Annotated in this window: 108 protein-coding genes, 1 tRNA gene, 2 pseudogenes and 1 riboswitch (1 of these 112 running past the window's edge); of the genes and pseudogenes, 63 read left to right on the top strand and 48 right to left on the bottom strand. The window is 61.5% G+C overall.

Going from position 1 to position 112,745, the window contains the following annotated elements; translation table 11 throughout:
• From E8Q41_RS14600 to E8Q41_RS14590, 3 genes are all read right to left on the bottom strand, one after another.
• Positions 1-883, bottom strand: partial view of a DUF1501 domain-containing protein gene (locus tag E8Q41_RS14600; protein WP_137156275.1) — the 5' portion only. 293 nt of this gene lie to the left of the window's left edge; only the first 883 of its 1,176 coding nucleotides appear in the window; it begins with the start codon at positions 881-883; its stop codon lies beyond the left edge, outside the window.
• A 17-nt stretch (positions 884-900) separates the two neighbouring features.
• Complete coding sequence (locus E8Q41_RS14595; protein ID WP_137156274.1) at positions 901-2,433, bottom strand: DUF1800 domain-containing protein; 1,533 nt, start codon at positions 2,431-2,433, stop codon at positions 901-903.
• A gap of 74 nt (positions 2,434-2,507) precedes the next feature.
• Positions 2,508-2,861, bottom strand: coding sequence for a DMT family protein (locus tag E8Q41_RS14590; protein ID WP_137156273.1), 354 nt, complete (start codon positions 2,859-2,861; stop codon positions 2,508-2,510).
• Between the two features lie 168 nt (positions 2,862-3,029).
• Between E8Q41_RS14590 and E8Q41_RS14585 the strand changes: the two genes are divergently transcribed.
• Positions 3,030-3,854: an RDD family protein gene (locus tag E8Q41_RS14585; RefSeq protein ID WP_137156272.1), complete on the top strand. Its 825-nt coding sequence runs from the start codon at positions 3,030-3,032 to the stop codon at positions 3,852-3,854.
• Here E8Q41_RS14585 and E8Q41_RS14580 read toward each other — a convergent pair whose 3' ends face one another.
• From E8Q41_RS14580 to moaA, 6 genes and pseudogenes are all read right to left on the bottom strand, one after another.
• Complete coding sequence (locus E8Q41_RS14580) at positions 3,855-4,190, bottom strand: acyl-CoA thioesterase (protein WP_281405307.1); 336 nt, start codon at positions 4,188-4,190, stop codon at positions 3,855-3,857.
• Positions 4,191-4,310: 120 nt separating this feature from the next.
• Positions 4,311-4,823 (bottom strand): annotated as a pseudogene (gene mobB, locus E8Q41_RS14575) (molybdopterin-guanine dinucleotide biosynthesis protein B); the annotation flags it as partial.
• Positions 4,823-5,461 (bottom strand): molybdenum cofactor guanylyltransferase MobA, encoded by a 639-nt coding sequence (gene mobA, locus E8Q41_RS14570; protein ID WP_137156271.1) that lies wholly within the window; start codon positions 5,459-5,461, stop codon positions 4,823-4,825. The pseudogene mobB and the gene mobA, both read right to left, overlap by 1 nt.
• Before the next feature lie 7 nt (positions 5,462-5,468).
• Positions 5,469-6,371, bottom strand: coding sequence for a DMT family transporter (locus E8Q41_RS14565; RefSeq protein WP_246660193.1), 903 nt, complete (start codon positions 6,369-6,371; stop codon positions 5,469-5,471).
• Between the two features lie 228 nt (positions 6,372-6,599).
• Entirely contained in the window at positions 6,600-8,018 is a 1,419-nt protein-coding gene (locus E8Q41_RS14560) for a diguanylate cyclase (protein ID WP_137156269.1), read from the bottom strand.
• Positions 8,019-8,293: 275 nt separating this feature from the next.
• Positions 8,294-9,331, bottom strand: coding sequence for a GTP 3',8-cyclase MoaA (gene moaA, locus E8Q41_RS14555; protein WP_137156268.1), 1,038 nt, complete (start codon positions 9,329-9,331; stop codon positions 8,294-8,296).
• A 140-nt stretch (positions 9,332-9,471) separates the two neighbouring features.
• Between moaA and E8Q41_RS14550 the strand changes: the two genes are divergently transcribed.
• Both E8Q41_RS14550 and E8Q41_RS26130 read left to right on the top strand, forming a co-directional pair.
• Positions 9,472-9,831: a DUF971 domain-containing protein gene (locus tag E8Q41_RS14550; RefSeq protein WP_137156267.1), complete on the top strand. Its 360-nt coding sequence runs from the start codon at positions 9,472-9,474 to the stop codon at positions 9,829-9,831.
• Between the two features lie 100 nt (positions 9,832-9,931).
• A complete protein-coding gene (locus E8Q41_RS26130) occupies positions 9,932-10,945 on the top strand; it encodes a calcium-binding protein (RefSeq protein ID WP_137156266.1) in 1,014 nt (337 codons plus the stop codon).
• Between the two features lie 162 nt (positions 10,946-11,107).
• Here the strand turns inward: E8Q41_RS26130 and E8Q41_RS14540 are convergent, their stop codons facing one another.
• Positions 11,108-11,587, bottom strand: coding sequence for a MarR family transcriptional regulator (locus E8Q41_RS14540; RefSeq protein ID WP_137156265.1), 480 nt, complete (start codon positions 11,585-11,587; stop codon positions 11,108-11,110).
• A gap of 42 nt (positions 11,588-11,629) precedes the next feature.
• Here E8Q41_RS14540 and E8Q41_RS14535 point away from each other — a divergent pair, with 42 nt between their 5' ends.
• The 6 genes from E8Q41_RS14535 (at position 11,630) to E8Q41_RS14510 (ending at position 17,140) form a co-directional block, all read left to right on the top strand.
• On the top strand, positions 11,630-12,523 hold the full coding sequence (locus E8Q41_RS14535; RefSeq protein WP_170976488.1) for an alpha/beta fold hydrolase: 894 nt from the start codon (positions 11,630-11,632) through the stop codon (positions 12,521-12,523).
• Between the two features lie 61 nt (positions 12,524-12,584).
• The gene (locus E8Q41_RS14530; RefSeq protein WP_137156263.1) at positions 12,585-13,193 is read left to right on the top strand and encodes a pyridoxamine 5'-phosphate oxidase family protein; all 609 of its coding nucleotides are present in this window, start codon (positions 12,585-12,587) and stop codon (positions 13,191-13,193) included.
• 113 nt (positions 13,194-13,306) lie between these two features.
• A complete protein-coding gene (locus E8Q41_RS14525) occupies positions 13,307-13,696 on the top strand; it encodes a hypothetical protein (protein ID WP_170976487.1) in 390 nt (129 codons plus the stop codon).
• Complete coding sequence (locus E8Q41_RS14520; protein WP_137156262.1) at positions 13,686-14,471, top strand: M15 family metallopeptidase; 786 nt, start codon at positions 13,686-13,688, stop codon at positions 14,469-14,471. Before E8Q41_RS14525 ends, E8Q41_RS14520 begins: the two co-directional genes overlap by 11 nt.
• A gap of 11 nt (positions 14,472-14,482) precedes the next feature.
• A complete protein-coding gene (locus E8Q41_RS14515; protein WP_137156261.1) occupies positions 14,483-15,109 on the top strand; it encodes a nucleoside 2-deoxyribosyltransferase in 627 nt (208 codons plus the stop codon).
• Positions 15,110-15,262: 153 nt separating this feature from the next.
• Positions 15,263-17,140 (top strand): calcium-binding protein, encoded by a 1,878-nt coding sequence (locus E8Q41_RS14510; RefSeq protein WP_137156260.1) that lies wholly within the window; start codon positions 15,263-15,265, stop codon positions 17,138-17,140.
• A 9-nt stretch (positions 17,141-17,149) separates the two neighbouring features.
• Here the strand turns inward: E8Q41_RS14510 and E8Q41_RS14505 are convergent, their stop codons facing one another.
• Together E8Q41_RS14505 and E8Q41_RS14500 are read right to left on the bottom strand one after the other, a co-directional pair.
• Entirely contained in the window at positions 17,150-18,214 is a 1,065-nt protein-coding gene (locus E8Q41_RS14505; RefSeq protein ID WP_137156259.1) for a GGDEF domain-containing protein, read from the bottom strand.
• Between the two features lie 235 nt (positions 18,215-18,449).
• Positions 18,450-20,057, bottom strand: coding sequence for a fumarate hydratase (locus E8Q41_RS14500; RefSeq protein ID WP_137156258.1), 1,608 nt, complete (start codon positions 20,055-20,057; stop codon positions 18,450-18,452).
• A gap of 345 nt (positions 20,058-20,402) precedes the next feature.
• Here E8Q41_RS14500 and E8Q41_RS14495 point away from each other — a divergent pair, with 345 nt between their 5' ends.
• From E8Q41_RS14495 to E8Q41_RS14470, 6 genes are all read left to right on the top strand, one after another.
• Positions 20,403-21,212: a GGDEF domain-containing protein gene (locus E8Q41_RS14495; protein WP_170976486.1), complete on the top strand. Its 810-nt coding sequence runs from the start codon at positions 20,403-20,405 to the stop codon at positions 21,210-21,212.
• A 60-nt stretch (positions 21,213-21,272) separates the two neighbouring features.
• Positions 21,273-22,166: a LysR substrate-binding domain-containing protein gene (locus E8Q41_RS14490; RefSeq protein ID WP_137156256.1), complete on the top strand. Its 894-nt coding sequence runs from the start codon at positions 21,273-21,275 to the stop codon at positions 22,164-22,166.
• A 127-nt stretch (positions 22,167-22,293) separates the two neighbouring features.
• Complete coding sequence (gene aldA, locus E8Q41_RS14485) at positions 22,294-23,715, top strand: aldehyde dehydrogenase (protein ID WP_137156255.1); 1,422 nt, start codon at positions 22,294-22,296, stop codon at positions 23,713-23,715.
• A gap of 8 nt (positions 23,716-23,723) precedes the next feature.
• Positions 23,724-25,352, top strand: coding sequence for a GMC family oxidoreductase N-terminal domain-containing protein (locus E8Q41_RS14480; protein ID WP_137156254.1), 1,629 nt, complete (start codon positions 23,724-23,726; stop codon positions 25,350-25,352).
• 81 nt (positions 25,353-25,433) lie between these two features.
• Entirely contained in the window at positions 25,434-25,703 is a 270-nt protein-coding gene (locus E8Q41_RS14475) for a type II toxin-antitoxin system ParD family antitoxin (protein ID WP_137156253.1), read from the top strand.
• On the top strand, positions 25,696-25,983 hold the full coding sequence (locus tag E8Q41_RS14470) for a type II toxin-antitoxin system RelE/ParE family toxin (RefSeq protein WP_137156252.1): 288 nt from the start codon (positions 25,696-25,698) through the stop codon (positions 25,981-25,983). The genes E8Q41_RS14475 and E8Q41_RS14470 overlap by 8 nt, the downstream gene beginning before the upstream one ends.
• Before the next feature lie 21 nt (positions 25,984-26,004).
• Here E8Q41_RS14470 and fumC read toward each other — a convergent pair whose 3' ends face one another.
• Positions 26,005-27,393 (bottom strand): class II fumarate hydratase, encoded by a 1,389-nt coding sequence (fumC, locus tag E8Q41_RS14465; RefSeq protein WP_137156251.1) that lies wholly within the window; start codon positions 27,391-27,393, stop codon positions 26,005-26,007.
• Between the two features lie 185 nt (positions 27,394-27,578).
• Between fumC and E8Q41_RS14460 the strand changes: the two genes are divergently transcribed.
• Together E8Q41_RS14460 and E8Q41_RS14455 are read left to right on the top strand one after the other, a co-directional pair.
• Entirely contained in the window at positions 27,579-27,926 is a 348-nt protein-coding gene (locus E8Q41_RS14460; RefSeq protein WP_137156250.1) for a metalloregulator ArsR/SmtB family transcription factor, read from the top strand.
• Between the two features lie 296 nt (positions 27,927-28,222).
• Entirely contained in the window at positions 28,223-30,142 is a 1,920-nt protein-coding gene (locus E8Q41_RS14455) for a L,D-transpeptidase family protein (RefSeq protein WP_170976485.1), read from the top strand.
• Positions 30,143-30,220: 78 nt separating this feature from the next.
• On the opposite strand, the gene E8Q41_RS14450 is transcribed toward E8Q41_RS14455, so the two are convergent.
• Together E8Q41_RS14450 and E8Q41_RS14440 are read right to left on the bottom strand one after the other, a co-directional pair.
• The gene (locus E8Q41_RS14450) at positions 30,221-30,646 is read right to left on the bottom strand and encodes a type II toxin-antitoxin system VapC family toxin (RefSeq protein WP_137156249.1); all 426 of its coding nucleotides are present in this window, start codon (positions 30,644-30,646) and stop codon (positions 30,221-30,223) included.
• 321 nt (positions 30,647-30,967) lie between these two features.
• Positions 30,968-31,642, bottom strand: coding sequence for an HAD family hydrolase (locus E8Q41_RS14440; RefSeq protein WP_137156247.1), 675 nt, complete (start codon positions 31,640-31,642; stop codon positions 30,968-30,970).
• A gap of 196 nt (positions 31,643-31,838) precedes the next feature.
• Between E8Q41_RS14440 and rpiA the strand changes: the two genes are divergently transcribed.
• From rpiA to gor, 3 genes are all read left to right on the top strand, one after another.
• Positions 31,839-32,531, top strand: a complete 693-nt coding sequence (rpiA, locus tag E8Q41_RS14435) for a ribose-5-phosphate isomerase RpiA (RefSeq protein ID WP_137156246.1) — start codon at positions 31,839-31,841, stop codon at positions 32,529-32,531.
• A 23-nt stretch (positions 32,532-32,554) separates the two neighbouring features.
• Positions 32,555-33,088 carry a DUF2059 domain-containing protein gene (locus E8Q41_RS14430; RefSeq protein WP_137156245.1) on the top strand — a complete coding sequence of 178 codons (534 nt, stop codon included), beginning with the start codon at positions 32,555-32,557 and terminating at the stop codon, positions 33,086-33,088.
• Positions 33,089-33,195: 107 nt separating this feature from the next.
• The gene (gene gor / locus E8Q41_RS14425; RefSeq protein WP_137156244.1) at positions 33,196-34,584 is read left to right on the top strand and encodes a glutathione-disulfide reductase; all 1,389 of its coding nucleotides are present in this window, start codon (positions 33,196-33,198) and stop codon (positions 34,582-34,584) included.
• Here the strand turns inward: gor and E8Q41_RS14420 are convergent.
• Positions 34,554-34,778 carry a hypothetical protein gene (locus E8Q41_RS14420; RefSeq protein ID WP_137156243.1) on the bottom strand — a complete coding sequence of 75 codons (225 nt, stop codon included), beginning with the start codon at positions 34,776-34,778 and terminating at the stop codon, positions 34,554-34,556. The two genes, gor and E8Q41_RS14420, sit on opposite strands and share 31 nt — an antisense overlap.
• Before the next feature lie 145 nt (positions 34,779-34,923).
• Between E8Q41_RS14420 and E8Q41_RS14415 the strand changes: the two genes are divergently transcribed.
• The 5 genes and pseudogenes from E8Q41_RS14415 to E8Q41_RS25885 form a co-directional block, all read left to right on the top strand.
• Entirely contained in the window at positions 34,924-35,817 is an 894-nt protein-coding gene (locus E8Q41_RS14415; RefSeq protein WP_137156242.1) for a LysR family transcriptional regulator, read from the top strand.
• 117 nt (positions 35,818-35,934) lie between these two features.
• Positions 35,935-36,111 (top strand): hypothetical protein, encoded by a 177-nt coding sequence (locus E8Q41_RS25585; protein WP_170976484.1) that lies wholly within the window; start codon positions 35,935-35,937, stop codon positions 36,109-36,111.
• A 161-nt stretch (positions 36,112-36,272) separates the two neighbouring features.
• Positions 36,273-37,646, top strand: a complete 1,374-nt coding sequence (locus E8Q41_RS14410; RefSeq protein WP_137156241.1) for a 3-deoxy-7-phosphoheptulonate synthase class II — start codon at positions 36,273-36,275, stop codon at positions 37,644-37,646.
• 254 nt (positions 37,647-37,900) lie between these two features.
• Positions 37,901-38,170: a hypothetical protein gene (locus E8Q41_RS14405; RefSeq protein ID WP_137156240.1), complete on the top strand. Its 270-nt coding sequence runs from the start codon at positions 37,901-37,903 to the stop codon at positions 38,168-38,170.
• Between the two features lie 6 nt (positions 38,171-38,176).
• Positions 38,177-38,287, top strand: a pseudogene (locus E8Q41_RS25885) (IS200/IS605 family transposase); the annotation flags it as partial.
• Positions 38,288-39,111: 824 nt separating this feature from the next.
• Here the strand turns inward: E8Q41_RS25885 and E8Q41_RS14395 are convergent.
• Both E8Q41_RS14395 and E8Q41_RS14390 read right to left on the bottom strand, forming a co-directional pair.
• Entirely contained in the window at positions 39,112-40,338 is a 1,227-nt protein-coding gene (locus tag E8Q41_RS14395; protein WP_137156239.1) for an IS701 family transposase, read from the bottom strand.
• A 170-nt stretch (positions 40,339-40,508) separates the two neighbouring features.
• Complete coding sequence (locus E8Q41_RS14390; RefSeq protein WP_137156238.1) at positions 40,509-41,777, bottom strand: M50 family metallopeptidase; 1,269 nt, start codon at positions 41,775-41,777, stop codon at positions 40,509-40,511.
• A gap of 321 nt (positions 41,778-42,098) precedes the next feature.
• Here E8Q41_RS14390 and E8Q41_RS14385 point away from each other — a divergent pair, with 321 nt between their 5' ends.
• Complete coding sequence (locus E8Q41_RS14385; RefSeq protein WP_137156237.1) at positions 42,099-42,764, top strand: hypothetical protein; 666 nt, start codon at positions 42,099-42,101, stop codon at positions 42,762-42,764.
• Positions 42,765-42,768: 4 nt separating this feature from the next.
• Complete coding sequence (locus E8Q41_RS14380; protein WP_137156236.1) at positions 42,769-43,611, top strand: alpha/beta hydrolase; 843 nt, start codon at positions 42,769-42,771, stop codon at positions 43,609-43,611.
• Positions 43,612-43,674: 63 nt separating this feature from the next.
• Here the strand turns inward: E8Q41_RS14380 and E8Q41_RS14375 are convergent, their stop codons facing one another.
• From E8Q41_RS14375 to E8Q41_RS14365, 3 genes are all read right to left on the bottom strand, one after another.
• Positions 43,675-44,577 (bottom strand): M10 family metallopeptidase C-terminal domain-containing protein, encoded by a 903-nt coding sequence (locus E8Q41_RS14375; RefSeq protein WP_137156235.1) that lies wholly within the window; start codon positions 44,575-44,577, stop codon positions 43,675-43,677.
• A 269-nt stretch (positions 44,578-44,846) separates the two neighbouring features.
• A complete protein-coding gene (locus E8Q41_RS14370) occupies positions 44,847-45,674 on the bottom strand; it encodes a p-hydroxycinnamoyl CoA hydratase/lyase (RefSeq protein WP_137156234.1) in 828 nt (275 codons plus the stop codon).
• 34 nt (positions 45,675-45,708) lie between these two features.
• On the bottom strand, positions 45,709-47,256 hold the full coding sequence (locus tag E8Q41_RS14365) for an AMP-binding protein (protein WP_137156233.1): 1,548 nt from the start codon (positions 47,254-47,256) through the stop codon (positions 45,709-45,711).
• A gap of 136 nt (positions 47,257-47,392) precedes the next feature.
• Between E8Q41_RS14365 and E8Q41_RS14360 the strand changes: the two genes are divergently transcribed.
• Positions 47,393-47,884 (top strand): MarR family transcriptional regulator, encoded by a 492-nt coding sequence (locus E8Q41_RS14360; RefSeq protein WP_246660192.1) that lies wholly within the window; start codon positions 47,393-47,395, stop codon positions 47,882-47,884.
• 96 nt (positions 47,885-47,980) lie between these two features.
• Positions 47,981-48,400 carry a GFA family protein gene (locus tag E8Q41_RS14355; RefSeq protein WP_137156232.1) on the top strand — a complete coding sequence of 140 codons (420 nt, stop codon included), beginning with the start codon at positions 47,981-47,983 and terminating at the stop codon, positions 48,398-48,400.
• A gap of 49 nt (positions 48,401-48,449) precedes the next feature.
• On the opposite strand, the gene E8Q41_RS14350 is transcribed toward E8Q41_RS14355, so the two are convergent.
• Both E8Q41_RS14350 and E8Q41_RS14345 read right to left on the bottom strand, forming a co-directional pair.
• Positions 48,450-49,496, bottom strand: a complete 1,047-nt coding sequence (locus E8Q41_RS14350; protein WP_137156231.1) for a porin — start codon at positions 49,494-49,496, stop codon at positions 48,450-48,452.
• A gap of 184 nt (positions 49,497-49,680) precedes the next feature.
• Positions 49,681-50,199 carry a DUF1003 domain-containing protein gene (locus E8Q41_RS14345; RefSeq protein WP_137156230.1) on the bottom strand — a complete coding sequence of 173 codons (519 nt, stop codon included), beginning with the start codon at positions 50,197-50,199 and terminating at the stop codon, positions 49,681-49,683.
• A gap of 129 nt (positions 50,200-50,328) precedes the next feature.
• On the opposite strand from E8Q41_RS14345, the gene E8Q41_RS14340 reads away from it, so the two are divergent.
• The 5 genes from E8Q41_RS14340 to E8Q41_RS14320 all read left to right on the top strand — a co-directional run bounded on the left by E8Q41_RS14340 (position 50,329) and on the right by E8Q41_RS14320 (position 57,147).
• A complete protein-coding gene (locus tag E8Q41_RS14340; protein ID WP_137156229.1) occupies positions 50,329-52,002 on the top strand; it encodes an NAD+ synthase in 1,674 nt (557 codons plus the stop codon).
• Positions 52,003-52,102: 100 nt separating this feature from the next.
• Positions 52,103-53,716 (top strand): molybdopterin-binding/glycosyltransferase family 2 protein, encoded by a 1,614-nt coding sequence (locus tag E8Q41_RS14335; RefSeq protein ID WP_137156228.1) that lies wholly within the window; start codon positions 52,103-52,105, stop codon positions 53,714-53,716.
• 130 nt (positions 53,717-53,846) lie between these two features.
• The gene (locus E8Q41_RS14330; protein ID WP_170976483.1) at positions 53,847-55,970 is read left to right on the top strand and encodes a TonB-dependent receptor; all 2,124 of its coding nucleotides are present in this window, start codon (positions 53,847-53,849) and stop codon (positions 55,968-55,970) included.
• Between the two features lie 65 nt (positions 55,971-56,035).
• Positions 56,036-56,356, top strand: a complete 321-nt coding sequence (locus E8Q41_RS14325; RefSeq protein ID WP_137156226.1) for a TfoX/Sxy family protein — start codon at positions 56,036-56,038, stop codon at positions 56,354-56,356.
• 113 nt (positions 56,357-56,469) lie between these two features.
• Positions 56,470-57,147, top strand: coding sequence for a hypothetical protein (locus E8Q41_RS14320; RefSeq protein WP_137156225.1), 678 nt, complete (start codon positions 56,470-56,472; stop codon positions 57,145-57,147).
• A gap of 39 nt (positions 57,148-57,186) precedes the next feature.
• On the opposite strand, the gene E8Q41_RS14315 is transcribed toward E8Q41_RS14320, so the two are convergent.
• The 6 genes from E8Q41_RS14315 to bcp form a co-directional block, all read right to left on the bottom strand.
• On the bottom strand, positions 57,187-57,609 hold the full coding sequence (locus E8Q41_RS14315) for an NUDIX domain-containing protein (RefSeq protein WP_137156224.1): 423 nt from the start codon (positions 57,607-57,609) through the stop codon (positions 57,187-57,189).
• A 1-nt stretch (position 57,610) separates the two neighbouring features.
• Entirely contained in the window at positions 57,611-59,110 is a 1,500-nt protein-coding gene (locus tag E8Q41_RS14310; protein WP_137156223.1) for a DEAD/DEAH box helicase, read from the bottom strand.
• Positions 59,111-59,258: 148 nt separating this feature from the next.
• The gene (locus E8Q41_RS14305; protein ID WP_137156222.1) at positions 59,259-59,873 is read right to left on the bottom strand and encodes a LysE family translocator; all 615 of its coding nucleotides are present in this window, start codon (positions 59,871-59,873) and stop codon (positions 59,259-59,261) included.
• A gap of 53 nt (positions 59,874-59,926) precedes the next feature.
• Positions 59,927-61,225, bottom strand: a complete 1,299-nt coding sequence (locus tag E8Q41_RS14300) for a M23 family metallopeptidase (protein WP_246660191.1) — start codon at positions 61,223-61,225, stop codon at positions 59,927-59,929.
• A gap of 134 nt (positions 61,226-61,359) precedes the next feature.
• Positions 61,360-62,187, bottom strand: coding sequence for a ferritin-like domain-containing protein (locus E8Q41_RS14295; protein WP_137156220.1), 828 nt, complete (start codon positions 62,185-62,187; stop codon positions 61,360-61,362).
• A gap of 43 nt (positions 62,188-62,230) precedes the next feature.
• Positions 62,231-62,698 (bottom strand): thioredoxin-dependent thiol peroxidase, encoded by a 468-nt coding sequence (gene bcp, locus E8Q41_RS14290; protein WP_137156219.1) that lies wholly within the window; start codon positions 62,696-62,698, stop codon positions 62,231-62,233.
• 118 nt (positions 62,699-62,816) lie between these two features.
• Between bcp and E8Q41_RS14285 the strand changes: the two genes are divergently transcribed.
• On the top strand, positions 62,817-66,203 hold the full coding sequence (locus E8Q41_RS14285; protein ID WP_137156218.1) for a DUF3971 domain-containing protein: 3,387 nt from the start codon (positions 62,817-62,819) through the stop codon (positions 66,201-66,203).
• Between the two features lie 56 nt (positions 66,204-66,259).
• Here E8Q41_RS14285 and tyrS read toward each other — a convergent pair whose 3' ends face one another.
• A complete protein-coding gene (gene tyrS, locus E8Q41_RS14280; protein WP_137156217.1) occupies positions 66,260-67,513 on the bottom strand; it encodes a tyrosine--tRNA ligase in 1,254 nt (417 codons plus the stop codon).
• 135 nt (positions 67,514-67,648) lie between these two features.
• On the opposite strand from tyrS, the gene E8Q41_RS14275 reads away from it, so the two are divergent.
• The 5 genes from E8Q41_RS14275 (at position 67,649) to E8Q41_RS14255 (ending at position 72,901) form a co-directional block, all read left to right on the top strand.
• Entirely contained in the window at positions 67,649-67,957 is a 309-nt protein-coding gene (locus E8Q41_RS14275; RefSeq protein WP_137156216.1) for a type II toxin-antitoxin system RelE/ParE family toxin, read from the top strand.
• Positions 67,948-68,268, top strand: a complete 321-nt coding sequence (locus tag E8Q41_RS14270; RefSeq protein ID WP_137156215.1) for an addiction module antidote protein — start codon at positions 67,948-67,950, stop codon at positions 68,266-68,268. The genes E8Q41_RS14275 and E8Q41_RS14270 overlap by 10 nt, the downstream gene beginning before the upstream one ends.
• A complete protein-coding gene (locus E8Q41_RS14265) occupies positions 68,255-69,388 on the top strand; it encodes an anhydro-N-acetylmuramic acid kinase (protein WP_137156214.1) in 1,134 nt (377 codons plus the stop codon). Before E8Q41_RS14270 ends, E8Q41_RS14265 begins: the two co-directional genes overlap by 14 nt.
• Before the next feature lie 30 nt (positions 69,389-69,418).
• Positions 69,419-69,997 carry a flavin reductase family protein gene (locus tag E8Q41_RS14260; protein ID WP_246660190.1) on the top strand — a complete coding sequence of 193 codons (579 nt, stop codon included), beginning with the start codon at positions 69,419-69,421 and terminating at the stop codon, positions 69,995-69,997.
• A 579-nt stretch (positions 69,998-70,576) separates the two neighbouring features.
• The gene (locus E8Q41_RS14255) at positions 70,577-72,901 is read left to right on the top strand and encodes a methyl-accepting chemotaxis protein (protein ID WP_170976482.1); all 2,325 of its coding nucleotides are present in this window, start codon (positions 70,577-70,579) and stop codon (positions 72,899-72,901) included.
• A gap of 86 nt (positions 72,902-72,987) precedes the next feature.
• Here E8Q41_RS14255 and E8Q41_RS14250 read toward each other — a convergent pair whose 3' ends face one another.
• On the bottom strand, positions 72,988-73,665 hold the full coding sequence (locus E8Q41_RS14250; protein ID WP_137156213.1) for an alpha/beta hydrolase: 678 nt from the start codon (positions 73,663-73,665) through the stop codon (positions 72,988-72,990).
• 208 nt (positions 73,666-73,873) lie between these two features.
• Here E8Q41_RS14250 and E8Q41_RS14245 point away from each other — a divergent pair, with 208 nt between their 5' ends.
• The 10 genes from E8Q41_RS14245 (at position 73,874) to E8Q41_RS14200 (ending at position 82,064) form a co-directional block, all read left to right on the top strand.
• The gene (locus tag E8Q41_RS14245) at positions 73,874-75,037 is read left to right on the top strand and encodes a cysteine desulfurase family protein (RefSeq protein WP_137156212.1); all 1,164 of its coding nucleotides are present in this window, start codon (positions 73,874-73,876) and stop codon (positions 75,035-75,037) included.
• A 133-nt stretch (positions 75,038-75,170) separates the two neighbouring features.
• A complete protein-coding gene (sufB, locus tag E8Q41_RS14240) occupies positions 75,171-76,640 on the top strand; it encodes a Fe-S cluster assembly protein SufB (protein WP_137156211.1) in 1,470 nt (489 codons plus the stop codon).
• On the top strand, positions 76,640-76,999 hold the full coding sequence (locus E8Q41_RS14235; protein ID WP_246660195.1) for a nucleotidyltransferase domain-containing protein: 360 nt from the start codon (positions 76,640-76,642) through the stop codon (positions 76,997-76,999). Before sufB ends, E8Q41_RS14235 begins: the two co-directional genes overlap by 1 nt.
• Positions 76,999-77,412, top strand: coding sequence for a HEPN domain-containing protein (locus E8Q41_RS14230; protein ID WP_137156210.1), 414 nt, complete (start codon positions 76,999-77,001; stop codon positions 77,410-77,412). Before E8Q41_RS14235 ends, E8Q41_RS14230 begins: the two co-directional genes overlap by 1 nt.
• Before the next feature lie 79 nt (positions 77,413-77,491).
• Positions 77,492-78,247 carry a Fe-S cluster assembly ATPase SufC gene (sufC, locus tag E8Q41_RS14225; RefSeq protein WP_137156209.1) on the top strand — a complete coding sequence of 252 codons (756 nt, stop codon included), beginning with the start codon at positions 77,492-77,494 and terminating at the stop codon, positions 78,245-78,247.
• A 15-nt stretch (positions 78,248-78,262) separates the two neighbouring features.
• Positions 78,263-79,540, top strand: coding sequence for a Fe-S cluster assembly protein SufD (sufD, locus tag E8Q41_RS14220; RefSeq protein WP_137156208.1), 1,278 nt, complete (start codon positions 78,263-78,265; stop codon positions 79,538-79,540).
• Between the two features lie 203 nt (positions 79,541-79,743).
• Positions 79,744-80,967, top strand: coding sequence for a cysteine desulfurase (locus tag E8Q41_RS14215; RefSeq protein ID WP_137156207.1), 1,224 nt, complete (start codon positions 79,744-79,746; stop codon positions 80,965-80,967).
• Positions 80,968-80,977: 10 nt separating this feature from the next.
• Positions 80,978-81,352, top strand: a complete 375-nt coding sequence (locus E8Q41_RS14210; protein WP_137156206.1) for an SUF system Fe-S cluster assembly protein — start codon at positions 80,978-80,980, stop codon at positions 81,350-81,352.
• Positions 81,353-81,390: 38 nt separating this feature from the next.
• Positions 81,391-81,744 carry a type II toxin-antitoxin system RelE/ParE family toxin gene (locus E8Q41_RS14205; protein WP_137156205.1) on the top strand — a complete coding sequence of 118 codons (354 nt, stop codon included), beginning with the start codon at positions 81,391-81,393 and terminating at the stop codon, positions 81,742-81,744.
• Positions 81,744-82,064 (top strand): XRE family transcriptional regulator, encoded by a 321-nt coding sequence (locus E8Q41_RS14200; RefSeq protein ID WP_137156204.1) that lies wholly within the window; start codon positions 81,744-81,746, stop codon positions 82,062-82,064. Before E8Q41_RS14205 ends, E8Q41_RS14200 begins: the two co-directional genes overlap by 1 nt.
• A gap of 3 nt (positions 82,065-82,067) precedes the next feature.
• Here the strand turns inward: E8Q41_RS14200 and E8Q41_RS14195 are convergent, their stop codons facing one another.
• The 5 genes from E8Q41_RS14195 to rutA all read right to left on the bottom strand — a co-directional run bounded on the left by E8Q41_RS14195 (position 82,068) and on the right by rutA (position 85,810).
• Entirely contained in the window at positions 82,068-82,580 is a 513-nt protein-coding gene (locus E8Q41_RS14195; RefSeq protein WP_137156203.1) for a flavin reductase, read from the bottom strand.
• Positions 82,581-82,602: 22 nt separating this feature from the next.
• Complete coding sequence (rutD, locus tag E8Q41_RS14190) at positions 82,603-83,373, bottom strand: pyrimidine utilization protein D (RefSeq protein ID WP_137156202.1); 771 nt, start codon at positions 83,371-83,373, stop codon at positions 82,603-82,605.
• Between the two features lie 192 nt (positions 83,374-83,565).
• Positions 83,566-83,952, bottom strand: coding sequence for a pyrimidine utilization protein C (gene rutC, locus E8Q41_RS14185; RefSeq protein WP_137156201.1), 387 nt, complete (start codon positions 83,950-83,952; stop codon positions 83,566-83,568).
• Between the two features lie 26 nt (positions 83,953-83,978).
• On the bottom strand, positions 83,979-84,722 hold the full coding sequence (gene rutB / locus E8Q41_RS14180; protein WP_137156200.1) for a pyrimidine utilization protein B: 744 nt from the start codon (positions 84,720-84,722) through the stop codon (positions 83,979-83,981).
• Positions 84,719-85,810 carry a pyrimidine utilization protein A gene (gene rutA, locus E8Q41_RS14175; protein WP_137156199.1) on the bottom strand — a complete coding sequence of 364 codons (1,092 nt, stop codon included), beginning with the start codon at positions 85,808-85,810 and terminating at the stop codon, positions 84,719-84,721. Before rutA ends, rutB begins: the two co-directional genes overlap by 4 nt.
• 402 nt (positions 85,811-86,212) lie before the next feature.
• Between rutA and E8Q41_RS14170 the strand changes: the two genes are divergently transcribed.
• The 3 genes from E8Q41_RS14170 (at position 86,213) to sufA (ending at position 87,257) form a co-directional block, all read left to right on the top strand.
• Positions 86,213-86,491: a type II toxin-antitoxin system ParD family antitoxin gene (locus E8Q41_RS14170; RefSeq protein WP_137156198.1), complete on the top strand. Its 279-nt coding sequence runs from the start codon at positions 86,213-86,215 to the stop codon at positions 86,489-86,491.
• Complete coding sequence (locus tag E8Q41_RS14165) at positions 86,491-86,790, top strand: type II toxin-antitoxin system RelE/ParE family toxin (protein ID WP_137156197.1); 300 nt, start codon at positions 86,491-86,493, stop codon at positions 86,788-86,790. Before E8Q41_RS14170 ends, E8Q41_RS14165 begins: the two co-directional genes overlap by 1 nt.
• 77 nt (positions 86,791-86,867) lie before the next feature.
• Complete coding sequence (gene sufA / locus E8Q41_RS14160) at positions 86,868-87,257, top strand: Fe-S cluster assembly scaffold SufA (protein ID WP_137156196.1); 390 nt, start codon at positions 86,868-86,870, stop codon at positions 87,255-87,257.
• Between the two features lie 25 nt (positions 87,258-87,282).
• Here the strand turns inward: sufA and E8Q41_RS14155 are convergent, their stop codons facing one another.
• From E8Q41_RS14155 to gcvT, 6 genes are all read right to left on the bottom strand, one after another.
• Positions 87,283-87,912 carry an esterase gene (locus E8Q41_RS14155; protein ID WP_137156195.1) on the bottom strand — a complete coding sequence of 210 codons (630 nt, stop codon included), beginning with the start codon at positions 87,910-87,912 and terminating at the stop codon, positions 87,283-87,285.
• 41 nt (positions 87,913-87,953) lie between these two features.
• Positions 87,954-88,211 carry a hypothetical protein gene (locus tag E8Q41_RS14150; protein ID WP_137156194.1) on the bottom strand — a complete coding sequence of 86 codons (258 nt, stop codon included), beginning with the start codon at positions 88,209-88,211 and terminating at the stop codon, positions 87,954-87,956.
• A gap of 141 nt (positions 88,212-88,352) precedes the next feature.
• Positions 88,353-88,649 carry an alkylphosphonate utilization protein gene (locus tag E8Q41_RS14145; protein ID WP_137156193.1) on the bottom strand — a complete coding sequence of 99 codons (297 nt, stop codon included), beginning with the start codon at positions 88,647-88,649 and terminating at the stop codon, positions 88,353-88,355.
• A gap of 103 nt (positions 88,650-88,752) precedes the next feature.
• Positions 88,753-91,617: an aminomethyl-transferring glycine dehydrogenase gene (gcvP, locus tag E8Q41_RS14140; protein ID WP_137156192.1), complete on the bottom strand. Its 2,865-nt coding sequence runs from the start codon at positions 91,615-91,617 to the stop codon at positions 88,753-88,755.
• Positions 91,617-91,979: a glycine cleavage system protein GcvH gene (gcvH, locus tag E8Q41_RS14135; RefSeq protein ID WP_137156191.1), complete on the bottom strand. Its 363-nt coding sequence runs from the start codon at positions 91,977-91,979 to the stop codon at positions 91,617-91,619. The genes gcvP and gcvH overlap by 1 nt, the downstream gene beginning before the upstream one ends.
• Positions 91,980-92,190: 211 nt before the next feature.
• A complete protein-coding gene (gene gcvT / locus E8Q41_RS14130; protein ID WP_246660194.1) occupies positions 92,191-93,264 on the bottom strand; it encodes a glycine cleavage system aminomethyltransferase GcvT in 1,074 nt (357 codons plus the stop codon).
• A gap of 204 nt (positions 93,265-93,468) precedes the next feature.
• Positions 93,469-93,559: riboswitch (glycine riboswitch) on the bottom strand.
• A gap of 207 nt (positions 93,560-93,766) precedes the next feature.
• On the opposite strand from gcvT, the gene E8Q41_RS14125 reads away from it, so the two are divergent.
• Both E8Q41_RS14125 and E8Q41_RS14120 read left to right on the top strand, forming a co-directional pair.
• Complete coding sequence (locus E8Q41_RS14125) at positions 93,767-94,108, top strand: hypothetical protein (RefSeq protein ID WP_137156189.1); 342 nt, start codon at positions 93,767-93,769, stop codon at positions 94,106-94,108.
• A 73-nt stretch (positions 94,109-94,181) separates the two neighbouring features.
• Positions 94,182-95,135 (top strand): DUF1775 domain-containing protein, encoded by a 954-nt coding sequence (locus E8Q41_RS14120; protein WP_137156188.1) that lies wholly within the window; start codon positions 94,182-94,184, stop codon positions 95,133-95,135.
• A gap of 49 nt (positions 95,136-95,184) precedes the next feature.
• Here E8Q41_RS14120 and E8Q41_RS14115 read toward each other — a convergent pair whose 3' ends face one another.
• The gene (locus tag E8Q41_RS14115; RefSeq protein WP_137156187.1) at positions 95,185-95,529 is read right to left on the bottom strand and encodes a hypothetical protein; all 345 of its coding nucleotides are present in this window, start codon (positions 95,527-95,529) and stop codon (positions 95,185-95,187) included.
• Positions 95,530-95,981: 452 nt separating this feature from the next.
• Between E8Q41_RS14115 and E8Q41_RS14110 the strand changes: the two genes are divergently transcribed.
• On the top strand, positions 95,982-96,623 hold the full coding sequence (locus E8Q41_RS14110) for an outer membrane protein (protein WP_137156280.1): 642 nt from the start codon (positions 95,982-95,984) through the stop codon (positions 96,621-96,623).
• 67 nt (positions 96,624-96,690) lie between these two features.
• Here the strand turns inward: E8Q41_RS14110 and E8Q41_RS14105 are convergent, their stop codons facing one another.
• The 5 genes from E8Q41_RS14105 to wrbA all read right to left on the bottom strand — a co-directional run bounded on the left by E8Q41_RS14105 (position 96,691) and on the right by wrbA (position 101,865).
• Positions 96,691-97,764 (bottom strand): HD domain-containing phosphohydrolase, encoded by a 1,074-nt coding sequence (locus E8Q41_RS14105; protein ID WP_137156186.1) that lies wholly within the window; start codon positions 97,762-97,764, stop codon positions 96,691-96,693.
• A gap of 11 nt (positions 97,765-97,775) precedes the next feature.
• Positions 97,776-100,025: an ATP-binding protein gene (locus tag E8Q41_RS14100; protein WP_246660188.1), complete on the bottom strand. Its 2,250-nt coding sequence runs from the start codon at positions 100,023-100,025 to the stop codon at positions 97,776-97,778.
• Positions 100,022-100,534, bottom strand: coding sequence for a molybdopterin-dependent oxidoreductase (locus tag E8Q41_RS14095; RefSeq protein WP_137156185.1), 513 nt, complete (start codon positions 100,532-100,534; stop codon positions 100,022-100,024). Before E8Q41_RS14095 ends, E8Q41_RS14100 begins: the two co-directional genes overlap by 4 nt.
• Before the next feature lie 521 nt (positions 100,535-101,055).
• Positions 101,056-101,140: transfer RNA gene (locus E8Q41_RS14090), tRNA-Leu, on the bottom strand.
• Between the two features lie 125 nt (positions 101,141-101,265).
• Positions 101,266-101,865, bottom strand: a complete 600-nt coding sequence (gene wrbA, locus E8Q41_RS14085; RefSeq protein WP_137156184.1) for an NAD(P)H:quinone oxidoreductase type IV — start codon at positions 101,863-101,865, stop codon at positions 101,266-101,268.
• A 218-nt stretch (positions 101,866-102,083) separates the two neighbouring features.
• Between wrbA and E8Q41_RS14080 the strand changes: the two genes are divergently transcribed.
• The 7 genes from E8Q41_RS14080 to E8Q41_RS14050 all read left to right on the top strand — a co-directional run bounded on the left by E8Q41_RS14080 (position 102,084) and on the right by E8Q41_RS14050 (position 112,683).
• Positions 102,084-102,857 (top strand): competence/damage-inducible protein A, encoded by a 774-nt coding sequence (locus tag E8Q41_RS14080; RefSeq protein WP_137156278.1) that lies wholly within the window; start codon positions 102,084-102,086, stop codon positions 102,855-102,857.
• A gap of 88 nt (positions 102,858-102,945) precedes the next feature.
• Entirely contained in the window at positions 102,946-103,776 is an 831-nt protein-coding gene (locus E8Q41_RS14075) for a universal stress protein (RefSeq protein ID WP_137156183.1), read from the top strand.
• 111 nt (positions 103,777-103,887) lie between these two features.
• On the top strand, positions 103,888-104,385 hold the full coding sequence (gene gpt, locus E8Q41_RS14070) for a xanthine phosphoribosyltransferase (protein ID WP_137156182.1): 498 nt from the start codon (positions 103,888-103,890) through the stop codon (positions 104,383-104,385).
• 427 nt (positions 104,386-104,812) lie between these two features.
• Positions 104,813-106,696 (top strand): methyl-accepting chemotaxis protein, encoded by a 1,884-nt coding sequence (locus E8Q41_RS14065; RefSeq protein ID WP_137156181.1) that lies wholly within the window; start codon positions 104,813-104,815, stop codon positions 106,694-106,696.
• Between the two features lie 48 nt (positions 106,697-106,744).
• Positions 106,745-107,320 (top strand): PDC sensor domain-containing protein, encoded by a 576-nt coding sequence (locus E8Q41_RS14060; RefSeq protein WP_137156277.1) that lies wholly within the window; start codon positions 106,745-106,747, stop codon positions 107,318-107,320.
• Between the two features lie 681 nt (positions 107,321-108,001).
• Entirely contained in the window at positions 108,002-111,796 is a 3,795-nt protein-coding gene (locus tag E8Q41_RS14055; protein ID WP_137156180.1) for a vitamin B12-dependent ribonucleotide reductase, read from the top strand.
• Positions 111,797-111,897: 101 nt separating this feature from the next.
• Positions 111,898-112,683 carry a restriction endonuclease gene (locus E8Q41_RS14050; RefSeq protein WP_137156179.1) on the top strand — a complete coding sequence of 262 codons (786 nt, stop codon included), beginning with the start codon at positions 111,898-111,900 and terminating at the stop codon, positions 112,681-112,683.
• Positions 112,684-112,745: the final 62 nt, after the last annotated feature.

The raw sequence follows: 112,745 nt of genomic DNA, 5'->3' as shown, positions 1-112,745 counted from the left end.
CGGTCATCGCCAGCACCGATGTCTTCGACCAGATGTCGGGACCCATTTCCGTCTTGAGCGTCACGATCGCCGCCACCAGATTTTTCAACGGGTTCTTGAAGACATTGTTCTGCGCGATATGCGTATCCCAACCGCCCACCGAAAAATTGGCGATGCGGTATTTGTCTTTCAGCATGCCTGCGGTCAGTCGCGCGACGCTGGCGGCGTTGTCGGCGCGGGCGCCGGTGGAGAAGATCGAGTCGCTCTGGGCGTCTGCGCCGGTCGCTTCGGCGAAAGCCTGCGAAAAGGCCGGATCGTTGGCGTAGAGCCGTTTGAAGAAAGCCGCCTCGTCGGCGCCCATGTCGAGATCCGACCGCGTCGACCAGGTGTCGACCGGATTGGGGCCGGTGAGGATCAGTTCGGAGGAGGCGCTGACGTCGATGGCCTTGCGCAGGTCGACATTGCGGATGCTGCTGATCGCCCGGTTCAGCCATCCCGTTTCCTCTTCCGAGGGGCTGTCGCCGCCGGATTCGAGAATGTCCTGGCCGTCGAAATGGCTGCGGGTGTCGCGATAGGGGGTGGATACGGCATGGACGAAGCCGAGTTCGCCGCTTTTCCACAGGGGCAGCAGATCCTTGGCCAGCGGATGCAGGCCGAAGCGACCGTCCAGATCCAGCAGTCCTTTCGAGGGATCGAGCGCGAGGTCGGGGCGATAACGCGCCAGGAGCGGATCGGTGTAAGGCTGCACGAGATGCAGCCCGTCGAGCGCGCCGCGCAAAACGATGGTCACCATGCGCTTGTCGCCGGGCGCTGCGGCGAAGGACAGCGGCGTGAAGGCGGGGGAGGCGGCGGCGCAGCATGCGCCGGCGAGAAAGGTCCTACGGCTCAGGGCAATCTTTTCCATGGTCCTCAGTCCTTTCGTCAGCGACGGTTGAATTCGGGGGACGCGAGCGTCAGCGCCACGCCCGCAGCGCGGTTCGGAGCCTGAGACACGATGGTGATCGTGTCGTCGCGGGCGGCATCGGCCAAGACGACCTTGAGGAACTTCACGGGGTCCGTCTGTCCGGCGCGCCGGCGAGCAAGCCGTTGCGCCCAGGAAATGCGGCCGGTGATCTGGCTGGCGGAGATCCAGGCGTCGAACTGTTCCGGATAGCCCGCGGGACTGGACGGTTGCCAGATTGGTTGGCCGAGATTGCGCAGGGTGCGAACCGTCAGTGGATTTTGCGGAATGCGAGCGCGTTTGGCTCGTTCGGCCTTCTTGCGTTCGGCGGTAGTCATCTTCTCGTCATCCGCCATCATCATCTCGTCGTCGCCGTCCATGGATTTGGCGGATGCGCCGGGCGCGGCGCTTTCAGGCGCGGCCATCTCGGGCTCGTCCATGTCCATCGCCTTGGCTTGCGGGACGGCAAAATCTTGTTCATCCGCCAGCGTGGCGCGCAGGCCAGCCACCACGAAATCGAAAGGCTGGCGCGCCTTTTCATTCGGATTTGCCCAGGCAGCGGGATGATCGAGCATCGCCTTGTAGACGGAGCGCAGGTCGCCGTCCGTGTCTTCCCAGGCGCGCGTCATCGCCTCGACGAGTTCCGCCGGCGGCTTGTCGGACACAAAATGAATGACCAGCTTGCGACAGATATGGCGACGGGTCTGCGGGGCGGCCGCGAGATCGTCGAGCAGCGCCTCGACATCTTCGAGCTTGCGGCGCGGTCCGCCATAGGACTTTCCGAGAACCTTTATCGGGCCCGGTTCCGCCCGTTGCCGCTGATAGACGACCTGGCCCTGGCCATTGACGTTGAGACCGGTCAGCACCAGAGCCGCGTTGCGGACATCATCCTGATCATAGCCGCCATCGACGCCGAGTGTATGCAGTTCCAGCAGCTCACGGCCGAGATTTTCGTTCAGCCCCTTCTTTTCGTTCTCTTTCGCGCGCGGGGAATTCGGCCCCATCGAGCGAATCTGATCCAGATAGGTCAGCATCGCCGGATGTATGATGGCGGCGCGCAGCAAATCGCGAAACGGCCCTGCGATATTGGGCCGCAGCGCTTCGGCCTCGTATAGAGCCACATAGAAACGGGTCTTCGCCTTCTGGGCGGCGACCGAAAAATGATTGACCCAAAACATCGCCAGCCGCTCTGCAAAGCCGTTGGGCGACAGCGCCGCCTGTTCGATGCGGGCGTGCAGGTCGATGTTGAACAGGATGCGCGCCTCGTCGATGATCTTGCCCCGCGCCACCTGACGCTCGTCCTTGGGGATCTTGTTGAGTTTGGAGAATTCACGATCGAGCGCGGCTATGTCGGCGCGTCGCTGCGCGACGCCGCCGACGGGGAACCGCAGGTCTTCGTCGCGCGAGGCGTCGAGCTGACGCATCAGATCCTCGGGTCCCTTCGGACCCGTCTCCCCCGGTCGCAATCCGTAACCAAAGCGGATGGCGCTCATCGTGGCGCGGGACAAGGACATGGGACAGCTCCTCGACTAAATGTTTGAAGCCATCCTGGCTCCTAAATCTGACGGATTTGCGGATAGCAGAATCGTCATGAACGGAAGATGAAGGACGCGCCGAGCGCGATCAGCGCGAAGCCGATGATCTGGTTGATGGTGACGCTTTCCTTGAGCCAGAACACCGAGAAGCCGACAAACACCACCAGGGTTATCACTTCCTGCATCGTCTTGAGCTGGGCGGTGGAATAATGAGCGCTGCCGATACGGTTGGCGGGCACGGCGAGGCAATATTCGAAGAAAGCGATCCCCCAGGAGGCGACGATGGCGATGACGATCGACGTCGTCTTGTGCTTGAGGTGGCCGTACCAGGCGAAAGTCATGAAAATGTTGGACAGAAACAGCATGCCGATCGGCAGCAGCGCGGACGGATTGAAGAAGCCAGGCATGGCGATTCCCTCATCTACAACGGAAGCGCCGTGGTGATCAGCCTCATTCGCGGCGCGGTCAAGACGGCTGGCCGCAAAACGCGCGGATGGGCATCTGGTTGCATGTCGGCGTTGACCTCCGAAAGAGCGCGTGCGACTTCTGCTGGCTCTGACGAATAAGGAGTACAGATGGACGACGCCGAGTTCCCCAAGCGCCATTTCCTGCGCCGCGGCGCGGCATTCCTTCTTGACTGCCTCCTCGCCTCCGTATTGGCGGGGCTCGTGCTTCTGCCGATGTCAATCCTCGCGGGCGTCGATCTCGGCGCGAGTTCGGTCGGGACGAAGGCCGTCTGCGCGCCCGCGCCGGCGGAGTTGCCGGCATTGAAGAGCGTGGAGACGGCCTTTCCACTCATCGAGGGCGAGAGCCGCGTCTCGACGCTCTGTGTTGTCAGCATTCTTGGCCTGCAGGACCAGACATATCTGACGGTGACCAACAGCAGCGGTTCGGAAGGCGGCGATGCTGGGATGACCCATCGTTTCACGTCCAGCCGAACAATCACCGTCGGCGTGGATGCCGATGGAAAGGCAAATATGGCGGTCGCGCCGCCGTCCTTCAGCATTCCGGTCGCCATCCTCATCCTCGCCTTCTTCATCAGCGGCGGCAAGCGCAGTCCGGGAAAATGGCTCACCTCATTGCGGGTGATCACCGATGACGGCGGGGCGCTCGACTACAAGCGGGCGCTGAGGCGAGAGAGTCTCAAACTGTTGCCAGCGCTTGGAGTATTCGCCTGGCAGGCGGCGGTGTGGGGCGGCGCCGTCCTCTCGCCGCCCGAAGTTCCCGGCGTCGTGGCGGAATGGACGATGCCAAGCATCACGATGATGGTCGCTGGCGCCGCATTCTGGCTTTTCGGTTTCGTCTGGTTTTTCGGGCCGTTCATCGTCTGGCGCGGCAAGACGTTTCATGACTGGTTGGCCGGCACGAAACTGGTCGTTTTTGGCCGCGCCCGGGCCTGATCAGTCCTCCGGCACGACGGTCGGCTTGCCGTCCTGATCGAGCGCCACCATCACGAAAGTGGCGCCGGTGACCTTTTCCATCCGCGGCGACAGATAGCGCTGCGCCCAGGCCTCCACATTCAAGGTGATCGATGTGCGGCCGACCCGGACAATGTCGGTGTAGATGCACAGCGTATCCCCGATCTTCACCGGCAGTTCGAAGGCCATTTCCTTGACCGCTGCGGTCACCACGCGGCCATGGGCGCGTTCGGCGGCGCGAATGCCGCAGGCCAGGTCCATCTGCGCCATGACCCAGCCGCCGAAAATATCGCCGGCGGCATTGGCGTCGCCGGGCATTGCCAGCGTGCGCAGGGTTAGTTCGCCGGAGATTTCTGGGCGGGCCGGGCGGTCGGTCATGGCGGTGTCTCGTTCCTTCTGGTTCAGAGTGCGGAGCTGATGTTGTCGTCGCGGGCCGGTGTTGGAGAGCCCGAGATTCTTGAGAATGAAATCGGCAAGGCTCTCGGCGTCGTCGAGCTCGAAACAGGGGAGACCGTCCGTATCGGCGGGAAAATCGGCGGCCACCGCCAGGATCAGCGGATCGAGAGGGGCAAGAGGCGACGTGCTTCGCGCCTCCCGGCGCCTGGTCTCGATCTTGGGAATCGCTTCGCGTTTGTAACCTTCGACCAGCACGATGTCGCAGGGCGAGAGCCGGGAGAGGATGTCGTCGAGGCTCGGCTCCGGCGCGCCGCGCAGTTCCTGCATCACCGCCACGCGCGCGCCCGAGACCAGCGCCACTTCCTGTGCCCCTGCCTCGCGATGCTGGTGGGAATCGGCGCCGGGGCGGTCGACGTCGCAATCGTGATGGGCGTGCTTGATGGTCGAGACCGCGTAACCGCGCGCCGTCAGCTCGCGCACCAACCGCACCACGAGACCCGTCTTGCCGGAATTTTTCCAGCCGGTGACGCCAAAGATCTTCGTCTGCCGATCCATCATTCGACGCCTCCGGCCGCCGCGCCGAGATGCCTGAGCGCCTCTGCGAGATCGTCGGGCGTGTTGATGTTGAAGAAGGGGTCGATGACTCCGGCTGCGGTAATCGCCGCGTCGAATTCGACCACCCGGATTGGCTTGTCGTCGAGAAAGGCGCGGACCTTGAGCGTCGGCGGTGCCGCGAGCCAAGCGTCGAGCGCCTCTAGAACTGAGACGGGCCAGAGACCCGTGACGGGATGCATGCGTCCATGCGAAGCGGCGAGCGCCACATCGCCGTCGCTCTCCAGCGCAGCGCGCAAACTGTCGAACAGGTCGGTCGGGAAAAAAGGCGTGTCGACCGTCACCACAGCCAGATGGGTTGCCTCTGGATGCGCGCGGCTCGTATGACGGAGCGCAGCCTGCAGGCCGGCAAGAGGGCCCTGAAAACCCGGTGCAATATCCGGAAATGCCGGTGCGCCGTCGACGCGGAGGTCGGGATCGTTCGAATTCACGGCAAGGCTGTCGACCTGCGGCGCGAGACGGGCCGCGATATGGTCGATCAGGCGGCCAGCGCCAAACGGCAGCAACGCCTTGGGGCGCCCCATGCGGGACGATCGGCCGCCGCTCAGTATGACGCCAGGGCGCGGCTTGGGTTTGGGCATGGCATGCTCACGATATGGTTTTGCTCGCGGACGCGGTCTGCCGCTGCAGCTTGTTTTCCCGGTAGAACATATAGACGCCGGCGACGACGACAATCCCTGCGCCCGAGATGATCCACATATCCAGGCGCTCGCCGAGGAAGACGACGCCGAGCAGGATCGACCATAACAGGCTCGTGTAGCGGAAGGGCGCGATGAAGGAGATGTCGCCGGTGCGCATCGCCATGATCAGCGTCTGATAGGCGGTGAACAACATCAAGGCGCCAAAGCACAAGGCTGCGAGGTCTAGAGATGCGGGCGTGCGCCACCCACCCAGCGGCGCGACGAGCAGGGCGCCGCTCAGGGTGACGGCGATGGAAGCGGCGCCCGACACCAGAAGCGTCGGAGCGCCGGCCTTGATGCGTTTGGTGGCAAGATCCCGCGCCGCTGCGAGAAACACGCTGGCGACCACGAGGAGCGAGGCGGCGCTGAAACCGTCGCCGCCCGGCCGGATGATGACCAGCACGCCGGCAAATCCCGTCCCGATCGCCAGCCACCGTCGCCAGCCGACCTTTTCGCCCAGGAAAACCGCTGCGCCCATCGTCACGACAAGCGGAAGCGCCTGCAGGATCGAGGCGGCGTTGGACAGCGGCAGCAGGCTCAGGGCATGGACATAGGTCATCGCCGCGAGCGCTTCGCAGAGAGTCCGCAGCAAGAGCGCGCGATCGCGCAACATCGAAAGGGAAACGGACGGTTTGGTCCGCCAGGCGAACAAGGCGATGATCAGGGTGGTCAAGGCCCCCCTCAGCAGCATGATCTGCCCGGCATTCATATCAGCCGCGACAACTCGGACCATTGCGTCGTTCAGCGCGAAGCCGGCCATGGCCAGCGCCATCAGGGACGCGCCGCGAAAATTGTGATTGTCAGACAACATTCCTCCCTGGGGAGACCTGACATGACGAAGCGCACTCCCTCATGCCTGCGGCGGCGCGCGTCGCGCTGCGCGTGGTCGTCCTCTAAAGCGCGCCGCGATCTTTCAGATTCGCTCCATGCGCTTTAACTCATTGTTTGTAAGCATGTCGCCCGAAACCGGTGATCGCTTTCGGGCGACATGCTTTAGACGGAATAGAGCGCCCGGACCAGCGCCGAAGACGGCGATGCGTCAGACAGCCACGGCGATGTGTTCTTCGCGGCGCGCTTCCTGGTGCTGCGCAGGGTCGAAATGGAATCTCAGCGTGTTCTTTCCCGCCGCCTTGGCTTCGTAGAGCGCGGCGTCGGCCGCCTTCAACAGGGCGCTCCCCGTGACCCCCGGCTCCCAGGAATCGGCGATGCCGATCGAACAGCCGATATATGCCTCCTGTCCCGAGGACAGGGCGATGGGCTTGCCGACGGACAGCAGGATGCGGGTTGCGATGGCCTGGATGTAGCTGCGTTCGATCCATCCGGTCATCAGCACCACGAACTCGTCGCCGCCGAGACGCGCCACGAGGTCGTTTGAGCGCAGGCAATCTTTCAGTCGCCGCGCCACTTCCTGCAGCAGCTCGTCGCCGCCGGCATGACCATAACGGTCGTTGACCTGCTTGAAGCCGTCGAGATCGATATACATCACAGTGACGCCGCTGAAGCCGCGCGAGACGCGGCTGACCGCTTCTTCGAGTTCCGTGTTCAACCGTGCGCGGTTTGCGAGGCCGGTGAGACTGTCTGAGCCGGCGCGCTGTTCGCGGTCGGAGATGAGCCGGCTCGAATTGCGGATGAAGCGGGCGAGCAACAGACCGAGAACCCCGAGCGCCAGAACCAGCAGCGTGAAGAACGGCATGACGATGCGCAGCATCTGTTCGCCGGGGCGCGAGGGATCCCAAATCAGGAACGTTTTCTTGCCGTCGCTGGCGTAGCCCCGGATTTCCACGGCGGAGTCCGGATGCGGCGCTTCCTCGGCGAGGTTGGAGAGACGGAGATCGGCGAGGTCGAAATTCTGCTCCAGCCGCCGGAGCGCCGTGTCGTCGAAACGGTCGACGAAGACGATGGCGTAGCCCGTCGGAGGACGGTTCGCGTCGGTGACGGAGATGACGGGCGCCACTGCGATGGTCACGGCCAGGCTCTGATAGGGGACGACGGCGGCGAATGTCTTTGATGGATTCTTGAGCCAGGCGCGATAGGCCAGGCGGAAAGCATGCGGCAGTTCGATGACGCGATCGCTGTTGTATTTGCTACCCTTGACATAAGAGTAGATCGTCTTGCCGTTGGGATCGATGACGAAGGAGAAATCGAGACCCAGCGTTTGTTCGGGGCCTGCGCCGATCTGGGCGCGCATCCAGGCGAGATCGGGCTTGTCGACGATGTTGGCGACCGCATCGTCCCAATAGCCATAGTCGGAAGCGCTCGGCCCGAGCCGTTCCGCCTGCACCTCGAGAGCATGCCGGGCCAGGCGGGATTGGTGCTTCACCGCGACCTGCGTCTGGTAATCCGCGATCCACAAAAGACCGGCGAAAGCCAGCACGATCAGCCCTGCGACCAAAGTGCAAAGCGGCAGAATCAAACGGCGTATGAACAGACTACCGGCATCCGCCGTGAGATCCTTCATCGCAATCCCCTCGTTAGTTGAAAGTAGTCCTACCCGCGATGGTTCAAATTTTTGCTAAATTATAGGGTTAACGCAACGTCAGGCGAAAAATCCGGTGATGTGTCAGCCTTACTCAGGGGCAAGCGCGCCTGGCTGCTCTGGCGCAGTTGAAGCAGAGACCATTATCGTCCAGCGCCGGCGATGGCAGCCTGATCGTTGCGCCATCGTCCGACCTCGCAGGTTCGCCCGCCACGGGAGGTGAGGCGACAGATTTGGGGAGAAATAGCCGGCGCAAGTCAGCCGCCGGTGACGCTCATATGGCGCGACACGGCGGGGCGGTTATGCGTCCTGTCGATGATGAAATCGTGGCCGCGGGGCTTGCGGCGGATGGCCTCGTCGATCGCCGCCGAAAGAACCGCGTCGTCGTCGCTCGACCGGAGCACGGCGCGAAGATCGGCGGCATCCTCCTGACCGAGGCACATATAGAGCGTGCCGGTGCAGGTAAGGCGCACGCGGTTGCAGCTCTCGCAGAAATTATGCGTCATCGGCGTGATGAAGCCGAGCCGTCCGCCCGTCTCCTCGACCGTGACATAACGGGCCGGGCCGCCGGTGCGGAAGGGGATGTCCTTCAGCGTGAACCGGCTTTCGAGATCGGCGCGCAGCGCCGAAAGGGGAAGATAGCGGTCGGTGCGGTCTTCCTCGATCTCGCCCATCGGCATGGTTTCGATCACGGTCATGTCCATGCCGCGACCATGCGCCCAGCGCATGATCTCCGGCAATTCACGGTCGTTGAAATCCTTGAGCGCGACGGCGTTGATCTTGATCTTCAGGCCGGCCTTCTGGGCGGCGTCCACGCCTTCCAGAACCTTGGCGAGATCGCCGGTGCGGGTGATCTGGCGGAATTTTTCGGGGTCGAGCGTGTCGATGGAAACATTGATGCGTCGTACGCCGTTGTCGGCCAACTCGCCCGCGAAGCGAGACAGTTGCGAGCCGTTCGTTGTCAGCGTCAGTTCTTCGAGGCTGCCTTCACGCACCTTGCGGCCGAGCGCCCGGATCAGATGCATGATGTTGTGGCGGACAAGCGGCTCGCCGCCGGTCAGCCGCAGCTTTTTCACGCCCTTGTCGATGAAGGCGGAACAGAGCCGCTCCAGCTCTTCGAGCGTCAGAAGGTCCTTCTTGGGCAGGAACACCATCTTTTCCGCCATGCAATAGGTGCAGCGAAAATCGCAGCGGTCGGTGACCGAGACGCGGAGATAACTGACCATGCGACCGAAAGGATCGATCATCGGCGCCTGCGCCGCATCGCGCGCGATCGGACCGGAAATGATGTTCATGCGCTTGCTCCTCCGAACCCCATCTTCGGAATTTCGGTCTTCGGGTCAAGTTTCATATAGGCTCAGCATAACCGATTTAAAGGCGAAATGTCTTGCCCCTGCGACATGGCTTGTCTTATTGAACGGCCCAGAGGTGACGCATGACCGAATACTGGCCAACCGAAATCCGTATTTCCCCCGATCGCAAGACGCTGACCGTCGTCTATGACGACGGAGCCCGTTTCACCTTACCGGCCGAGATGCTGCGCGTTCTTTCGCCGTCGGCGGAAGTGCAGGGCCATGGCCCGGGCCAGAAAGTGACTGTGCCCGGCAAGCGCAATGTCATGATCCTCTCCGTCTCGCCGCAGGGCAATTACGCCGTCCGCATCGGCTTCGACGACATGCATGACAGCGGCATTTTTACTTGGCGGTATCTGCGCGAGCTCGGCGAGACTGGCGAGCAGTTGTTTGCCTCCTATGAGGCTGAGCTCGCCGAAAAGGGCTTGAGCAGAGATCGCTAAGACAAGAATCTTTGCTTGCCGAACCATCTCGTCATGGTTTCCAAATCGTTACCGATCGGGCTAGTATCTTCCTGTTTCAAGATCGGGAGAGGGCCTCGGCATGGCGACGAAAAAGGGTGATATCGGCGACAACACGCTTCAGGGCACCAATAAAGACGACGTGATCCAGGGACTGGGCGGAGACGATACGCTTTGGGGTCTGAAGGGCAACGACAAGCTTTATGGCGGCGACGGCGACGACGTGTTGCTCGGCGGCATCGGAAACGATCTTATGGTTGGTGGAAACGGCGAGGATACATTCGTGCTCAGCGCCGGTACGGACACCGCCAATGGCGGTCTGGGCGTAGACTATCTTGATTTCTACTTCGCCGATAAAGGCGTCACCGTCGATCTCGGCAGCGGAGTGGCCAGTTTTGTGACGGACGGCGCCAAGGCAAAGGTCCGCTTCACCAGCGTCGAGGGGCTCTGGGGCTCCGAGTACGCTGACCGCGTGACGGGCACGAACCGAAACGAAGAGATATTCAGCCAGGAAGGCGACGATACGATCCATGCCGGAGGCGGTAACGACGTGGTCAATGGATATGCGGGCTCCGATACGATTTATGGCGACTCCGGCAACGATATTGTCGTGATGGCGCCTGGGAAGGACACGTTTCACGGCGGAAGCGGCAGCGACATGCTCGACTTCTACTATGCTGCGAAAGGCGTCACCGTTTCGCTCGCCAAGGGGAGCGTCAGTTTCCAGCAGTTCGATGGCGCCGGGACAAGCGTGTTCGACAGTTTCGAGGAGATCTACGGATCGGAATATGCCGATAGGATCACCGGCGACAAGAACAACAATTATCTCGAGGGGCACGTCGGCAATGACCGTCTGACGGGCGGCGCGGGGTCCGACACATTCGCATTTTTCGATGGCGACGGCGCAGATATCGTCACGGATTTCGACGCCGTGGGCGGAGGACAGAAACAGGACTATCTCGGCGTGGAATCCAAGAAAGGCATCTTCATAACAGCCAAGGGCGACAACACGCTCATCGAATTCGATGGCGGCAGGATCACGCTGCTCGACGTGAAGTCCAGTGATGTGACGCTTTCGGATTTCCACATTCTCTGATGATCTGCATGCCTCGACCATGATCGAAATCATGGTCGAGGCGCAGACGACGTGTTTGGCTGGCCTCGGCCCTCCTGACGTGATGATGACAGTTGGCGCCATCACGACAGTCATAGGGGGTGCCGCCGCCTGGACTGTGGCGCGGTCTTCACCTCGTCTCGGCTAGCGGTCTTCAGTCCCATCCTTCACGTCTTGGGCCAGGAGTGTGGCGACGATGCTTTCCATGTGATCGGCAACGTCGTTGCATCGCTCCTCCGACGCGCCGGCCATGACGAGGTCGATGAGGCCGGTCTGGATTTCCATCGCCTGCTCGGTGATGGCCTTTCCGTCGTCGGTCAGGAACAGTCTCAGCACCCGCTTGTCCTGGCGGTCGCCGCGCCGCTCGATCAGGCCGCGCTTTTCCAGTTGCGGAAGCAGCATCGACATGTTGGAGCGGCCGACCAGCAGTTTGCGCGCCAGTTCCTGTTGGGAGATGCCCTCGCGCCGGTAGAGATTGAGCATGATGTCGAGATGCGGCGGCTTGATATCGAGATGGGCTATGTTGCGGGCCAACGTCAATTGCATCAACTGGCAGGCGCGCGCCACGGCGATCCAGGTGCGGAAGCGCGGATGGTCCCAAGGTGGGGCTTGCTTTTTGTTCATTGTTGTACTTTATAGTTCATGACTGAACATTCAAGGTGCGACATGTCATCATATAGCGTCAAGGCCTTGGGGCAACTGATCAATCTCGCTGGCGTCGTTTCTCCCCGTTTGGGGGGCGATTTGGCGTTCTGGTTGTTCTGCCGGACATCGAAGCCCGATCCTGCGACCGAAAAGGAGAGGGCGCTGTTTGCGAGCGCGCAGCCGCGCATGGCAGAGTCGCGGTTGGAAATGCTTGATACAAGCCGCGCCCGGGTCGCTGCGCATGTCTTCCCGCCGATCGGTCCGGCCAATGGCAGGCGCGTGCTGGTCGCCCATGGCTGGGGCTCGCGTATCGATTATCTTCAGGCCTTGATCACCGGATTGCGCGAGGCGGGGTTCGAGGCTGTCGGCCTCGATCTGCCGGGACATGGCCGCTCCAGCGGGCGCGTGCTCAATGTGCTCATGGCGATGGAGGCGATCAACGCTGCCTGGGATCGATTCGGCGAATTTCACGCGATGGTCGGCCATTCCTTCGGCGGCTATTGTTCGGCGATGGTTGCAGCCGGACCGGAAGACCTGATCCGTCGCCGCAGCCCACAGCGTCTTGTCACCGTCGGCTCGCCGGTTGCGGCAAAGGATGTGTTTGCGGGTTTCTCCGATGCGCTCGGTTTTTCGGCTCGCGTGCGCCGCGGCCTCGACGCTGCCGCGGGACGACTGACGGGACGACCCATCGAGGTCTTTTCCGCCGAAGCCATGCTGGCCGCCCATCCCGAGCTGCCAGTTCTGGTGCTGCATGCCGAGGACGACAAGGAAGTGCCGGCGGCGGCGGCGCGCAAATATGCCACGGCTGGGCCGCATGTGCGGCTCGAATGGTTGAACGGCTGGGGCCATCGCCGCATCGTCAGTTCACCCGAAGCGATTGAACACATCAAATCTTTTGTCGCCGAAGCGTCATAAATCTCGCCGATCTGTCATCAAGTCGGACTATGATCTGGTCCTGTAGAAACAGGAGACGGTGATGAAGACGGTGCAGTCGGTCGAGGAGTTGAACGCGCTTTACGGGGAGCCCGCGGAAGCGTCCATCATCAAAGTGGTCAACCGCCTGACGCCCGAATATCGTCTGATGATCGAAGCCTCGCCCTTCGTGGCGCTGGCGACCGTGGGTCCCGAAGGACTGGATTGTTCGCCGCGCGGCGATGCCGGCCAGGTGGTGTTCGTCGAAGACGAGCGCACCGTGCTGATGCCGGACTGGCGCGGCAACAACCGGGTCGATTCACTGTCCAATATCGTCCGCGACCCGCGCGTCGGCCTGATGTTCCTGATCCCCGGCTCCAACACCACGATGCGGCTGAATGGAACGGCCCGGATGGTGATCGACGAGGCGATGACGACGCGTTTCACCATGGACGGCAGGCATCCGCGCTCGGTCATCGTGATCACGATCGAGGAAGTCTACACCCAATGCGCCCGCGCCGTGATCCGCGCCGATCTCTGGAATTCGGAAAAGCACCACGATCCCAAGAGCCTTCCGACAGTGGGGCAGATGATGCAGACCATCAAGCAGGGCTTCGACGGCGAGGCCTATGATCGCGACTGGCCGGGCCGCGCCGCCAAGACTATGTGGTGATCTTCTCAGATATTCGATGATCGCCCCAAATAAAGTCGGGACGTCAGCCGTCCAGACAAGCGACGCCAGATCATGGCGGCCTTATAGTCGCTTCGCATTTGAGGGAGAGCACCATGAAGAAACTGATGATTCTGTCGACCGTCGCGCTTGCTGCGCTGTCGTCGCTGACCGTCTCGGCCCGCGCCGACGATGTGCTCGACGAATACAACGCCTATATCGGCGAGGACGATCTCTACAATTCCAACGGCGAGCGCCTGCGCGAGCCCTGGCAGATCATTCGTCAGGACCGCGCCAACTTTCACAAATACCGCATTCGCCAGCCCGGCGACGAGAGCGACAGCTATTTTTCCTCCGTCGACAATCGCGCCGCCGCTGAACGCATGGTCCGGTCCGGAACCATCACCCGCGAGGCGCGCCGGTTGCTGCTCAATGGCGACGTCATGATCAATGTGAAGGTCATGGAAGGCGACGACGGCGTCTATCTGAAGATCAATGTCGAATAAATCAGGCTTGGCTTTCTGCGCGGCGGCCCTGTTCGCCGCCGCGCCCGCGTCGGCGCTGACCTTCTCGGAAAAGCTCGATCGTCTGGTCGCAGCCTATCCCGAGACAATTGCCGGCTGGAAAGGTAATGTCCTGGCGCTGAAAAATGGCGACGCCGTGGAGATCGACGATGGCGTCGTCCGCGACCATTTCGCGATGCTCGCCGAAGGCGACGTCGAGGACAGTCTGCAGCAGCTCTATGAAGCCGGTCCTTGCGATCCCAAGCCGGCGGTGAACTCCGACCCCGGCCGTATTCGGTCGGAACCGCTGATGAAAGCGATGTATGGCGACAGCGCCAAGGTGGTGCGGGCGCGGCTCACCCCTGTCGACTGGTTCGGCGAGACGCTGCGCGTCACATCGGTCAACGGCGTCGACAAGGCGCTCGCCAAAGTACGGGACGAACTCGCGGCGCGGTCGGATTTGCGCCCCTATCTCGCGCCGTCGGCAGGCGTGTTCAACTGGCGCAAGGTCTCTGGTCAGCCCAATCTCTCGGTCCACAGCTTCGGCGCGGCGATCGATCTCAACACCAAATTCGCAGATTACTGGGTCTGGTCCGGCGGCAAGCCCGGCCGCGTGCCCGTCTACAAGAACAAATATCCCATGGAGATCGTCGAAATTTTCGAGCGCCACGGTTTCATCTGGGGCGGGCGCTGGTATCACTACGACACGATGCATTTCGAATATCGCCCGGAACTGATCGCCATCGGTCGCGCTTCTGGAGCAGCCGCCTGCAAGTGAAGGAGTGAGACATGTCGCTGAAGATCTATACCGCCGGTCCGGAAGTTTTCCTGCCCAACGCCCGCGAGGTGATGGCGAAAAAGACCGCGCTCTGCGCGCAATACGGCTTCACGGCGATCTGCCCCGGCGATCTCGACATTCCCCCGCAGCCGACGCTTTATGAATTCGGTCTGGCGATCAGCCGGGTCGACGAGGAGATGATGGACGCAGCCGACGCGATCATCGCCAATCTCACGCCGTTCCGCGGTATCGCCGCCGATGTCGGCACCTGTTTCGAGCTCGGCTATATGAGCGCCCAGGGCAAGCTCGTCACCGCCTACACCAATGTCGTCGAAAACCATTTCGAGCGGACGAAAGCCTATTACAATGGCGCGATCAGCGTCGGCGAAGACGGCCACAAGCGTGGGCCGGACGGATTGTCGCTCGAGGATTTCGACATGATCGACAATCTGATGATGCATGGCGGCGTCATCCGCCGCGGCGGCCACATCGCCGTCCACAAAGCCGCGCCCGATGCGCTTTACACCGATCTCACCGGCTTCGAGGATTGCCTGAAGGCGCTCGCCAAGGCGCACAGCGCCAAGACGGTGGACGAAGGCATGCGGCCTGAAGACCTGGACGCCAGCAACGACGACTGACGCCCTGACAAATACGCCTGCGAGGTGAGCCAAATTTCTCACCTCCTACTCTCCTGAAAATCGATCTAGCTCTCTGGGTGTTGCGTTTCGATGAGCCGACGCCCCGTCGCGTCGCTGCAATGATTTGGCGAAGACATTTTCAGGAGAGAGAGCATGGCGTCCTATGCGACCGCCGGCGCGGAGACGCGCGTCAACACCACTGTGTCGAGGGCGCAGAGCGAGGCCTCCATCGCCTCGCTCGCCGATGGCGGCTGGATCGTCACCTGGACATCCTACGGGCAGGACGGCAGCAATACTGGAATCTATATGCAGCGCTATGCTGCGGACGGATCGGCGGTGGGAAGCGAAACCCTCGTCAACACCTATACCGCCGACGCCCAGTTCCAGTCTTCCGTCACCGGGCTCGCCGATGGCGGCTGGGTGGTGTCCTGGGCCTCCGACGGCCAGGATGGCAGCGTGTACGGCGCCTATCAGCAGCTCTATTCTGCCGACGGCGTTGCGGTCGGCGCCGAGACGAAAATTCCCACATATACGAAATGGCATCAGTTCGAAGCCGTCGTCACGCCTCTCGCCGATGGCGGCTGGCTCACGACCTGGGTGTCAGAAGCACAGGACGGCGACCAGTCTGGCGTCTATCAGAAGCGCTATGATGCGTCCGGAGCGGCCGTTACGACCGAGACCCTCGTCAACACATACACGGCAAGCCACCAGATGTACCCCGCCGTTGCCGCGCTCGCCGACGGCGGATGGGTGACGACATGGACCTCCGTGGGACAGGACGGCGGCAGATTTGGCGTCTATCAGCAGCGCTATGACGCGCTTGGGGCCGCCGTCGGCAAAGAGACATTCGTACCCAGCACCCATACCGGCGACAAGGACTTGTCGGCGGCAGCGGGGCTGGCCGACGGCGGCTGGGTCGTCGTCTGGTCGAACAATGCAACGTCTTTCACGCGCGACATCTATCTCCAGCGCTTTTCCGCGGACGGTTCGACCGAAGGCGGCGAAACAATGGTGAACACCACCGTTGATGACAATCAGGAATATGCCGATATTGCGGCGCTTGCCGATGGCGGCTGGGTGGTGACCTGGACGTCTTTTGGCCAGGACGACGACGCGTCCGGCGTTTATCTGCAGCGTTACGATGCGAACGGCGCCAAGCTCGGCGGCGAAACGCAGATCAACGTTTACGAAGCGCGGGAACAGAACGACACCACGATCACCGTGCTCGACGATGGCAGCTGGGTTGTCGCCTGGACGTCCTATGGTCAGGATGGCGATGATTACGGCATCTACCAGCGTCATTTCGCCATTGATGTCAGGGGATCGGCGGGCGCTGATGCGTTGACCGGCACATCCTGGGCGGAATATCTGGTGGGTTATTCCGGAAATGATACGCTCGACGGCAAGGGCGGCGCGGATGTGATGATCGGCGGGACGGGCAACGACACCTACTACGTCAACACATCTTCGGACCAAGTGCAGGAATTCACCCGGCAGGGAACCGATACGGTCATCTCCTCCGCCAGCTATTCGCTCGCGGCGCTTGCGGCGGTCGAGAATCTTACGCTCTCAGGCAGCTCCAATCGGAGCGCCACCGGCAACGGGCTCGCAAACTCGCTGATCGGCAATTCGGGAGCCAACGCCATAAACGGCGGGGTAGGGGCGGATATCCTCGAAGGCGCGAGCGGCGCGGACACTTTGACCGGCGGCTCGGGCGCCGACTCGTTCCTGTTTCGAGGCGGTCATTCCGGGAACTCGACCAGCACGTCGGATCTGATCACCGACTTCTCCCGCAGCGCCGGCGACAAGTTCAATCTCCAGGCGATCGACGCCAATACGAACAAATCCGACAATCAGGCTTTCGTCTTCATCGGCTCCGAGGCCTACCACAAGGTCGCGGGCGAATTGCGGTTCGTGAAATCCGATTCCGGCACGACGATTGATGGAGACACCAATGGTGACGGAAAGACCGATGTGATGATCCGGCTCGACGACGCCGTCAGCCTGAAGGCGGAGGACTTCCTGCTGTAGAATGAACCGTCATTTCTTGTAGAGCAGCCAGCTCTTCGACAGTTCCTTCTTCATCCCGTCCTCGAACACCATGACCTTGTTGCGGCCATTGCTCTTGGCGCAATAAAGCGCCACGTCGGCCTTCTGGTAGAGTTCCTGCGGGCTTTCGGCTTCGGCGGCCAGGCAGAGGCCGAGCGACAGGGTGACGGGGCCGTAATTGACGCCGGTCTTGGAATTCTTGAATGGCGTCGATTCGAGCGCGCGGCGAATGCGTTCGGAAACGGCGCTCGCTTCCTCCTGGCTCGCGCTTTCCAGAATGACGGCGAATTCCTCGCCGCCGGTGCGGGCGACGAAGACGTCCTTGCGCACATTCGAGCGGATGACATTGGCGACCGTCGCCAGGATCTTGTCGCCGACCGGATGGCCGAATGTGTCGTTGATGTTCTTGAAATGGTCGATGTCGCCGATCACCAGCGAGGTGGTGGCGCGGCCGAACTGGCTGTCGAAGATCGCGGCCAGCTTCTCGTCGAAGGCGCGGCGGTTGTAGAGACGCGTCAGAGAATCCGTGTTGGCGATGCGCTTGTATTCGTCGAGTTCGCGGCGGATGTCTTCCATCTCGCGCGACTTGTTGGCCATGCCGACCATGGTTTCCTGGCCATGGCTCATGGTCGTGTCGGTGGCTTCGGTGAGCAGCGAGATGGCGTTGGTGAGGAGTTCGGTGCTGGCGGCGCTCTTGGAATTGATGCGCTGATAGGTCTCGCCGAGCAGCTTGTTGTAGCTTTCGAGCGAAGACTGTTCCTGGCGAAGCATGGTCACCAGACCCTCGAGCTCGCGGACGATCTTGGTGTGGGCGTGATCGACGGCGTTGCCCTGATGGCGACCGAAATACTGTGCGCCGATGGCGTCGAGTTCTTCCTGCGTGGCGCGATTGCCGAGCGCGGCGAGATCCTTGGTCAGTTTCGGGTTCGAGCCGATATAGGCTTCATAGAACAGTTCGTAATTGCGCGGAATCGGAGAGACGCCCATTTGACGCATCGCATAGGTGACCTGTGCGGCGACATCCGGCACCTGCACCTTGCCCTGCGAACCTGTCATGGAGAACTCCTCATTCTATTTGCTAGAACTTATATTCTTGAAGTATTTTGAAAGTGTTAACGATCTTAAATACATGCGGTCGCCGCAACGGCTCCCTGCTGAAATCGCCGCTGAGGGTGCAGGGATTTCACCGAAAGTCCGTATCCAGAATGGGACAAGAAACGGCGTCCGGCTGAAGAATGACCGGATGCCGAAAGTCTCGCGGAACGGAGCCGTTGTTCTATTCTGGCGCGAATTATTCCAGATTGAGTTCCTTGAAGAAGTCGTTGCCCTTGTCGTCGATGACGATGAAAGCGGGGAAGTCCTCGACTTCGATCTTCCAGATCGCTTCCATGCCGAGTTCCGGATATTCGACGACCTCGACCTTCTTGATGCAATCCTTGGCGAGACGCGCTGCGGGACCGCCGATCGACCCGAGATAGAAGCCGTGATGCTTGGCGCAGGCGTCGCGCACCTGGCGCGACCGGTTGCCCTTGGCTAGCATCACCATCGAGCCGCCGAAGGACTGAAACTGGTCGACATAGGAATCCATGCGGCCTGCGGTGGTGGGGCCGAAGGAGCCGGAGGCATAGCCTTCCGGCGTCTTGGCCGGGCCGGCATAGTAGATCGGATGGTTCTTGAAGTAATCCGGCATGCCTTCGCCGGCTTCGAGCCGGGCGCGGATCTTGGCGTGGGCGAGATCGCGCGCCACGATGATCGGGCCGGTCAGCGACAGGCGCGTCTTGATCGGATGTTTGCTGAGTTCGGCCAGGATCTCTGGCATCGGACAGTTCAGATCGATCTTGACCACGCCGTCGGACAGATGGCTCTCGTCGATATCGGGCATGTATTTCGACGGATCGGTCTCCAGCGCTTCCAGGAAGATCCCGTCCTTGGTGATCTTGCCCTTGGCCTGGCGGTCGGCGGAACAGCTGACGCCGAGCCCGATCGGCAGCGATGCGCCATGGCGCGGCAGCCGGATGACGCGCACGTCATGACAGAAATACTTGCCGCCGAACTGCGCGCCGACGCCCAGCGACTGGGTCAGCTTGTGGATTTCCTTCTCCATCTCGAGATCACGGAAGGCGTGGCCGCTTTCCGAGCCTTCGGTCGGCAGTTCGTCGAGATAATGGGTGGAGGCGAGCTTCACCGTCTTCAGGTTCATCTCCGCCGACGTCCCGCCGATGACGATGGCGAGATGGTAGGGGGGACAGGCCGCCGTGCCGAGCGACAGGATCTTGTCCTTGAGGAACGAGACCATGCGGTCATGGGTCAGCAGCGAGGGTGTGCCCTGATAGAGATAGGTCTTGTTGGCCGAGCCGCCGCCCTTGGCGACGAACAGGAATTCATAGCCGTCCTCGCCTTCCTCATAGATGTCGATCTGGGCCGGAAGGTTGTTCTTGGTGTTCTTTTCCTCGAACATGGAGATCGGCGCGAGCTGGGAATAGCGCAGGTTCTTCTTGAGGTAAGCGTCCATGACGCCATGCGCCAGCGCCTCGTAATCGCCGCCTTCTGTCCAGACGCGACGGCCCTTCTTGCCCATGATGATCGCCGTGCCGGTGTCCTGGCACATCGGCAGCACGCCGCCGGCGGCGATATTGGCGTTCTTGAGCAGATCATAGGCGACGAAACGATCGTTGCCGGTGGCTTCCGGATCGTCGAGAATCGACGCCAGCTGCTTCAGGTGATCGGCGCGCAGGAGATGGTTGATGTCGGCGAAGGCGGCTTCCGCGAGAAGACGCAGACCTTCCTCGGCGACCGTCAGGATCTCCTGGCCCTTGAACATATCCGTCGAAACGTGGTCGGATGAGAGCTTGCGATAGTCTGTCTTGTCCTCACCGAGGGGGAAGAGATCTGCGGCCATAAGCTTGCCTTTCGATGCCAAAAGCGCTGCAAATGCGGTCTGTGTAAAGACTCGCCGCACGAAATTCAATGCGCGGTCAACGAGGCTTTTCTGCTTAATCGATTGTAAAATAGAAACAAACATGATCCCGAATGCCGCCACCTCTGTTCCCAAGTGACGCAAGCCTCCCGCACAGTTCAAATTGTATATGTCCGATTAAGGGCGTGTTCATGCCTTTCAACTAGTTTGATCGAGCCCTGAAAACAGAGGGAGCTCGGAATGATTCCGAACCGCAGACCCGTATCACGCGGGATAAGGACATCCGTTGTCCAAAAAATATCATTTGTGTGCCTCCTCGGCGTTCACATGCCGCTGGCGGTTATCCTGCTGCAGGCGGGAACCCTGCCGCCGCTCAATATTTTGCTCTGGCCGACCCTGGCGACGGTCCTCGGCTCGATTGTCTGCATGCTTGCGGTATGGTGGCATCTGCGTCCCCTCGGAGAGCTGGCGGAAGGCCTCAGACTGTTTCGCCTTGAGGGCTATCTTCCACGCTTTGAAAACGCCCGCGACGATGAAATCGGCCTTGTGTCGGATTCGGTGTCGCGGCTGGTTGGCGAACTCGACATCACCCTCAAGAAATTGAAGGCGCAGGCCACGACCGATCTCCTGACCGGTCTCGTCAATCGTCGCGCAATGCTTGACCGGGGAGCGGAAGAACTCGCCCGCGCCCAGCGAGGTCGGGAAACGCTGAGCGTGGTTCTGATGGATCTGGACAACTTCCGCTCCGTCAATGAGGATTTCGGCCAGGAAATCGGCGATCACGTTCTGGTCGCGATCGGTCAGGTCTTGCGCGATAATCTCAGGCCCTACGATGTGGCGGCGCGTATGGGTGGCGAGGAGTTCCTCGTGCTTCTTCCGCGAACCTCTCTCAAGGACGCGAAGGGTGTGGCGGAACGCCTGCGCCGCAGCCTCGAACACACCGTCATCTCGCCCCTGCAGCGGGGTCGGGTTACTGCTAGCTTCGGCCTTTCGGTGAGCCATGGCGGCGTCAGCGGTCTCGAAGACATGATCGCCGAGGCGGACCTCGCGCTTTACGAGGCGAAGCGGGCAGGGCGCAACATGGTGCGCGTCGCCGAACCGATTTCTCTCGATCACATCCTGAGGCGGCGGACCTGAGGGCTTCACTTGGGGCCGGCGAGGCGATAGCGTCGCGCCTCGCCAGTTCCGGAGACCCGTATGCGCCGATTGCCCGCCCTGACCGCCATGAAGATCTTCGAGGTCGTGGGCCAGACGCGGAGTTTCACACGCGCGGCCGAAAGGCTGAACCTGACCCAGTCCGCGGTCAGCCGGCAGGTGCGCAATCTCGAAGAGCAGTTGGGTGAGGCGCTGCTCATTCGCCGGCATCACGATCTCGAACTGACGGAATCAGGCGCCGAGCTCTACGCGACGCTGCAGGATTCCCTGCACAATGTTGAACTGACCGTCCGCTCGATCATGGAAAAGAGCAGCGGCGCGCGGCTGCGGCTCAATGCGCCGCCCACCTTCGTACGTCGCTGGCTGATGCCGCGTCTGCCATCGCTCAGGGACGCGCTTCCCGGCGTCGACATCAGCATCAGCACAGATCTGCAGGACAATCTCGGCGAGCGCAGCCTGCTCGATTGCGCCATCCGCTTTGGCGACGGCGAATGGCCGCTGATGCAGGTCAGCCATCTGATGACGGAACGGCATGTCGCCGTCTGCGCGCCGTCGCTTCTGGACGGCGCAGGCGCGGTCTCGGGCGCGGATCTCTCCCGCTTCACCTTTCTACATGTGCTTGCCTCGTCCAACCAGCGCTATCTCACCTGGCGGCACTGGCTGGATGCGGCGGGGCTCACCGACGTCGACACCCGCGGCGGCCTTGAATTCGACCTGCTGGATCTCGCTATCGAAGCGGCCGTCAACGGCATGGGCGTGACGGTGGCCGATCGCGCCATGATCGCGCCGCTGATCGGTCAGGGGCTCCTGACCACGATCATGGATGTCGAGGTTCCGGGCCATCAATCCTATTGGCTGGTGACCCGGCGTGAGCGGAGCGAAAGCGACAAGGTCGCGGCTTTCCGCGCATGGCTGGAGCGCGAGTTTTCCGCCTGAGCCGGACAAGCATTCCTTTTTGGAATGCTTTGCCCGACAACTCCTCGCTTGCGCTTTGTTCAGTCCCGGATTTTCCTGAGGGATAACAGCCGCTTCGGGCGTGTTTCTTGCATTGGGATTCAAGGCCATGGACCACCAGATCTTCCTCGGGGGACGTTTTGCGTCCTCGCAATCCGACCGCATGATCGACGTCGTCAATCCCGCGACAGGGCAGGTGTTCGCACGGGTGCCGGCCGCCTCCGAACAGGACGCCGTGACCGCCGTCGAACTTGCCGCCGACGCGCAGAGGGATTGGGGCGCGCGTCCCGCCATCGAGCGCGGCGACATCCTGCGCCGCTTTGCCGACGCCATTGAGAGCAATGCAGACCGGATCGCCGCGGCGCTCGCCGCCGAGAGCGGCAAGAGCTTCGCCGACGCGCGCGCCGAAACCGGCTATGGCGTCGATCTCATGCGCTATCACGCGGAATGGGCGCGTCGCATCGACGGCGAGGTGATCGAAAGCGACAGCCGCAACGAGACGCTTCTGTTGAAGCGCGTGCCGATCGGCGTCGCCGCCTGCCTGATCCCCTTCAATTTCCCGGTCTACACCTTCGTGCGCAAAGTGGCGCCGGCGCTGATCGCCGGCAATGCCGTGGTGGTACGACCCTCGAATTCGACGCCCACCTCGGCCTTCGCGCTGGCCGCCTGCGCCGAGGAGGCGGGTCTGCCGTCCGGGCTCCTCAATGTGCTCACCATGGATCACGACGTCGCCCGGGTGATGTGCACCCAGCGGCAGGTGGGCATGATCACTCTGACCGGCAGTGTCACTGCCGGGCAGGCGGTGCTCGACTATTGTAAGGTCAATATCGCCAAGCCCTCGCTGGAGCTCGGCGGCAAGACGCCGGTGGTGGTCGAGCCCGACGCCGATCTCGACCAGGTCGCGTCCCTGCTGATCGGCGCGAAAAGCTATCACTGCGGCCAGGTCTGCACCTCGGCGGAACGGGTCTATGTGCATGAAAGCGTGCATGACGCGCTGGTGGAAAAACTGACGGCAGCCTTCAAGGCGCGGGAATTCGGCGACCGGTCCGTCGATCCGGCCAAGGTCGGCCCGCTGCAGACGGCGGCGGGGCGCAACCGCGTCCACGCTATGGTCGAACGCGCTACGCAGGAAGGCGCGACGGTGGCGGCGGGCGGCTATCTTCCAGACGGCGAGGGCTTCTTCTACCCGCCGACGCTGCTGGTGAACTGCCGCCATGAGATGGAAGTGGTGCGCGAAGAGATCTTCGGGCCGGTTTTGCCGGTGATAGCCTACTCATCCTTCGAGGAAGCGCTCCGGCTGATGAGCGACCACCAGTACGGCCTCGCATCGGTGCTGATGACCGAGAATTATCGCAACATCATGCGCGCGTCCGACGTGGTCGAGGCGGGTGAGCTTTATGTCAATCGCTTCCCGGGCGAACCCTATCAGGGCTATCACGCCGGCTGGAAGCGGTCCGGCCTCGGTGGTGACGACGGCAAGCACGGGATGCTGGAATTCACCCAGACCCGCCTCGTCATCCTCAAGCACTGAGCGTCGCCATGACCTATGACTATGTGATCGTCGGCGCCGGCTCGGCTGGCTGCATCCTCGCCAACCGGCTGACCGAAGACGGTCGCTATCGCGTGCTGCTGATCGAGGCGGGTGGCAAGGACAATTCTTTCTGGTTCAAGATCCCCATCGGCTACGCGATGAGCTACTACAATCCGAAGGTCAACTGGATGTACTATTCCGAGCCTGAGGCCGAGCTCGGCGGTCGCCGGGTCTATGTGCCGCGCGGCAAGGTTCAGGGCGGCTCCGGTTCGATCAACGCCATGGTCTATGTGCGCGGCGCAGCCTCCGACTTCGACGACTGGGCCGCCGCCGGCAATCCCGGCTGGTCCTATCAGGATGTATTGCCGCTGTTCAAAAAGCTGGAAACCCATGCCGACGGCGCGAGCGACTGGCATGGCGACAAGGGTCCCATTCATGTCACGCCGATGCGGGGCATGACGCATCCGATCACCAATGCCTTCCTCAATGCCTGCGGCGAGTTGCAATTGCCGGTCAATCGCGATTTCAACGGCGAAACCATAGAAGGCGGCGGCGTCTATGACATCAACACACGCAACGGACGTCGCTCGCATTCGAGCGCCGAATATCTGAAGCCGATCCTGTCGCGGCCCAATCTCACCGTCGAACGCTTCGTGCATGTCGAGCGACTTGCCTTCGACGCCAGCGGTCGCGCCATCGGCGTCGAAGCCACCCGTAATGGGGAAAAGCTGACATTCTCGGCGCGGCGCGAGGTCATCGTCGCCGCCGGCGCCGTCGGCAGCCCGGCCATTCTCCAGCGCTCCGGACTTGGCGACGGCGACGTTCTGAAGAAAGCCGGCGTCGCAGTGCGCAAGCATCTGCCGGCGGTGGGGCGGAACCTGCAGGACCATCTCTGCGCCAGCTTTTACTACAAGGCGAAGATCCCGACGCTGAACGACACATTCTCGAAATTCCATCATCGCATGCTGATGGGCTTGCGCTATGTGCTGACGGGAACGGGGCCGTTCTCGATGAGCGTCAATCAGGCTGGCGGCTTCTTTCGCGGACGGCCCGAGGAAACCCGGCCGAACATTCAGCTCTACTTCAACCCGCTCTCCTATCGCATTCCCAACACGCCGAAATCGGGTCTCACGCCCGAGCCCTATTCCGGCTATCTCATCGCCTTCAATTCCTGCCGTCCGACCAGCCGCGGCGAGATCATGATTTCCTCGCCGGACAGCCACGCTAGCCCGAAGATCATGCCGCATTACCTGACCACGGAGCGCGATCTCGACGAGGTGATCCAGGGCAGCCGCCTGGTGCGCCGCATCGCCTCGGCCCCGACGATTGCCTCCTTGACCGAGGCCGAGATTTCACCCGGCCCACAGGCGGAGAGCGACGAGGCCCTACTCGACTATTTCCGCGCCAATTCCGGCTCGATCTACCATCTCTGCGGAACCTGCATGATGGGACCGGACGCGGAAACGTCGGTGGTCGACGCCCGTCTCCGCGTGCATGGCGTGCCAGGCCTTCGGGTCATCGACGCCTCGATCTTCCCCAACGTCACCGCCGGCAACATCAATGCGCCGACGATGATGGTGGCCGAGAAGGGTGCACAGATGGCGCTCGAGGATGCGCGGATGGAGGCGGCGGCGTGAGCAGATGTTTTTGGCGTTGCGCTCGTCATTCGGGCTTGCGCGCCGGTTGAGACGTGGGTCCGTATCTGCTACGCTTTGGGCATGAACGCGAAAGCTGGCAAAGAGTTGACGATCACCCTGCCGGAGGCCGTTGCCGACGATATCAGTAGTGCAGTCGCTTCTGGCGACTATTCTTCGCCCGAAGTTGTCGTCGAGGCTGCTCTTGAAATGTGGTCTGAACGTCGGCGCAGCCAATTTCTAGACCGATTGCGCACAGCCTATGAAGAAGGTGTGGCGAGCGGGCCAGGGCGGAAAGTTGATCCGCATGAGTTTCTTGCTTCGTTGAAAGCTAAGCGCCAGCGAGATGCCTGACGTCGTCTTGAGCCCCAAGGCCGAAGACGATCTACGAGAGATATGGCTTTCCATTGCCGTTCATAACGAGGCCGCAGCCGACAAGCTCATCCTGCGGATGTTCACGAAGATGGAGCTCGCCAGCGACCATCCACACATCGGACCGCAGAAAGCTGAGTTGGGGGAGAAGACGCGTTTTCTTACCGTCGGCGACTACATCATTCTGTATGAGCCTCGGGACGACGAGATATTCGTCGCGTCCATCGTCTACGGCGGCCGCGACGTTCAGAATTGGCTCTAAACGTCGCGCACTGTCTTATATTCAGCCCGGTCCCACCATTTTCTCCGGCCGGACCACCTCGTCATATTGCGCTTCCGTCACCAGGCCGGTGGCCAGCGCCTCCTCTTTCAGGGTCGTGCCGTTCTTGTGCGCGGTCTTGGCGATCTTGGCGGCGGCGTCGTAGCCGATGACGGGGGCGAGCGCCGTCACCAGCATCAGCGAGCGTTCGACGCCCTGGCGGATATTGTCCTCGCGCGCGGTGATGCCGCCCACGCAATTGTCGGTGAAGGAGAGAGCGGCGTCGCCGAGCAGTTGCACCGATTGCAGAAAGTTATAGGCCATGACGGGATTGTAGACATTCAGCTCGAAATGGCCCTGGCTGCCGGCAAAGGTGATCGCGGCATTGTTGCCGAAGATATGGGCGCAAACCTGGGTGAGCGCTTCGCATTGCGTCGGATTGACCTTGCCCGGCATGATCGAGGAGCCCGGTTCGTTTTCGGGCAGCGCCAGTTCGCCGAGGCCGGCGCGCGGGCCAGAGCCCAAAAAGCGGATGTCGTTGGCGATCTTGAACAAAGCGGCGGCGGCGGCGTTGATCGCGCCATGCGAAAACACCATGGCGTCATGGGCGGCCAGCGCCTCGAATTTGTTGGGCGCGGTGACGAAGGGCATGCCGGTGATGCCGGCGATCTCTTCCGCCACCAGTTCCGCAAATCCGACGGGCGCGTTCAGACCCGTGCCGACGGCGGTGCCGCCCTGGGCGAGTTGGAGCAGACCGCCCATCGTGTCGCCGATTCGCTTGATGGCGGAATGGACCTGCGCGGCATACCCGCCGAATTCCTGGCCGAGCGTCAGCGGCGTCGCATCCTGGGTATGGGTGCGGCCGATCTTGATGATGTGGTCGAATTCCTTCGACTTGGCCTCCAGCGCTTTGTGCAGATGGGTGAGGGCGGGGATCAGGTGATGGGCGATCTCGACAGCGCAGGCGATATGCATCGCCGTGGGATAGGTGTCGTTGGACGACTGGCTCATATTGACGTGGTCGTTGGGGTGAACCGGCTTCTTGGAGCCTTTGACGCCGCCCAGCATTTCGATCGCGCGGTTGGATATCACCTCGTTGGCGTTCATGTTCGACTGGGTGCCGGAACCGGTCTGCCAGACCACCAGCGGGAAATGATCGTTGAGCTTGCCGTCGATCACCTCCTGCGCCGCCGCAACGATGACGTCCCCAAGTTTCGGGTCCAGCTGGCCGAGTTTGACATTGGCGCGGGCGGCCGCTTGCTTCACGACGCCGAGCGCTTTTACGATCGACACGGGCTGTTTCTCCCAGCCGATGCGGAAGTTCCCGAGCGAGCGTTGCGCCTGCGCGCCCCAGAGGCGGTCGTCCTCCACCTCGATGGGGCCGAAAGTGTCGGTTTCGATGCGTGTCGGCATGGCTAAATCCTTCGTTTTCGAGTCCAGTTAAAACTGTCTAGTCCCGCGGCGCCGGGAAGGGAAGAGGTCAGTCTAACGTCAGACTGGCGACAGTCTGTTCGCGCCGTGGAAGATTTTACGTGCAAGCGGCGCTCCGGCTTCCTATATGCGCTGGAGCGGGGACGGCGACAGAGAGCCGAGCAGCCATGGACGAGATCGAGACAGACAAGCAACCGGTTCTGAGCAAGCTGACGGCATTGTCGCATGCCGGCCGTCTCGATATATTCAGGCTGTTGGTCACCGCTGGCGGCGAGGGTCTCAATGCCGGCGAAATCGCCGTGGCGCTCGAACTCAGACCCAACACCCTGTCGCAGCATCTGACAATGTTGTCGGCGGCTCACCTGATCCGCGCGCAGCGGGAAGGACGCAATATCCGCTACTTCGCTGAAATTCCCGCCATGGGGGAATTGTTGGGCTTTCTGATGCAGGATTGCTGCGGTCGCAGCCCCGATCTCTGTCGAAAAGCGCTGGATACGCTGAAGATCCGCAAGTAGCGGGCGCGCGTCTGCGCCATTTTAGCCACAGCTTTTGCAAAACGAACTCTGGGAACAAAGGCGCCCTCTGATGGGCGCCTCAACGCCCCTGCAGCAGGCGGTTTAACAATAAATTAAGGTTATCAGTGTGTTGTGATCGCCTGAAATCGGGCTTGCCCAAAACACGTCACAAAATTGTGACCTCATGAATGAAGTCGACCGGTCATCCGTTTTCTTTTCAAGGGATTGGCGATCCGCTAGTCTGACATCAACTTGATTTGGGGTGACGGCGTCTCGTCGTCGGGAATGATAGCAAAATGAAGATGAAGACTACCACAGCGATCGTCGCCCTGGCCATGGCTGGCGCGATCGGCATGAGCACTGCGCCGGCCGGCGCCGCAACATTGCTGGACTTCCTCAAGGGCAACAAGGTCGCCCAGCGTCCGCAGCAGCCCTTCGCCGGCTCGCTCGACGACGATCTGAATTCATTTCCCGATCCCGCAGCGCCGGCCAAGCCGTTGCCCAAGGTGACCGGGCCGAAATACAATGTCTACAAGGCCGATGCGCTGCGCTGGATCGCTGCGACCAAATTCGCGACGGCGAGCCAGTCGGCTTCGGCGACGCAGATCTCGCAGCCGGACGCGACGGGCTCGATCCAGACCGTGTCCGCGCCTGCCGCTTTCGACGCGAGCGCCGACCCGCGCGCATTCATCGCTGACGTCCGCGTCAAAGCGCCGGACGAAGTGGCGACGGCCATCGAGACCTATTACGCCAAGCATCAGGGCTTGCTCTGGGTCGACGCCAATGGCGCGACCGCCAAGGCGCGCGATGCGATCGCCGCTCTCGCCGAAGCCGGCGCCGATGGCCTCGATCCCGCAGATTACGCCGTGACCGATCCCGACGGCGCGTTGACCGACGCCGATCCGGCCGCGCGTCAGAAGCAGTTGATGCAGTTCGAAATCGAACTCTCCGCCGCTGTGCTGACCTATGTGCAGGACGCCCAGCGCGGCCGCATCGATCCGAACCGGATTTCGGGCTATTACGATTTCAAGCGCAAGACCGTCAATCTCGGCGCCGCGCTGACCAACGCGGCCCTGTCGGCGGACATCAAGGCCTATCTCGTCAGCCGCAACCCGCAGAACTCGCAATATCAGGCTCTGAAAGCCGAACTCGCCAGACTGAAAACCGTCGACGGCGAGCAGGAAGCGCGCGTGGAAATCGCGCCGGGCACGCTGATCAAGCCGGGCGAAGTCAATCCGGAGCTCGCCAATGTCGTGGCGGCGATCCGCCAGCGCGGTTCGGACAAACTGAAGCTGGATCACTCGCTGACGCTCGCCTCTTATCAGGGCGAGGCCGATTATTCGCCCGAGATCGTCGACCTGGTCAAAGCCTATCAGACCGAAAACGGCCTGAAGGGCGATGGCGTTGTCGGCCGCGGCACCATTCGCGTGCTGAGCGGCGGCGATAGCCAGGGCGCCAAGATCTACAAGCTCGTCGTGGCGATGGAGCAGATGCGCTGGCTGCCGAGGGATTTCGGCTCGCGCTATGTGTTCATCAACCAGCCGGCTTTCGAGGCCTATTACTACAATGAGGGCCGCGAACAGTTCGAGATGAAGGTCGTGGTCGGCTCCAAGAGCAACCAGACTTATTTCTTCCAGGATGAAATCGAGATCGTCGAGTTCAATCCCTATTGGGGCGTGCCGCGTTCGATCATCGTCAACGAGATGCTGCCGAAGCTCCGCCAGGATCCGAGCTATCTCGATCGCCTCGGCTACGAGACTTCGGTCGGCGGCCAGCAGGTGTCCTCCACCGATATCGACTGGAACACCACCGACTCCGTGGATGTGCGCCAGCCGCCGGGCAGCGACAATGCGCTGGGACAGCTGAAGATCATGTTCCCGAATTCGCATGCGATCTACATGCATGACACGCCGCAGAAGAAGTTCTTCGCCCGCGACATGCGTGCGCTCAGCCATGGCTGCGTCCGCCTGGTCGACCCCAAGAAGATGGCGGCCGCCGTCCTCAACATGTCCGTCGCCGATGTCGACAAGCAGATCGCCCTGGGGCGCAATCATCAGATGAAGGTGCCGGAGAAATTTCCGGTCTACGTCTCCTATTTCACCGCCTTCCCCAACAAGGACGGCGTGGTGGAATATTTCGACGATGTCTATGATCGCGACATGTATCTCGGTCGCGCGCTGGACGCGACGCGCAAGGCGCGCCACGGTCAAGGCTGAGGCAATGGACTGATCTGATTGACACAAGGCGGCTCTCGGGCCGCCTTATGTGTTTTCGTGAGAGTGGCGAGCCGCCTCTTAGGGTGTAAAATGCCAAGGATTGATCGCGTTGATACCTGCCGCTTGGTAAGGAGACAAATCGCGGGTTGCGACCGAAAACCCGCGTGACATGGCTGTCGCGGCGATCAAGCCATCTGCGAAGGAGATTGCTCGTCCACTTCGCTTCGCCGAGGACATCAACAACGCGTAGGCGGCGGATGCGAGGAGATCGAAAGGCAAGATCCTTTCCGCAAACAGAGGCAGGACTTCCTCCTCCAGTCGCCACTCCAAAACTTGTCTGCGCTTTCCTTGCGGCATGATACTCACCCCATATCTGAGTTCAGCCACCGTGATGGCGGACAGAAACAGGTGGTCAAGCGCTTGATGATCGAGCCACGCGATCACTTCCGCCGCCGGCGCCGGTCTCCACGCTTCGGAAATCACATTGGTGTCAATCAGGATCATTCGAACGGTGGGCGAGGCAACATATTGCTTCTAACGTCGAAAGGCGCGTCTTCGCCGTTCCCGGCTTCGCGCCCAATGTCGGCGAGCAGAGCGCCAAGACCTGACGGTCGGGCCGCACCGGTTTCACGCCTCAGAATGGTGAGGGCTTCCTCGACCGTGCTTCGACCGTTCTGAGCCGCCCTACGGCTCAGGGCTTGTTCTATGTCTTCCGGCAGATCTCGGATCGTCAGGGAGGCCATGTGCGCCCTCTCGGATGTGTCTTGTTCGAATATGAGGGCAAATCCGCGAATTTACAACCGCCTCTTCGGTTCGGCCAATGTCTCAGCCGGCAACCAGCCCCTCGATCAACTCCAGCGTCAGCTCGTCGAAATGGCCGATCACCACGCTCGGACCGAGATTTTCGACCGGCGTGTCGGAATAGCCGAAGGGCACGGCGATGGATGGGATCCTGGCGTTCTGGGCGACTTTCATGTCGTTGAGGCTGTCGCCGATCATCACTGTGCGGGCAGGATCGCCGCCGGCGCGTTCGATCGTGCCGAGGAGATGGGCGGCGTCGGGCTTGCGGACGGTGAAGGTGTCGCCGCCGGTGATCGCGGCGAAGCGGTCGGCGAGGCCGAGGCCTTCGAGCAGGGGACGGGCGAGGCCTTCCATCTTGTTGGTGCAGACTGCGAGGGCGACGTCGGCTGCGGCCAGACGGTCGAGCGCCTCGACGAGACCCGGATACGGCTTGCTCTTGCCCGGCATGCCGCCGCGATAATGGTCGATGAAGCGTTCCAGCATCGGCGGGAATTCGTCTTCCGCGAGCGGCTGGCCGCGCAGCGCGAAAGCGCGTTCGATCATGGCCCGGGCGCCGTGGCCGACCAGATGGGTGAGATCCTCGTAGCCGACCGGCGGCAGGTCGCGCGCGGCGATGGTGAAATTCAGGCTGTCGATCAGATCGGGGGCAGTGTCGATCAGGGTTCCGTCGAGATCGAATACGGCAAGCAGGCGCGGCACGGGCAGACTCCCTCACAAAGAATGAGGCCTTGATAAACATCGCCGTGGCCCGTGTAAATCGCGCCGCCGTCACGGTCGTCTTGATATTGGTCATGTCCGACCGGCAAGCGGGACATGCAAAACTCGTCTTTGCTTCTTCCGCTCGCTCACAAGCTCGTGTAAAAGCCCGTCCACGATCAATCGGAGATCCTGGCGGATGGACGCCCGGCATATGAAAATCATCGCCGCCCAAGAGGCGCTAAAGCATGTCGAGCATGGCATGCGCCTCGGAATCGGCACTGGCTCCACCGCAGAAGAATTCGTCCGGCTGCTGGCCGAAAAGGTCGCAGAGGGTCTCGAGGTTCGCGGCGTGCCGACCTCGGAACGCACCGCGCGGCTTTGCCTGGAGCTCGGCGTTCCCCTGAATTCGCTGGAAGAACTGCCGGAACTCGATCTCACCATCGACGGCGCCGACGAAGTCGACAGCCAGCTGCGCCTGATCAAGGGCGGCGGCGGCGCGCTTCTGCGCGAAAAGATCGTCGCGGCGGCGTCGGCCCGCATGATCGTCATCGCCGACGAAACGAAGGTCGTCGACACGCTCGGCAAGTTTCCGCTGCCCATCGAAGTCAATCCGTTCGGCCTCGCCGCCACCCGCATCGCGGTGGAAAGATGCGCTTCGCGACTCGGCCTGACCGGGGATATCGCGCTGCGCAGGCGGAGCGAGGACGCTTACGAAACCGATGGCGGCCATTACATTCTCGATGCTTCTTTTGGCCGTATTTCTGATGCAGAGGCGCTGTCGGCGAGTCTGTATTCGATCCCCGGCGTGGTCGAGCACGGGCTGTTCATCAATATGGCCTCCCTGGCCATCATCGCGGGTCCGCAAGCTGCGCGGACCATCGCGGTCTAATCTGACGAGGAGATAGTGTGTCCATGATGAAGTTTGACAGGATCGGACGTGCGGCTGTGGTCGCGACCATGATGTTCGGGTTCGGCGCGTCCATGGCTGTCGCCGATGACGACATCTCGGAAGCGCATCTGAAGGCGGCCCGTGCGGCGATGAACGCCATCAAGATCACCGAGCCGTTCGACGCGATCCTTCCCAATATCGCCCAGCGTCTCAAGGGTACGCTGATCCAGAGCTCGCCGAATTACGAGCAGCTGATCAACGACACCGTCGACGCCAAGGCGCTGGAAATCGCCGCGCGTCGCGCCGATCTCGAGAAGGAAGCCGCTGCGATCTACGCCAAGACCTTCTCCGAAGAAGAGCTCAACCAGATCGCCGCCTTCTATTCCAGCCCGGCCGGCCAGAAGCTCCTGAAGGACGGCCCGCTGGTTATCCGCCAGCTCTCGAAGGCCGCCGACATCTGGGCGAACGGCATCAGCCGCGACCTCTCGGCCAACACCGATGCGGCGCTGGAAAAGACCATCGCGGCCGAAAAGAAGGCCGAAACGCCTAAGCAGTAAGACTGTCAGCGCGACCATCCAAGCCCGCCCCCACGGCGGGCTTTTCTTTTGCCTGCAGAGCCGCCATATGAGCAATCGGGAGGCCGGCAGTTTCAGTGGGGAATGCAATGTCCAGTTACGATTATGATCTCTTCGTCATCGGCGGCGGTTCGGGCGGCGTGCGCGCGGCGCGCGTGGCGGCCTCACTCGGCAAGAAAGTGGCCATCGCCGAGGAATACCGTTTCGGCGGCACCTGTGTCATCAGGGGATGCGTGCCCAAGAAGCTGTTCGTCTACGCCTCGCAGTTCCACGAGCATTTCGAGGACGCGGCCGGTTTTGGCTGGGAGGTCGGCGAATCGCGCTTCGACTGGAAGAAGCTGGTGGCCGCCAAGGACCAGGAGATTACTCGTCTCGAAGGCCTCTACCGCAAGGGCCTGACCAATGCCGGCGCCGAGCAGATCGACAGCCGCGCCGAACTGGTAGACGCCCATACGGTGCTGATCAAGGCGACCGGCAAGACCGTGACCGCTGAGCGGATCATCGTCGCCGTCGGCGGTGCTCCCACCACGCATGTCGCTCTGCCGGGCCATGAGCATTGCATCTCTTCCAACGAGGCCTTCCATCTCGAAGAGCTGCCCGAGGCCATCCTGATCGAAGGCGGCGGCTATATCGCGGTGGAATTCGCCAATATTTTCCATGGCCTCGGCGTCAAGACGACGCTGATCTATCGCGGCAGGGAAATCCTGTCGCGCTTCGACCAGGACATGCGGCGCGGGCTGCATGCTGCCATGCAGGCCAAGGGCATCGACATTCTCTGCGAGGATGTGATCCTGAGCGTCGAGAAGAAGGCCGAGGGGGAGCTCATCGCCAAGACCAAGCAAGGCAAGACGCTCGAGGTCGGCCAGGTGATGCTGGCGATCGGCCGTTCGCCCAATACCAGGGGGCTCGGCCTCGAACAGGCCGGCGTCGCCGTCAACGAGCGCGGGGCGATCATCGTCGATCCGTATTCCCGCACCAATGTGCCGAGCATCTTCGCGCTCGGCGATGTCACGGACCGGGTGCAGCTGACGCCGGTGGCTATCCACGAAGCGATGTGCTTCATCGAGACGGAATACAAGAACAATCCGACCTCGCCGGATCACGACCTCATCGCCACCGCAGTGTTCTCGCAGCCGGAAATCGGCACGGTCGGCATGAGCGAGGAGCAGGCGGCCAAGGCCTTCGAAGAGCTCGAAGTCTACCGCGCCGAATTCCGTCCGATGAAGGCGACGCTGTCGGGCCGCGCCGAGCGGATGATCATGAAGCTGATCGTCAACGCCGCCGACCGCAAGGTGGTGGGCGCCCATATCCTCGGCCATGACGCCGGCGAGATGGCGCAGCTTCTCGGCATCACGTTGAAGGCCGGCTGCACCAAGGATGATTTCGACCGCACCATGGCGGTGCATCCCACCGCCGCCGAGGAACTGGTGACCATGTATTCCCCGAGCTACCGGGTGAAGAACGGCGAACGGGTCTGAACGCTGACGTCGAGCCGGCGCGGCTTTCGCGCCGGCTCGACCATGCCCGCCGTCCCGCTGCGGGTGAGTTGAACGAGGAAAGGCGTGAGCCAGAGGAGCCCACGCCATTCGTCGCGTTCCAGAGGGTCCTGAAAGGCCGTGTTTGCGTGTGGCTTGATGGGCTTGCGCGGGGCGAAGGGATCCGAGAAGGGCATGGCGTTTCTCCTGCCGATTGTCTGTATTCCCAACGTAGGGCAGGGCTCGCCGCCGACGTAGACGCAAGGATGAAAAGCCCATTTCATCGCCGAAATGTTCAACGCGACGACAGTCGTGTTATGCTGGCCCGCAAAGGAGACCGGCATGCTCGGCGCGGATTGGAACGATCTCGACCTGTTTTTTCATGTGGCCACCCAGGGCGGGCTGACCGGCGCGGCGATCGCCACCGGCGTCAGCGCGCCGACGATTGGCCGGCGCATGCTGGGTCTCGAACGGCAGCTCGGTCGGACGCTGTTCGTTCGCGGTCCGCAGGGCTATCGGCTGGCGCATGATGGAACGGTGCTGCTCGACCATGTCCGGGTAATGCGCCGCGCCGCCGACAGCATTCTCGACTGGCAGCGCGACGCCTTCGCCTTGCCGATCGTGTCGATCGCCGGCGACGCCTGGATCGCCGGGTTCCTCGCCGATCACGCCCAGGCCATTCGCGGGCAGGACGACGCCTTCCGCATCTGCTGTAAATCCGCCCATACCGGTCTCGATCTCACCTTTCGCGAGGCGGATGTGGCGATCCTCGCCGTCCGCCCCGACAATGGCAATTTCGCCGTCCGCCCGAGCGTGAGCATGCGCTATGGCGTCTATGGGGCGGTGGCGATGACAGTTGCGGCGACAGACCGCTGGGTGTCGCTGGGCACGGAAAGCGCCGCTTCGGCCGCCGATCGCTGGGTGTTCGAACAGCACGAGAACCAGATCATGACCTGGGCCAGCAGTCCGGATCTTCTGCTGCGGCTGATCCGCAAGGGGCATGGGCTGGGCGTGCTGCCGCTGTTCGTGGGCGACGCCGATCCGGCGCTCGCGCGCCGGGGCGAGCCGATCGCGGAACTCGACCATCCCCTGTTCATCGTCGCCAATGACGACGACCGCAAGCGCCCGGAAGTTCGCATCGTTCTCGATCGCATCGCGGACTTGCTCAAGACCCATCACGGCGCATTCGCAGGCGACAGCGGCAATGCCCGCTCGACCGCCGCAGCAGGCGGCTGAAGTTTTTCTGCGAAGGGCCGTAAAATCTGCTAAATTAATAGCCATCAATGCTTCGCGCCCGACGGGAGGAGACGGCGGACGCGATAACCCTGGCATGATGACAGCGGAGGATTGACAATGGCAGGCGCAAGCAAGATCCGGCCTGGACCGGCTGCATACCCCGACACCACCGGCATGGGCGAAGACCGCATGCTGGATGCGCAGCGCAGCGGGTTCGGTTTCATCAGTTTCCTTTTGTTTCCGCTGATTGCGGTGGTCGCCGTGGCCGTGGCGCTGTATCAATCCGGCGTGTGAAGCCGTGGCGGGCTGAACGCATCGTTCATCGAACGGCGCTGAAAGCGTGGATTTGCCGGCCCTGAAGGCTTTGCAAACGCTTCCTTAATATGTATAAGCCCGCCGATCAGCGGGCTGGCGTTTCACGCCCGCGGTATATCCACATCGAACAGGTGAGTATCATGGCACAGAATTGGAACCCGTCTAGCTGGAGGTCTAAGCCCATTCAGCAGGTTCCGGAGTATCCGGACTTGTCTCAACTTGAGGCTACGGAAGCTCGTCTGGCCAAGTTTCCGCCGCTTGTTTTTGCAGGCGAGGCGCGGCGTTTGAAGGCCTCGCTCGCCAAGGTCGCCAATGGGGAGAGCTTCCTGCTCCAGGGCGGCGACTGCGCTGAAAGCTTCGCGGAACATGGCGCGGACACGATCCGCGACTTCTTCCGCGCCTTCCTGCAGATGGCCGTCGTGCTGACCTTCGGCGCGCAAAAGCCTGTCGTGAAGGTCGGTCGTATCGCCGGCCAGTTCGCGAAACCCCGCTCCTCGGGCATCGAGAAGAAGGGCGACGTCGAACTGCCGAGCTACCGCGGCGACATCATCAACGGCATCGAATTCACCGAGGAAGCCCGCATTCCGAACCCGGAACGCCAGATCATGGCTTACCGTCAGTCGGCTGCGACGCTGAACCTTCTGCGCGCCTTCGCGATGGGCGGCTACGCCAATCTCGACAATGTGCACAAGTGGATGCTCGGCTTCGTCAAGGACAGCCCGCAGGCCGAACGCTACCGCGCGCTCGCCGACCGCATTTCCGAGACCATGGATTTCATGGCGGCGATCGGGATTACCCCGGAAAACAATCCGAGCCTGCGCGAAACCGATTTCTTCACCAGCCATGAAGCGCTGCTTCTCGGCTATGAGGAAGCGCTGACCCGCGTCGACTCGACGTCTGGCGACTGGTACGCGACCTCGGGCCATATGATCTGGATCGGCGACCGCACCCGCCAGCCGGATCACGCCCATGTCGAATACTGCCGCGGCATCAAGAACCCGATCGGCCTGAAATGCGGCCCTTCGCTGACCGCCGACGGCCTGCTCGAGCTGATCGACATTTTGAACCCGGCCAACGAAGCCGGTCGTCTGACGCTGATCTGCCGTTTCGGCCATGACAAAGTCGCCGAGCACCTGCCGCGCCTCATCCGCGCCGTCGAGCGCGAAGGCCGCAAGGTGGTCTGGTCCTGCGATCCGATGCATGGCAACACGATCACGCTCAACAACTACAAGACCCGGCCGTTTGACCGGATCCTGACGGAAGTGGAGAACTTCTTCCACATCCATTACGCCGAAGGCACGCATCCGGGCGGCATCCATATCGAGATGACCGGCAACGACGTAACGGAATGCACCGGCGGCGCTCGCGCGCTGACCGGCGAAGATCTGCAGGATCGCTACCACACCCATTGCGATCCGCGCCTCAACGCCGACCAGGCTCTCGAACTGGCCTTCCTGCTGGCCGAGAACCTCAAGTCCGGCCGCGACGAACAGAAGCTGGCCGTCAACGCCTGAGGCGAGACTGACAAGACATGAAAAAGGCGGCTCCCGGGCCGCCTTTTTTGATGGCTTGCGCGAGGCTGATCACGCGGGCGCCCCCCGACTTGCCACTCAAACGATCATCCCTTACCATTCAAAGGAATGGCAGTCCGACACCTGACGCAAATGATCGCGAAAGGTCGGCGACGATGACGGCGAGCCCGGAACATTCGTTCGCGACATCAGGTCGCCGATGAACCAACTGGGCCCAGGTCCCGGTAGGAGTTTTTGTGGCCAACCTCTTGAAGCGTATTTTGGGCAAAGGCGCGTCTCCCGAAATCTCACCCGTCCGCCCTGCTCCGGAGCAGGGAGCGCATTCTGCCGCCCGCGTCGACGAAGCGCGCCTTGCCGCCCGCCGCGTCCAGATCAGCAATGATCTCTTCGAGCTTCAGCAGATCGCCATCGCCGAACTTGCTCTGCGCAAGCGGCAGGACGCCGCAGCCGCCAAGGCCGGCTACGAGGCGGAAGACGGTGTCGGCGGACGCGTGCTCATCGTCTGAGGGCGTCGGGGTTCTTTTGTCTCGACAGTTGGGAGAGACGAAGAAGCGATCCGGCAATACATCCGAAACCAGGAGAAAGAGGATTTGCGGTTTGAACAGCTGGAAATGTGGAAATGATCCGCTTTTAGGCTGTCCCAATCCATCGGGACGCTGTTGCGTCCCGCTCAAGCCGCTTTGAGCGGCCCCAATCCTATAGCCCCCGGCTTTGCCGGGGGATACTTACTGCATCTGCATGGCAGAAAGGAAATCAAATGTTCTCAATAATTTTTTCTGACCTTAGCGCAATTCAAAAGAAAAGAGAAATATTCCTCTTCACAATGGGAATTATCGGATCGTTGTCTTATGAATATAAAGGTATTTCGTTTTTTAATGAATCTATAGACAATTATATTGGATATTTCTTATTTTCTTGTTTTGGTTCATTGATAGGAGGCATACTGTACCTTAGTGAAATAAATAAGTATTTTTCTCTATTTTTTGGATTTTTGTTTCTTATTTCTTTTTCGCTTTCCCTCACTTTGGTAAACAAATTCTATGCAATGGTATTCATATTCATCTCAGTGATTGAACTATTAGCCTTCGTAAATTCTTTCCATGGTAGAATAAATAAATAATGCAGCCGACTGAACTTGAGAGAACTGTTGTTTATAGAGACGACAATGTAAAGGGCAACGTCAGTGCTGATGATACGGGATTTGATGCCGCAGGTTTAATGGGGACATTTTTTAGCAGCGCCTTCGCTGCGATATCCGCAAATGTGGAATCCGGCGCGATTGCTGGTAGATATAATGGCAGATACATCGCTACGCCATTTCTAGCACTACTTTGGCAGAATAGGTTCTGTGGCTCGAATTTGCGCTTTGCAGTGGGGACATCGGATTGTCATCATTTGTCTGGCGAGTGCACTGATGACGGCTCGACGGATGGCTGGCAGGGTGGGCTCAGGTGGCCCCTTGCGTCTTTGTCGCTTCTTTTTTTTCCCGCTTTGCAGTCTGCAATCTCTGGCGCTGGAGGAAAGTATAAGCGATCATCGTCATCAGAGCGTGCCGATGTAGCCCTTGCCATGATCGGCCTTCGAAGTGGTCGAGACCAAGCTCCTCTTTCATCTGCTGATGCGCCTGCTCGCAAACCCATCTCGCCTTGATGGCGGCCGCCAGTACTTTCAACGTCGCATCGACCGGCAGGTTGGACAGGTAGTATTTGCGCTCGTCGTTTGATCGCCATTCGCCAACCAGCCAGGCTTCTTCGCCCGGCATGTGCTGTTGTCCCTTGTCGAGAATACGCTGCGGCGTGCCGTCGGCGATCCGGATGCGCAATGCGGCAAACCGTGCCGTGAGGCGGCCTTTCGTGCCACGGCGCCAACTGACCTTCTTCCAGCTTGCAGACGCCAACATCGTTTCGGCGGAAACCGAAAGGGTGTCGGGGATCGGATGCTTACGCGGGCGACCATGTCCAGAGACGGGAAAGATCAATTCGACATCATGAGGATAGACCTTCTGATGCTTGGGGATGCCGACCGCCCAGGTGAGGCCACGTCCACTTAAACCCTGACGGAAGGCCGCAGACAAGCCGTAGCCTGCGTCAGCCAGCACTGCGCCAAACCGGATACCAGCGGCGATCAACCGATCGATCTCGGCAAGAGCGATCTCCGGCTTTGTGCGAGATGCCCGCATGGCATCGGGAACCCCGGCCTTGGCCATCCGGTCGGTGTCGCTGGTCCAGCTCTCAGGCAAATACAGACGTAAGCCAACCGGAACAGGCACCTCGTCTCGGGCAAGCGTCACCGAAACCAGCGTCTGGCAGTTTGCCCTCTTCCCCAGCATCGAAGCGTATTGCGGCGCGACTCCGACTGAGTGGTCGCCTTTCTTGGGAAGGCCCGTGTCATCGATCACCAGAAACGCATTGGACGCACCAACGATCCTGTCCGCCTGTCGCGCAAGCTCAGTCTCAAGAGGCGCTGCATCCCAAAGACCATCGGAAATGAAATGGTGAAGGCGGTCATATTGGCCGGGAGCAAGCCGCTCCGCCATGGGCTCGATACTCTTGCGGTCACCGGGACCGATCAGCCCAGACACATAGAGAGGGCACATCTGTCGCCGCTTCTTGTGCCCAAGCTTCTCCAGAAATGGCTGCAAAAATGCGGAAAGCTCAGTATCCCAATCTGACATGTTGCCCCCAACGGAAGAGAGCACAAATCATCTCAAATCAGCCTTGCCCCAATCTGCCAAAGTAGTGCTAGGCCGAAAACTCATAAACCGGCTTCTGCTTTGGGATTGATGATGATTCAAGGCTGCCATTGATTTGCGAGCTTTTTTGTTGCGCTTTATTCAGTGCTTTTTCAAAAGCCCCAGCCGAAATAGAGCAGGCCCGCATGCGCCCCCATCGACAGCGCATAACCGAGGGTGATGAGCAGGGTTTCGCGCGGCGACATGCTCGTCGCCGAAGGCACGAAAGAGCGGCGCATGAGGCCGGGCAGGCCGAGAATGGCGATCAGCACCGCCATGCGCGAATAGCCGAGCCAGACAAGAAGCAGCAGGCCGCCGAGCGCCAGCGCCATCATCACCTGTGTGAACCCGTCCTTCATGAAGCTCCGCACATATCCTTCCGCCACCTGTCCGCCGTCCAGCGGATAGATCGGCAAGAGGTTGATGGCGTTGAGGAGGCAGCTGAAATAGGCGACGCCTGCGATCCACGACAAGATCGGCGAATAATCGGTGGCGGTATAGACATAGACGAAGCAGAGGACCGACAGGGGGACGCAGATCGCCGGGCCGGCGAGCGCGGTGAAGGCGCGTTCGAACTCCGACCGATGCGGCGAGGCCGACACGGCCAGCCCGCCGAGGAACGGCAGCAGCATGATGCGATTGCCCTGCTTGCCCATGATCTGGAACGACAGGTAGTGACCATATTCGTGCACGAGGATGACCAGCGTCAATTGCAGCGCCGATTCGAAATCGAGCTGCACGACCATCAGCGCAAAGGCGAGCAGCGAGAGCCCGATTTCCATGGCGTAGTCGCGCGGATCGAAGGAGCCGAACAGCGGCTTGCGGCCGGCGCGGGCTTGCTGGCCGGCTCGGCCCGAGGGCGGGGCCGCGCGAGAGGGCGCTGTCGAATAATCCCGCTCCGCACGGACGAAGCTGCGCAACTGCCGCCAGGCGCCGACGATTGCTGAGACGACGCCGCCGATACGGGCGAAAAGCCGCTGTTCGACCGTGATGCGCGAGCCGGAGCCGGCAGGCTCGACGGTCCAGATCTCCACCGCTTCCCGGCCGGGCGCCGCATCGACGCCGTCGACCGAGACGACCTCGACGCCCAGGCTGCCCTGCGGCAGGCCTTCGAGCGGGCGGATGCGCAGCTGATGAACGTGGTTCGACTTGCCGATATAGACCGTGCGCCCGCCGTCGGGCGTCTCCACGATCGCCTCCACCGGCGCGAATGTGCCGCCGGTATTCTCCATCGCCGCCTGCAGCCGCGCGAGCGCGCTTTCCGGCGGCTCCGCCGACAGTCTGGAAAAGCGGATCAGTCTCATGCCGCGCCCGGTTTCCGACAGGAGTCGGTAAATCGCCAGCATCAAAAGGAGGAAGAGGATCTGGAGGATGAACTGCATGCGGTGGGGCGGCTTTCGGGACGGGAGCGGCTTTGCTCAAGCTGGTCTTCGATAGAGAGGAAAGAGCGATACGGCAAGCCGGCGTGCTTGCTCCGACTGCAAATCATCTATGCGCCACATCATTTGGTTGCAAATATTTGTTTGCTAAACTCTCTATCCTGTGTTTGACTATAGCATCGACCGCGCAGGCGTCGATGAGGATGGCATTTCGATCAATTCAATTTTTCTCATGCGTTTCGCCGAGCTGGCGGAGCGGCGCCTTTTCACGCGCCGTTTCGACTTGGCTTGCGCCGACGCGGCTTTTGGGGATGAGGTCAGCAAATGGACATACCGATGATTTTGGCTGCGACGACCGCGATCGGAACGGCCGCTTATGGACTGGTGGATTCGAGCAAAGCGTTCAAAGGCGGCGTGTCCAATATCGGCTATGGCTTCGTGGAGGAGGCGCTGCAGCCCTTCCGGTCGGCGCTGGAGTTGGTGAACAAAGATGCGCCGTTCGAACTGGCAAAGGCCAATTGGATCAACGGCATGAATGTCGCGGACCAGAAAATCGCAATCAAGGGTCTGATCAAGTTGGGGATCGCGCCCAGCACGGCTGCGGATCTCGCTGAGGCGGCGCCGGGCGTCAACCCGGCTTCACTATTGGCGATCTCGGCGAAGCTGGAGACTGGCGCTGCGCTTGACGATGCGGAACTGGCGCTGCTTGCCCGCTTAGAGGGCGTGATCGACGCGCGGCTCGATGCGGCTTTCGAACGGGCGGATCAGCGATACCGCAATTCCGCCAAAGTCATCGCCGCCGCCGTTGCGGTCGTCATTTCTGAGATTGGCGCATTTTCGGTGGTGACGGAGAGCGGACAAGGCGGGTTTCTCCTCTTCGTGCAAGCGTTCGGCATCGGCATTATTGCGGCGCCGCTGGCTCCGATCGCCAAGGATCTGACCAGTGCCATTACTGCCGCGTCCGCATCATTCAAAACTATCACGCGGTGAGCCGATGTCGCTGTTTCTCAATTTCAGGAAGCAGCCGGTCGGCGGCGGACTGTTGACGGAGCCTATGGTCCTGAGGACTGACGGATCTTTTCGCGCCTCCGTTCTCGACCTTTCTACGCTGCAGAGGCTGATTGCCGGGCGAAGTGTTCTCTTCGGGATTCATGGCTATAACAACAGCCAGGCCGAGGCCTTGTGCAAGCTCACGAGGCTTGAGCAGGCGCTGGAACTTCCTCAATCGGTCGCGTTTCTCGGCGTGCTTTGGCCGGGCGACTCCGTCGCCGGCTTCATCAGTTATCCCGTTGAAAAGCCGACCGCCTCGGCCACCGGACAGCGACTTGCCAAATTTTGTAACAAGCGCTTGTCGGGAATAGGAGAGACGTCGTTCCTCAGCCACAGTCTCGGCGCGCGGGTGGCGCTGGAAGCGGTGCGAGGTCTCCGGGGCAATACCCGAACCGTGATCCTGATGGCTGGCGCGATCGAGAGAACCTGCCTCGAAAAGGAGTATGCCAATTCTTTCGCAAAGGCTGAATCCGTACATGTGCTTGCGTCGCGCAAGGACACTGTTCTCCGATGGGCTTTCCCCGCCGGCAATTTCTTCGGGCAGTTGATCGATGGGACCGCATGGCCTCTATCGGCAGCCCTTGGTTACGCAGGTCCACCGAAGGCGATCGGAAAAACGCGTCCTCCCTGGATTATTGATGACAGTGAGGATTATGAACACGGCGACTATTTGCCGTCGGGAGAGAGGAAGGACGAATTTCCCGGCAGCGATAAAGAGGCGACATGGAGGAAGCCCGCAACCTATGTGCGTCGGGCGCTCGCGGGCAGTCCTCAGACATGGCCCTAAAAAGGAGACGCCCGCGCGCCGAGGCTGGCGCGCGGGCGTGCATTCCGACCCCAGGCGGAGGGATCAGAACAGGAAGTCGTCGACCGAGAGGTCCTTGATGTCGACATTCTTCAGCGTGAGCTCACCGTATTTGCCGCCGTCGATGACCACGTCTTTTCCGACCTGCTCGGCCGAATAGGTGATGAGGTCGTCGAAGCAGGGGAAATAGTTGACGTCCCTGAGGTCGATCACGTCGTGCTGTTCGCCGGTGGCGTTGAAGTCGGTGATGGTGTCATGGCCGAACCTGCCGTTGAATTCGAATACATCGGTATGCTTGCCGCCGGTCAGGCGGTCGTTGCCGGCGCCGCCGTCGAGAACATCGCCGCTACCGCCGCCGATCAGGGTGTCGTTGCCGGCCATGCCGCGGAAATAGTTGTCTTCATTGCCGCCGCGGATGACGTCGTTGTATTTGGTGCCGATGACGTTCTCGATGCTGATCAGCACGTCATAGGAGCCGTCGCCGCCATAGACGGTGGTCGCGCCGGACTTGTCGTCGATCTTGAACGTGAGGCCTGTGCCGATGCGGGAGAAATCGACGAGGTCGTAGCCGGCGTCACCGTTATAGGTGTCGTAGCCTCCGCTGGCGACGAAGTAATCGTGGCCCGCGCCGCCGCTCAGCACGTTGTCGGCCTTGTTGCCGACGAAGTAATCGTCGCCTGAACCGCCGATGATCTGCTCGATGCTCACCAGGGTGTCGCGATGGACGCCGTCGCCATAGACCTTGGTTTCGCCCTTGTCCTGCAGATTGATCGAGAGGCGGCCGCGATAAGTCGTGTAGTCGATGACGTCCCAGCCCTTGCCGCCGTTGATGTAGTCATCGCCGGCGCTGGCGCGGATGATGTCGTCGCCGGCCAGGCCGGTGATGACGTCGTCGCCATCGGCGCCATGGATGTCATCAGCGTTGTTGGTGCCCTTGATCCGCGCCATCTGGTCCTCCACTGGTCCAATCAGTTGTCGTGAGATCTATGTAAGCCAGGGCAGGCGGAGACGGAATGAAACGGGTCGGCAAGCGCCCGTTTCCACGAAATTAAGGATAACGTGTAGAGGTTTAAGCAATTTCCGGCGCAACCTCGCCGCCGGGTCTGTTCCGGAATGAAACGTCTCGATCAGGATGAGACAGCGCCGGGCGCGAAAAGGCCCGCCATCGCAGGAGGATGACGGGCCGAATCTGCCGGCGGTTGCGGCGAGAGGACAGGTCAGCGCTTATAGGCGCCGAGACCGGGACGATAGGTCTTGTCGTCGAGGAACTGCTTGAGCCCTTCGTCGCGGCCGCGGGTCTTGTCGAGGAACAGCATCTGCTCGAGCTTGGCGTAGATGTAATCGTCGGCGAGATCCCAGGGCAGATTGCGCACGCGCTTGAACGTGTCCTTGGCGGCTTTCAGCGTGACCGGGTTCTTTTCGAGCAGGCTGGCGCAGATGGCGCGGACGCGGGTTTCGAGATCGGCGAGCGGCACGGATTCGTTGACCAGACCCATGTCGCGCGCCTTCTGGCCGCCGAAGGTCTCGCCGGTCATGATGTAATAGAGCGAGTCGCGATGGTTCATCACCTCGGCGACGGCGCGGGTGACATTGCCGCCGGGCAGGATGCCCCAGTTGATTTCCGACAGGCCGAAGGTGGCTTCGTCGGCGGCGACGGCGAGATCGCAGGAGACCAGTGGCGTGAACGCGCCGCCGAAGCACCAGCCGTTGACCATGGCGATGGTCGGCTTTTCGAAATACATCAGCCGGCCCCACCAGCCGCCCGACTGGCGGCGGGATTTCAGCGTCACGTCGCGTCCCTTGCCGTCATTGTCGCGGAAATATTCCTTGAGGTCCATGCCGGCCGACCAGGACGAGCCCGCGCCGCGCAGCACCAGCACGCCGCAGCGATCGTCGCCTTCGAGATCGTCCAGCACTTCGAGCATGCGCTTGTTGAGAGCCGGGCTCATGGCGTTGCGTTTTTCCGGGCGGTTCAGGGTGACGAAGGCGATGCCGTTGTCGAAGTCGACGAGCACCGGGCCGTCGGCGGGATAGGTCTTTTCCATGTTTGTCTCCTCATGATGGCGGGCGGCGGCAGCTTCAGGCCTCTGTTCCGCGGGTTTGCTTGAGCACATGTTTCTGGGCCTTGCCGGAGGCCGTGCGGGGTATGGCTTCGATGAAGCGCAGTTGCGAAGGTCGCTTGAAGGCTGCGAGTTTCTCGGCGCAATAGGCGGAGAGTTCGTCGGCGGTCAGCGTTGCGTCGCGGCTGACGACATAGGCGACGCCGGTTTCGCCCCATTTGGGATCGGCGACGCCGATGACCGCCACGTCGCCGACTTTGGGATGGGCGGCGAGCACGGCCTCGACTTCGGCCGGATAGACGTTTTCTCCGCCGGAGATGTACATGTCTTTCAGACGATCGGGCACATAGATCGCTCCGCTTTCTGTCCGCTGGCCGAGATCGCCGGTTCGGTACCAGCCGTCGACAAAGGCCTTTTCGGTTTCCTGCGGCTTGTTCCAATAGCCAGGCGTGACGGACGGGCCGCGCAACCAGATCTCGCCAGCCTCTCCGGCCGGAGCGTCTGCGCCATCGGGGCCGACCAGACGGATTTCAATCAGCGGCGCGGGATAGCCCACCGCGCCGGGATGGGCTGCGACCGCCTGCTTGTCGAGCGGCATGTGGATGGCCGTTCCCGCCTCGCTCATGCCGTAGCCGTTGACCAGCGCGACGCCGTCTTGCAGGAACAGGTCGATCAACTGCTTGGACAGCGGCGCGCCGCCGATGAAGATGGCCTTGAGGCGGGCGAGCTTGGCGGCGTCGTAGGATGGATCCTTGCGCAGCGCCGCCGCCATTTGCGGCACAGCGAAGTAATGGCTGACGCCGAGCGTTTCGTCGCCGAGGCAGGTAAGCGTGCGCTCCGGCAGGAAGCGATCCGAGATCACCAGAGTCCCGCCGAGCGCGATGGTCGTGCGGGAGATGGCGCAAAGCCCGATCGTGTGGAAGAAGGGCAGGTCGCACAGGGCGACGCTGTCGCCGCCGACATCGCCGACGGCGGCGAAATTCAAAGACGCGCAGAGCGCATTGGCCGCTGTGATCACCACGCCCTTCGGCGCGCCCGTCGTGCCCGAGGTGTACAGCATGATGGCCGGCGTTTCGCCGGGATAGGCGACATGCGGGACAGGATGCGTGGAGGCGAGGCGGGTTTCGAAGCCGTTCGCGCCTTCGAGCGGCATCACGTGACGGTCAGGCGAGGCGGCGAATGACGCGGCGGCGCTTGCAAATTCATCCGCATAGAGAACGAGCGCAGGCGCGCAGTCCTCAACAATCGCGCACAGTTCCGCAGCGCCGAGCCGCCAGTTGAGCGGCGTGAACACCGCGCCGATCCGCTGGCAGCCGAAGGATATAGCGAGTTGCAGAAGGGAATTTCGTCCGATGACGGCGATGCGCGGTTGGGCGTCCGCCGTCGATATCATGCTCTGGATCAGTCCGCCCGCGCGGGCGGCCAGTGCGTCCAGTTGCGCATAGGTGACGGTGCGTCGCGTCGTCAATTCCACGGCTGCGCGTTTATCCGGAACCTGGCGAGCGCGGCACGCCAACGGGTCTTCAATACGCAATCCTGCGGCGCCAGTCGGCTGCTGCGTGGTCATGCTGATCCTCCCTTGATCGCCTCTCCAGGGCGATCATTTGTATGTAATACATACTATAGAATTTTTAGCCCTGCGCAAGTGGTGATTTTTGCGCTAGTAACGGAAACAGGACGACCTGAAATGGCAAGGGGGAAATGTGCCTGAAGACACGATCGAACACGGAGATTGGGAGAAGGGCGGCGCGCTCGCAATCGGACAGCTGGACACGCTGATCGGCTTTCACTTGAGGTTGGCAAGCAGCGCCATCTATCAGGATTTCATGAATGAAATGAGCGAATTGGCTCTGACGCCCAAACAGTTCTCCGTCCTTGAGCTGATCGCCGCCAATCCCGGCGTCAGCCAGATCGACATTGCCGGACGGCTCGGCATGGACCGCGCGACCATGATGGCGCTGACCAATCGGCTGGAATCGCGCGGCTTCGTGGAGCGCGCGCCGTCCCGGATCGACCGGCGTCGTCAGGAGTTGCGGCTCACCCCTGAAGGCAAGGCTGTTCTTTGCGAGGCGCGGAAACGGATCAGCGAGCACGAACGCCGCTTTCTCGACCGTTTCTCCGACAGCGAGAAGCAGCAGTTTTTCGACCTCCTCAAGCGGGTTTACGCCGGACGGACAATCGCCGCGCCCGAATGAGGATCAAATCCGCTGAATCATCAGATCATCGATTTTCGTTTGAACTGTCCGACCTGCTTCGCCACTCTCCCAGAAGATGACAATAGGGGAACCATGATGAGCGAACGTCACACCGGAGCCTGTCTGTGCGGAGCCGTGACCTATGAGGTTGATGGGCCGATGCGAGAGGTGGTTTTCTGCCATTGCGGCCAATGCCGGCGCCAGACCGGTCTCTATTACGCCTCCACGGCGGCCGATGATGACGATCTCACCATTTCCGGCGAGGACAACATCACATGGTACGCCTCCAGCGACAAGGGACGGCGCGGCTTCTGCAAGCTCTGCGGTTCGGCGCTGTTCTGGCGCTACGAGGGCGCCGATTACACCTCGATCCAGGCGGGCAGCGTCGACATGCCGAGCCGATTGACTCCGGGTTCGCACATCTTCTGCGCCGACAAGGGCGATTTCTACGAAATCCTCGACGATCTGCCGCAATATCCGAAGAGTTCGACAAGTCTGCTGACCAACAGCGATTAATTGGTGATGATGAAGAGCCCCGGCGCCGGGGCTCTTCGCGTTTCGATGATCAGAACGTGCGCTGGAAGCGGACCATGCCGTTCCACTGATCGGCATCGACGACCGCGTTGTCCCACTTGGTGTAGGTCACTTCCGGCTGGATCAGCAGGCCGGAAACCGGGTTCCACTTGACGTTCGCGGCAGCGGCGAAGGTCTTGTTGTCGGTGCCGGAAACCTGGACATTGGCGGCGAGATCGTCGGCGAATTTGTAGCCGACGCCGCCCCAGGCGGCCCAATCGCCCCAGCTGACATAACCGTCGCCGGGCGCATAGGCGTGGATCTTGTCGCCGTCGGTGTTCCAGGCGCCCATCACGAAGACCGAGAGGCCGCCGAACTTGCCGTCGACGCGGCCCTTGATCGCGCCGGCGTCGGCGGTGTCGTCATAGCCGCCGACCACGGCAACGCCGAACGTGTCAGCGGAATAGCTCACGCCGCCGATGAAGTTCGGAACGTAGTCATTGCCGTTCGGATCGGCGTAGGCGGTGTTGTCGTCGGCTTCCGCGCCGATCGACGCCTTCAGGCCGCCGGCCTGATAGGTGTAGCTGATCTGGTTGATTTCCTTCAGGCCATACTTGATGACGTCGTCATTGGCGACATCGCCGGCATAGTTGGTGAAGGTCGTATAGAGCGAGTCAGCGAGACCGACCTGGAAGCCGGCGAGCGAGATGTTCGCCGCGATCAGCTTGGTGGTGGTGTGCGTGCCGTCGTTATAGGTGCCGGCGAATTCGAAGCGCGAGATGAACTTGGTCTTCAGAGCGCCGTATTCCGTGTCCGACGCCGTGTCCATGTAAATTTCGGCGCGGGTCAGGGAGTTCCAGCCGTTGTCGCTGTCGGCCTTGTAGGAATCGGCGGCCTTCAGATCGAAGCGGATGCGACCGCCGACCTTCAGGCAGGTTTCCGTGCCGGGGATGTAAAAATAGCCGGTGCCATAGGCGTCGCAGACTTTGACATATTCCATGGGCTCAGGTTCGGCAGCCACAACAGCGTCGGCGGCCTGGGCTGCGGAGCCGATGGCGAGCGCCGCGGCGGATGCGAGAAGAAGGGTCTTCATGGTCAAAATGACCTCCAGTCAGTCAGATGATAGGAGCCGGCCCTGCGCCGGCTGGTTGTTCGAAAAAGGGCCCCTCCAAACCCGATTTCATCTGCTGCACTACGCCCGCATTTTTGCGCGCAAATAACAAACCCCGTCACATTGAGCAAAATAGTGGGAGTGGTGTTTAATTAGCACACTTAGGAAACTGTCACTTCTCCAGACCCGCGCGCATCTCGGCGATTTCGCCGCGCAGTTCGCGTAGTTCCTTGAGCACTTCGAGATCGATCTTCTGATGGAGGGCCAGCACCTCGATCTCGGCCTTGAGATTAATCTCGTAATCTTTCGCCGCCATGAAGCGGTCGCGTTCGGCCTGGCGGTTCTGGCTCATCATGATGATCGGGGCCTGGATGGCGGCGAGCATCGACAGCATGAGATTGAGGAAGATGAACGGGTAGGGGTCGATCGCATCCGTGGTCAACAGCACGGTGTTGAGCAATGCCCAGAACATGAGGAAAGCAAAGAAGCACAGGATAAAGCTCCAGGATCCGCCAATCCGGGCAATCTGGTCAGCCAGCCTGTCGCCGAAATCCGAGCCTGACAGGAACTCCTCATTGGCGTTGCTCGACACCGCACGGCGTTCGCGGGCCCGCTTGATCACTTTCTTTTCCGAGGCGTTCAGCTCGTCCGCGCTCTTGCCGAGCGCGCTTTTTTCGAGGTCCGTCAACATGTCACGATCTCCGGGTTATCGGCTCACATTCTACAAATTCCTCGTGAAAACAACGGGAACTTGCGCCTGCCGCCTCGCGTCATGGACATGACCGGCGTTTATGCTAAGACCTGATGACGGAAAGAGAGAATGGGCATTATGACGGACACGCTTCGGATCGCGATCGCGCAACTCAATCCCACCGTTGGCGACATTGGCGGCAATCTCGCCAAGGCGCGCGACGCCTTGGCCGACGCGGCGCGGCAGGGCGCCGATATCCTGCTTCTGACGGAGTTGTTTATTTCGGGCTATCCGCCCGAGGATCTCGTGCTGAAGCCTGCTTTCCTGAAGAACTGCCTGCGCGCCGTCGAGCAACTGGCGGAGGACACGCAAGCGGACGGCCCGGCCGTCATCATCGGTTTTCCCCGCCAAAGCGAGGCAGGGCGGCACAATTCCGTGGCGGTGCTCGAATCCGGTCGAATCACGGCCATTCGCGACAAGGTCGACCTGCCGAATTACGGCGAATTCGACGAGAAGCGCGTCTTCGTCGCCGGCGGCGAGCCTGAGCCGGTGATCATCAAGGGCGTCAAGGTCGGCATTCCGATCTGCGAGGATATCTGGGGCTCGCTCGGGGTGACCGACACGCTGGCCGCCAAAGGCGCCGAGATCCTGCTACATCCCAACGGTTCGCCCTATTATCGCGGCAAGATGGCGGTGCGTCACAAGCTCGTCAAAGCCCAGGTCGCGAAGACCAGGTTGCCGCTGATCTACGCCAATCAGCTGGGCGGACAGGATGAACTGGTGTTCGACGGCGCGAGTTTCGCCGTCAATCCCGATCTCTCCGTCGCTTTCCAGATGGCGGAATTCGAAGACGCGGTGGTGACCACCACCTGGAAACGTCGGGATGGCGGTTGGACCTGTTCCGAAGGACCGATGTCGCCGCTTCCGGAAAAGGAAGAGGCCGATTATCGCGCCTGCATGATCGGCTTCCGCGACTATGTGAACAAGAACGGGTTCAAGAATGTCGTGCTCGGTCTGTCCGGCGGCATCGACTCGGCCATCTGCGCGGCGATTGCGGTCGACGCCCTCGGCGAAGACCGCGTTCGCACGGTGATGCTGCCCTACCGCTACACCTCCGCCGATTCGCTGACGGACGCCGCAGACTGCGCCAAGGCGCTCGGCTGCCATTACGACATCGTGCCGATCGAGGAGCCGGTGCAGGGTTTTCTCTCGGCGCTGTCCGACCTGTTCGAAGGGACGGAAGAAGGCATCACCGAAGAGAATTTGCAGAGCCGCGCGCGCGGGATGATCCTGATGGCGATCTCCAACAAATTCGGCTCGATGGTGGTGACCACCGGCAACAAGTCGGAAATGTCGGTTGGTTATTGCACGCTTTATGGCGACATGAACGGCGGCTTCAATCCGATCAAGGATCTCTACAAGATGCAGGTCTACGCCCTGTCGCGGTGGCGCAACGCGCATGTGCCGCCCGGCGCGCTCGGCCCATCCGGGGAGGTCATTCCGCACAACATCATCGACAAGGCGCCGTCGGCCGAATTGCGTCCCAACCAGACCGACCAGGATTCGCTGCCGCCCTATCCCGTGCTCGACGATATCCTCGAATGCCTGGTCGAGCAGGAAATGGGCACCGAGGAGATCATCGCCCGCGGCCATGACGCAGCCACCGTGCATCGGGTCGAGCATCTGCTCTATCTCGCCGAATACAAGCGCCGCCAGTCGGCGCCGGGTGTGAAGATCACCAAGAAGAACTTCGGCCGCGACCGCCGCTATCCCATCACCAACCGGTTCCGCGACCGGGGGTGATGCAGACCTGAGCCGGTCAGGCCGCCGAAGCGCCGGATCGGTCTTTACCCCTGCCGTCGGTCGTGTTTTCATGATCCTAAGCATTGGGTGGAGAGGCGGCATGAAATTCGGACCAGTCCCGGTCGATCAGGCGGAAGGAGCACTGCTTGCGCATTCGCTGAGAGCAGAAGGGGTGTCTCTGCCCAAGGGGCGACGGCTTACATCCGAAGATGTCGGCCTGCTTGCCTCATGCGGAATCGCGGATGCGATCGTGGTTCGTCTGGAGCCGGGCGACATCGAGGAGGATGAGGCCGCCCGAATGATCGCCGAGGCCATCCCATGCGACAATCTCACCTTTTCTCCGGCCTCCACCGGCCGCGTCAATGTGTTTGCCGCCAGCAATGGTCTTTTCTGCGCCGACCGCAGCGTCGTGGATCGGATCAACCGCATTGATCCTGCGGTGACTCTCGCCTGTCTTCGCGATCACTCCGATGTGAAGGCGGGCGACATGGTCGCGACCATCAAGATCATTCCGCTGGCTGCGCCGGGGGCGGCGGTGTCCGCCGCCGTCGACATTCTGGCGCAGGCGCGGCCGTTCGCGGTGAAGCCCTACAGCGCCCTTAAGGTCGGGCTGGTTGCGACCCAGCTGCCGTCGCTGAAGCCATCGGTGATGGACAAGACGGCGCAACTTCTCAAGGTCCGGCTTTCGACGTCCAACAGCACGCTGGTGCGTGAGCTCCGCGTGGCGCATCGCGCCGAGGCCGTGGAAGACGCAATCGTGTCGCTGTTGCCAGATCACGATCTCGTCGTGGTGTTCGGCGCCTCCGCCATGACCGATTTCGACGACGTCATTCCCGCCGCGATCCGGCTTGCGGGCGGCACGGTGATCCAGGCGGGCTTGCCGGTCGATCCCGGCAATCTGCTGGTGTTCGGTGAAATCGACGGCAAGCCGGTGGTCGGCGCGCCGGGCTGCGCGCGCAGCCCCAAGGAAAACGCCTTCGACTGGGTGCTGTCGCGGGTGATGGCCGGCGAATGGCCGACCGTCCATGAGATGACGGGCTGGGGCGTGGGAGGCCTGCTGATGGAAATACCGACCCGGCCCAGGCCGCGACTTGGCGAAATCCGATCCGAGGGTCTGCGGGTGGAGGCGGTGATCCTCGCGGCCGGGCAGGGGCGGCGCATGGGGCCGGAGGGCAAGCACAAGCTTCTCGCTCTGTTCGGCGGCGAAACGCTGGCGCGGCGAAGCGCGAGAACGGCCAAGGAAGCGGGCTTCGAAAGGCCGTTGGTGGTGACCGGCCACCGCGCCGGCGAGATCGAGGCGGCGATCGACGGTCTCGATTGCCGCACCGTGTTCAATCCCGCTTACGAAGAGGGCATGGCCTCTTCTCTCCGCGCCGGCCTCTCTGCCGCCGAAGGAGCGGATGGCCTGCTCGTTCTGCTCGCGGATATGCCCGCCCTTACTTCGGCGGATATCGCCCAGCTTACCCGGGCCTTTGTCGAAGCAGGCGGAACCTCCATCGTCCGGGCGGTGTCGAACGGCAAGCGCGGCAATCCGGTGATCCTGCCGAAAGCGGTTTTTCCGGCGGTGATGAGGCTGGAGGGCGATATTGGCGCGCGGCCGATCATCGAAAAGAGCGGGTTGCCTGTCATCGACGTCGAGATCGGCCCGGCGGCCCATCTCGACACGGATACGCCCGAGGCGATCATCGCTGCAGGTGGTGTTCTCGGTGCATAAACTGTAATAAACTTGACAGTTTAATTCATGATATGCCATCTGCTGATAGTCGGCCGCGGGGGCCGATGAAGCAGTCGCCAGCCAGTCGCTCATGCGGCCAGCCAGGACTTTCGATCGCATGGGGTGTATCGTGGGTTTGAAGCGCTTGGCCGCCATGTTCATGGCCGGAACCGCTGTGTTTGTGTTGTCGTCGACTGCTGAAGTTTGGGCGCAGGATGCGATCGACGCGCAGCCTCAGGAGACCACGAGCGACGGCGTGACCAAGCTCAAACGCATCGTCATTTCCTCCCAGCCGGGCGAAGGCGAGATCACCGATTCAGCGGCGCCGGTCTCGCAGATCACCGCCGAGGATTTCCAGGAGCGCTATAACGGCAACATCAATACGGCGCTCAGGACCAAGGCGGGCACTTTCACCCGTGAAGGCGCCGAACAGCCCGGCGTCGTCGTCAATATTCGCGGCATGCAGGGCATGGGCCGCGTCAACACCATGATCGACGGCGTGCCGCAGACCTTCCGCAATCTCTCCGGCCATGGCGGCAGCTTCGACAATATGGCCTATGTCGATCCCAACATGCTGGCCGGCGCCGAGATTTCGCGCGGCGCGGTCTCTGGCGCCGAAGGCCTCGGCACCTTGTCGGGTTCGGCCAATCTCCGCACCGTCGGCATCGACGACGTCTTGCTGGAGGGCAAGGACGAAGGCCTGATGACCACATTGCGGACAGGAACCAACGGCTATTATTTCTCGCGCCTGACAGCGGCGGGCATTCGCCGAGACGTCGGCGACGGCGGCGACTTTTCGGTCATGGGCGCTGTGTCGGGCAGCAATTTCGGCAATTACAAGAATGGCGACGGCCAGGACTATCCCTATGACGCTTCCCAACAGCCGCGCTCGGCGCTGATGAAGGTCAAGATCGCCCCCGACGACACCCAGTCGCTCGATCTTGGCGGCGTCTATTACAAGAACGCCTTCGACGTCGGCAGCGCCGGCTATCGCTGGCATATCGAAAACCAGACCTATTCGGCGAAATACGCCTATACGCCAGGGGACAACCTGATCGACTTGCGCGTCAACGCCTACGCCAATTTCGCCGACGTCAAGATGGATTCGCTGACCGGAAGCGGCGAGTTCGACGGACGCGACGGTCGCGATACGGGTCTTGGATTCGATATCAGCAACACCAGCCTGTGGGACGTGTCGGACGAGACCGAGGTGAAGTTCAACTATGGCGCGGCGCTCAATTCCGACGAATACAAGGGCAATGAGAATAGTGGGGCCAATCCGGACGGCAAACTGATCAAGAGCGGGGCCTTCAGCGAAGCGACCCTGACGCATGGCATGTTCGGCCTGACGACAGGGCTGCGCTACGATTACTACAGCCTGAGCGGCGTCGCTTCGGGCGAAGCGGACGACTGCGCCAACGGCTATTGCGGCGGCGACGAGATCGACCGCTCCGGCGGCAAGTGGAACCCCAAGATCGGCGGAACTTTCGCCCCGACCGATTGGTCGCAGTTCTACGCCACCTACGCGCACACGATGCGGCCGCCGACGACGTCGGAACTGTTCTACCCCGGCGGGCACAATTTCGACGGGATCGGCGACCCGATCAACAACAATCCCAATCTCGTGCCGGAAGAGCAGAAGGGCATCGATATCGGCGTCAACCTGATGGGCGAGGGCCTGTTGAGCTCGACCGACAAGGGCCATCTCAAGATCGGCTATTTCTACAACCGCATCGAGAACTACATCACCTATGGCTATGACAGCAACAACGACGCCAAATGGGTCAATCTCGACGGCGAAACGATCATGCAGGGCGTCGAACTCGAAGGCGGCTATGACACCGGCCGCGTCTACGCCAATTTCTCGCTGACCATCGCCGACACCGATCAGCCGATCGGCGTGGCCGCCGGTTTCGGCAATGACGTCGGCACGCTGCCGGATGATTTCGGTTCACTCGATATCGGCGCCCGCTTCCTCGAGGAGAAAGCGACGATCGGCGGGCGCGTCCGCTATGTGGGCGAGAGTTTCCAGGCGTATATGAACGAAGAGCAGAGCATCGAACGGCCGTCCTACACGCTGTTCGACGTTTACGGCTCTTATAAAGTCAGCAAGCATTTCGAGACCTTCTTCACGGTCGAAAACCTGTTCGACAAGGCCTATTGGACCGCCAACACCGGCACCGGCGACATCCTGAGCGGCATCACCAATGGTCGCGGACGGACGATCATGGTGGGGGCGACGACGCGGTTCTGAGGGGACGATCTTGACGCTCCTCCATCCTCCGCCGATAGTCCTCTCGGCGGAGGATCGAAAGCATTATGGACGTCGATGATATCCAGGATCTGTTTAGGGCTGTCGGCCCGGTGTCGATCCGCCGCATGTTCGGCGGCAAGGGCATCTATGCGGACGGCATGATCATCGCCATCGACCTGTTCGACGGCATCATGCTGAAGGGCGACAAGGACGCCGGACGTCTCTACGAGGAGGCGGGATCGTCGCAATGGACCTATACGCACAACAAGTCCGGCAAGCCGGTCGCCATGCCCTATTGGCCTATTCCGGGCGGCGCCTATGACGATCCGGACGAGGCGGCGCATTGGGTCAGGATCGCCTATGACGCCGCGCGGCGACTGGCGTGAGGCGCCCGGTTTCGCAGAGTTTTTTTAAGGCGATGCGACGTTTCCCATAGTCCTGTCAATTTGAACCTCGACGGGGTCGACGAGTATCCTCCTGAAAAACAGGGAGACGCGCCATGGCCATCGCTTACGCCTTTGTCGGCTTTGATATTACGAAGATCGACTATCACAGCATCACGACAGCATCGGAATTCACGACGACGAAAACTGAATTCGCCGCCTATTACGCCAATGGCTACGAAGAACATTTCGGCGGAAAGAACCTTACCTATGATGCGGACGGCCGTCTGACCGGCGGAACAGTGACGACCTACGAAGCCAAGTTCGGCGGCACGGCATTTTATATGGAGTTCAGTGTCGCGGCGACCAAGATCCAGACTGCCATCGACACGGTCTCCACGAAAGACGACATGACGCTGATGGCGACGATCTTCAGGGGCAAGGACTGGCTCTACGGCTCGGAAGACGATGATGTCTTGAAGGCCTTCGGCGGCAATGACAAGATCGATGGACATGAAGGCGACGACGTGCTCAGCGGCGGCGCAGGCAAAGATCTATTCGTGTTTTCGAAGTATCACGACAAGGATGAGATTACCGACTTCGAAGCGCGCGACGCCCATTCCGGCCACGATCGCATCGATCTGCGGGATTCTGGGAAAAACTACACTTTTGCAGACATCAAGACGATGATGTCACAGGATGGCGACGACGTCGTGATCGATTTCGGCAAAGCCGAACTTACGCTCGACGATGTGAAACTTTCGCAGATTGGAAAGAGCGACTTCCTGTTCTGACCCCTAGGTCGCGATAGGGCTCGCCTAAAAGCGAGCCCTTCAGGTTTTGGGGATGACGGCGCTCAACATCCCTACCGCGTCCGCCGCGAAGCGCGACAGCGGCGACGGCAGGTCGTCGAAAGCGAACCAGCCGAATTCCGGGAGTTTCTCGGGTTCCGTCACCCGCGCCTCGCCCGAAAAATCGACGGCGCGGTAGATCAACGACAGCCAGTGCTGTCTTTCATTCTCGAAAATCTGTTCTGAAAGACCGAGGAATTCGATCGTGCGGATCGACAGTCCGCTCTCCTCCTCGGCTTCGCGACGCGCCGCCTCGATGGCGGCTTCCATATGATCGATCTTGCCGCCGACGATATTCCAGTGTCCGGCCTCGGGCGGCCGAACGCGGCGATACAGAAGGATCTTGTCGTCGCGGACAATGGCGAGGCCGACGCCGACGCCGGGGAAATCCTCGCCGGGCCGCATCTTACTTGATGGCGGCGGAGATCATCATGAAAGCGGGGATGTCGTCGCCGAAGCCCACCGGCGTCGGACCATCGTCGCGGTCCTGGTAACGGCGGCGACGATTGTCGTCATTGGCCGGATAGGGACGCTCGTCACGATAATCGCGCTTGGGGGCCTGGGTGGTCTTTGCCATGGGTGTTTCCGCTTTCTTCGAGGCCATGTCGATCACAGCGCCCTTATCGGCTTTTTCGGTGTCCGTTTTATGACTTGCGGCTTCGCGCTCGCGCGGTGCCCGCGAACCGTCACGGTCGCGACCACGGCCCTTGTCGCGGCCGCCGCGGCGGTCGGACGACTTGCGCTCTTCGCTTTCTTCGCGTTCGGGCAGCGCCGAGAGGTCGCCGCCGTGCCATTCGATCTCTTCGTTGATCAATTTCTTGATCGCGTCGAGATGCTTGGCGTCGCGCTTGGTGATCAGCATGAAGGCGGCGCCGGAGCGGCCGGCGCGGCCCGTGCGGCCGATGCGGTGGACATAGTCTTCCGCATGGATCGGCACGTCGAAATTGAAGACGTGGCTGACATCGGGAATGTCGAGGCCGCGCGCGGCGACATCCGAGGCCACCAGGAATTTCAGGTTGTTTTCCTTGAAATTATGCAGCGTGGTCGTGCGCGAGCGCTGGTCCATGTCGCCATGCAGCGCGCCGACGGAGAAGCCGTGCCGCTCCATGGAGCGGAAAAGGTCGGCGACGTCCTTCTTGCGGTTGCAGAAGATGATGCCGTTCTTGATGTCGGCTTCGACTTCGCGAATGATGTTGCGCAGCGTGGCGCGCTTTTCCCAATCCTGGCTGTGGCTGGCGACGAGGCGCTGCGTCACCGTTTTGGCGGTGGAGGAGGGCTTGGCGACCTCGATCCGCTCGGGATTCTGCAGGAAGGCGTCAGCCAGCTTCTGGATTTCCGGCGGCATGGTGGCCGAGAAGAACAGCGTCTGGCGGGTGAAGGGGATCATCTTGGCGATGCGCTCGATATCGGGGATGAAGCCCATGTCGAGCATGCGGTCGGCTTCGTCGATCACCAGGATCTCGACGCCGGTCATCAAGAGCTTACCGCGTTCGCAATGGTCGAGCAGGCGGCCGGGCGTGCAGATCAGCACATCGGCGCCGCGCTCCAGCTTGCGGTCCTGATCCTCGAAGGACACGCCGCCGATCAGCAGCGCGACGTTCAATTTGTGGTTCTTGCCGTATTTTTCGAAGTTTTCGGCCACCTGGGCCGCCAATTCGCGGGTCGGCTCGAGAATCAGCGTGCGCGGCATGCGGGCGCGGGCGCGACCCTTTTCCAGCAGCGTCAGCATCGGCAGCACGAAGGATGCCGTCTTGCCGGTTCCTGTCTGGGCGATGCCGAGAATATCACGCCGTTGAAGGGCGAACGGGATGGCTCCAGCCTGAATAGGTGTAGGGATCGTGTAGCCCGAATCCGTGACTGCGGAGAGGACTTTTTGGCTGAGGCCGAGATCTTCAAAGGTTGTCAATGGAAATGACTTTTCCGTTGTTGGTGTTCATTTACCAGGGAATCTGTCCAGCACTGCTGGATAAGCTGCGCGGGACATAATCGTTAACGACCAGCAAGTCAAGAAAATCACGGTCTTGGAGCCGATTAGGCTTAATGGCGGGGCAATTTCATCGCGCTGCGATGGCGATGGCCCCGGTTCCGATCATCACGGAGCCCGCGGCGCGATTGACGCGCCGGGCGAAGACCGGCGACGTCATCAGCCGCCGTCCTTTCTGGGCGATGAGAAGATGGCCGGCAATGACCACCGCCTCGACCGCAAGGATGACGAGCGCGAGCTCTACGGCCAGCATGGGACCAATCTCCGCGCCGACGACATTGGGCAGAAGCGCGATATAGAACAGCGGCATCTTGGGATTACCGAGATTGAGCAAGACGCCGGTCGCATAGGCTGGAAGGAGACCGCGATCGCGGCTGCGTTCGGCAAGATCCGTGGCGTCGGGCTTGGCGGTCCAGAGACGGATTCCCGTCCAGATCAGCCAGACGGCGCCGGCATAGCGGAGGATGGTCATGACGACGCCCATCTCGCTCGCGATCACCGAGAGGCCGAACACCGCCGCCGCGAGAAAGATCAGAATGCCCGTCACTGTGCCCAAACCATAGGCGAGGCCGGACGCCCAGCCATGCGACACGGTGCGGGCCATGATGGTGAGATTGTCGGGGCCGGGGCTGGCGGCGAAGACGAAAAAGGCGAGAGCGAAGGCGATGAGGGTGGCGACATCCATGGGCTGGGCTCCTGTGCTGCGATCGCAATGCAAGAGCCGCGCCAGGCGCTCGCTCAGCGTATATAGGTGTCGAGCTTCATGCCGGCGTTGAGGAAACGCAAGGGGTCGACGGCGCGGCCGTTGCGGCGCACCTCGTAATGCAGATGCGGGCCGGTGGAGCGGCCGGTGGAGCCCGAAAGCGCGATGACGTCGCCATCGGCGATCTTTTGACCCTTCTCGACGAGCACGCGGGAAAGATGGCCATAGCGGGTGGTGACGCCATTGCCATGATCGATCTCGACCATGATGCCGTAGCCGCCTGCGGGGCCAGCGGCGATCACCGTGCCTGCGCCGGTCGCAAACACCTTGCCGCCGGTCTTCTGGCGGAAATCGATGCCGGCATGCATGGCGAGCTTGCCGAAGAAGGGATCGATGCGATTGCCGAACAGCGAGGTGATTTCGCGGCCCGGGGCTGGATTGGCGAAGGGCAGGGTCTCGGCATAGGATTTTACGCGCTCGAACTTCTGCAGCGCCAGGTCGAGGTCGCTCAGCGAATCCTCGAACATGTCGCCGGTTTCGGGCGGGACATAGGGACCGCCTATGGCGGTGTCCGAGGACGCATTGGTCGAGGCGACGTCGTGCGGCAGGCGGAAGCCGGTATTGACCAGGATCGACTGGATCTTGTCGGCGCGATCGCGGGCGTCGGCCGCCAGCGACTGGATATGCGCCAATTGCTGGCGTTCGATCGACTTCAGCGACAGCGTCACCTTGGTGAACAGTCGGTCGGCGCGATCGGCGATGTCATTGTCGCCGTTCTGGGGAACGAAGGAGGCGGCTTTTTCAGGCGTGTGCGCCAGCCGCTCGCGCGACAGCAGGGTCTTGAACGAAGAGAGCGGCGAGAAGGACGAATGTTCTTCTTCCGGCACAAAGGCGTTGACGGGCGCGGCGTCGGGCGGCGTGGCGTCGAGGCCCGCGCCTTCGGCGCGCTGCAGCACGTCGCCGATCTTGCCCTGGCGGGAGCTCAGCGCCATCTGCTGTTCGAGAAGCTTTTCGACCTTGTTTTCAACCACCTGCTGGTCGAGCAACTGACGGGAGGTGATGCGGTCGACCTGGGCGCGGAGGGCGGCGATCCGGTCTTCGTAATCATGTTGCATGCGGGCCTGGCGCGCCATGGCGGCCCCCATCAGGTCGTCGCGCAGCACGAGATAGGCGGTCGCGCCGAGATAGCCGAGCGACAGGCAGGCGACGCCGGCAGCGGCAAGCGCCGTCATCCACGGACGGATCGTCATATGACGCACCTTCTCGCCGCTGGCGAGAATCAGCAGATGCTGCTGCCGTCTCCGTCCGAATGTTCTGCTTGCCCCGTCCGCCACGCTTCTAGACCTCGTCGCTTGAAGCTGGTCGATGCCCGCTTCGACGTTCCCCTGAATCCCGTGCGGCGATTAGAATTTATTAGGGTTAACGAAGGGTTAATTTCACCCCGTCACTCCTTAAAATCCCGAGGCTGTCAGGCGTTTCCGAGCGGGGAGAGCGCCCGGTAGAAGCTCGGCGTCAGGCCGGCGGCGGCGCGGGCGAGATCGTTGAACGGCGGCTTCAATCCGCCACGGAAATTCTCCCGCACCAGCGCCTGGAAAGCGGCGGCGGGATCCTTCCTTTCGCGGGCGCAGAGGAAGCGGAACCATTTGGCCCCGACGGCGACATGGCCCTTCTCGTCCTCGTAGATCACGTCGAAGACTTTCGCGCTGTCTTCGTCGCCGAGTTCGCGCAGCGAGTCGCGCATGGACGGCGTCACGTCGAGGCCGCGCGCTTCGAGAATGAGCGGCACGACGGCGAGCCGCGCCCTCAACGAGTTGCGGGTGGAATGCGCCGCTTCCCAAAGGCCGTCATGAGCGGGCAGGTCGCCATAGTCCGCGCCCAGCTGCCGCAGCCTGTCGCGGACCATCAGGAAATGCTTGGCCTCCTCGAAGGCCACCATCATCCAGCCGTCGAAGAAGGAGCGCGGCACGGATTGGTCGGCGAAACGGGCGACGATATCCAGCGCCAGATCCACGGCGTTGAGTTCGATATGACAGATCGCGTGCAGCAGCGCGATGCGCCCATGCGCCGTATGCAGCGAGCGCTTCTTCATCTTGTTCGGCGGCACGAGCGCGGGCTTTTCCGGCCGGCCGGGCCTCACGGGCAGCGGCGGATCGAGCGGCGAGCGCAAGGAGAGCGACCGCGCTGTCCACAGCCGATGCGTCTCGCGCGCCAGCGCCATCTTGCGGTCGAGATCGGCCTCGACGACGCCGGCTATGGCGCCGCCGCGCAGGCTCTCGATGGGAAATTCTTCTGTCATGGGAATCGGATGTCCGCAAAAGCTCACAGTCCGATTCCACTTATTAAAGCGACTTCACCGCTTCAAGAACTTCCTCGGCGTGACCGGCCACTTTGACCTTGGGCCAGACCTTGAGAATGACGCCGTCGGCGCCGATCAGCACCGTGGTGCGCTCCACGCCCATATACTTCTTGCCATACATGCTCTTTTCGGCCCAGACGCCATAGGCGGCGAGCGTCTCGGTGCTTTCGTCCGAGGCGAGAATGACGCCGAGAGAGTGTTTCTTGCAAAAATTGTCGTGCTTTTTCACGCTGTCCGGCGACATGCCGATCACCACGGCGCCGGCCGCTTCGAATTCCGGCAAAAGACGGGTGAAATCGATGGCCTCGATCGTGCAGCCCTCGGTATTGTCCTTGGGGTAGAAATACAGCACCACTTTCTTGCCGGAATGTTCGGCGAGGGACACGCTGCCGCCGCCGTCTCGCGGCAGCGTGAATTGCGGGGCTTTGTCACCGGCTTTGAGTTCGGCCATGGCGTTTATCGAGCCTTTCTCAGCATCTACGCTGTGCAAATCATTCAATTGAGATAAGAGCGGTTCGTCGGAATCGCGACATCGTATATACGATGTTCGACCGAAAGAGGTTTGCGGCTTGGATCACATTCGCGGCGAAAAGGTGGTGTTTGGAAAGGGCGACTATCGTCCCCTCGACGATTTGCCGTCGTGCCAGCGCCCCGAAGCCCCTGTCCTCGCGACGCCCAAGGCGCGGGGTCCGATGCACGCGCTGGCCAAACTGCTGGCGGCTGTGGTGCTGATCCTGTCGGTTTTGTTCAGCGGCGCCCTTATCGCTCTGGAAGAAGGCTATCTCGACGACACGCTCACGGCGCGGGCGGAGCATGAACTTTCCGCCGCGCTCGGCGCGGATTTCCAGCCTGCCGTCGGCTCCGTGCGGCTGCGGTTCACGCAGACCTGGCTGCTCGGTCTTGCGGCTGGCGACGTGACCATCACCCATAAGCCCACGGGCATTGTGGCGCTCAAGACCGACAGCCTCAAGGTGGCGATCAGCCCGCTGGCGCTGATGATGGGGCGGATCGTGGTATCGCGCGCGGAAATAGGTTCGGCGGAAGGTGATCTTCGTTTTCTGCCGGCGGGCTCTCCGATCGATTTCAAGGCGCTCAGGATAGATGCTATCCCCGCAGCGCTGGACAGGGCCTTTCCGGCGCTCGACGGTCTGGTCGCCGCCTTACGGCGCGCCGATGTGAGGGATATCGCAGCCGAGCGGTTGTCCTTGAAGCTGCCGCGTCCAACGAAACATGGGGACAGCGTTTCCCTGGTCGGTTTCGATCTCACCCACCCAGATCAGGGGCGGTATGTGCTGAGGACGGACGCTCAGTTCGGTGACATTCGTCCCGGCATCACTGTTGCGCTCGACGCGAACGGGGACAAGGCTACGGCGCTGAACGTGAATGTCGAGAACCTGCCGTCCGGCTCCTTCATCATGAAGCGCAGCAAGATCACCGGCGAAAAACGCTTTGGCGTCGAAATGCCGCTCGACATCGGCCTCACGGCGGAACGCGACAAGTCACTCCTGGTCCGTATCGGCGCCCGCCCCGGCCTTTTCTACGCCGACAGCATCACCCAGCAGGTCGAGAAGGGCGAAGGCCTGCTTCGTTACGATTTCGCCAACCGGAAATTCATCCTCGAAAGCGGCCAGATCCTGGCCGGCAAAACGCGATTGCCGCTGGTCGGCACGCTGATCGATCTCGACCGCGTGCAGAAAAATCAGCCGCCTGGATATGCTTTCGAAGTCGTCTCCAACGAGGCGAGGGCGGATGCCGAGGGCGTCAACCTTCCGCCGCAGCCTTTCAGCTTGCAGGTCTCTGGCTTTTTTGCGCCTGAGCCGCGCTTGCTTCAGCTCGACACGATCGGCGTCTCGACCGCAGAAGGCAATTTTGCCGGATCGCTGGCGGCGCGCTTTGTCGAACCGTCTCCGGCGGTGAGTTTCGCGGCGCGCTCGGACGAACTGACGGTCGATTCGGTGCGGCGACTATGGCCCTATTGGTATGCTGCGAAGGTGCGAAACTGGGTCATTCACAATGTGGAGGGCGGCAAGGTCCGCAATGGCCAGATCGATGTGAATCTTGCCGCCGGCCGCATTCCAGAACATCCCATCCCCATCCGTTTCGAACCCGGCGAAATCAAGATTTCGCTGGATGTGGAAGACGCGTCGATCCGGTTCAACAAGACCATGCCCCAGGCGACGAAAACCAGCGGCCGGGTTGAGATGATCGATCGCATGGTCAAGGTGAGCATCTCCAAGGGACAGATACCCTTGCCTTCGGGGAGAACCCTGACAAGCGATGGCGGCAATCTCGTCATCAAGGATATCTCGACCAAACCGCTCATGGCCGCGCTCGACCTGGCGGCAAAGGGGCCTGCCGCCGCGGCCGCGGAACTCGCGAGTTTTCCGCCGATCAATGCGACATCGCGCGCGCCTTTCGCTCCTAGCGACCTGTCGGGAAATGTGTCCGGGCAGATCCAGGGCGTCTTCGGATTGGAACAAGATCAACATCCGCCGCCGCCAGCCTTTACGGCCGATCTGTCGCTCTCCGATATGGCGCTCAAGAAGCCTTTCCGCGACAAGAAGATCGAAAACCTCTCCGGAAAACTGTGGATCGATCAGAACAGCGCGGAACTCGCCGCAACGGCGTCGATCGACGGCATGAAGCTCAACATCGAGGCCACGGAGCCGGCTCGCGCCGACAAAACGGAGCTGAGGAAGTGGCGGGTCTTCGGCGACATCGGCGAGGACAAGCTATCGTCCATCGGGCCCGGCTTGACCGAGGTGGTGTCAGGGTCCGTGGGGCTTGACATGCGTGGAGACGCGAAGAGCCCCGACAAGGTCAAGCTCGACCTCACGGCAGCTTCGCTGTCTGTCCCAGGGATCGGCTGGCGAAAAGGGCCCGGCGTGTCGGCTGCGGCGGAATTTTCCATCTCGTCCGTCGACGGCGTGACGACGCTCGACAGTTTTAAGCTCGGTGGTGACGGTTTCGGGGCGTCCGGCGTGCTGAAGCTCGATAAAAAGGGACTGGCTTCCGCCAATTTCAAGAAGATCAAACTCTCGGGCGGAGACGATTTCGCGGTGTCTGTCGACCGTAAGCGCAATGGCTTCGCGGTCGATGTGACCGGCGACAGCATCGACCTGCGCCCGCTCTTGGCGAAGCTGAAGGACGACAATGGCGCGGGTGAAAGCGATGGCGGCAAGGATGCGAGCAGCAATCTGATCAGCGCCAATCTGGGCGCCGTCGGCGGCTACAACAAGGAAAGCCTCTCCGGTGTGCGGCTGAGCATGGCCACCCGCAAAGGAGAAATCTCGACGCTTGAATTCAGCGGCGTCACCCGCTCGGGCCAGGCCGTGGTGGTGCGCAAGAATGCATCAACCGGCGCGTTCGAGATCGCCAGCGGCGACGCCGGCGCGCTCGCCCGTTTTGCGGATGTTTACAAGAACATGAATGGCGGCTTGCTGAACGTGAAGCTGACAGCGCGCGGCAACAAGTCCTGGCGCGGATCGGTCGATATCCGCAATTTTTCTCTCGTCAATGAACAGCGGCTGAAATCTCTTGTCTCCGCCCGCACCGGCGCGAATGGCGAAAGCCTGACCGATGCGCTGAAGACCGAGATCGACACCAGCTCCCAGAAGTTCCGCCGTGGTTTTGCGCGGCTGTCGATCGATGGCGGTTTGATCAGCGTGCAGAACGGCATCGTGCGTGGCGACCAGGTCGGCGCGACATTCCAGGGCGTGGTGCGGGATCCGCGAGGCCGGATCAATGTCACCGGGACTTTCATGCCGGTCTACGGCATCAACAGCCTGTTCGGGCAGTTGCCGATCATCGGCGATATTCTCGGCAACGGCCGTGATAGGGGCCTGCTCGGGATCACCTTCAAGCTGGAGGGTCCGTTCGATGCGGCGCAACTGACCGTCAATCCGCTGTCGCTGATTGCGCCGGGCGTCTTCCGCAACATCTTTGAATTCGAATGAGAAACGCCGCGCCCAATGAGGACGCGGCGCGGAAATTCGGAGCTTGTGCGCAAGGTTCAGACGGGCTTGACCAGCACGTGCTTCTTCTTGCCGAGCGACAGCTTGATTACGCCGTCTGCGGTGACGTCGCCCGCGCCGATCACCGACTTCTCGTCGCTGACGGTTTTGTCGTTGATCTTGACCGCGCCGCCCTGGACGTGGCGGCGGGCTTCGCCGTTGGACGCAGCGAGGCCGGCCTTGACGAAGAGCGCCAGAAGGCCGACGCCGGCGTCGATTTCGGACTTGGCCAGTTCGACGGTCGGCAGATTGGCGTCGAGCGCGCCTTCCTCGAAAGTCTTGCGCGCCGTCTCCGCCGCCTGTTCCGCCGCCGCGCGGCCATGCAGCATGGCGGTGACTTCGGTCGCCAGGATCTTCTTGACCTCGTTGATCTCCGATCCGCCGAGGGCGGACAGCCTGGCGATTTCGTCCATCGGCAGCGTGGTGTAGAGCTTCAAGAAGCGACCGACATCGGCGTCTTCGGTGTTGCGCCAGTACTGCCAGAAATCATAGGCCGAGAGCATGTCGGCGTTAAGCCAGACGGCGCCCGTGGCGGACTTGCCCATCTTGGCGCCGGAAGACGTGGTCAGCAGCGGCGAGGTCAGCGCGTAGAGCTGCGGCGTGCCCATGCGATGGCCGAGATCGATGCCGTTGACGATGTTGCCCCATTGGTCGGAGCCGCCCATCTGCAGCCGCACGTCGTAACGCTTGTTGAGCTCGACGAAGTCGTAGGCCTGGAGGATCATGTAGTTGAATTCCAGGAAGGACAGCGACTGTTCGCGGTCCAAGCGCGTCTTGACGCTGTCGAAGGACAGCATGCGGTTCACCGAGAAATGACGGCCGACATCACGCAGGAATTCGAGATAGTTGAGCCCGCGCAGCCAGTCGGCGTTGTTGATCATCAACGCGTCCTTGGGGCCATCGCCATAGGTCATGTAGTTGGCGAAGCACTTCTTGATCGAGGCGATGTTGTTCTCGATCGTGTCGAGCGTCATCAGCTGGCGGGCTTCGTCCTTGAAGGAGGGGTCGCCGACCATGCCGGTGCCGCCGCCCATCAGCGAGATCGGACGGTGTCCCGTCGCCTGGAACCAGTGCAGCATCATGATCTGGATCAGCGATCCGGCATGGAGCGAGGAGGCGGTGGGATCATAGCCGATATAGGCGGTGACGATTTCCTTCGAAAGCAGGTCGTCGAGGCCGGTTTCATCGGAGATCTGATGGATGAAGCCGCGTTCGGAAAGAGTGTGCAGGAATTCGGACTTGAACTTGGACATGGTCTTCTGCTTTCGGATGGAATACGAGCGCGCCTTTAGCAAAGTTTTTCCAGACTTGCACCCCTTGGAGCCATGAAAAGGCGTGATGGGGCGGGTGGCGATTGCGAATGTGTCCTCTGTGCAGTACAGTTTCGCATGATCAACGTTTTCACGACCGATGTTTTCGATGCGTGGCTTGAGGGCCTGAAAGATGACAGGGCCAGAGCCCGGATCACGATGCGTCTCGTGCGGATGGAGAACGGGGCGCTCGGTGATGGAAAGCCGGTGGGCGATGGCGTTTCCGAGGCGCTGATAGACTATGGTCCGGGTTATCGACTGTACTTCACGCAGAGAGGGCCCGTCATCATTTTGTTGCTGTGCGGCGGAGACAAGTCGCGCCAGGAGCGTGACATCAAGGAAGCAAAACGGCTCGCCAAAGAATGGAAGGAACGCGCATGGGACTGATCACGAAACCGTTCGACGCTGCGAAATATCTCGATAGCGACGAGGCGATCGAGGAGTTTCTGGCTGCCGCGTTCGAAGAGGGCGACCCCGCCTTCATCGCACGCTGCGTGGGCGTCGTCGCGCGAGCGCGCAACATGAGCCAGCTTGCCCGCGATGTCGGCATGAGCCGGTCGGCGCTCTACAAGGCGCTGAGCGGCGAGGGGAATCCCGAATTCGCCTCGATCATGAAAATCCTGGATGCGCTCGGGGTGAAGCTGTCCGCCAAACTCGTTGCCAAAGCGCCGGAAGCCGAAGATCATGCTGCAGCTTGAGACGGCGATCGGTCTCATGAGCGGCACGTCGATGGATGGCATCGATGTGGCGTTGATCCGCACCGATGGCGAGCGCCGCGTCGAGCGCGGTCCCTCGATGAGCATCCCCTATGAGTCCGCCTTTCGCAGGCGGCTGCAGGCGGCGCTTGAAACGGCCAAAACGATCATGTCGCGAGAGGAGCGTCCCGGCGATCTCAAAGAGGTTGAGCGCGAACTGACTGAGCGGCATGCCGTAGCGGTGAAGGCCTTCCTGGACCGGTTCGCGATCGATCCAGTGACGGTCGACCGGATCGGCTTTCACGGACAGACCGTGCTGCACCGGCCGCGTCAAGCGTTGACGGTGCAGATCGGCGACGGAGCCCTGCTCGCCCGGGAAACCGGCATTCCGGTCGTCTATGACATGCGCGCCAACGACATGGCGCATGGCGGGCAAGGCGCGCCGCTGGCGCCTGCCTATCACGCCGCACTGGCGGCAGGCCTCGAGCTTTATGCAGGCCGGGCGACGATGTTCGTCAATATCGGCGGCATTTCCAACCTCACCTTCATCGGCGCGAAGGGCGAGATCATCGCCTATGATTCCGGTCCCGGAAACACGCTGATCGACCAGTGGGTGGAAGAGGAGGCGGGACTGCCTTTCGACCAGGGCGGCGCGATCGCCTCTGAAGGCGTTGTCGTCAGGGCGCTGATCGATCGTTATCTCGATCAACCCTTTTTCATCTCCACCGAACGCATCTCGTTGGATCGCAACGATTTCCGTCCTCCTGTCCCCGGCGAGATCGGGCTGTATGACGGCGCGCGCAGCCTGGCGCGGCTGACGGCGGAGGCGATCGAGCGCTCGCTGCGCCATCTGCCCGAGCGGCCCGCGCTCGCCGTCATCTGCGGCGGCGGACGGCTCAACAGCGTCATCATGCAGGATCTCGCCGAGGTTCTTGCGCCCATGGTCGTCGCGCCCGCGGAGCGCTTCGGCTTTTCCGGCGACGGCATGGAGGCGGAGGCCTGGGCTTATCTGGCAGTCCGCTCAGCCAGGGGGCTGCCGCTCAGTTTTCCCGGCACGACGGGCGTGGCGGAGCCGGTAAGCGGCGGGGTGTTGGCGATGCCCCAATTGGCGGATTGCGCTTGAGACAAGATCGTAAGCATTGAGGATAGTCTATTGTCCATCGACCATATTGCGCCCGTAGAGCTCGAGAAGTCCTATCGGCTCGTGAACCACGGACCGACCGTGCTGGTGTCGGCCCGACATGCGGGAATTGACGACGTGATGGCTGCGGCATGGGTGTGCGGCCTCGACTACCGCCCGGCAAAGCTGACCGTGGTGCTCGACAGCGCGACGATGACCCGCAAATTGCTGGAAAAGTCCGGGACGTTCGTCGTCCAGGTTCCGACGGTGAACCAGGCCAGGCTTACCTATGACCTCGGACATTCCAGCCTGCATGACGATCCCGAAAAACTCAAAAAGGCCGGCGTCGAACTTTTCCAATTCGAAGGTCACGATCAGCCCTTCGTGGCCGGTTGTACCGCCTGGCTTTCCTGCCGCCTGCTGCCGGAAATCGCGGTTCAGGACCGATACGACCTGTTTATCGGCGAGATCGTCGGAGCCTGGGCCGACGCCCGCGTGTTCCGGGACGGGCATTGGCGGTTTGAGGAGGCGAGCCCCTCGCTTAGAAGCATTCACTATGTTGCTGGCGGTCAGTTTTATACGATCGGCGATGCGGTCAACGTGGCGGAATAGTTTCCGCGCTTACTGCACGACTCTCGTCCGCGACGGCTCTTCCGCTTTTCTATGAAGAAGGGCGATCCATCGACTTAAAATGTCGCCTGGGTCAATGCCCAACGCTGAATATGCAACAAAAAGTCACTGTTGACGAGAATTTATCGGCGCTTGCGAGTGCATGCAACCATGAAATTTCATCGTTCGCACTGCTAAAACGCAGAATGGTGAATTAGCAACAAATTAAATAAATCATCTCAAATTGAACAAATGCAGCGTAAGGCAGATCTTCTCTGCGCGTTGAGCGTGTAGGTCTCTTGGTTCAATAAGGTAGATATCTTGCGTTTTTTGGCGAATGGAGTGTGCGCCTGTTTTCATGATCTGTTGCCCCAGGTTGCGTGTGGTCATTCGAGATGAGGGCAGCTGAGGAGAGAAGAGTTCTACGGCGGTGTGAATCCTGCATGTTTTCAAATCCACTCCAGCTACTCGCTTTGGCTGTATCGACTCATCGATTGGTCGATCGACAACGGGCTGAACGCGATGGAAAGAAGTCTGGCGGGCTCAACTTGTGCGAATGCAGCTTAGGATAGGGGATCTGGAATGTCTTTCTACACTCAAATGAAGAAATCGTCGAAGCCGCAGGCTGCGCTTGCGGAGATTCAGCGTGTAACGGCTGCCGTTTCGGGCGGGAGCCTTTCAGAGCGTGCAGATCTCAATGCAGCAACGGGCGAAGCCCGGGAGATGCTGGCGGCTGTGAACGCCTTGCTTGAGGCCGGCATGCAACCGATGCAGAAGCTTCGGGCCGCCCTCACATACGTGACCGTCGAGCACGAAAAAGGCGATATCGACGTCATGCTGCCGTCGGACGAGTTCAGAGGCGAATTTGCCGTCATGGCCAAAGGCGTCAATGATCTGGTCAACGCCCATATCGCCGTGAAGAAGAAGGCCATGGCCTGCATCAAGGAATTTGGCGAGGGCAATTTCGATGCTTCGCTCGAGCAACTTCCCGGCAAAAAGGCGTTTATCAACCAGACGATCGATACTTTGCGGGCCAATCTGCGGGGGTTGATTTCCGATATGAACGCAATGTCGGCGGCGCATGACAGGGGCGACATCGACGTCTTCGTGCCCGTCGAGAAATTCAAGGGCGATTTCGCCGTGATGGCGAAGGGCGTCAACGACATGGTCGGCGCCCATATTTCCGTCAAGAAAAAGGCCATGGCTTGCGTGAAGGAAATGGGGGAGGGTAATTTCGAAGCCTCGCTCGAACAGTTTCCCGGTAAGAAGGCCTTCATCAACGAGACGATCGAGACTCTGCGCGCCAACCTCAAAGGGTTGATCTCCGAAATGAACAGGATGTCGGTGGAGCACGACAAGGGCGACATTGACGTCTTTGTGCCCGTCGAGAAGTTCAAGGGCGATTTCGCCGTGATGGCGAAGGGCGTCAACGACATGGTCATCGGTCATATCGCCGTCAAAAAGAAAGCCATGGCCTGCGTGAAGCAGTTGGGCGAAGGCGATTTCGAAGCGCCGCTCGAGCAATTTCCCGGCAAGAAAGCGTTCATCAACGAGACCATCGAAACGCTACGTAAGAATTTACGGGCCATAACCACCGAACTGCAGCGCCTGATCGTCGCCTCGACCGCCGGCAAACTTTCCGAGCGCGGCGCTGCGAACCACTTTGTCGGCGATTTCGCCAAGCTGGTTTCCGGCATCAACGGTATGCTGGACGCCATAATCCTTCCGATCTCCGAGGGCAACCGCGTTCTTCGCCAGGTCAGTATCGGCGATCTCACGCAGCGCGTGGAGATCGAATGTGAAGGCGATCACGAGCGGATGAAGGTCGCGATCAACAATCTGGTCGACAATCTCCGCAACACGGCGTCGATAGCCGACCTGATCGCCGGCGGCGACCTGACCGTCGAACCTCAGCCGCTGTCGGACAAGGACAGGCTGGGAATGGCGCTTGTATCCATGGTCGACCGCCTTCGTGGGGTCGTTTCCGATGCGATGGCCGCAAGCCAGAATGTCTCCGCCGGTTCGCAGCAATTGTCCTCCGGTTCGGAGCAACTGTCTCAGGGCGCCACGGAACAAGCCGCTGCGGCTGAAGAAGCGTCCGCTTCCATGGAGGAGATGGCCGCCAACATCAAGCAGAATGCCGACAATGCCGCCCAGACCGAAAAAATCGCCCGTCAATCCTCGAAGGATGCTGAAGCCTCAGGCGAAGCGGTCAACCGGGCGGTGTCCGCCATGCGGGCCATCGCCGAGAAAATCTCCATTGTGCAGGAAATCGCCCGTCAGACCGATCTTCTCGCTCTGAATGCTGCGGTGGAAGCGGCCCGCGCCGGAGAACATGGCAAAGGCTTCGCCGTTGTCGCCTCCGAAGTTCGAAAGCTTGCCGAACGCAGCCAATCCGCCGCTTCCGAAATCAGCGCCCTGTCCGGAGATACGGTGCAGGTGGCGACCGAAGCAGGGCTCATGATCTCGCGTCTCGTTCCCGACATTCGCAAGACTGCCGAACTGGTTGCCGAAATTTCAGCCGCCTGCCGCGAACAGGACATCGGCGCGGCACAGATCAACGAAGCGATCCAGCAACTCGACAAGGTGACGCAGCAGAACGCCGGAGCCTCCGAGGAGATGTCCGCGACCTCCGAGGAACTCGCAGCCCAGGCAGAGGAACTTCAGACCTCCATCGCCTTCTTCAAGGTCGACGATGCCCGGGAGGCCAAAGGTCCAAACCGCAATCAGTCGATCTATGCTCAGCCGAGGAACAAGAGCCCGAGCAAATTGACGCCGAGAGCTTCCATGCACAATTCCGCCCAATCCGTTGCTGGCCAGCAGGCCCGTGTCAAAGGCCTGGTCCTGGACATGGCGATGGGTGGTCCTGACGGCGAGGATCCGGAGTTCAAGGCTCGCGCTTACTGAGCGTTATTGCAGAAGCACACCGTGTAAACAAAAGGCCCGTGAGCATGCTCGCGGGCCGAATGCATTTGATCTGGAAATAGAATGGATTATCTGATGCGCTTGGCCGCCGGTTCCGGCACGAGTTCGCCGGCCAGGCGACGGTCGAGGTAATCGCCGCATTCGTCGATCAGCGGCTCCATCTGGCCCGAGAAGAAGTGGTTGGCGCCCGGCACCGTCTTGTGGGTGATCAGGATGCCTTTCTGCTGCTTGAGCTTGTCCACCAGGCCGATCACATCCTTCTCCGGCGCGACCTTGTCGGAGTCGCCGTTGATGATGAGGCCCGAGGACGGGCAGGGGGCGAGGAAGGAGAAGTCGTAGATGTTCGGCTGCGGCGCGACCGAGATGAAACCCTCGATTTCCGGGCGGCGCATCAGCAGCTGCATGCCGATCCAGGCGCCGAACGAATAGCCGGCGACCCAGCAGCTCTTCGAATCGGGATGCAGGCCCTGCACCCAGTCGAGCGCGGACGCGGCGTCGGACAATTCGCCGGCGCCATGGTCGAATTCGCCTTGGCTGCGGCCGATGGAGCGGAAATTGAAGCGGAGCGTCGTGAAGCCGCGCTTCTGGAACATGTAGAACAGCTGGTAGACGATCTGGTTGTTCATCGTGCCGCCGAACTGCGGATGCGGATGAAGGATGATCGCGATCGGCGCGCTTTTCTGCTTCGAGGGCTGGTAGCGGCCTTCCAGGCGTCCGGCAGGACCATTGAAGATGACTTCAGGCATTCTCACTCCGCTGTTGACGGTTCGCTAAAAAAGCCCGGAAAGCAGAATCCAGTCTTGACGAAACAAGTCAGCTTTTCTAAGAGCTAGTTTAGAACCATTCGAAAGTTGGGGCCTTGGCCCGTTTCGTGTGACGCTTCATAGGACAGGCAGGACAAGAATTTCAAGGAAAATGCGCTCGGCGCATCGTCCGACACCGTGAAAGGCCAGAATGAACCGCCCGCGCGCCTATTTGGACTGGAACGCCACCGCGCCGCTTCTCGATGAAGCGCGCGAGGCCTTCCTGCGCGTGAGCTTCATGCCCGGCAATCCGTCTTCGGTTCACAATGAAGGCCGCGCGATCAGGCGCGAGATCGAGACCGCGCGCCGGCTGGTGGCGGAAGCGGTCGGCGGCAAAGCCGCCAATGTCACCTTCACCAGCGGGGCCACCGAAGCGGCCAATCTCATTCTGACGCCCGATTTCCGTATGGGCAGGGCGCCGCTTGCCGTGAGCCGACTCTATGTCTCCGGGATCGAGCATAAGGCGGTGTTCGACGGCGGACGCTTCCCCGCCGAATCCGTGACGCTCATTCCTGTCGATCGCGACGGCGTCGTCGATCACGATGCGCTGTCGGCGCTGCTCGATGCCCATGACAAGGCGTCCGGCCTGCCAATGGTGGCTGTCATGGCGGCGAACAACGAAACCGGCGTGCTGCAGCCGATCGCCGAGATCGCCCGGCTAACGCATCAGGCCGGCGGCTTGCTGGTGGTCGACGCTGTGCAGGCGCTCGGCCGGTTGCCGCTCGATATCGAAGCGCTTGAAGCTGATTTCCTGATCCTGTCGTCGCACAAGATCGGCGGCCCGAAAGGCGCAGGCGCGTTGGTCGCACGTGGCGAAACCTTAATGCCGGCGCCGCTTCTACGCGGCGGCGGGCAGGAAAAGGGCCATCGTTCCGGTACGGAAAACGCCGGCGCCATCGCCGGGTTCGGCGCGGCTGCCGCGCTTGCAGCCCGGGACATCGACATGCGCGCCGCCTCGCTCGGCGCGCTGCGCGACCGGATCGAAGCGCAAATGGCGGCGATTGCGCCCGATATGGTCGTCCACGCCCGCAGCGCGCCGCGTCTGCCCAATACGTCCTTCTTCTCGCTGGATGGTCTGAAGCCGGAGACGGGACAGATCGCTTTCGATCTCGAAGGCGTGGCGCTGTCGGCTGGTTCTGCCTGTTCTTCGGGCAAAGTCAGCGAAAGCCATGTGCTCAAGGCGATGGGGTTAGATCCCAGGCTGGGCGCGCTGCGTATTTCGATTGGCCCCGATACGAGCGAGGAGGACGCCGTCCGATTTCTTGAGGCGTTCCGCAAGGTCGCCTCGCGGCTGGGCAAGGCGGATGCAGCGTAATTTTGTGCGGAAAATCAATTTTCCGCTTGCCTGAACGGTGAAAAACGCCTTCTGGCAAACCTATATAGCGGCGGTGTAAACCGTCAAACGACAACAAGCTGCCGGCCTTGACCCGGCAAGATTGGAGATCGACATGGCTGCGGTTCAAGAGACCATAGACCAGGTCCGCGCGATCGATGTGGACCAGTACAAATACGGCTTCGAAAGCAATATCGAATCCAACACGCTGCCGCCCGGCCTGAACGAAGATGTCATTCGTCTGATCTCGGCCAAAAAGGACGAGCCGGAATGGATGCTGGAATGGCGGCTCGACGCCTATCGCCGCTGGCTGACCATGGTCGAGCCGGAATGGGCGCGTGTCGAATATCCCAAGATCGATTTCAACTCGATCAGCTATTATTCCGCGCCGAAGAGCCAGTCCGGCCCGATGTCGATCGACGATGTCGATCCCGAGATCCTGAAGACCTATGAGAAGCTCGGCATTCCCCTGCGCGAGCAGGAGATTCTTGCCGGCGTGCAGAACCGCAAGATCGCCGTCGACGCCGTGTTCGATTCCGTCTCGGTCGTCACCACCTTCAAGGAAGAGCTGAAGAAGGCCGGCGTGATCTTCATGTCGATCTCGGAAGCGCTGCGCGAGCATCCCGATCTGGTGCGCAAATATCTGGGTTCGGTCGTGCCGGTCTCCGACAATTTCTACGCGACGCTGAATTGCGCCGTCTTCACCGACGGCTCCTTCGTCTATGTGCCCAAGGGCGTGCGTTGCCCGATGGAGCTGTCGACCTATTTCCGCATCAATGAGAAGAACACCGGCCAGTTCGAGCGGACGCTCATCATCGCGGAAGAGGGCGCTTACGTCTCTTATCTCGAAGGCTGCACCGCGCCGCAGCGCGACGAGAACCAGCTTCACGCCGCCGTGGTCGAACTCGTGGCGCTCGATGACGCCGAGATCAAATATTCGACGGTGCAGAACTGGTATCCGGGCGATGTGAACGGCAAGGGCGGCATCTACAATTTCGTCACCAAGCGCGGCGATTGCCGGGGCAAGAATTCCAAGATCTCCTGGACGCAGGTGGAAACCGGTTCGGCGATCACCTGGAAATATCCGTCCTGCATTCTGCGCGGCGACGGCTCGCGCGGCGAATTCTATTCGATCGCCGTCTCCAACGGCTATCAGCAGGTCGACAGCGGCACCAAGATGATCCATCTCGGCAAGAACACGTCGAGCCGCATCATCTCCAAGGGCATTTCCGCCGGCCGTTCGCAGAACACCTATCGCGGCCAGGTGTCGATCCACCGCAAGGCGGAGAATGCGCGCAACTTCACCCAGTGCGACAGCCTGCTGATCGGCGACAAATGCGGCGCCCATACCGTGCCCTATATCGAGGCCAAGAATTCCAAGGCGCAGCTCGAACACGAGGCGACGACATCGAAAGTGTCGGAGGACCATCTGTTCTACTGCATGCAGCGCGGCATTCCCGAAGAGGCGGCGCTGGCGCTGATCGTCAATGGCTTCGTGCGCGAAGTCATTCAGGAACTGCCGATGGAATTTGCGGTGGAAGCGCAGAAGCTGATCAACATCTCGCTCGAGGGTTCGGTGGGGTGATGATGGGAGCGGTTCGAGCCAATTTCGGCGGACGAGACAGCGAGGGAGCCGCATTGGCCGTTCTTGTGGATCGGCTGTCGAAAGCGCTCGATCCCCAGGCAATCTGGCTGTTCGGCAGCCGTGCGACAGGTTCTGCCCGGGATGACAGCGACTTCGATCTTTTGGTCCTCGCGCGCGAAAACGGAAGCTTCGGTTGTGACGACTATGAATTGGTCGATGCGCCGCTGCGCGACACGGGAATTGGAGCTGATGTCGTGCCCTGTGACATGGAGGTCTACCGCGCCAGTCTTGGGTTGAAGACGTCATTCGTTCGGCAGATCGTGGATCATGGGCGACTGGTCTATGGCGAGGCGCCCTGATGACGCCGGAGGATCTTCAGCGGCTCAGGGTTCGAGCTTTCCTTCAGCTTGCGAAGGAAGAATTCGAAGTGGCCATGCAGTTGCGGACGGATCATCGACGGCAGGCCGCGTACTTTCTGCAGCAGGCGGTGGAGAAGCTTCTGCGAGGAATACTGGAGACTGAATCCGTGCCTGCGGGAACCATGCACAACATCCGTGGCCTCGCGGATCTGCTTCCGAAGGGACACCCGCTGTTCGAGCGGTTTCTTGAACTGGACGAACTTTCGCCGGCCGCGACCCGATACCGCTATCCTAGCCCAAAGGGCACGCTGGCGGATTTCGATGATCGGCGCTTCGATGTGCTGACCCCGAAGGTGGAGGTCCTGTTGCGCGACGCTGGCGCGGTGATGGAGCGCTTCGCCGCCGGAAACTGAACAATCCCGGTTCCGCCGGGGAGAATGAATTGGAAATATGCGGGTCCTTGAAACCCGCGATATGACAGGAAGAAACACCATGCTTGAAATCAGAAACCTGCACGCCCGCATCGCCGAAGACGGCACGGAGATCATTCGCGGCCTGAACCTGACCGTGAAGGCCGGCGAAGTGGCGGCCATTATGGGGCCGAACGGCTCGGGCAAATCGACGCTCTCCTACATCCTGTCGGGCCGCGAAGACTATGAAGTGACCGAAGGCGACATCCTGTTCAACGGCGAGAGCATTCTGGAACTTGATCCGGCCGAGCGCGCCGCCAAGGGCATCTTCCTGGCCTTCCAGTATCCGGTCGAAATTCCGGGCGTCGCCACCATGCAGTTCCTGAAGGTCGCCATGAACGAGCAGCGCAAGGCGCGCGGCGAGGCCGAGCTGACCACGCCCGAATTCATGAAGCTGGTGAAGGCCGCCTCCGCCGAGCTGCAGATCAATCCGGACATGCTCAAGCGTCCGCTCAATGTCGGCTTCTCCGGCGGCGAAAAGAAGCGCGCCGAGATCCTGCAGATGTCGCTGCTGCAGCCGAAGCTCTGCGTGCTCGACGAAACCGATTCCGGCCTCGATATCGACGCGCTGAAGATCGTGTCCGATGGGGTCAACGCGTTGCGGTCGCCTGATCGCGCCGTGGTGGTGATCACCCACTATCAGCGCCTGCTCGACCATATCGTGCCCGACACGGTGCATGTGCTCTACAAGGGCCAGATCATCAAGTCCGGCGACAAGACGCTGGCGCATGAGCTGGAAGCGAACGGTTACGCCGACATCATCGGCCAGGCCGCCTGAGCGGGGATTGACGCCATGACGATCCAGACACAGATCCAGCCGACGGCGGCCGAAAGCGCGCTTCTCGACGCCTTCGGCGGCGCGCTCGGCCAGCTGCCGGGTGATGCCGCAGTGACCACCCAGCGCTCGACGCTGATCCAGGGCATCAAGACCGCGGGCCTGCCCACCCGCCGCCGCGAAAGCTGGCACTATACCGACCTGCGCACCATGCTGCGCCCGGCTCCGGCCGCGCTGTCTTCGGTGACGCCGGATACGGCGGCTCCGCTGGTGGCGGGCTCGCTCGTGCTCAGCGTCGCCAATGGCGAAGCCGCATCGGGCGCCACGATTTCAGGCGCGTCGGTCAAGACCTATGCCGAAAGCCTGCGGGACGGCTCCGCGCTCAAGGGGCTGACCCTGCGCGACGCCGACGACGCGGTGGCGCGTCTCAACGGCGCCTTCGTGACCGACGGCTATGGGATCAACCTGCCGGATGGCTACGCCAGCGAACGGCCCGTCGAAGTGCAGTTCGCCCAGGGCGGCGGCTTCTTCAACACGCGGCTGACCGCCCATATCGGCGCGGGCGCCAAGGCGACCTTGATCGAGCGGCATCTGGCCGGCGGCGAAGCCTCCGCGCTGACCTCGCATGTCACCGACATCTCGCTCGGCGCCGGCGCCGAAGTGACCTGGATCATCGCCCAGCAGCAGGGTCTTTCCGACCAGCATCTCGGCCAGATTCGCGTCAAGTTCGGCCGCGACGCCAAGCTGCGTCTCTATCTCCTGAACGCCGGCGGCAAGCTCGTCCGTCAGGACATCCTCGTGGATGTCGACGGCGAGGGATCCGACCTGATGCTGCGGGGCATCAACTTGCTCGGCGGCGAAAGCCATACCGACGTGACGCTGGTGCTCGGCCATAACGTCGAAAACACCACCTCGACGGAAGTCATGCGCAATGTGGTCTTCGGCAAGGCCAAGGGCGTGTTCCAGGGCCAGATCCGCGTCGCGCCCGGCGCGCAGAAGACCGACGCCAAGATGTCGTGCAACACGCTGCTTCTGTCCGACGACGCCGAATTCTCCGCCAAGCCGGAGCTGGAAATCTTCGCCGACGACGTGCAGTGCGGCCATGGCGCGACGGTTGCCGATATCTCCGACACCCATCTCTTCTACCTGAAATCCCGCGGCATTTCCGAGCCGAAGGCGCGTGCGCTGCTCGTGCAGGCCTTCGTGCAGGAAACGGTCGAGGAACTGGACGACGAGGCGCTGGTTGAGGGTCTCGAAGCCGTGATCCAGGCCTGGCTGGAAAAGCAGGTGGCTTAAACCTGTTATGACGGTGCGCTGCCCCTCATCCGGCTGCCGCCACCTTCTCCCCGCATTGCGGGGCGAAGGGACATGGAGCGCCAGCGTTGCCATACCCTCCTTCTCCCCGTTCTACGGGGAGAAGGTCCCGGCAGGGGGATGAGGGGCGGAGCACGCTCTTCACGAAAAATAACCGAACCGGACCCGATCCGAAGGACATCGACATGACTGGCTATGACGTCGAGGCGATCCGCAAGGATTTTCCCATTCTGTCCAGAACCGTGCATGGCAAGCCGCTGGTCTATCTCGACAACGGCGCCTCGGCGCAGAAGCCGCAAAGCGTGATCGACGCGATCAGCCATGCCTATTCGCATGAATACGCCAATGTGCATCGCGGCCTGCATTTCCTCTCGAACGCTGCGACCGACGCCTATGAGGGCGCGCGCGAAAAGGTGAGGGCCTTCCTGAACGCCGGTTCGGTCGACGACATCATCTTCACGAAATCCTCGACCGAAGCGATCAACACGGTCGCCTACGGCTGGGGCATGCCCAATATCGGCGAAGGCGACGAGATCGTGCTGTCGATCATGGAGCATCACTCCAACATCGTGCCCTGGCATTTCATTCGCGAGCGGCAGGGCGCCAAGCTCGTCTGGGCGCCGGTGGATGACGAGGGCGCCTTCCATATCGACGATTTCGTCAAATGCCTCAGCGACAAGACCAGGCTCGTCGCCATTACCCATATGTCGAATGCGCTCGGCACCATCGTCAATGTCAAGGAGATCTGCCGCATTGCCCATGAGCGCGGCATTCCGGTGCTGATCGACGGCAGCCAGGGCGCGGTGCATATGCCCGTCGATGTCCGCGACATCGACTGCGACTGGTATGTGATGACCGGCCACAAGCTTTACGGCCCCTCGGGCATCGGCGTGCTCTATGGCAAACCGGAGCGTCTCAAGGCCATGCGGCCCTTCATGGGCGGCGGCGAGATGATTTCGGAAGTGACCATGGAGACGGTGACCTACAACGATCCGCCGCACCGTTTCGAAGCCGGCACGCCGCCGATCGTGCAGGCGATCGGGCTCGGCTATGCGCTCGATTACATGGAGAAGATCGGCCGCGCCGCGATCGCCTCCCATGAGGCTGATCTCGCCGCCTATGCCGCTGAACGGCTGCGCTCGGTGAACTCGCTCCGGATCATCGGCAATGCGCCCGGCAAGGGCGGCATTTTCTCCTTCGAACTCGAAGGCATTCACGCCCATGACGTGTCGATGGTGATCGATCGACGCGGCGTTGCGGTGCGCGCCGGCACCCATTGCGCCCAGCCGCTCTTGCAACGCTTCGGCGTCACCTCTACATGCCGGGCGTCATTCGCCTTGTACAACACGAGGGCCGAGGTCGACGCGCTGGTGGATGCGCTCGAACACGCCCGCACATTCTTTGCCTGAAGGAAGCGCCATGACCGAGGAAGCTGAAAAGATCGACGCGCGCATGGGACTGATCCAGTCCACGATCCCGCCCGAGGAAATCGACCGGCTGACCGACGACATCATCGCCGCGCTGAAGACCGTCTACGACCCGGAAATTCCGGCCGACATCTACGAACTCGGCCTGATCTACCGCGTCGACATCGAAGACGACCGCATGGTGAAGATCGTCATGACGCTGACCGCGCCGGGCTGCCCGGTGGCTGGCGAAATGCCCGGCTGGGTGGAAAACGCCGTCAGCGCCGTGGAAGGCGTCCAGGGCGTGGAAGTGACCATGACCTTCGATCCGCCGTGGTCGGCCGAGCGCATGAGCGAAGAGGCGCAGGTGGCGCTGGGGTGGTATTGACGCGCTCTGGTTGATTTGCCACGTTAGATCCCTCTCCTATTAGAGAGGGTCAGGTCACGACAAGGGCAATCTCCTGGATAAAGCCGGCAAGGCGAGAATTTGAGACATTTCCGGCTGCAGCGCAGTTGGAGATCCTGACGGCTCTCGACATCGCCGCTCATGGTCATAAGGCGGCTACAGCGAAACCTTTAAAGGGCATAGACGGCGGCGTATTCGAAATTGCGCTGCCGTTTCGCGGCGATGCGTTTCGTGTTATCTATGCTGTCCAGATTGGCGACGATCTATGGGTCGTTCATGCTTTTCAGAAGAAGTCGAAGACCGGCATCAAGACGCCTCAGCATGAAATTGATCTGATCAAGCGGAGACTGCGGCAATTGCGGGAAGCACTGTGATGAGCACCGATGATGATTTGGAACTGGTTCGCGGCAGCGGCAATGTCTTTCGCGATTTTGGATATCCTAATGCTGAGGTGTTGAGCGCCAAATCGAAGCTGGCGGCCGAGATCATTGCCGTTATTGGTGATGATGACTTGTCCGCCGAGTTCTTCAATGCGCATCCGGGTTTGAATGTCGAGGAGTTGATGCGGATACGCAATGCGTCACTTTCTGATATCAGCATTGATCGCCTCGTTGAGATCGTTGCGGCTTTGGGTCGGTCAGTGGAAATCGACCTTTCATTTCGAAAAGCCAACGCGCTCACCGCCGCCCAATAGCCCTCACACCACCCTGTAGTCCCGATCGAAATACACCAGCGCCTCGCCATCGGGCCGCACCACTGTTTCGATCACCTCACAAAACAGCACGTCATGGGTTGCGCCGTCAGCGATCGATGTGATGCGGCAGTCGAAGCTGGCGAGCGCGTCGGGCAGGCGCCAGGCTCCGGTTTCGGTCTTTTCCCAATCCGCGCCGGCGAAACGCTCGTCGACGGGCGTCTTGCCGCCGAACAGGCGGCTGAGGTTTTGATGATCGTTCGAGAGCACGTTGACCGTGACGACGCCATTGGCTTTCACGGCCGGGAAGGCCGAGGAGCCGCGGTTGAGGCAGACCAGCAGCGTCGGCGGATTGTCCGAGACGCTGGTGACGGCAGTGGCGGCGAAGCCCGCCTTGCCGCCCACGCCATCCGTGGTGACGATGGTGACTGCGGCGGCGAGACGCGCCATGGCGTTGCGATAGGCTGCGCTGCGTTCGGCGGCGATATCGGGCGTTTCGATCATCTTGGTGGCCAGCATGGCTTTTTCCTTTGCGTGCGCCTCAGGCGAGGAAGTCGAGAATGGTCTGGTTGAACCGGTCGGGATGGACGACATTGACGGCGTGGCCGCCGAAATCGTCGAGGTGGAGCCGGGCGTTGGGCAGGCCGGCCGCCAGTCGCTCCGAACGGGAATAAGGGACGAGCAGGTCGTCGCGGGTGGCGTAGATCAGGGTCGGCGTCTCGATCTTTTCAAGCGCGGCGTCAACATCAAAGGCCCGCAGTGCGGCGATGCGGCGGAGAATATTGGTCTCGCCCTGGAAATGCGCGAGCGCATGCGCTTCCTCCACCGCCATCCGCTCGGGATTGTCGGCCATGAAGATCGCCGGATAGAGAAACAGCGGCTGCGCTTTCACGAAGGCCGGCACGCCTGATTTTTGCAAAAGTTCGATGCGCACGTCGAAGCAGCGGCCGGAATGCGGGTCGGCCTTGCTCCAGGCGTTGATCAGAACCATCTTACCGATGCGGCGGGGTTGGCGGAGCGCAATATCGAGGCCCATCAGCCCGCCAAGCGCATGGCCGATGAAATGAAACGTCTCGAGCTTCAAGGCGTCGGCGATCTCCAGCACGTCATCGGCCATAGCGCGGATGCCGCCATCCTTCGGAACTTCGCCGCCGGTGCGTCCGCAGCCTGTGTGATCATAGGTCACCACGCGGTGGGTTTTCGCGAGCGCCTCGATCTGTGGCGTCCAATAGGCGCCGGAGCCGCCGAGGCCGGAGGAGAGGAGGATGGTGGGGGCGCAAGGGTCGGTGGAGCCGTGGATGTCGTAATGCATGGGATGCGCTCAAACTCTGTGGTGTAAAAAACCCCGCCCCAAACCCCTCCCCACAAGGGGGAGGGGCTTAACCTGGGGCAATGCAGCCCGTTCATGGCGAACCTGGTGCAGGAGGGGCCGACGAACGAGGCGATGGCGTCTGGGTTAGCCCCTCCCCCTTGTGGGGAGGGGTTGGGGAGGGGCTAAGTTTTTTTACTTCCCGATATGCGCCACCGTAGCGATCTCCACCAGCGCATCCGGTTTCACGAGGCCGCATTGCACGCAATAGCGGGCCGGCTTGTCGCCGGGGAAATATTCGGCATAGACCTTGTTGACCGCCTGGTAATTGGCCCAGTCGGTGACGAAGATGTGGTTCATCACCACGTCCTCCATCGTGCCGCCGGCGGTCTCGATCACCGATTTGATCGTTTCCAGCACATGCCGCGTCTGGGCTCCGGCGTCGCCGACATGGACGACGTCGTTGTTTTTGTCGAAGGGCAGGGTGCCCGAAACGTACAGTACGCCATCGGCGAGCGCGCCGGGCGAATAGGGCGCGATCGGCTTCTGGGTGCCTTCGGGAACGATGATGGTCTTCGGCATTTTTTCTCTCTCCGTATGGTTATGGTTCAGGTGGCGTCGGCGGGCGCGGCCTGGCTGATCGCGCCGCAGAAATCATTGACTGTGGCGACCCAGCCGAAGAATTTCGCGACATTGTAGACGGTCGCCTGCTGGATGAAGTCGGGCCCCAGATGGTGGGTGGCGTCTTCCAGCATCACGCCGAAATATTCGAGGTGGAAGGCGTCGCGCAGCGAGCTCTCCACGCAGACATTGGTGGCGATGCCGACGAAGACGAGGTTGCGGATGCCGCGGGCGCGCAGCACGCTGTCCATATTGGTGTTGAAGAAGCCGGAATAGCGCGTCTTCGGCACCAGGATGTCACCGGGCTGCGGCTTCAGCTCGTCGACGATGGCGTAGTCCCAGGTGCCCTTGGCCAGCAATTGGCCTTGCAGTTCGGGGCGGGCGCGCATGGTTTTGAGCGCATTGGACTTGTGCCAGTTGGGCGAGCCGGGACCGCCCGCCTCGATATAGTCCGGATCCCAGCCATTCTGGAAATAGACGACCAGCACGCCCGCTTCGCGCGCTGCGTCCAGCGTCTTCTTGATGTTGGCGATCGTGCCCTTGGCGCCCGTTATGTCGAAGCCGGCGAGATCCACATAGCCGCCTTCGGTGGAATAGGCGTTCTGCATGTCGACCACCACGACGGCGGTTTCCGACGGCTTCAGCGTGATCGGCTCGGGACGCGCCGGCAGCGTGACGCTCTTGGTCAGTTCCGGGCGGGGCTGATAGCCCGCGACGACAGGCGCGCTCATTCGGCGGCCTCCAGCATGGGGGTGATGTGGCTGCGGCTCTTCATCAGCGGCTGCACATGCTGGCCGAATTTCTCGATGCCTTCGAGGAAATCGTCGAAGGTCAGCATCACGCCGCCGGTGCCGGGCACTTCGCTCATCTCGTCGAGCATGGCGGCGACTTCGGCATAGGAGCCGATCAGCGTGCCCATATTGATGTTGACGGCCGAAACGGGGTTGGACATATGCCGCACATTGGTGTCGGAGCCGGATTTGGTGTCGGCCGCGCTTTGCAGGCCGAGCCACTTGATGGCGTCCTCGTCGGCGCCGGCCTTGTAATGCTCCCATTTGGCGAAGGCGGCTTCGGTGGTCTCCTCGGCGATCACCATGGTCAGCACGAAGGAGCGCACCTCGCGGCCGGTCTTTTCGGTGGCGGCCAGCAGCCGTTCATTGGTCGGAGCAAAGGCCTTGGGCGTGTTGACGCCGACGCCGAAGCAGAAGCTGTAATCGGCGTATTCGGCGGAGAAGGCCATGCCCTGATTGGACGAGCCGGCGCAGATAAGCTTCACTTCGCCTTGCGGCACGGGCTTCATCCGGCAATCGTCCATCTGGAAATACTTGCCCTTGAGGTCGGACTGGCCGGTGGTCAAGAGCTCCTTGAGCACGGTCGTGTATTCGCCGAGATATTGGTAGCGGTCGGCGAAATAGTCGTCGCCCGGCCACAAGCCCATCTGGCTGTATTCCGGCCGCTGCCAGCCAGTGACGAGATTGACGCCGAAGCGGCCGCCGGAGATGGAGTCGATCGTTGTCGCCATGCGCGCGACGATGGCAGGCGGCATGACCAGCGTGGCGGCCGTGCCGAACAGCTTGATCTTCGAGGTCACGGCGGCCAGTCCCGCCATCAGCGTGAAGCTTTCGAGATTGTAATCCCAGAACTCCGTCTTGCCGCCGAAGCCGCGCAGCTTGATCATGGAGAGCGCAAAATCGAAGCCGTATTTCTCGGCCTTGAGCGTGATTTCCTTGTTGAGCTCGAAGCTGGGCTTATATTGCGGGGCGTTCTCGGAAATGAGCCAGCCATTGTTGCCGATGGGAATGAAGACGCCGATTTCCATAGTCGAACCTCCTGTTTTGAACTGCCGCGGATAGAGCGGGCGGGTTGCGACTAAGGAAGCAATCGGCGTGCCAGTTTATAAAGGCCTTTAAAAACAATAACCTATTGCCTGGTGTTTCGTAATATTTACCGAATGGTCAAAAATTTATCGTTTGGACAAGAAATTCCGCCTGTTTTGCCGCACGGATGGGCGTGGGGCGCCGAGAAATTGATCTTTGTCGATTGCAACGCAAAGAATGCACTGCGAGAAGGACTTGATATCCATCAAATTTTAGCATCTCGGATTTCACGCTTAATTTTCGTGCAGCGGCAAAAAGGAAGGCGTCGTCATCGACGGTTTTACGGTTGCATTGGCGGAAGCGCCGTCGCGTGATAGGATGGCTCGTGATCAAGGAGAGACACGATGAGCGGCCCAGACAGGATCAGCGTGGTACTGACGCCCGAACAGAGCGTGGCCCTGAGCGCCATTGTCGAGGCAGGCGCTTTTGCCTCGGTGGATGACATTGTGCGTGAAGCGCTCGATGCGTGGCAGGCGAAGCGGCTGGTGCACGGTTATACGCCGGAGGAGATCGCGGTATTGATCGCTGAGGGGGATGCAAGCGGCGACCCTGTCGATGGCGAGATGGCCTTCGAACGCATCAAGCATGAACTGGAAGGTTATATCGCGAAGCAAGCCTCCTGATGGGCTACACGCTTCGACCTCAGGCGGAGAGGGATATTATCGAAGCGGTCAAATATATTGCCGATCACAATCCCGTAGCCGCAAGGCGGTTGAGAATCGATCTTCTCGAAACAATGCGACGGCTTGGCGACATGCCCATGTTGGGACGCCATCGAGACGGCACAGCCGAAGATCTCAGGAGTTTTCCGGAGGGGTCCTATTTGATCTTTTACAGGGTCGTCAAAGACGGCGTGGCGATCATCCGCGTTCTCCATGCCGCCCGCGACTGGTCCAACGCGATGCGCGAACCCCGCTATTGAACCCTTAACCGCACTGCCTTACATTGCGACTTGACAACACCGGGCCTTGAACCCGGCTTGCGAAGGAGAATGAGCCGATGGGCTTTCAAGTCATGACCATGACGGACGCCGCCGCCGCGCGCGTGCGCGAGATCGTCGAAAATTCCGACAGCGACGCCAAGGGCATTCGCGTCGGGATCAAGAAGGGCGGTTGCGCCGGCATGGAATATACGATCGATCTGGTGACCGATCCCAATCCCAAGGACGATCTGATCGAGCGCGACGGCGCCAGGGTCTGGGTGCAGCCGGCGGCGGTGCTTTATCTGCTCGGCACGGAAATGGGGTTCGAGACCACGACGCTGCGCTCGGGCTTCACCTTCTCCAACCCGAACCAGACTTCCGCTTGCGGCTGCGGCGAGAGCGTGGAGCTGAAGCCCGCCGATCTCGCGGCGCTCGCCGCCAAGGGCGAGGCCGTCGTTCGCGCCTGACTGCCCCGGAGGGGTGTGAACATCGTCAATCGGGAAAATGTCGAGTGAGCCAGGCCGAGAGGACCGCGGCCTCTTTGTCGGTGAGCGCGTGGCCCGCTGAGGTTTCAAGGAACTCCACGTCCGCTCCCGCGATCAGGAGTCTGTCCCTTGCGGTCTCCGCGTCCTCTCGCGCCCGACGTTCGTCCTCGGACGCGGACAGCACCAGCACCGGTTTGCCCTGGAGATCCCGGGCCGGTTCCGGCAGTTCCGGACTGAGCGGGCGTATCAAGGCTGCGCCGGCAAAATGTTCAGGGCTGCCGCGCAACAGGCTTTCGGCCATGATGGCCCCGTTGGAATAGCCTATCAGCACCGGACGGCGCGTCACGCTGCGGGCGCGTTTGAGGCTGGCGAGGAAAATCAGAACGTTCGCGCGCTGTTGCAGGAGATCGTCGATGTCGATGCTGCGGTCGGGGCGTCTGCGAAAGAAGGCGTAGCCGTCTTCCCACATCACGGCGCCGCGCGGCAGGATCGCAGGGCGATCGGGCGCGACCTGCGCGGCCAGCGCGTCAAGGCTGGCTTCGTCCTGACCCGAGCCATGCAGGAAGATCAGCGGGCGTTTAGGCGAGCCGGCGCGGCGAATGACATGATGAAGCATCGCGATCCCCTCGATTTGCAATCCAAGGGTTAGCGCCGCCGTGTGACCGGGATGTGAACGGATTACTCTCGCTTGACCAGCATCAGCGCGGCCCAGAGATCCATGCCGCTTTCGAAAGAGGCGAGCGCCGCCTCGCGGACAAAACGGGTCTCGGACATGCCCGAAAGTTCACGGGCCAGATCGCTTGCGCGGTCTTGCGCCCCGAACTGGCTGTCGGCTTCTGTCTGGAAATCGGTCATCGCATCAGCGACATTGCCAAACTGGGACGTCTGGCTCAGCATGCCTGGAAGGGTTGTGTTCATCACGTTTGCTGGGCTCATGCCCATCTCCTCTATGCAGCAAACGTGTTCTATAAGACGACGCTTACAATTTCCTAAACGGATGATAGCGCCATTTTGGGACTAAGAATTCGGATTGACGGACGCCGTGAACTGTCGCTGAACCGGCGCCCGAATCTCGCGTCAACGCTTGCGGACGAATTCCGTGCGCAGCACCAGACCCTTGATCGCTTCGTGCCGGCAATCGATCTCTTCGGGATTGTCGGTGAGACGGATCGTCTTGATCACCGTGCCCTGCTTGAGCGTCTGGCCCGCGCCCTTGACCTTGAGATCCTTGACCAGCACCACGCTGTCGCCATCCGCCAGCACATTGCCGGCGGAATCCACCACCACATTGGCCGCAGCCTTCTCAGCGGCGATCTCGGACGCGGGCCGCCATTCGCCGGTTGCTTCGTCGTAGATGTATTCGTCGTCGGCCATGGCCAGGTTCCTTTATTGCGGAAAATCTTGACCGGGGCCTACAGGACGACGCCGTGGAATGCAATGACGCCGCCCCCGTGTGAGGGCGGCTGCCGATCAGCGGCTACTCCGCAGCTTCCGCATAAGCCTCCATCGGCGGGCAGGCGCAGACGAGGTTGCGGTCGCCATAGACATTGTCGACGCGGTTGACCGGCGGCCAGTATTTGTCGACGCCGAGCGAGCCGGGCGGGAAGCAGGCCTGTTCGCGGCTATAGGGCCGGTCCCAGTCGCCCACGAGATCGCGCACCGTGTGCGGGGCGTTTTTGAGCGGATTGTTGGTCCTGTCCATATGCCCGTCTTCGATCGCCTGGGCCTCGGCGCGGATCGACAGCATGGCCTCAACGAAGCGGTCGAGTTCGGCCTTGGTTTCGCTCTCGGTCGGCTCGATCATCAGCGTGCCGGCCACCGGCCAACTCATGGTGGGCGCATGGAAGCCGGAGTCGATCAGGCGCTTGGCGACGTCGTCGACGCTGACGCCGGCGCTCTGCTGCAGCGGCCTTGTGTCGATGATGCATTCATGGGCCACGCGCCCCCTGGCGGATTTGTAGAGCACGTCGTAGGCGCCCTTCAGCCTGGCGGCGATGTAATTGGCGTTGAGGATCGCCACTTTCGTCGCCTGGGTCAGGCCTTCGCCGCCCATCATCAGGATATAGGACCAGGAGATCGGCAGGATCGAGGCGGAGCCGAAGGGTGCGGCCGAGACTGCGCCGTCGCGATGGTCGCTTTCCGGATGGCCGGGCAGATGCGCCGCGAGATGCGCCTTGACGCCGATCGGCCCCATGCCCGGCCCGCCGCCGCCATGGGGAATGCAGAAGGTCTTGTGCAGGTTGAGATGGCTGACATCCGAGCCGATATCGCCGGGCCGCGACAGGCCGACCATGGCGTTCATATTGGCCCCGTCCATATAGACCTGACCACCATGGGCATGCGTGATGTCGCAGATCTCCCGCACCGTCTCCTCGAACACGCCATGGGTCGAGGGATAGGTGATCATCACGGCTGAGAGATTGGCCGCGTGCTTTTCGGCCTGGGCGCGGAAGTCGTCGAGATCGATGTCTCCATTCGGAGACACCTTGACCGGCACGACTTTCATGCCGACCATCTGCGCCGAGGCCGGGTTGGTGCCATGCGCAGATGTCGGGATCAGGCAGACATCGCGATGGGTATCTCCACGCGCGAGATGATAGTTGCGGATGGTGAGGAGGCCGGCATATTCCCCTTGCGCGCCGGAATTGGGCTGCATGGAGAAGGCGTCGTAACCGGTGATGTCGCAGAGCTTTTTCGTCAGATCCTCGATCATGATCCGGTAGCCCTCGGCCTGATCGGCAGGCACGAAGGGATGGATTTCGGAAAATTCCGGCCAGGTGATCGGCAGCATTTCGGCGGTGGCGTTGAGCTTCATCGTGCAGGAGCCCAACGGGATCATCGAGCGGTCGAGCGCGAGATCCCGGTCCGACAGGCGGCGGATATAGCGGGTCATCTCGCTTTCCGCCCGGTTCATGTGGAAGATCTTGTGGGTGAGATAGTCGCTCTTGCGCAGGAGGTTCGCCGGCAGGCGCCAGTCTGGGGCAAAATCCTCTGTCCTGAAATCGCCGCCGAAGGCGCGCCAGACGGCTTCCAGCGTCACCGGGCGGGAGCGTTCGTCCAGCGAAATGCCGATGCGGTCGGAGCCGATCTTGCGCAGGTTGACGCCTTCAGCGACCGCAGCCTTGAGGATGACGCCCTGCAATTTGCCGACCTCGATGGTGATCGTGTCGAAGAAACTCTCTGGCTCGACTTTGTAGCCAAGTTTCTCGAGCCCCTTGGCGAGGCGGACGGTCTTCTGGTGAACGCTCTGGGCGATCGCCTTCAGTCCCTGCGGGCCGTGGAAGACGGCGTACATCGAGGCCATCACCGCCAGCAGCACCTGCGCCGTGCAGATGTTGGAGGTCGCCTTTTCGCGGCGGATATGCTGTTCGCGCGTCTGCAGCGCCAGCCGATAGGCGCGGTTGCCGCGGGCATCGATGGAAACGCCGACAAGACGGCCGGGCATGGAGCGCTTGAGTTCGTCGCGTACCGCCATATAGGCGGCATGCGGGCCGCCATAGCCGACCGGCACGCCGAAGCGCTGGGTCGAGCCGACGGCGATATCTGCGCCCATTTCTCCGGGGGATTTGAGCAGGCACAGCGCCAAGGGATCGGCGGCCACCGCGCCGAGCGCGCCGGCGGCATGGAGTTTCTCCATCAGCGGCGCGACATCGCGGACATGGCCATAGGTGCCGGGATATTGGAACAGCGCGCCGAACACCTGGCTCGGATCGAGATCGCTGAAGGGATCGCCAACAATCACCGTCCAGCCGAGCGGCTCGGCGCGGGTCTTGAGCAGCGCCAGTGTCTGCGGATGGCAGTTCTCGTCGGCGAAGAAGGCGGTCGCCTTGCTCTTGGCGGAACGCTGGGCCAGCGCCATTGCCTCGGCCGCAGCGGTGGCTTCATCGAGCAGCGAGGCGTTGGCGATATCGAGACCGGTGAGGTCGGAGATCATGGTCTGGTAATTGAGCAGCGCCTCCAAGCGGCCCTGGCTGATCTCGGGCTGGTAGGGCGTATAGGCGGTGTACCAGGCCGGATTTTCCAGAATGGTGCGCTGGATGACCGGCGGCGTGATCGTGCCGTAATAACCCTGGCCGATCAGCGAGACGAGATTGCGGTTCTTGTTGGCCGTTTCACGCATCTTGTCGAGCGCCTCGCGCTCAGTCAGCGGCTTGTCCCAGGCGAGCGGCGTCTTGAGCCGGATCGAGGCGGGCACCGTGTCGTCGATCAGCGCGTCGAGGCTGTCATAGCCGATCACCTTCAGCATCTCGGCCATTTCACTGGGCGAGGGGCCGATATGGCGGCGGTCGGCGAAATTGTAGGGATCGTAATCCGTAAAGGTAAAGTCGCTGGGCAGTGACATTAGCCGACCATCCTGTTGTAGGCGTCTTCATCCATGAGGGCTTCGATTTCGCTGGGGTTGGCGAGCTTGAGTTTGAAGAACCAGCCGGCGCCCAGTGGATCGGAATTGACCAGCGCCGGATCTTTGGCGATGGCGTCGTTCACCTCGACGATCTCGCCATCGAGCGGGCAATAGACTTCGGAAGCGGCCTTGACGCTTTCCACCGTGGCGGAGGCGGAATTCTTCGCAAGCGTCGCGCCGACCTCGGGCAGTTCGACATAGACGAGATCGCCGAGCTGATCGGCGGCGTGGCGGGTGATGCCGACGGTGGCGACATCGCCGTCGAGCTTCAGCCATTCATGTTCTTCGGTGAATTTCAGCATGGTCTGGGTCCTCTGGAGTGGGTTGATAGGTTGGATGTTTTTGGCTGATCGGCGTCGGGGAACTGCCCCTCATCCCCCTGCCGGGACCTTCTCCCCGCGCATGCGGGGAGAAGGAGCATGTGGCAAAGCGGTCGCTCCATCTCCCTTCTCCCCGCAGGCGCGGGGAGAAGGTGGCGGCAGCCGGATGAGGGGCGGAGCACGACATCCGCCGTTACCGCCGATACCCCGGCGTCACGAAGGGCAGGGCGCTGACCGTCGCGGGCAGAAACTTGCCGCGCACCTCGGCGAAAACCCGCGTTCCCGCGGCGGCATGACTCACCGGCAGATAGGTCATGGCGACGGGCGCATCGATGCTCGGGCCGAAGCCGCCGGAGGTGACCTCGCCGAGCAGATCTTGGCCCGCGTCGTCGGCATAGAGTTTCGCATGCGCGCGGATCGGGGCCTTGCCGTCTGGCTTTAACCCGACGCGAAGACGGGCGGGGCCGTTGTCCAGTTCCTCCAGAATGCGGTGCGCGCCGGGAAAGCCGCCGGCGCGGGCGCCGCCATTGCGGCGGACCTTCTGGATCGCCCAGGTCAGCCCGGCCTCGACAGGTGTCGTCGTCTCGTCGATGTCGTTGCCGTAAAGGCAGAGGCCGGCTTCAAGCCGCAGGCTGTCGCGGGCGCCCAGGCCGATCATTTCGCAATCGGGATGGTCGAGCAGGCGGCGGACCACCGTCTCCGTGTCTTTGGCCGGGATGGAGATCTCGAAACCGTCTTCGCCGGAATAGCCGGAGCGGGAGACGATGCAGTCGATGTCGTGCAGATCGTCGGTCTCGACATCCATGAAGGCCATGCTGGTCACTTCCGGACAGAATTCCGCCAGCACCTGCTCGGCATGCGGGCCTTGGAGAGCGATCAGCGCCCGGTCTTCGAGCACGTCGATGTCGCAGACATCAGAGAGATGGGCGCGGAGATGGGCGATGTCGTCGGCCTTGCGCGAGGCGTTGACCACCATGAAGAAATGATCGCCGCGATTGGAGACCATCAGGTCGTCGAGGATGCCGCCGGCTTGGTTGGTGAAAAAGCCGTAGCGCTGGCGGCCGAGTTTCAGCCCGGCGATGTCGACGGGGATCAGGGTTTCCAGCGCAAGGGCCGCCTCGGCTAGGTTGCCGGACTTCGCCCGGATCGTCACCTGACCCATATGCGACACGTCGAACAGGCCGCACTGGCCGCGGGTGAAGAGATGCTCCTTCATCACCCCCAGCGGATATTGGATCGGCATGTCATAGCCGGCGAAAGGGGCCATGCGCGCGCCGAGTTCTATATGCAGCGCGTGGAGCGGCGTTTTGAGGATAGGGCTTTCAGTCACGAACAGTCTCCCGGGTTCGGCGTTCTCGCCTGCTCAAGTCCGGACGCGGTCACGCGGTTCCGGTTCTCAAGCCCCCTCTGTCCCTTTGCCTGAGATTGTTATCCCTTCGGCAGGCGCACGCGCCATTCTCCAGAGTTCTGTTCCCGCCCGGTGGTCCTTGTGCCTGAGAGTTTCCGGGGCTGTTGCTCCTTCGGCGCCACCGCAATGCAGTGGGCTCTCCCATCGGGTGAGCTAGGCATAGCCGCAAGACAGGCCCAATGACAAGAGGAAACGGCGCGATCGCCACAGAAATTGTCGCAGGGAGGTTATCCGGGAATTGACAGAAGGATGCGATCCGGTTTGATCCGGCGCAAAGTCCTCTGTTCAGGAAGCCGCTATTGGGCTAGGCATGATCGACGGGGAGACAATGATGCCGGGATTCTTGCGAGCGAGAGGGGCGATGCTGCGCATTCTGTGCGCCATCGCCTTTGTTCTGCTCGGCTTTTCCGGCCATCACGCCGCAGGCGCCGAAGGCGCGGCCGGCGCTTACTACCAGCTTCCGGACGGGTCCTACGCTTCGCTTTGCGAACCCGGCGGCAAAGACCAGTCCCAGGCGCCGGCGGATCATTGCAAGACCTGCCTCATCGCCCAGCCGCATGGCGCGCCTGCGCCGGATCTCGCAGTGCTGGACGCGCCCGTCTTCACCTTGCTTGGGCTGAATGAGCCCGCGCCCCGCGGCGATATCACGCCCAAGTCTGGATATCGGCGCATGGCGAGCCGGGGCCCGCCGCTCGCGGTCTGATATCTCGTTTTTTCATCATTCCGCCGCCTGTCGCGGCAACCCGTTTGCGCCAAGCGCAGAGAAGAGACCCCTTATGTTCAAGACCATTGTTTCCGTCGCCGCATTCGCGGCCATCCCCGCCATCGCCTCCGCTCACGTTACCCTGGTTCAGGGCGAAGCCCCGGCCGACAGCTATTACCTCGCGCAGTTGCAGATCCCGCATGGCTGCGACGGCAAGGCCACCAGGGAGGTGCGGGTGACGCTTCCGGAAGGCTTTATTTCAGCCAAGCCGATGCCCAAGGCCGGTTGGACTCTCGAGATCGTCAAGGGCAAGTACAAGAGCGAGTACAAGGACCACGGCAAACCAGTGTCTGAAGGCCCGCTCGAAATCCGCTGGAAGGGCGGTGATCTCCCGGACGACTATTTCGACATCTTCGCGGTGCGCGGCAAGTTTGCCGGTCTCGCCGAGGGGGCTGTCGTTCCTTTCGCTGTGACGCAACTGTGCGACGGCGCCGAGGCGGTGTGGAACCAGATCGCTGCCCCCGGTCAGGATGCACATGATCTCCCCAATCCGGCGCCGACCGTGACGCTGATTGCCGCCAAGGAGATGCATCATCATCATGACGCCGCGCCGGAGGCCGTGAAGCTGGGAGCGCTCGACATCACGCCCGGCTTCATCAAGGCGACGGCGCCCGGCCAGCCGGTGGCGGGCGGCTTCCTGACCATCGCCAATCAGGGCTCGGAAGACGATCAGTTGGTCGCTGTGGAAGGTGTTGACGGCGTCGACCATGTCGAATTGCATACGATGTCGATGGAAGGCGATGTGATGAAGATGCGCAAGCTGCCCGACGGCATCCCCTTGCCCGCAGGCCAGACCGTAGAGCTGAAGCCGGGCGGCCTTCATATGATGCTGATGGGGCCGAAACATCCTTTGAAGGCCGGGGACGTCGTGGAGATGACGCTGGTTTTTGCCAAGGCGGGCAAGGTCGTGGTCAAGCTTCCGGTGATGGACATCAAGGGCGGGGCGATGAAGCACAAACACAAATAGGCGGTCCGCCAATATGGAAAGAGCGGCCCCGCGCCGCTCTTTTTCCGTTTCAACCCTCGTCGGTCTCTTCTTCCCTTTCGGGTCGCCTTGTGACGACCCGGCTCGCGCTTGGTCCGTCAGACCGCCCGCCATTCAGCCGGTATTCCTCTTCAGCCTGGGCGAACGTCATCATCGGCTGCCGGCGCTTTTCGCCAGCCTCGAGAAAAAAGGTCGTCATTCCCGGCGACATGACGGGCGGCGCTCCCGACTTGATGTCCGGCGCAATCTTGCGCTCAGGCGTCAAGGCGCGCGTCGCGGTCTCAACGGGAGAGACGCCGCTGACGCGCGCATTTGGACGCAAGCCTTCTGCGGCGTAAGCCGCTGTATGCGCCGACACTGTCACGATCTGTGTCATGGCTGTTGATCCAGTTACTCTATACTGGAAACGCTAGAGCAAGGTTCTGGATCTCCCCTTGCGCAAAAAATTAGAAATTTAGCGGAGTTAGGCTTTTCTGGCTACGATCGTGACGATTGCAATCGGCTGGTGCGGTGGTTTTATCAGGTTCGACCAAAGGTGATGCAATTCGGTCGCATCCTCTGCTTAGACGACCCCCGCCACCTCATCACCGCAATTCAGCCATCAAGCCGCCCAGCTTGCCGGTGATGAGTATTTTCGTAGCAAACGGCTGTGGGCTTTAAAGCACGGCCCGGAAAAATCGACCGCCGACGGGAACCTTGAGCGCCGCATGATGTTCTCGGTGCGTCAGGGTTCATAGAGGGCCGCTGATAGTCAACAGCGATGCCCGTCTTGGGCGGGGCGATTGACGGAAGGCGGGCCCTTCCGGAGATATCGAAGGAGTAAACATGATGAAGAAGACTTTGATCCTCTCGGCCATGGCGCTGTGCGCTGCGACCTCAGTTCACGCGGCCGACCTGGTTTCGCCGGAACCGGCTCCTCCGGCCGTGACCGAAGAAATCGCCGCGCCCGCAACCTGGGCCGGCGGCTATATCGGCATCATGGGCGGCGGCAACTGGACCAAGGGAGATTACGACTTCGGCGGAACCGATCGTAACCGTTGGCTCAACGGCGGCTCGCTCGGGGCTTTCGCAGGCTGGAACCACCAGCTCGACAACAGCATCGTGCTGGGTCTGGAAGGCGACTTTTCCTATAAGTGGAACGAAGAGCAGGTCCTCGGCCGCGACGCCGGAACCGATTGGTCGGGCTCCGTCCGTGGTCGCGTCGGTTATGCCGTCATGGACAACGCGCTGCTCTACGGCGCGGCCGGTTACACTGTGACCCGCGGTTACCTCGACGACGCCAGCGGCGACAAGGACACCAAGGCCCTGCACGGCTACACCGTCGGCGCCGGCGTGGACTACAAGTTCACCCAGAACATGTTCGGTCGCGTCGAATATCGCTTCAACGATTACGGCAGCGCCAATATCGGCGGCACCGATGTCGACGCCCAGCAGCACGAGGCGCTGATCGGCATCGGCTACAAGTTCTGATCCGAGCGACAGATCAAACGAGAAAAGGGCGCCGCGGCGCCCTTTTCCATATGCGGGCTCAGAAAGATCAGGCGACGGCCTGAGCGGGCAGACAGAAGGGCGCGTCATCGGCGACCGAATTGTCGCGCATGATGCGGAGGATTTCAGGCAGGGCCGCCTTGAACGCCGCAACGCAGCTCGGATCGAACTGGCTTCCCGCCCGGCGCACGATATGTTCCGACGCTTGATCCGCCGTCCAGGGCTCCTTGTAGGGGCGGGCGGTGGTCAGCGCGTCGAAATTGTCGGCGATGGCGACGATGCGGCCCGCCAGCGGGATTGACGCGCCCTGCAGGCGAAGCGGATAGCCCTGGCCGTCCCAGCGCTCGTGATGCGACGAGGCGATCTCGGCGGCGAGTTGCAGCAGGCTCGAACGCGACTGGCCGAGGATCTGGCCGCCGACCAACGTATGCCGCTGCATTTCGGCAAATTCCTGCTCGGTCAACTTGCCCTGCTTCAACAGGATCTCGTCGGCGATGCCGACCTTGCCGATGTCATGCATCGGCGCGGCAAGACGAATGTCGGCCGCTACTTCGGGCGACAGGCCGTAGGCCTTGGCGATGGCTTCGGAATAGAGCCCGACGCGCATGGTGTGGCGACCGGTTTCCGGATCCTTGTAGCCTGCGGCGAGCGTCAGGCGATAGATGATTTCCTCTTCGCGGGCGCGCAGCTCGCCCACCGCCTTGTCGACCTCCATGCGCAGCCATTCCGCCTTGTCGGCCAGCTTGTTGCGGGCGTCGGCGAGCGCGACCAGATTGCGGATGCGCGCGGTGAATTCGAGTGGATTGATCGGCTTGGTCAGAAAGTCGATCGCCCCGGCGTTCAGCGCCGCCATGCGGGTGGCGAGGTCGGTGTCGACGGTGACGAAGACGAAGGGCTTGTCCTTGTATTTGTCGAAGCGCATCGTCTCGATCAGGAAATCGACGCCTGTGTAGACGGGCATCTGGAAATCGACGATGCCGATGTCGAAATCGAGTTCCGGCATTTCCGACAGCGCGTCTTCGGGGCTGATGAAGGGCAGCGGAATGCAGCCGTCCAGCTTCTCGACCAGCTTGGTGAGGATGGTCAGGTTGGTCTTGTTGTCGTCTACGAGAAGTATGCGCATTGTCTACCCCCTTAGGCCGCCAGCATCATTTTGCGGCTGGCGATGTTCGTTGACAGTGTTTCGAGCTCGGTGCGGCTCGGATGGTTGTTCCGCATATGCTGCGCAGTGGCAGCGATGTCCGCCAGGCCGACATTGGCTGCCGCGCCCTTGAGATTGTGCAGCATCGGATCGAGTTTTTCGGACTGGCGGGCGTCGTAGGCTGCGAGAAGCTCGCGCAGCAGACGATCGGAGTCTTCGAAGAAATCGACGAGCAGTTCCTGGAAAACCTCGTCGCCCAGGGCGTCTGCGATTTCCTGGCGACGCAGGTCGAACGGGCGTTTCCAGGCGTCGTCCTGCTGCTTGGGCGGCGTCTCCACCATGATAACGTCCTCCTCCTTCACGACTGGCGTCGACGGCGTTTCCAGCGGCATGCGCGGCGCCGACCGGCCGAGATCGGTGATGAGCTGCCGGAGCTGGATCATCGACACCGGCTTGGAATGGAAGCCTTCCATGCCGGCTTCCTCGCAGGCGATGCGATCGTCCTCGGAGGCGTTGGCGGTCATGGCCCAGATCGGCGTCTGGCTGAACGGCGCCGGCAGCGCCTTGATGCGGCGCGTCGCCTCGATGCCGTCCATCACCGGCATCTGCATGTCCATCAGGATGAGGTCGAAGCGCTTGCCGGAGGCGAACTCCACGGCCTGCGCGCCATCGTCGGCGAGATGGACCTCCTGGCCGAGATGCTCCAGAAAGCGACGGATGACCTGCTGATTGACTTTGTTGTCTTCTACCGCCAGCACCGTGAGTTTGGGCAGAGCGTTGGCTGGGGCGTTTTCAGACTTATGGTTGGGCGGCGCGAGTTCCGAGCGGGGCGCCGGGATCTCGAACCAGAATTTGCTGCCGAGGCCCGGCACGCTGTCGACGCCCATTTCGCCGCCGAAGCGATCGACGATCTGCTTGCAGATGGTCAGGCCCAGTCCGGTGCCGCCATATTTGCGACTGATCGAGGCGTCGACCTGCGAGAAGGGCTTGAACAGCTTGGCGCGGCCGCTCTCGTCGATGCCGATGCCGGTGTCCTTGACCTCGATGCGCAGGCGGGGCGCACGCTCGGTTCCGGTTTCGCGGATCCGAAGGGTTACCGCGCCATTGGCGGTGAATTTGACCGCATTGCTCATCAGATTGAGCACGATCTGCCGCAGACGGGTGGGATCGGAATGGATATAGGGGGCGGAAAGCACTGCCGGCATATCCAGCTCGATTGTATTGCCCGCCTCGGCGGCGCGGCCGCGCATCATTTCCGTGGCGGATTCGGCCAGCGCTCTGATGTCGACGATACGGTATTCCAGCTCGAGATTGCCGTGCTCGATCTTGGCGAAATCAAGGATCTCGTTGATGATGTCGAGCAGCGCTTCGCCTGCGCCGCGGATGGTACGCAGATTGTCCAGGCACTCCACCGGCAGCTTCTTCAGCTCCATCAGTTCGACCATGCCGAGAATCGCGTTGAGTGGTGTCCGGATCTCGTGGCCCATCGTCGCCATGAATTGCGATTTGGCGCGATTGCCTGCTTCTGCCGCCTGATAGGCGTTGTTGAGATTGCCGGCCATGGTCTCGAGGCTGAGGCCGGCGGCGCGGACGCTGCGCAACTGCCGGCGCAGGGTGAAGATCAGGAAGCCCACCGAAGCGACCAGCAGAACGATCAGCGACAGCGACTTCATTTCCAGCGCCTGCAATGTCTGGCGGGCGTCGGCGCGGTCGGCGCTGAGCGTCGTGTTGGTGTAGGTCAGCAGATGTTCGCTGTTGACGGTCAGCGCTTGGAGTTGAATTTGGAGAATGCGGAGGCTTGCGATCGATACCGTCTTCTTTGCGGCGATGTCGTCGAACAGCGGGGCGTTTTGAAAGACCGTGCGGCGGATTTCCGTCAGCTGTTTGCGAACGGTGGCGTCGACCTTGAAGTTTTCCTCGAAATTGGCCTTTTCGAGCATCGCCATGCGTGAATAGAGGATGTCATAGCGAAGCGATATTTCCTTCTGCGAGGCGGCTGACGTGTCAGATCTGGCGATGGCGATCGACACCACCTCCCGTAGTCGACGCGCTTCTCGGTCCAGCTGGTAGACCGACCACATGGCGTTTTCGCGGATGCCGCTCTGCAGCGCCGAATAGCGGGATGAGATATCGTAATAGAGAGAACCGAGTAGCCCCAGCAGCAGGACAGCGAAGACCTGCAGCACGGCGGTCGTCTTGCCGGCTTTGCGGATGACGTCGCTTTCCTGCATGGGGCTGGTCACTCGATGACCTCGATCGATTTGATCTGCCAGACCGACCGCGAGAAATATTTCTCATTATAGAGAGAAGGGTCGAGGTCGAAGGGGTAGATAATGAACAGCGGTCCCTTGTCGCGCACCGACATCGGCTCGTCGTTCATGCGCGTGGCGAGGATCGTCTTGATGTCGGTGGCGTCCGAAAGCGGCACTTCCACGGTGTAGTCGTTGAGCGCGGAGACGCGCAGCGTCTTGCCATGCGCGCCCACGGCTTTCATCAGTTCGGCCATGAAGGGACCGGAGAAGGTGACTTTGCCCTGGGTCCAGGGCGTTTCGAGCGTGGCCGCACGGCCGGGCAGTTTTTCCAGCATCGCCATGTCGAATTCGGCGGCGGAGCCGCTATTGATGTCGTCGATTGCGCCGGTGACAGTGAGGACGACGTCGCCCGTCGGCTTATCGAGCGCGAGCGCGGGTCCAAACTGAACTGCGAGCGCCGCAAGGGCGGCGGTCAAGAGCGAGATCTGGCGTGCAAGCATGGCGTCTGCCCAAATTTTTTGTCGCCGCGGTCAAAACTGTCGCTTGCGTCCAGCGCGGCTAGAGGACGAGACGACCCGGAACCCGAGACAGGCTCCTTTTCCAAAAGGAGGACATCCGCATTTCCGGCCCCTTATTGGATGATGCTAAAATAGATGACGGCAATTAAAAGGATTTGAAGCGGTTGCGTAAATTTAGCGATAACTGATGCTTTTTGGGCTGGATTTAGTCGCCGTTAACCGCGTTGCTGAGACGCGCTCTCAGCCCAGATCCGGCTCATCGCAGCGCTGGCCTTGTGCAAAAACGGCAGAGGCCTCATTAAGATGCCTCTGCCGGGCGCAGCGCTTGCAGTTAGGGGTGCAGGCACCGCCTGCGAAAACCGATATCGACAAGACTGACAGAAGTCATCGATAAAAAATGACATTCTACAGAAATAATAGTTTTCAATCGTTGGTTATTCTGTCGGTGCAGACAATTTCCGGAAGAGAAATCGATATCAGCGTGAATTTTCGAATTTGGATTTTGGTGCGGACAACGGGAATCGAACCCGTACGAGCAAGCTCGAGGGATTTTAAGTCCCTTGCGTCTACCAGTTCCGCCATGTCCGCAGAGTAGATGCCTTCGCCTAACCCGGCATGCGGATTCGATCAAGGGGGCGGCGGCGCGCTTCTCGCTTGCAGGCGCGAAAAAAGGGCGACGCGAGCGCCGCCCTTCAACATGTCTCGGTTCAAACTCAGGCGACGAGCTTGGCGGCGAGCTTGGCGATGTGCGCGCCCTGGAACTTTGCGCCTTCCAGTTCGACTTCAGACGGCTGGCGGGAGCCGTCGCCATCGGTGATGGTGGTGGCGCCGTAGGGCGAGCCGCCCTTGACCGCGTCGACGCCCATCTGGCCGGCGAAGGCGTAGGGCAGGCCGGCGACGACCATGCCGTGATGCAGCAGCGTCGGGATGAAGCTGAGGATGGTGGATTCCTGGCCGCCATGCTGGGTGGCGGAAGAGGTGAACACGCCGCCGACCTTGCCGACCAGCTTGCCCTGGAACCACAGACCGCCGGTCTGATCCCAGAAATTGCGCATCTGCGAGGCGACCGAACCGAAACGGGTGCCGGCGCCGACGATGATGGCGTCGTATTCAGCGAGTTCTTCAGCGGTGGCGATCGGAGCGGCCTGGTCGAGCTTGAAATGCGCGCCCTTGGCGACGTCTTCCGGAACCAGTTCCGGCACGCGCTTGACGGTCACGTCGGCGCCGGCGGACTTCGCGCCTTCGGCGACGGCGTAGGCCATCGTCTCGATATGGCCGTAAGAGGAGTAGTAGAGCACGAGAACCTTTGCCATTGTGGCGTCCCTTCGTTGTCAGAGAAAAATTCGACAACCGCTATATAGTCGGATCGTTTCGCCCTGGCAGGATGGCAATTTGCGGCTTGAGTGTTCTCTATTGTTGAACAATGGAGGTTTTGTGAAACAGCTTTGCTTTACGCCGAGGCGGCGCGCGCGGCTTGACACGCGCTGACCTCGGGCCCAGTTTGCCCACCATCTTCCCGGAGACACTGATGATGACACATACCGACATCGTGACGGCCGCCATGCTGGCGATCGGCGACGAACTCCTGTCCGGACGGACCAAGGACAAGAATATCGGCTATCTCGCCGACATGCTGACGCTCAACGGCATCGACCTCAAGGAAGTCCGCATCGTGCCCGACGAGCAGGACGAGATCGTCGCGGCGCTCAACGCGCTCAGGGCGAAATACGACTATGTCTTCACCTCGGGCGGCATCGGCCCGACCCATGACGACATCACCGCCGATGCGGTTGGCGCGGCCTTCGGCGTGCCTGTCACGCATGAGGAAAAGGCCATGGCGCTGCTGGGCGCGATGTATCAGGCGCGCGGTCTGGAGTTCAACGAAGCCCGCCAGCGCATGGCGCGGCTGCCCGAAGGCAGCGCCCATATCGACAATCCCGTGTCGATCGCGCCGGGCTTTTCGATCGGCAATGTTCATGTGATGGCCGGCGTGCCGAACATCTTCCAGGCAATGCTCGACAATGTGCTGCCGACGCTGCGCACGGGCTCCAAGATGCTGTCGCGCTCGACGCCCTGCAACTTCGGCGAAGGCGATATCGGCGGCCCGCTGACGGCGGTGCAGAAAGCCCATCCGGAGACGGTGATCGGCTCCTATCCCAAATTCGACGGACAGCGCTATTCCACCGACATCGTGGTGCGCGCCCGCACCGAAGAGGCTCTTGACGCTGCGGTTGCGGCGTTGGAGGTCATGCTGGCCGAGGTGGCCGCCCGGCGGGAGGCCAAAGCGGACACGGACACGGATTGAGCGGCCCGGATTGACCTTGATCAAGGTTGGGCGGAACTTTGCGCCTATTGTCGACTTGAAACCGTGATAACAACGACGGGAGGCTCCAATGCCCATCAAGACGATAGCAGTCGTATTGTCCGACCCCAAAACGGCCAAGGCGGTGACCGACGCCGCCATCGGCGTGGCCAGGAAGGAAAACGCACATCTCATCGGCCTGCATGCGGAAATCGTCGATCCGCCGCCGATCATGACGCCCTTCGACCTGCCGGATTCCTCGATCATCGCCAGCCTTTACGAGGCGGCGGCCGAACGGCGGAAAACCATCGAGGCCGCGTTCAACGAGGCGACGGCGCGCGAAGGCGTGTCCTCCGCCTGGCGCGCCAGCCGGGGAACCGGGGTGATGGCGTCGCAGTCTCTGATCGATTCCTGCCGCGTCAGCGATCTGGTGATCGCCAGCCAGCCCGCCTCCGATCGGGTCGGCGATGTCGATGAATTGCTGTTCGAAACCGGGCGGCCGGCGCTGTTCATTCCCTGGATCGATCAACCGGTCCGGGGCTTCAACAGGGTGCTCGTGGCCTGGGACGGTTCGCGTGAATCGACCCGCGCCGTGTTCGACGCCATTCCGCTGATCAAGGACGCCGCCGAGATCGAACTCTTTTCGGTCGATCCGCAGGAAACCAACTCCAAGAGCGCGGTGCTCACCGGCGCCGATCTCGCCGAGTCTCTGGCGCGGCATGGCCTGAAGGTGTCGACCAACACCCAGGAGTCCGAGCGGGTGGCGATCTCGGCGGTGCTGGAAAACCGCTGCACGGATTTCGCCGCCGATCTCTTGGTGATGGGCGCCTATAGCCATGCGCGCATCCGCGAGAGGCTGTTCGGCGGCGTCACGCAGATTATTCTGGAATCGATGACGGTGCCGGTGTTCATGTCCCGCTGACCGGAGGAAATTCGGTTTTGTCGGGGATCAAAGCCGCCGCGCACTTTACGGCGCGGCGGCAACTCGGATAATGGCGCGGGAGATTTTCCACCTGATATCCGAGGACGTTCCATGTCGCTGCCTGAAAAAGCCTTCCCCGTCTCCTGGGACCAGTTCCATCGCGACGCCCGCGCGCTCGCCTGGAGACTGGCGGGTTTGAACAAGCCGTTCAAGGGCATCGTCTGCATCACCCGCGGCGGTCTGGTGCCGGCGGCGATCATTTCCCGCGAACTCAATATCCGCCTGATCGAGACGGTCTGCATCGCGTCCTATCACGACTACGTCAATCAGGGCGAGATGAACGTGCTGAAGGGCATTGCCGCGCCGCTGCTCGAAAATGACGGCGAGGGGATGCTGGTGGTCGACGACCTCACCGATACCGGCAAGACTGCGGCCGAAGTCCGCGCCATGCTGCCCAAGGCGCATTTCGCCGCCGTCTACGCCAAGCCGAAGGGCGTGCCGATGATCGACACTTTCGTCACCGAAGTCTCGCAGGACACATGGATCTATTTCCCCTGGGACATGGGTTTCACCTATCAGGAGCCGATCGCCAAGGATCATCGCGGCTGATCGCCTTTCGCAAGGCTCAGTCCTGTTTTCGATGGCCCGCTTGCGCCCCATGGCCCAAGCGGGCCTTTTTTCATTTGGGGCGGTTCTGTCATGTCTTCGTTGCACGTCGGCAATCATGCGTCTTTCGCCTCCGAATCGAAGCGGGTGGGCGTTCGAAAATTCTGGTCCCTAAGATTGTATGATTTTTCGGTTTCTCTCCGAATTTGCCGAAAAATTTCTATTCATGCGCCACAAGAACGCCGTTTCAGCGAAAAGTGTCCTCTTTCGTTAAAACAATCGGGGCGTGTTTCATGTTTTCTTAATGTAGCAAAGATAATTTGTTCAGCAGAATATGCAGGGCAGCTATGCAATCTTGCCATGAGGGCAGGCGAAAGAGGCGGAACATCCCGGCGTTTTTTCGGGAGCGGCGCCCAAAGAGGTCTCCTCCATGAAGTTATTCCGCAATCTCTCTCTCACCGTAAAACTGTCGGCTCTGATCGTGGCTATCAACGCTGTCGGTTTGGCTGGGCTCGCCGTGAACACATGGCGGCAGGAGAGCGCACAGATGCTTTCGCTCTCGGAGCGGGGTTGGATCAAGGATTCCGAACAGTTCGCGACGCTCGCCGCCGGCGGCGTCAAATGGGGCAAGGCGGCCGTGGTGCAGGAGGCTTACGCTCTCTATCGCGACAATGCCGGTCTCAATCTCACGCAATTTTCCGCGTTGAACGCCAGCGGGGCGCCGGTGGACGCCTGGACCCGTCCGGACAGCCAGTTTTCACTGAGCGCCGAGGACGTGGCGGCGCTTGCGCAAAAGGGCGCGGCGAAGTCGGAAGTCAGCCATGCCCGGGTCGCGGATGGATTGGTGGCGGTTGCGTCGCCGCTGCCGCTCGACAAGAAGGGCAAGCCGCAGGGCGTCGTGGTCACCGTATGGTCTGCGGATGCGATTTTCGCCGAAGCGCGCAACAAGGCGCTCACTGCGCTCGCCATCCAGTCCGGCGTCATCATGCTCGCGGTCGGGGCCTTCCTGTTCGCGATGCGGCGACTGGTGGGCGCGCCGCTCGGCCGCATCAGCCAGCGCATCAATCAGCTGCAGGCGGGCGATCTCGATACGCCGGTGGTCTATCAGGAGCGCGGCGACGAAATCGGCTTCCTGGCGCGCGCGCTCGACGTGTTCCGTCAGCAGGCGATCGACAAAGTCCGTCAGCAGGACGCAGCGGAGCGCGAGCGCTCCAACAACGAGGCTGAGCGTCGGCGCAACGCCGAGGCTGAGAAGCGTGCGGCCGACCAGCAGCGCGCGGTGGTCGACACGCTCGCCGCAGCGCTCGGCAAACTCGCCGATGGCGATTTCAGCATCCGTCTCGACGATCTCGGCCAGGAATTTTCCGAGGTGCAGCGCGACTTCAACCGCATGATCGAGGCGGTGGCCGAAGCGATCGACAATATCAAGCGCGTCTCTGTCGCCGTCGAGAACGGCTCGCAGGAGCTCGCCAATTCCGCCGAGCAACTCGCCAAGCGCACCGAGCAGCAGGCCGCGGCGCTGGAAGAGACGGCGGCGGCCCTGTCGGAAGTCAGCTCCACCGTCGACCTTACGGCGCGTAATGCCGAGACGGCGGTCAAGATGGTCGAGGAAGCCAAGAACGACGCCCATAATTCGGCGCTGATCGTTCGCGAGGCGATCGGGGCCATGGACCAGATCCAGACGTCCTCGAGCCAGATCGGCAAGATCATCGGCGTCATCGACGAAATCGCCTTCCAGACCAATCTTCTGGCGCTCAATGCCGGCGTCGAGGCGGCGAGGGCGGGCGAAGCCGGCAAGGGCTTTGCGGTGGTGGCGCAGGAAGTGCGCGAACTCGCGCAACGTTCCGCCAACGCCGCCAAGGAGATCAAGCAACTGGTCACCATGTCGAACGCGGAAGTCTCCAACGGCGTCAACCTGGTCAATCGCACCGGCGATGCGCTGGTGACGATCGAGCAGCGCGTCAACGGCATCACCCAGACGATCCAGACCATGGTGCAGTCCTATCAGAGCCAGGCGCATGGCCTGCGCGAGATCAACGGCGCCATGAACCAGATGGACCAGACCACGCAGCAGAACGCCGCCATGGTCGAGGAAACCAGCGCCGCCTGCCACGACCTGCTCGGCCAGAGCCGGACGCTGCAGGCCGGCGCCCAGCGCTTCCGCATCCGCGAAAGCGCCAAGGCTCCCGCCGCGACGCGGCAGGACAGGCAGCAATACGCAGACGCCGCTCCGGTTCGCCGGCCGGCGCCTGCCCGGACGATGCGCGCCGCGGCAGCCGCGGCGCCGGTTACGGACTCCTGGGAGGAGTTCTGAGGTCGAGATACGCACGAAGGCGTGCGGGGCAAAAGGAAAGGGCGTATGATGAAGAACAAACTGACAGCAATGCTCATGGCCGCGGTAATGATGGCGCCATGGGCGGCGCAGGCCGAAGAAGCGCATGTCGCGCCGGTCACCGATTATGTGAAAGCCAATGTGGCGACCTGGATCAACGATCCGGTGATCATCGAGGCGATCAAGGCGCAGAACGCCAAGACCGCCGGCCTGAGCGACGCCGACATCGACGGGCTCGACAAGACCTGGCGCGCCGAGGTCGACGGCGGCGACCGCAAGATGATCGACGAAGTCCTCAACAACGCCGCCTCGAAATTCCTGCATGAGAAGCAGGAGGCGTCCGAGGGCGTCATCGCCGAAATCTTCGTCATGGACGCCAAGGGGCTCAATGTCGGCCAGAGCGATGTGACCTCCGACTACTGGCAGGGCGACGAAGACAAGTTCCAGAAGAGCTTCGGCGCCGGCAAGGACGGCTTCTTCGTCGACGAAGCCGAGAAGGACGAGTCCACCCAAGCGCTGCAGTCTCAGGCCTCGATGACCATCGTCGACGAGAGCGGCGCGCCGATCGGCGCCGTCACCATTGGCATCAATCTCGACGCGCTCTGAGCGTTCGACTACCCTTACGGAACACCGTTGCGGCCGGATCTCTCAGGGACCGGCCGCGCTTTTTTCGGCTTTTCCGCTCGGGCTTTTCTGATTCGTTTTTGCGCTGCCACAGATCGCTCTCTCGCAAAAGCGATCGGTCGATTTCGCGAAAAAAATAAATATTGGATTTACCAAACTGTGAACAAGCCGCCCCGGCTTGACCTCGTCTCGGCCCGAAACGCCGAGATTAGAAGCGGTTAGCCGTTATCCCGTTTTTCCACATGCCTGCGCCACAAGATATGGTGTTAATAATTCCTTCACAGACCACCCCTTGACGGAATCGGGCCCCTGTTTCTTAATGGGAACGTTGCGGCGGCGACTGGACCGGAAAGTTACGAGGACCGGTTCATCCTATGGAAAAATCGATGGTTTCAGCGCTCTCCGGCGGTCGCTTTGCTGCGTCTCCGGGACCCGAGAACCCGCGTCGAAAAATTCCGTCCGCCATGGAACGAATGCTGGACCGATAAAGTTGTTGATACTATATTTAGTGTTTGCAGCTAAATTCGGCACCAGATAAAGGGGCGACCGGAAATCCTGTTTCCCAAAAGGTAACGAGATGCGAACTGGCTGCGAGGCGCTCCCTCGGGCCGGACGAGGACATTCGCGCCCATGGCGCGGCACTGATGCTAGGGGATTGAAGAGATGCGCATTGAACGGAATTTCACCGAGGCGGGCAAATCGGCCTATGACGCGATTGCCTTCCGAACCGCCACCAGCGAGATCCGCAATCCCGACGGCTCCGTCGTCTTCCGGCTCGCCGACATCCATGTCCCCGAGCAATTCAGCCAGGTCGCGGCCGACATTCTGGCGCAAAAGTATTTCCGCAAGGCCGGCGTTCCCAAGGCGCTGAAGAAGGTCGAGGAAAACAACGTTCCGTCCTGGCTGTGGCGCTCGGAAGCCGACACCGCCGCGCTCGCCAAGCTCCCCAAGGACGAGCAGTACGGTTCTGAAACCGACGCCCGCCAGGTCTTCGATCGTCTCGCCGGCACCTGGACCTATTGGGGCTGGAAGGGCGGCTACTTCTCGTCCGAAGAAGACGCGCTCACCTTCCGCGACGAACTCGCCTATATGCTCGCCACCCAGCGCGTCGCGCCGAATTCGCCGCAGTGGTTCAACACCGGCCTGCACTGGGCCTATGGCATCGACGGCCCCGGCCAGGGCCATTTCTATGTCGACCCCTTCACCGGCAAGCTGGTGAAGTCGAAGTCGGCTTATGAGCATCCGCAGCCGCATGCCTGCTTCATCCAGTCGGTCGAGGACGATCTCGTCAACGAAGGCGGCATCATGGATCTGTGGGTGCGCGAGGCGCGCCTGTTCAAATACGGCTCCGGCACCGGCTCCAACTTCTCCTCGCTGCGCGGCGAGGGCGAAAAGCTGTCGGGCGGCGGCAAGTCCTCGGGCTTGATGAGCTTCCTCAAGATCGGCGACCGCGCCGCCGGCGCGATCAAGTCGGGCGGCACCACCCGCCGCGCCGCCAAGATGGTGGTGGTCGACATCGACCATCCCGATATCGAGGCCTACATCGACTGGAAGGTCAAGGAAGAGCAGAAGGTCGCGGCCCTCGTCACCGGCTCCAAGATCGTCGCCAAGCATTTGAAGGCGATCATGAAGGCCTGCGTGAATTGCGAGGCCGACAACGACGCCTGCTACGACCCCAAGCAGAACCCGGCGCTGAAGCGCGAGATCAAGGCCGCCAAGGCCGCGCTCGTGCCGGAAAACTATGTCCAGCGCGTCATCCAGTTCGCCCGACAGGGCTACAAGGACATGGAATTCAAGACCTATGACACGGATTGGGATTCCGAAGCCTATCTGACCGTGGCCGGCCAGAACTCCAACAATTCCGTCTCGATCAAGGACGACTTCCTGCGCGCCGTCGAGCGCGACGACGTCTGGAACCTGACCGCCCGCAAGGACGGCAAGGTGGTGAAGACGCTGAAGGCGCGCGATCTCTGGGAGTCGATCTCTTACGCCGCCTGGGCCTCGGCCGATCCGGGCCTGCATTTCAACACGACGATGAATGACTGGCACACCAGCCCGGCGGCAGGCCCGATCCGCGCCTCCAATCCGTGCTCGGAATATATGTTCCTCGACGACACCGCCTGCAATCTCGCCTCGCTCAACCTGATGATGTTCAAGGATCAGGCGACCGGCAGGATCGACATCGCCGCTTACGAACACGCTGTCCGCCTCTGGACCGTGGTGCTCGAAATCTCGGTGATGATGGCGCAGTTCCCGTCCAAGCGCATCGCCGAACTCTCCTATGAGTATCGCACGCTCGGCCTCGGCTACGCCAATATCGGCGGCCTGCTGATGTCCTCGGGCATTCCCTACGACTCCAAGGAAGGCCGCGCCATCGCCGGCGCGCTGACCGCGATCATGACCGGCGTCTGCTATGCGACGTCTGCCGAAATGGCGTCCGAACTCGGTCCGTTCCCGATGTTCGCCCCGAACCGCGACAACATGCTGCGGGTCATCCGCAACCATCGCCGCGCCGCTCTCGGCCAGACCAGCGGCTACGAGAAGCTGGCGGTCGATCCGGTGGCGCTGATCCATGGCGATTGCCCGGATCAGGATCTCGTGACGCACGCCACCGCCGCCTGGGACAAGGCGCTGGAGCTCGGCGAACAGCATGGCTATCGCAACGCTCAGGTTTCGGTCATTGCGCCGACCGGCACGATCGGTCTGGTCATGGATTGCGACACGACCGGCATCGAGCCCGACTTCGCGCTCGTCAAGTTCAAGAAGCTGGCCGGCGGCGGCTACTTCAAGATCATCAACCGCGCCGTGCCGGAAGCGCTGCGCTCGCTCGGCTACACGGAAAGCCAGATCGCCGAGATCGAGGCCTATGCGGTCGGCCATGGCAACATCAACCAGGCGCCGGGCGTGAATCCCGGTTCGCTGAAGGCCAAGGGCTTCACCGACGAGAAGATCGAAGCGATCAACGCCGCCACCAAGGCCGCCTTCGACATCAAATTCGTCTTCAACCAGTGGACGCTCGGCGCCGATTTCCTGCGCTCGCTCGGCGTCTCCGACGAGGAGATGAACGCGATCGACTTCAACCTGCTCGATCGTCTCGGTTTCTCCAAGAAGGACATCGAAGCCGCCAACATCCATGTCTGCGGCGCGATGACGCTGGAAGGCGCGCCCTTCCTCAAGAAGGAACATCTGCCCGTCTTCGATTGCGCCAATCCCTGCGGCAAGATCGGCAAGCGCTATCTCTCGGTGGAAAGCCATATCCGCATGATGGCGGCGGCCCAGCCGTTCATCTCGGGGGCGATCTCCAAGACGATCAACATGCCGAACGACGCCACCGTCGAGGATTGCAAGAGCGCCTATATGCTCTCCTGGAAGCTCGGCCTGAAGGCCAATGCGCTCTATCGCGACGGCTCCAAGCTCTCCCAGCCGCTCAACGCCTCGCTGATCGAGGACGAGGACGACGAGGACGCGCTCGAAGAGCTGCTGCAGGCTCCGGCCGCCGCAGCCGCCGTCACCGTCACCGAGAAGATCGTCGAACGCGTGGTCGAGCGTCTCGTGCGCGAACGCGAAAAGCTGCCGAACCGCCGCCAGGGCTACACCCAGAAGGCCGTGATCGGCGGCCACAAGGTCTATCTCCGCACCGGCGAATTCGGCGACGGCCGCCTGGGCGAAATCTTCATCGACATGCACAAGGAAGGCGCCGCCTTCCGCGCGATGATGAACAACTTCGCCATCGCCATCTCGCTCGGCCTGCAATATGGCGTGCCGCTGGAAGAATATGTGGAGGCCTTCACCTTCACCAAGTTCGAACCGGCCGGCATCGTGCAGGGCAATGACGCGATCAAGAACGCCACGTCGATCCTCGACTATGTGTTCCGCGAACTCGCCGTCAGCTACCTGAACCGCCATGATCTGGCGCATGTCGACACGTCTGATTTCTCCAACACCGCGCTGGGCAAGGGCATCCAGGAAGGCAAGACCAACCTGATCTCCACCGGCTGGACCCGCGGCTACAAGCCGACGCTGGTCGGCGGCTCGGGCGTCGATCGTTCGGAAGCCAAGGGCGCGGCGACCGCCGCTCCGGCCAAGGCCTCGGCCACCGTCGCCGCCTTCTCGGGCAACGCCGCGCGCAAGCTCGAGCCGGTGACGGCGATCTCGACCTCGGAAGTCGTCTCCTTCAAGCGCGATTATGAAGAGCGCGCCAAGGAATTCGTCGAGGACATCACCGAAGAGATCACCGAAACCGCCTCCGACGCGACCGCGCTCTTCTCCGACAAGGCCGCCGCCGACGCCGCAGCGGCGAAATCGGAAGCCAAGAAGATGGAGAACGCCCGCCGCATGCAATCGATCGCGCAAGGCTATACCGGCAATATGTGCTCGGAATGCCAGAACTTCACCATGGTGCGGAATGGCACCTGCGAGAAGTGCGACACCTGCGGCGCGACGAGCGGTTGCAGCTGAGGCTTGACGTCAGGTTGAAATATAGTTCAATCTTTATCCCGCGGTAATTGAATTACCGCGGGATTTTTGTTTTTCAATCATGCTGGGCTGTGTTTGTTGTCATGGAAAAATTAGCGCCAAGGACTTTTGTAATTGAGGAAAATGGATTCCCCGATCTACCTCAGATGATGTTCAGAACAGTAAGCGCCCTTAAGTCGCTTGGCGGATCCGCTGCGATTGATGAACTAAACGATGCTGTGACGGAGATGGAGGGGGTAACAGAGCTTGAGCAAAGCTATCTCATGCCGAACGGACGAGACCAAAGACTAAACTACTATCTCGCCTGGGCGCGCACTTTTCTCAAGCGAGGTGGCGCGCTCCAAAACTCAGCACGCGGCGTTTGGAATTTAACTGAATTGGGTATGAACATAAACCATCGTTCTCAGACGCAAGATATATACAACAAAGTTTATGAAGAAGAGCGAGAGCGGGCGAAAATAAAGCGTCATAAACAGAAAAATGAAGTTGGAATAGAGGCGGCGAATGGCGAGGTCGTGGTTGGGGACGTGTCGGAGGAGCCTACCGCTGAACGAACCTGGAAAGAAGTATTATTAGATTGCCTCTTAAATATTTCTTCTGATGCTTTTGAGCGTCTCTCGCAACGTTTAATGCGTGAGGCAGGATTCGTAAAAGTTGAAGTTCGAGGAAAATCCGGCGATGGAGGAATTGACGGTGTTGGAGTCCTCCGCGTGAATCTTGTTTCCTTTCAAGTCTACTTCCAATGTAAGCGTTGGCAAGGGAGTGTTGGAGCCAGGGAGATCAGAGATTTTCGAGGAGCTCTTCAGGGGCGCGCCGACAAGGGGCTGTTCATAACAACTGGAACATTTACTAGAGCATCGTACGATTAATCCGGGGCACATCCTGCCGCTTTGAAGAAGTTCCAGCATTCGGCTCGATTGAAGAGGTTGCA

This window comes from Rhizobium sp. FKL33 (assembly GCF_005222915.1).
Taxonomy (GTDB): Bacteria; Pseudomonadota; Alphaproteobacteria; order Rhizobiales; family Rhizobiaceae; genus Rhizobium_E.
This window is presented reverse-complemented; position numbering and strand designations above follow the sequence as displayed.

Bases quoted from the DNA above. Each gene is read 5' to 3' on its own strand.
- E8Q41_RS14595 (WP_137156274.1), bottom strand. From the start codon at position 2,433: ATGTCCTTGTCCCGCGCCACGATGAGCGCCATCCGCTTTGGTTACGGA.
- E8Q41_RS14590 (WP_137156273.1), bottom strand. From the start codon at position 2,861: ATGCCTGGCTTCTTCAATCCGTCCGCGCTGCTGCCGATCGGCATGCTG.
- E8Q41_RS14585 (WP_137156272.1), top strand. From the start codon at position 3,030: ATGGACGACGCCGAGTTCCCCAAGCGCCATTTCCTGCGCCGCGGCGCG.
- E8Q41_RS14580 (WP_281405307.1), bottom strand. From the start codon at position 4,190: ATGCCCGGCGACGCCAATGCCGCCGGCGATATTTTCGGCGGCTGGGTC.
- mobA (WP_137156271.1), bottom strand. From the start codon at position 5,461: ATGCCCAAACCCAAGCCGCGCCCTGGCGTCATACTGAGCGGCGGCCGA.
- E8Q41_RS14565 (WP_246660193.1), bottom strand. From the start codon at position 6,371: ATGTTGTCTGACAATCACAATTTTCGCGGCGCGTCCCTGATGGCGCTG.
- E8Q41_RS14560 (WP_137156269.1), bottom strand. From the start codon at position 8,018: ATGAAGGATCTCACGGCGGATGCCGGTAGTCTGTTCATACGCCGTTTG.
- moaA (WP_137156268.1), bottom strand. From the start codon at position 9,331: ATGAACATCATTTCCGGTCCGATCGCGCGCGATGCGGCGCAGGCGCCG.
- E8Q41_RS14550 (WP_137156267.1), top strand. From the start codon at position 9,472: ATGACCGAATACTGGCCAACCGAAATCCGTATTTCCCCCGATCGCAAG.
- E8Q41_RS26130 (WP_137156266.1), top strand. From the start codon at position 9,932: ATGGCGACGAAAAAGGGTGATATCGGCGACAACACGCTTCAGGGCACC.
- E8Q41_RS14540 (WP_137156265.1), bottom strand. From the start codon at position 11,587: ATGAACAAAAAGCAAGCCCCACCTTGGGACCATCCGCGCTTCCGCACC.
- E8Q41_RS14535 (WP_170976488.1), top strand. From the start codon at position 11,630: ATGTCATCATATAGCGTCAAGGCCTTGGGGCAACTGATCAATCTCGCT.
- E8Q41_RS14530 (WP_137156263.1), top strand. From the start codon at position 12,585: ATGAAGACGGTGCAGTCGGTCGAGGAGTTGAACGCGCTTTACGGGGAG.
- E8Q41_RS14525 (WP_170976487.1), top strand. From the start codon at position 13,307: ATGAAGAAACTGATGATTCTGTCGACCGTCGCGCTTGCTGCGCTGTCG.
- E8Q41_RS14520 (WP_137156262.1), top strand. From the start codon at position 13,686: ATGTCGAATAAATCAGGCTTGGCTTTCTGCGCGGCGGCCCTGTTCGCC.
- E8Q41_RS14515 (WP_137156261.1), top strand. From the start codon at position 14,483: ATGTCGCTGAAGATCTATACCGCCGGTCCGGAAGTTTTCCTGCCCAAC.
- E8Q41_RS14510 (WP_137156260.1), top strand. From the start codon at position 15,263: ATGGCGTCCTATGCGACCGCCGGCGCGGAGACGCGCGTCAACACCACT.
- E8Q41_RS14505 (WP_137156259.1), bottom strand. From the start codon at position 18,214: ATGACAGGTTCGCAGGGCAAGGTGCAGGTGCCGGATGTCGCCGCACAG.
- E8Q41_RS14500 (WP_137156258.1), bottom strand. From the start codon at position 20,057: ATGGCCGCAGATCTCTTCCCCCTCGGTGAGGACAAGACAGACTATCGC.
- E8Q41_RS14495 (WP_170976486.1), top strand. From the start codon at position 20,403: ATGCCGCTGGCGGTTATCCTGCTGCAGGCGGGAACCCTGCCGCCGCTC.
- E8Q41_RS14490 (WP_137156256.1), top strand. From the start codon at position 21,273: ATGCGCCGATTGCCCGCCCTGACCGCCATGAAGATCTTCGAGGTCGTG.
- aldA (WP_137156255.1), top strand. From the start codon at position 22,294: ATGGACCACCAGATCTTCCTCGGGGGACGTTTTGCGTCCTCGCAATCC.
- E8Q41_RS14480 (WP_137156254.1), top strand. From the start codon at position 23,724: ATGACCTATGACTATGTGATCGTCGGCGCCGGCTCGGCTGGCTGCATC.
- E8Q41_RS14475 (WP_137156253.1), top strand. From the start codon at position 25,434: ATGAACGCGAAAGCTGGCAAAGAGTTGACGATCACCCTGCCGGAGGCC.
- E8Q41_RS14470 (WP_137156252.1), top strand. From the start codon at position 25,696: ATGCCTGACGTCGTCTTGAGCCCCAAGGCCGAAGACGATCTACGAGAG.
- fumC (WP_137156251.1), bottom strand. From the start codon at position 27,393: ATGCCGACACGCATCGAAACCGACACTTTCGGCCCCATCGAGGTGGAG.
- E8Q41_RS14460 (WP_137156250.1), top strand. From the start codon at position 27,579: ATGGACGAGATCGAGACAGACAAGCAACCGGTTCTGAGCAAGCTGACG.
- E8Q41_RS14455 (WP_170976485.1), top strand. From the start codon at position 28,223: ATGAAGATGAAGACTACCACAGCGATCGTCGCCCTGGCCATGGCTGGC.
- E8Q41_RS14450 (WP_137156249.1), bottom strand. From the start codon at position 30,646: ATGATCCTGATTGACACCAATGTGATTTCCGAAGCGTGGAGACCGGCG.
- rpiA (WP_137156246.1), top strand. From the start codon at position 31,839: ATGGACGCCCGGCATATGAAAATCATCGCCGCCCAAGAGGCGCTAAAG.
- E8Q41_RS14430 (WP_137156245.1), top strand. From the start codon at position 32,555: ATGATGAAGTTTGACAGGATCGGACGTGCGGCTGTGGTCGCGACCATG.
- gor (WP_137156244.1), top strand. From the start codon at position 33,196: ATGTCCAGTTACGATTATGATCTCTTCGTCATCGGCGGCGGTTCGGGC.
- E8Q41_RS14420 (WP_137156243.1), bottom strand. From the start codon at position 34,778: ATGCCCTTCTCGGATCCCTTCGCCCCGCGCAAGCCCATCAAGCCACAC.
- E8Q41_RS14415 (WP_137156242.1), top strand. From the start codon at position 34,924: ATGCTCGGCGCGGATTGGAACGATCTCGACCTGTTTTTTCATGTGGCC.
- E8Q41_RS25585 (WP_170976484.1), top strand. From the start codon at position 35,935: ATGGCAGGCGCAAGCAAGATCCGGCCTGGACCGGCTGCATACCCCGAC.
- E8Q41_RS14410 (WP_137156241.1), top strand. From the start codon at position 36,273: ATGGCACAGAATTGGAACCCGTCTAGCTGGAGGTCTAAGCCCATTCAG.
- E8Q41_RS14395 (WP_137156239.1), bottom strand. From the start codon at position 40,338: ATGTCAGATTGGGATACTGAGCTTTCCGCATTTTTGCAGCCATTTCTG.
- E8Q41_RS14390 (WP_137156238.1), bottom strand. From the start codon at position 41,777: ATGCAGTTCATCCTCCAGATCCTCTTCCTCCTTTTGATGCTGGCGATT.
- E8Q41_RS14385 (WP_137156237.1), top strand. From the start codon at position 42,099: ATGGACATACCGATGATTTTGGCTGCGACGACCGCGATCGGAACGGCC.
- E8Q41_RS14380 (WP_137156236.1), top strand. From the start codon at position 42,769: ATGTCGCTGTTTCTCAATTTCAGGAAGCAGCCGGTCGGCGGCGGACTG.
- E8Q41_RS14375 (WP_137156235.1), bottom strand. From the start codon at position 44,577: ATGGCGCGGATCAAGGGCACCAACAACGCTGATGACATCCATGGCGCC.
- E8Q41_RS14370 (WP_137156234.1), bottom strand. From the start codon at position 45,674: ATGGAAAAGACCTATCCCGCCGACGGCCCGGTGCTCGTCGACTTCGAC.
- E8Q41_RS14365 (WP_137156233.1), bottom strand. From the start codon at position 47,256: ATGACCACGCAGCAGCCGACTGGCGCCGCAGGATTGCGTATTGAAGAC.
- E8Q41_RS14355 (WP_137156232.1), top strand. From the start codon at position 47,981: ATGAGCGAACGTCACACCGGAGCCTGTCTGTGCGGAGCCGTGACCTAT.
- E8Q41_RS14345 (WP_137156230.1), bottom strand. From the start codon at position 50,199: ATGTTGACGGACCTCGAAAAAAGCGCGCTCGGCAAGAGCGCGGACGAG.
- E8Q41_RS14340 (WP_137156229.1), top strand. From the start codon at position 50,329: ATGGGCATTATGACGGACACGCTTCGGATCGCGATCGCGCAACTCAAT.
- E8Q41_RS14335 (WP_137156228.1), top strand. From the start codon at position 52,103: ATGAAATTCGGACCAGTCCCGGTCGATCAGGCGGAAGGAGCACTGCTT.
- E8Q41_RS14325 (WP_137156226.1), top strand. From the start codon at position 56,036: ATGGACGTCGATGATATCCAGGATCTGTTTAGGGCTGTCGGCCCGGTG.
- E8Q41_RS14320 (WP_137156225.1), top strand. From the start codon at position 56,470: ATGGCCATCGCTTACGCCTTTGTCGGCTTTGATATTACGAAGATCGAC.
- E8Q41_RS14315 (WP_137156224.1), bottom strand. From the start codon at position 57,609: ATGCGGCCCGGCGAGGATTTCCCCGGCGTCGGCGTCGGCCTCGCCATT.
- E8Q41_RS14305 (WP_137156222.1), bottom strand. From the start codon at position 59,873: ATGGATGTCGCCACCCTCATCGCCTTCGCTCTCGCCTTTTTCGTCTTC.
- E8Q41_RS14295 (WP_137156220.1), bottom strand. From the start codon at position 62,187: ATGACAGAAGAATTTCCCATCGAGAGCCTGCGCGGCGGCGCCATAGCC.
- bcp (WP_137156219.1), bottom strand. From the start codon at position 62,698: ATGGCCGAACTCAAAGCCGGTGACAAAGCCCCGCAATTCACGCTGCCG.
- tyrS (WP_137156217.1), bottom strand. From the start codon at position 67,513: ATGTCCAAGTTCAAGTCCGAATTCCTGCACACTCTTTCCGAACGCGGC.
- E8Q41_RS14275 (WP_137156216.1), top strand. From the start codon at position 67,649: ATGATCAACGTTTTCACGACCGATGTTTTCGATGCGTGGCTTGAGGGC.
- E8Q41_RS14270 (WP_137156215.1), top strand. From the start codon at position 67,948: ATGGGACTGATCACGAAACCGTTCGACGCTGCGAAATATCTCGATAGC.
- E8Q41_RS14265 (WP_137156214.1), top strand. From the start codon at position 68,255: ATGCTGCAGCTTGAGACGGCGATCGGTCTCATGAGCGGCACGTCGATG.
- E8Q41_RS14255 (WP_170976482.1), top strand. From the start codon at position 70,577: ATGTCTTTCTACACTCAAATGAAGAAATCGTCGAAGCCGCAGGCTGCG.
- E8Q41_RS14250 (WP_137156213.1), bottom strand. From the start codon at position 73,665: ATGCCTGAAGTCATCTTCAATGGTCCTGCCGGACGCCTGGAAGGCCGC.
- E8Q41_RS14245 (WP_137156212.1), top strand. From the start codon at position 73,874: ATGAACCGCCCGCGCGCCTATTTGGACTGGAACGCCACCGCGCCGCTT.
- sufB (WP_137156211.1), top strand. From the start codon at position 75,171: ATGGCTGCGGTTCAAGAGACCATAGACCAGGTCCGCGCGATCGATGTG.
- E8Q41_RS14235 (WP_246660195.1), top strand. From the start codon at position 76,640: ATGATGGGAGCGGTTCGAGCCAATTTCGGCGGACGAGACAGCGAGGGA.
- E8Q41_RS14230 (WP_137156210.1), top strand. From the start codon at position 76,999: ATGACGCCGGAGGATCTTCAGCGGCTCAGGGTTCGAGCTTTCCTTCAG.
- sufC (WP_137156209.1), top strand. From the start codon at position 77,492: ATGCTTGAAATCAGAAACCTGCACGCCCGCATCGCCGAAGACGGCACG.
- sufD (WP_137156208.1), top strand. From the start codon at position 78,263: ATGACGATCCAGACACAGATCCAGCCGACGGCGGCCGAAAGCGCGCTT.
- E8Q41_RS14215 (WP_137156207.1), top strand. From the start codon at position 79,744: ATGACTGGCTATGACGTCGAGGCGATCCGCAAGGATTTTCCCATTCTG.
- E8Q41_RS14210 (WP_137156206.1), top strand. From the start codon at position 80,978: ATGACCGAGGAAGCTGAAAAGATCGACGCGCGCATGGGACTGATCCAG.
- E8Q41_RS14200 (WP_137156204.1), top strand. From the start codon at position 81,744: ATGAGCACCGATGATGATTTGGAACTGGTTCGCGGCAGCGGCAATGTC.
- E8Q41_RS14195 (WP_137156203.1), bottom strand. From the start codon at position 82,580: ATGCTGGCCACCAAGATGATCGAAACGCCCGATATCGCCGCCGAACGC.
- rutD (WP_137156202.1), bottom strand. From the start codon at position 83,373: ATGCATTACGACATCCACGGCTCCACCGACCCTTGCGCCCCCACCATC.
- rutC (WP_137156201.1), bottom strand. From the start codon at position 83,952: ATGCCGAAGACCATCATCGTTCCCGAAGGCACCCAGAAGCCGATCGCG.
- rutB (WP_137156200.1), bottom strand. From the start codon at position 84,722: ATGAGCGCGCCTGTCGTCGCGGGCTATCAGCCCCGCCCGGAACTGACC.
- rutA (WP_137156199.1), bottom strand. From the start codon at position 85,810: ATGGAAATCGGCGTCTTCATTCCCATCGGCAACAATGGCTGGCTCATT.
- E8Q41_RS14170 (WP_137156198.1), top strand. From the start codon at position 86,213: ATGAGCGGCCCAGACAGGATCAGCGTGGTACTGACGCCCGAACAGAGC.
- E8Q41_RS14165 (WP_137156197.1), top strand. From the start codon at position 86,491: ATGGGCTACACGCTTCGACCTCAGGCGGAGAGGGATATTATCGAAGCG.
- sufA (WP_137156196.1), top strand. From the start codon at position 86,868: ATGGGCTTTCAAGTCATGACCATGACGGACGCCGCCGCCGCGCGCGTG.
- E8Q41_RS14150 (WP_137156194.1), bottom strand. From the start codon at position 88,211: ATGAGCCCAGCAAACGTGATGAACACAACCCTTCCAGGCATGCTGAGC.
- E8Q41_RS14145 (WP_137156193.1), bottom strand. From the start codon at position 88,649: ATGGCCGACGACGAATACATCTACGACGAAGCAACCGGCGAATGGCGG.
- gcvP (WP_137156192.1), bottom strand. From the start codon at position 91,617: ATGTCACTGCCCAGCGACTTTACCTTTACGGATTACGATCCCTACAAT.
- gcvH (WP_137156191.1), bottom strand. From the start codon at position 91,979: ATGCTGAAATTCACCGAAGAACATGAATGGCTGAAGCTCGACGGCGAT.
- gcvT (WP_246660194.1), bottom strand. From the start codon at position 93,264: ATGGCCCCTTTCGCCGGCTATGACATGCCGATCCAATATCCGCTGGGG.
- E8Q41_RS14125 (WP_137156189.1), top strand. From the start codon at position 93,767: ATGCTGCGCATTCTGTGCGCCATCGCCTTTGTTCTGCTCGGCTTTTCC.
- E8Q41_RS14120 (WP_137156188.1), top strand. From the start codon at position 94,182: ATGTTCAAGACCATTGTTTCCGTCGCCGCATTCGCGGCCATCCCCGCC.
- E8Q41_RS14115 (WP_137156187.1), bottom strand. From the start codon at position 95,529: ATGACACAGATCGTGACAGTGTCGGCGCATACAGCGGCTTACGCCGCA.
- E8Q41_RS14110 (WP_137156280.1), top strand. From the start codon at position 95,982: ATGAAGAAGACTTTGATCCTCTCGGCCATGGCGCTGTGCGCTGCGACC.
- E8Q41_RS14105 (WP_137156186.1), bottom strand. From the start codon at position 97,764: ATGCGCATACTTCTCGTAGACGACAACAAGACCAACCTGACCATCCTC.
- E8Q41_RS14095 (WP_137156185.1), bottom strand. From the start codon at position 100,534: ATGCTTGCACGCCAGATCTCGCTCTTGACCGCCGCCCTTGCGGCGCTC.
- wrbA (WP_137156184.1), bottom strand. From the start codon at position 101,865: ATGGCAAAGGTTCTCGTGCTCTACTACTCCTCTTACGGCCATATCGAG.
- E8Q41_RS14080 (WP_137156278.1), top strand. From the start codon at position 102,084: ATGACACATACCGACATCGTGACGGCCGCCATGCTGGCGATCGGCGAC.
- E8Q41_RS14075 (WP_137156183.1), top strand. From the start codon at position 102,946: ATGCCCATCAAGACGATAGCAGTCGTATTGTCCGACCCCAAAACGGCC.
- gpt (WP_137156182.1), top strand. From the start codon at position 103,888: ATGTCGCTGCCTGAAAAAGCCTTCCCCGTCTCCTGGGACCAGTTCCAT.
- E8Q41_RS14065 (WP_137156181.1), top strand. From the start codon at position 104,813: ATGAAGTTATTCCGCAATCTCTCTCTCACCGTAAAACTGTCGGCTCTG.
- E8Q41_RS14060 (WP_137156277.1), top strand. From the start codon at position 106,745: ATGAAGAACAAACTGACAGCAATGCTCATGGCCGCGGTAATGATGGCG.
- E8Q41_RS14055 (WP_137156180.1), top strand. From the start codon at position 108,002: ATGCGCATTGAACGGAATTTCACCGAGGCGGGCAAATCGGCCTATGAC.
- E8Q41_RS14050 (WP_137156179.1), top strand. From the start codon at position 111,898: ATGGAAAAATTAGCGCCAAGGACTTTTGTAATTGAGGAAAATGGATTC.